At 55.5% G+C, this 110,393-nt stretch carries 105 protein-coding genes, 1 tRNA gene and 4 riboswitches; of the genes, 25 read left to right on the forward strand and 81 right to left on the reverse strand.

All coding sequences use genetic code 11. The annotated features are described in order from the left end of the window. The 3 genes from E8D52_18040 to E8D52_18050 form a co-directional block, all read right to left on the reverse strand. Window positions 1-589 (reverse strand): GTPase HflX (locus tag E8D52_18040; GenBank protein TKB66398.1); only part of this gene is annotated, 589 nt, incomplete at its 3' end. 84 nt (window positions 590-673) lie between these two features. Then, complete coding sequence (locus E8D52_18045) at window positions 674-1,819, reverse strand: glutathionylspermidine synthase family protein (GenBank protein ID TKB66259.1); 1,146 nt, start codon at window positions 1,817-1,819, stop codon at window positions 674-676. A 2-nt stretch (window positions 1,820-1,821) separates the two neighbouring features. Further along, entirely contained in the window at window positions 1,822-2,127 is a 306-nt protein-coding gene (locus E8D52_18050; GenBank protein ID TKB66260.1) for a hypothetical protein, read from the reverse strand. A gap of 290 nt (window positions 2,128-2,417) precedes the next feature. Here E8D52_18050 and E8D52_18055 point away from each other — a divergent pair, with 290 nt between their 5' ends. Next, window positions 2,418-3,233 (forward strand): hypothetical protein, encoded by an 816-nt coding sequence (locus E8D52_18055; GenBank protein TKB66261.1) that lies wholly within the window; start codon window positions 2,418-2,420, stop codon window positions 3,231-3,233. 245 nt (window positions 3,234-3,478) lie between these two features. On the opposite strand, the gene E8D52_18060 is transcribed toward E8D52_18055, so the two are convergent. Continuing rightward, a complete protein-coding gene (locus E8D52_18060) occupies window positions 3,479-4,060 on the reverse strand; it encodes a sel1 repeat family protein (GenBank protein ID TKB66262.1) in 582 nt (193 codons plus the stop codon). Window positions 4,061-4,405: 345 nt separating this feature from the next. Then, complete coding sequence (locus E8D52_18065; GenBank protein TKB66399.1) at window positions 4,406-4,780, reverse strand: hypothetical protein; 375 nt, start codon at window positions 4,778-4,780, stop codon at window positions 4,406-4,408. A gap of 305 nt (window positions 4,781-5,085) precedes the next feature. Here E8D52_18065 and E8D52_18070 point away from each other — a divergent pair, with 305 nt between their 5' ends. Then, window positions 5,086-5,355 (forward strand): helix-turn-helix transcriptional regulator, encoded by a 270-nt coding sequence (locus E8D52_18070; protein TKB66400.1) that lies wholly within the window; start codon window positions 5,086-5,088, stop codon window positions 5,353-5,355. A 292-nt stretch (window positions 5,356-5,647) separates the two neighbouring features. Beyond that, on the forward strand, window positions 5,648-6,652 hold the full coding sequence (locus tag E8D52_18075; GenBank protein ID TKB66263.1) for an IS30 family transposase: 1,005 nt from the start codon (window positions 5,648-5,650) through the stop codon (window positions 6,650-6,652). 29 nt (window positions 6,653-6,681) lie between these two features. Here the strand turns inward: E8D52_18075 and E8D52_18080 are convergent, their stop codons facing one another. Together E8D52_18080 and E8D52_18085 are read right to left on the reverse strand one after the other, a co-directional pair. Beyond that, window positions 6,682-7,341 (reverse strand): DUF4263 domain-containing protein, encoded by a 660-nt coding sequence (locus E8D52_18080; GenBank protein TKB66264.1) that lies wholly within the window; start codon window positions 7,339-7,341, stop codon window positions 6,682-6,684. Further along, window positions 7,275-7,832 carry a hypothetical protein gene (locus tag E8D52_18085; protein TKB66265.1) on the reverse strand — a complete coding sequence of 186 codons (558 nt, stop codon included), beginning with the start codon at window positions 7,830-7,832 and terminating at the stop codon, window positions 7,275-7,277. The genes E8D52_18080 and E8D52_18085 overlap by 67 nt, the downstream gene beginning before the upstream one ends. Before the next feature lie 544 nt (window positions 7,833-8,376). On the opposite strand from E8D52_18085, the gene E8D52_18090 reads away from it, so the two are divergent. Beyond that, window positions 8,377-9,372, forward strand: coding sequence for an alpha/beta hydrolase (locus E8D52_18090; GenBank protein TKB66266.1), 996 nt, complete (start codon window positions 8,377-8,379; stop codon window positions 9,370-9,372). 185 nt (window positions 9,373-9,557) lie between these two features. Here E8D52_18090 and E8D52_18095 read toward each other — a convergent pair whose 3' ends face one another. Further along, the gene (locus E8D52_18095; protein ID TKB66401.1) at window positions 9,558-9,878 is read right to left on the reverse strand and encodes a transcriptional regulator; all 321 of its coding nucleotides are present in this window, start codon (window positions 9,876-9,878) and stop codon (window positions 9,558-9,560) included. Window positions 9,879-9,893: 15 nt separating this feature from the next. Continuing rightward, window positions 9,894-10,241, reverse strand: coding sequence for a type II toxin-antitoxin system RelE/ParE family toxin (locus E8D52_18100; protein ID TKB66267.1), 348 nt, complete (start codon window positions 10,239-10,241; stop codon window positions 9,894-9,896). Window positions 10,242-10,423: 182 nt separating this feature from the next. On the opposite strand from E8D52_18100, the gene E8D52_18105 reads away from it, so the two are divergent. Together E8D52_18105 and higA are read left to right on the forward strand one after the other, a co-directional pair. Beyond that, a complete protein-coding gene (locus tag E8D52_18105; protein TKB66268.1) occupies window positions 10,424-10,636 on the forward strand; it encodes a type II toxin-antitoxin system RelE/ParE family toxin in 213 nt (70 codons plus the stop codon). Between the two features lie 12 nt (window positions 10,637-10,648). Then, window positions 10,649-10,963: an addiction module antidote protein, HigA family gene (gene higA / locus E8D52_18110; protein TKB66269.1), complete on the forward strand. Its 315-nt coding sequence runs from the start codon at window positions 10,649-10,651 to the stop codon at window positions 10,961-10,963. 78 nt (window positions 10,964-11,041) lie between these two features. On the opposite strand, the gene E8D52_18115 is transcribed toward higA, so the two are convergent. The 4 genes from E8D52_18115 to E8D52_18130 all read right to left on the reverse strand — a co-directional run bounded on the left by E8D52_18115 (window position 11,042) and on the right by E8D52_18130 (window position 13,781). After that, on the reverse strand, window positions 11,042-11,299 hold the full coding sequence (locus E8D52_18115; protein TKB66270.1) for a DNA polymerase subunit beta: 258 nt from the start codon (window positions 11,297-11,299) through the stop codon (window positions 11,042-11,044). Window positions 11,300-11,536: 237 nt separating this feature from the next. Beyond that, entirely contained in the window at window positions 11,537-11,806 is a 270-nt protein-coding gene (locus tag E8D52_18120; GenBank protein TKB66271.1) for a hypothetical protein, read from the reverse strand. Next, complete coding sequence (locus E8D52_18125; protein TKB66272.1) at window positions 11,803-12,348, reverse strand: hypothetical protein; 546 nt, start codon at window positions 12,346-12,348, stop codon at window positions 11,803-11,805. Before E8D52_18125 ends, E8D52_18120 begins: the two co-directional genes overlap by 4 nt. Window positions 12,349-12,455: 107 nt before the next feature. Then, window positions 12,456-13,781, reverse strand: coding sequence for a dicarboxylate/amino acid:cation symporter (locus E8D52_18130; protein ID TKB66273.1), 1,326 nt, complete (start codon window positions 13,779-13,781; stop codon window positions 12,456-12,458). A 200-nt stretch (window positions 13,782-13,981) separates the two neighbouring features. Here E8D52_18130 and E8D52_18135 point away from each other — a divergent pair, with 200 nt between their 5' ends. Then, the gene (locus E8D52_18135) at window positions 13,982-15,115 is read left to right on the forward strand and encodes a YncE family protein (protein ID TKB66402.1); all 1,134 of its coding nucleotides are present in this window, start codon (window positions 13,982-13,984) and stop codon (window positions 15,113-15,115) included. Window positions 15,116-15,178: 63 nt separating this feature from the next. Here E8D52_18135 and E8D52_18140 read toward each other — a convergent pair whose 3' ends face one another. Together E8D52_18140 and E8D52_18145 are read right to left on the reverse strand one after the other, a co-directional pair. Then, entirely contained in the window at window positions 15,179-15,484 is a 306-nt protein-coding gene (locus E8D52_18140; GenBank protein ID TKB66274.1) for a MoaD/ThiS family protein, read from the reverse strand. A 263-nt stretch (window positions 15,485-15,747) separates the two neighbouring features. Then, window positions 15,748-18,585, reverse strand: a complete 2,838-nt coding sequence (locus E8D52_18145; protein TKB66275.1) for an FAD-binding oxidoreductase — start codon at window positions 18,583-18,585, stop codon at window positions 15,748-15,750. Window positions 18,586-18,672: 87 nt separating this feature from the next. Between E8D52_18145 and E8D52_18150 the strand changes: the two genes are divergently transcribed. Beyond that, entirely contained in the window at window positions 18,673-19,629 is a 957-nt protein-coding gene (locus E8D52_18150) for a D-glycerate dehydrogenase (protein ID TKB66276.1), read from the forward strand. Window positions 19,630-19,657: 28 nt separating this feature from the next. On the opposite strand, the gene E8D52_18155 is transcribed toward E8D52_18150, so the two are convergent. Together E8D52_18155 and E8D52_18160 are read right to left on the reverse strand one after the other, a co-directional pair. After that, complete coding sequence (locus E8D52_18155) at window positions 19,658-21,811, reverse strand: tetratricopeptide repeat protein (protein ID TKB66277.1); 2,154 nt, start codon at window positions 21,809-21,811, stop codon at window positions 19,658-19,660. 133 nt (window positions 21,812-21,944) lie between these two features. Further along, the gene (locus E8D52_18160) at window positions 21,945-22,163 is read right to left on the reverse strand and encodes a cold shock domain-containing protein (protein TKB66278.1); all 219 of its coding nucleotides are present in this window, start codon (window positions 22,161-22,163) and stop codon (window positions 21,945-21,947) included. A gap of 291 nt (window positions 22,164-22,454) precedes the next feature. Here E8D52_18160 and E8D52_18165 point away from each other — a divergent pair, with 291 nt between their 5' ends. The 5 genes from E8D52_18165 (at window position 22,455) to lpxD (ending at window position 27,629) form a co-directional block, all read left to right on the forward strand. Continuing rightward, the gene (locus E8D52_18165) at window positions 22,455-23,546 is read left to right on the forward strand and encodes a YjgP/YjgQ family permease (protein ID TKB66279.1); all 1,092 of its coding nucleotides are present in this window, start codon (window positions 22,455-22,457) and stop codon (window positions 23,544-23,546) included. Window positions 23,547-23,550: 4 nt separating this feature from the next. Beyond that, complete coding sequence (gene lptG / locus E8D52_18170; GenBank protein TKB66280.1) at window positions 23,551-24,642, forward strand: LPS export ABC transporter permease LptG; 1,092 nt, start codon at window positions 23,551-23,553, stop codon at window positions 24,640-24,642. A 77-nt stretch (window positions 24,643-24,719) separates the two neighbouring features. Beyond that, window positions 24,720-25,976, forward strand: a complete 1,257-nt coding sequence (gene fabF / locus E8D52_18175; protein ID TKB66281.1) for a beta-ketoacyl-[acyl-carrier-protein] synthase II — start codon at window positions 24,720-24,722, stop codon at window positions 25,974-25,976. Window positions 25,977-26,055: 79 nt separating this feature from the next. Continuing rightward, window positions 26,056-26,532, forward strand: coding sequence for an acyl carrier protein (locus tag E8D52_18180; GenBank protein ID TKB66282.1), 477 nt, complete (start codon window positions 26,056-26,058; stop codon window positions 26,530-26,532). Beyond that, the gene (lpxD, locus tag E8D52_18185) at window positions 26,529-27,629 is read left to right on the forward strand and encodes a UDP-3-O-(3-hydroxymyristoyl)glucosamine N-acyltransferase (GenBank protein ID TKB66283.1); all 1,101 of its coding nucleotides are present in this window, start codon (window positions 26,529-26,531) and stop codon (window positions 27,627-27,629) included. Before E8D52_18180 ends, lpxD begins: the two co-directional genes overlap by 4 nt. A 4-nt stretch (window positions 27,630-27,633) precedes the next feature. Here lpxD and E8D52_18190 read toward each other — a convergent pair whose 3' ends face one another. The 43 genes from E8D52_18190 to E8D52_18400 all read right to left on the reverse strand — a co-directional run bounded on the left by E8D52_18190 (window position 27,634) and on the right by E8D52_18400 (window position 73,713). Then, complete coding sequence (locus E8D52_18190) at window positions 27,634-28,173, reverse strand: hypothetical protein (GenBank protein ID TKB66284.1); 540 nt, start codon at window positions 28,171-28,173, stop codon at window positions 27,634-27,636. Window positions 28,174-28,813: 640 nt separating this feature from the next. Then, on the reverse strand, window positions 28,814-29,830 hold the full coding sequence (locus E8D52_18195; GenBank protein ID TKB66285.1) for an HD domain-containing protein: 1,017 nt from the start codon (window positions 29,828-29,830) through the stop codon (window positions 28,814-28,816). A 281-nt stretch (window positions 29,831-30,111) separates the two neighbouring features. Then, window positions 30,112-31,056 (reverse strand): hypothetical protein, encoded by a 945-nt coding sequence (locus tag E8D52_18200; protein ID TKB66286.1) that lies wholly within the window; start codon window positions 31,054-31,056, stop codon window positions 30,112-30,114. A gap of 54 nt (window positions 31,057-31,110) precedes the next feature. Beyond that, complete coding sequence (locus E8D52_18205) at window positions 31,111-32,307, reverse strand: response regulator (GenBank protein TKB66287.1); 1,197 nt, start codon at window positions 32,305-32,307, stop codon at window positions 31,111-31,113. A gap of 38 nt (window positions 32,308-32,345) precedes the next feature. Next, window positions 32,346-32,792: a hypothetical protein gene (locus E8D52_18210; GenBank protein TKB66288.1), complete on the reverse strand. Its 447-nt coding sequence runs from the start codon at window positions 32,790-32,792 to the stop codon at window positions 32,346-32,348. After that, window positions 32,786-33,298 (reverse strand): hypothetical protein, encoded by a 513-nt coding sequence (locus E8D52_18215; GenBank protein TKB66289.1) that lies wholly within the window; start codon window positions 33,296-33,298, stop codon window positions 32,786-32,788. The genes E8D52_18210 and E8D52_18215 overlap by 7 nt, the downstream gene beginning before the upstream one ends. Window positions 33,299-33,386: 88 nt before the next feature. After that, window positions 33,387-36,743: a response regulator gene (locus E8D52_18220; protein TKB66290.1), complete on the reverse strand. Its 3,357-nt coding sequence runs from the start codon at window positions 36,741-36,743 to the stop codon at window positions 33,387-33,389. A gap of 53 nt (window positions 36,744-36,796) precedes the next feature. Beyond that, window positions 36,797-38,686, reverse strand: coding sequence for a methyl-accepting chemotaxis protein (locus E8D52_18225; GenBank protein ID TKB66291.1), 1,890 nt, complete (start codon window positions 38,684-38,686; stop codon window positions 36,797-36,799). Window positions 38,687-38,734: 48 nt separating this feature from the next. Continuing rightward, a complete protein-coding gene (locus E8D52_18230; GenBank protein ID TKB66292.1) occupies window positions 38,735-39,265 on the reverse strand; it encodes a purine-binding chemotaxis protein CheW in 531 nt (176 codons plus the stop codon). A gap of 30 nt (window positions 39,266-39,295) precedes the next feature. Continuing rightward, on the reverse strand, window positions 39,296-39,658 hold the full coding sequence (locus tag E8D52_18235) for a response regulator (protein ID TKB66293.1): 363 nt from the start codon (window positions 39,656-39,658) through the stop codon (window positions 39,296-39,298). A gap of 1,075 nt (window positions 39,659-40,733) precedes the next feature. Next, a complete protein-coding gene (locus E8D52_18240) occupies window positions 40,734-41,465 on the reverse strand; it encodes a hypothetical protein (GenBank protein TKB66294.1) in 732 nt (243 codons plus the stop codon). After that, a complete protein-coding gene (locus tag E8D52_18245) occupies window positions 41,462-42,574 on the reverse strand; it encodes a threonine-phosphate decarboxylase (GenBank protein ID TKB66295.1) in 1,113 nt (370 codons plus the stop codon). Before E8D52_18245 ends, E8D52_18240 begins: the two co-directional genes overlap by 4 nt. Beyond that, window positions 42,562-43,518, reverse strand: a complete 957-nt coding sequence (gene cobD, locus E8D52_18250; GenBank protein ID TKB66296.1) for a cobalamin biosynthesis protein CobD — start codon at window positions 43,516-43,518, stop codon at window positions 42,562-42,564. The genes E8D52_18245 and cobD overlap by 13 nt, the downstream gene beginning before the upstream one ends. Continuing rightward, window positions 43,515-44,279: an adenosylcobinamide-GDP ribazoletransferase gene (locus E8D52_18255; protein TKB66297.1), complete on the reverse strand. Its 765-nt coding sequence runs from the start codon at window positions 44,277-44,279 to the stop codon at window positions 43,515-43,517. Before E8D52_18255 ends, cobD begins: the two co-directional genes overlap by 4 nt. 2 nt (window positions 44,280-44,281) lie before the next feature. Beyond that, on the reverse strand, window positions 44,282-45,334 hold the full coding sequence (cobT, locus tag E8D52_18260; GenBank protein ID TKB66298.1) for a nicotinate-nucleotide--dimethylbenzimidazole phosphoribosyltransferase: 1,053 nt from the start codon (window positions 45,332-45,334) through the stop codon (window positions 44,282-44,284). A 14-nt stretch (window positions 45,335-45,348) separates the two neighbouring features. Further along, a complete protein-coding gene (gene cobU / locus E8D52_18265) occupies window positions 45,349-45,909 on the reverse strand; it encodes a bifunctional adenosylcobinamide kinase/adenosylcobinamide-phosphate guanylyltransferase (protein ID TKB66299.1) in 561 nt (186 codons plus the stop codon). Further along, window positions 45,887-46,483 (reverse strand): cob(I)yrinic acid a,c-diamide adenosyltransferase, encoded by a 597-nt coding sequence (locus E8D52_18270; GenBank protein ID TKB66300.1) that lies wholly within the window; start codon window positions 46,481-46,483, stop codon window positions 45,887-45,889. The genes cobU and E8D52_18270 overlap by 23 nt, the downstream gene beginning before the upstream one ends. Further along, on the reverse strand, window positions 46,389-47,165 hold the full coding sequence (gene bluB, locus E8D52_18275) for a 5,6-dimethylbenzimidazole synthase (protein TKB66301.1): 777 nt from the start codon (window positions 47,163-47,165) through the stop codon (window positions 46,389-46,391). The genes E8D52_18270 and bluB overlap by 95 nt, the downstream gene beginning before the upstream one ends. Next, window positions 47,162-47,398: a hypothetical protein gene (locus E8D52_18280; protein TKB66403.1), complete on the reverse strand. Its 237-nt coding sequence runs from the start codon at window positions 47,396-47,398 to the stop codon at window positions 47,162-47,164. Before E8D52_18280 ends, bluB begins: the two co-directional genes overlap by 4 nt. Further along, window positions 47,392-47,991, reverse strand: coding sequence for a cob(I)yrinic acid a,c-diamide adenosyltransferase (gene cobO / locus E8D52_18285; protein TKB66302.1), 600 nt, complete (start codon window positions 47,989-47,991; stop codon window positions 47,392-47,394). The genes E8D52_18280 and cobO overlap by 7 nt, the downstream gene beginning before the upstream one ends. A gap of 138 nt (window positions 47,992-48,129) precedes the next feature. Continuing rightward, window positions 48,130-49,659, reverse strand: a complete 1,530-nt coding sequence (locus tag E8D52_18290; GenBank protein TKB66303.1) for a hypothetical protein — start codon at window positions 49,657-49,659, stop codon at window positions 48,130-48,132. 12 nt (window positions 49,660-49,671) lie between these two features. Continuing rightward, window positions 49,672-51,885, reverse strand: a complete 2,214-nt coding sequence (locus E8D52_18295; GenBank protein TKB66304.1) for a TonB-dependent siderophore receptor — start codon at window positions 51,883-51,885, stop codon at window positions 49,672-49,674. 44 nt (window positions 51,886-51,929) lie between these two features. Further along, a riboswitch (cobalamin riboswitch) is annotated at window positions 51,930-52,055 on the reverse strand. Window positions 52,056-52,072: 17 nt separating this feature from the next. Beyond that, window positions 52,073-52,921, reverse strand: coding sequence for a hypothetical protein (locus tag E8D52_18300; protein TKB66305.1), 849 nt, complete (start codon window positions 52,919-52,921; stop codon window positions 52,073-52,075). A gap of 49 nt (window positions 52,922-52,970) precedes the next feature. Beyond that, window positions 52,971-54,497 (reverse strand): cobyric acid synthase, encoded by a 1,527-nt coding sequence (locus tag E8D52_18305; protein TKB66404.1) that lies wholly within the window; start codon window positions 54,495-54,497, stop codon window positions 52,971-52,973. Between the two features lie 20 nt (window positions 54,498-54,517). Beyond that, complete coding sequence (locus E8D52_18310) at window positions 54,518-55,897, reverse strand: cobyrinate a,c-diamide synthase (protein ID TKB66306.1); 1,380 nt, start codon at window positions 55,895-55,897, stop codon at window positions 54,518-54,520. A 109-nt stretch (window positions 55,898-56,006) separates the two neighbouring features. Continuing rightward, window positions 56,007-57,482, reverse strand: a complete 1,476-nt coding sequence (gene cobA / locus E8D52_18315) for a uroporphyrinogen-III C-methyltransferase (GenBank protein TKB66307.1) — start codon at window positions 57,480-57,482, stop codon at window positions 56,007-56,009. Next, window positions 57,472-58,263, reverse strand: a complete 792-nt coding sequence (gene cobM / locus E8D52_18320) for a precorrin-4 C(11)-methyltransferase (protein ID TKB66308.1) — start codon at window positions 58,261-58,263, stop codon at window positions 57,472-57,474. The genes cobA and cobM overlap by 11 nt, the downstream gene beginning before the upstream one ends. A 10-nt stretch (window positions 58,264-58,273) precedes the next feature. Then, a complete protein-coding gene (locus tag E8D52_18325; GenBank protein ID TKB66309.1) occupies window positions 58,274-58,687 on the reverse strand; it encodes a precorrin-3B C(17)-methyltransferase in 414 nt (137 codons plus the stop codon). Beyond that, window positions 58,687-59,523: a precorrin-3B C(17)-methyltransferase gene (gene cobJ / locus E8D52_18330; protein ID TKB66310.1), complete on the reverse strand. Its 837-nt coding sequence runs from the start codon at window positions 59,521-59,523 to the stop codon at window positions 58,687-58,689. The genes E8D52_18325 and cobJ overlap by 1 nt, the downstream gene beginning before the upstream one ends. Beyond that, window positions 59,520-60,659, reverse strand: a complete 1,140-nt coding sequence (locus E8D52_18335) for a cobalamin biosynthesis protein (protein ID TKB66311.1) — start codon at window positions 60,657-60,659, stop codon at window positions 59,520-59,522. Before E8D52_18335 ends, cobJ begins: the two co-directional genes overlap by 4 nt. Continuing rightward, window positions 60,656-61,438 (reverse strand): precorrin-2 C(20)-methyltransferase, encoded by a 783-nt coding sequence (gene cobI / locus E8D52_18340; protein TKB66312.1) that lies wholly within the window; start codon window positions 61,436-61,438, stop codon window positions 60,656-60,658. The genes E8D52_18335 and cobI overlap by 4 nt, the downstream gene beginning before the upstream one ends. After that, entirely contained in the window at window positions 61,435-62,691 is a 1,257-nt protein-coding gene (cbiE, locus tag E8D52_18345) for a precorrin-6y C5,15-methyltransferase (decarboxylating) subunit CbiE (protein TKB66313.1), read from the reverse strand. Before cbiE ends, cobI begins: the two co-directional genes overlap by 4 nt. Beyond that, a complete protein-coding gene (locus E8D52_18350) occupies window positions 62,688-63,338 on the reverse strand; it encodes a precorrin-8X methylmutase (GenBank protein TKB66314.1) in 651 nt (216 codons plus the stop codon). The genes cbiE and E8D52_18350 overlap by 4 nt, the downstream gene beginning before the upstream one ends. Then, the gene (locus E8D52_18355) at window positions 63,335-64,441 is read right to left on the reverse strand and encodes a cobalt-precorrin-5B (C(1))-methyltransferase (GenBank protein TKB66315.1); all 1,107 of its coding nucleotides are present in this window, start codon (window positions 64,439-64,441) and stop codon (window positions 63,335-63,337) included. The genes E8D52_18350 and E8D52_18355 overlap by 4 nt, the downstream gene beginning before the upstream one ends. Before the next feature lie 3 nt (window positions 64,442-64,444). Then, a complete protein-coding gene (locus E8D52_18360) occupies window positions 64,445-64,822 on the reverse strand; it encodes a hypothetical protein (GenBank protein ID TKB66316.1) in 378 nt (125 codons plus the stop codon). Continuing rightward, window positions 64,819-65,544, reverse strand: coding sequence for an FAD-dependent oxidoreductase (locus tag E8D52_18365; GenBank protein TKB66317.1), 726 nt, complete (start codon window positions 65,542-65,544; stop codon window positions 64,819-64,821). Before E8D52_18365 ends, E8D52_18360 begins: the two co-directional genes overlap by 4 nt. A 5-nt stretch (window positions 65,545-65,549) precedes the next feature. Continuing rightward, on the reverse strand, window positions 65,550-65,924 hold the full coding sequence (locus E8D52_18370; protein ID TKB66318.1) for a DUF3209 family protein: 375 nt from the start codon (window positions 65,922-65,924) through the stop codon (window positions 65,550-65,552). A 13-nt stretch (window positions 65,925-65,937) separates the two neighbouring features. Next, the gene (locus E8D52_18375) at window positions 65,938-67,119 is read right to left on the reverse strand and encodes a ferredoxin (protein TKB66319.1); all 1,182 of its coding nucleotides are present in this window, start codon (window positions 67,117-67,119) and stop codon (window positions 65,938-65,940) included. A gap of 167 nt (window positions 67,120-67,286) precedes the next feature. Further along, window positions 67,287-67,488: riboswitch (cobalamin riboswitch) on the reverse strand. 172 nt (window positions 67,489-67,660) lie between these two features. Further along, a complete protein-coding gene (locus E8D52_18380; protein TKB66320.1) occupies window positions 67,661-69,685 on the reverse strand; it encodes a TonB-dependent receptor in 2,025 nt (674 codons plus the stop codon). 24 nt (window positions 69,686-69,709) lie between these two features. Beyond that, window positions 69,710-69,897: riboswitch (cobalamin riboswitch) on the reverse strand. Between the two features lie 101 nt (window positions 69,898-69,998). Beyond that, window positions 69,999-70,781 (reverse strand): carbon-nitrogen hydrolase family protein, encoded by a 783-nt coding sequence (locus E8D52_18385; GenBank protein TKB66321.1) that lies wholly within the window; start codon window positions 70,779-70,781, stop codon window positions 69,999-70,001. 1 nt (window position 70,782) lies between these two features. Beyond that, window positions 70,783-71,652, reverse strand: a complete 870-nt coding sequence (locus tag E8D52_18390) for an ABC transporter ATP-binding protein (protein TKB66405.1) — start codon at window positions 71,650-71,652, stop codon at window positions 70,783-70,785. 29 nt (window positions 71,653-71,681) lie between these two features. After that, window positions 71,682-72,833, reverse strand: coding sequence for an iron ABC transporter permease (locus tag E8D52_18395; protein ID TKB66322.1), 1,152 nt, complete (start codon window positions 72,831-72,833; stop codon window positions 71,682-71,684). Beyond that, on the reverse strand, window positions 72,814-73,713 hold the full coding sequence (locus E8D52_18400) for a cobalamin-binding protein (GenBank protein TKB66406.1): 900 nt from the start codon (window positions 73,711-73,713) through the stop codon (window positions 72,814-72,816). The genes E8D52_18395 and E8D52_18400 overlap by 20 nt, the downstream gene beginning before the upstream one ends. 187 nt (window positions 73,714-73,900) lie before the next feature. Next, window positions 73,901-74,163: riboswitch (cobalamin riboswitch) on the reverse strand. A gap of 160 nt (window positions 74,164-74,323) precedes the next feature. On the opposite strand from E8D52_18400, the gene rpmB reads away from it, so the two are divergent. After that, window positions 74,324-74,515: a 50S ribosomal protein L28 gene (gene rpmB / locus E8D52_18405; protein TKB66323.1), complete on the forward strand. Its 192-nt coding sequence runs from the start codon at window positions 74,324-74,326 to the stop codon at window positions 74,513-74,515. A 25-nt stretch (window positions 74,516-74,540) separates the two neighbouring features. On the opposite strand, the gene E8D52_18410 is transcribed toward rpmB, so the two are convergent. The 9 genes from E8D52_18410 to E8D52_18450 form a co-directional block, all read right to left on the reverse strand. Beyond that, the gene (locus tag E8D52_18410; protein ID TKB66324.1) at window positions 74,541-74,852 is read right to left on the reverse strand and encodes a hypothetical protein; all 312 of its coding nucleotides are present in this window, start codon (window positions 74,850-74,852) and stop codon (window positions 74,541-74,543) included. 271 nt (window positions 74,853-75,123) lie between these two features. Continuing rightward, the gene (locus E8D52_18415) at window positions 75,124-75,891 is read right to left on the reverse strand and encodes a hypothetical protein (protein ID TKB66325.1); all 768 of its coding nucleotides are present in this window, start codon (window positions 75,889-75,891) and stop codon (window positions 75,124-75,126) included. Window positions 75,892-76,206: 315 nt separating this feature from the next. Continuing rightward, a tRNA-Gly gene (locus E8D52_18420) sits at window positions 76,207-76,281 on the reverse strand. 59 nt (window positions 76,282-76,340) lie between these two features. Then, the gene (locus tag E8D52_18425; protein ID TKB66326.1) at window positions 76,341-77,552 is read right to left on the reverse strand and encodes a tyrosine--tRNA ligase; all 1,212 of its coding nucleotides are present in this window, start codon (window positions 77,550-77,552) and stop codon (window positions 76,341-76,343) included. Then, window positions 77,549-78,034, reverse strand: a complete 486-nt coding sequence (locus tag E8D52_18430) for a helix-hairpin-helix domain-containing protein (GenBank protein TKB66327.1) — start codon at window positions 78,032-78,034, stop codon at window positions 77,549-77,551. The genes E8D52_18425 and E8D52_18430 overlap by 4 nt, the downstream gene beginning before the upstream one ends. After that, window positions 78,031-79,464: a dihydrolipoyl dehydrogenase gene (gene lpdA / locus E8D52_18435; protein TKB66328.1), complete on the reverse strand. Its 1,434-nt coding sequence runs from the start codon at window positions 79,462-79,464 to the stop codon at window positions 78,031-78,033. The genes E8D52_18430 and lpdA overlap by 4 nt, the downstream gene beginning before the upstream one ends. 91 nt (window positions 79,465-79,555) lie before the next feature. Next, complete coding sequence (gene gcvH, locus E8D52_18440; protein TKB66329.1) at window positions 79,556-79,942, reverse strand: glycine cleavage system protein GcvH; 387 nt, start codon at window positions 79,940-79,942, stop codon at window positions 79,556-79,558. Window positions 79,943-80,255: 313 nt separating this feature from the next. Then, window positions 80,256-80,678 (reverse strand): nucleoside-diphosphate kinase, encoded by a 423-nt coding sequence (locus E8D52_18445; protein ID TKB66330.1) that lies wholly within the window; start codon window positions 80,676-80,678, stop codon window positions 80,256-80,258. Between the two features lie 1,055 nt (window positions 80,679-81,733). Continuing rightward, window positions 81,734-82,243 (reverse strand): DUF2314 domain-containing protein, encoded by a 510-nt coding sequence (locus E8D52_18450; protein ID TKB66331.1) that lies wholly within the window; start codon window positions 82,241-82,243, stop codon window positions 81,734-81,736. 320 nt (window positions 82,244-82,563) lie between these two features. On the opposite strand from E8D52_18450, the gene E8D52_18455 reads away from it, so the two are divergent. The 4 genes from E8D52_18455 (at window position 82,564) to E8D52_18470 (ending at window position 87,615) form a co-directional block, all read left to right on the forward strand. Next, window positions 82,564-83,268, forward strand: coding sequence for a lytic transglycosylase domain-containing protein (locus tag E8D52_18455; GenBank protein ID TKB66407.1), 705 nt, complete (start codon window positions 82,564-82,566; stop codon window positions 83,266-83,268). A gap of 284 nt (window positions 83,269-83,552) precedes the next feature. Beyond that, window positions 83,553-84,848, forward strand: a complete 1,296-nt coding sequence (locus E8D52_18460; protein ID TKB66332.1) for an MHS family MFS transporter — start codon at window positions 83,553-83,555, stop codon at window positions 84,846-84,848. A 49-nt stretch (window positions 84,849-84,897) separates the two neighbouring features. Further along, window positions 84,898-86,346, forward strand: a complete 1,449-nt coding sequence (locus E8D52_18465) for a cytochrome P450 (protein ID TKB66333.1) — start codon at window positions 84,898-84,900, stop codon at window positions 86,344-86,346. Between the two features lie 69 nt (window positions 86,347-86,415). Further along, window positions 86,416-87,615 carry a hypothetical protein gene (locus E8D52_18470; protein ID TKB66334.1) on the forward strand — a complete coding sequence of 400 codons (1,200 nt, stop codon included), beginning with the start codon at window positions 86,416-86,418 and terminating at the stop codon, window positions 87,613-87,615. Between the two features lie 119 nt (window positions 87,616-87,734). Here E8D52_18470 and E8D52_18475 read toward each other — a convergent pair whose 3' ends face one another. The 3 genes from E8D52_18475 to E8D52_18485 all read right to left on the reverse strand — a co-directional run bounded on the left by E8D52_18475 (window position 87,735) and on the right by E8D52_18485 (window position 90,129). Further along, window positions 87,735-88,040, reverse strand: coding sequence for a hypothetical protein (locus E8D52_18475; protein ID TKB66335.1), 306 nt, complete (start codon window positions 88,038-88,040; stop codon window positions 87,735-87,737). A gap of 225 nt (window positions 88,041-88,265) precedes the next feature. Continuing rightward, window positions 88,266-88,634 (reverse strand): hypothetical protein, encoded by a 369-nt coding sequence (locus tag E8D52_18480; GenBank protein TKB66336.1) that lies wholly within the window; start codon window positions 88,632-88,634, stop codon window positions 88,266-88,268. An 850-nt stretch (window positions 88,635-89,484) separates the two neighbouring features. Next, window positions 89,485-90,129, reverse strand: coding sequence for a DJ-1/PfpI family protein (locus tag E8D52_18485; protein ID TKB66408.1), 645 nt, complete (start codon window positions 90,127-90,129; stop codon window positions 89,485-89,487). A 104-nt stretch (window positions 90,130-90,233) separates the two neighbouring features. Here E8D52_18485 and E8D52_18490 point away from each other — a divergent pair, with 104 nt between their 5' ends. Both E8D52_18490 and E8D52_18495 read left to right on the forward strand, forming a co-directional pair. After that, complete coding sequence (locus tag E8D52_18490) at window positions 90,234-90,590, forward strand: hypothetical protein (GenBank protein TKB66337.1); 357 nt, start codon at window positions 90,234-90,236, stop codon at window positions 90,588-90,590. Between the two features lie 98 nt (window positions 90,591-90,688). Continuing rightward, window positions 90,689-91,156: a sel1 repeat family protein gene (locus E8D52_18495; GenBank protein TKB66338.1), complete on the forward strand. Its 468-nt coding sequence runs from the start codon at window positions 90,689-90,691 to the stop codon at window positions 91,154-91,156. A 158-nt stretch (window positions 91,157-91,314) separates the two neighbouring features. Here the strand turns inward: E8D52_18495 and E8D52_18500 are convergent, their stop codons facing one another. Then, window positions 91,315-93,615 (reverse strand): hypothetical protein, encoded by a 2,301-nt coding sequence (locus E8D52_18500; GenBank protein ID TKB66339.1) that lies wholly within the window; start codon window positions 93,613-93,615, stop codon window positions 91,315-91,317. 155 nt (window positions 93,616-93,770) lie between these two features. Between E8D52_18500 and E8D52_18505 the strand changes: the two genes are divergently transcribed. Beyond that, window positions 93,771-96,011 carry a DUF2330 domain-containing protein gene (locus tag E8D52_18505; protein TKB66340.1) on the forward strand — a complete coding sequence of 747 codons (2,241 nt, stop codon included), beginning with the start codon at window positions 93,771-93,773 and terminating at the stop codon, window positions 96,009-96,011. A gap of 82 nt (window positions 96,012-96,093) precedes the next feature. Here the strand turns inward: E8D52_18505 and E8D52_18510 are convergent, their stop codons facing one another. Further along, on the reverse strand, window positions 96,094-97,008 hold the full coding sequence (locus E8D52_18510; GenBank protein TKB66341.1) for a hypothetical protein: 915 nt from the start codon (window positions 97,006-97,008) through the stop codon (window positions 96,094-96,096). 138 nt (window positions 97,009-97,146) lie between these two features. Between E8D52_18510 and E8D52_18515 the strand changes: the two genes are divergently transcribed. Next, complete coding sequence (locus E8D52_18515) at window positions 97,147-97,545, forward strand: DUF3015 domain-containing protein (GenBank protein ID TKB66342.1); 399 nt, start codon at window positions 97,147-97,149, stop codon at window positions 97,543-97,545. A gap of 231 nt (window positions 97,546-97,776) precedes the next feature. On the opposite strand, the gene E8D52_18520 is transcribed toward E8D52_18515, so the two are convergent. From E8D52_18520 to E8D52_18530, 3 genes are all read right to left on the reverse strand, one after another. After that, the gene (locus tag E8D52_18520; protein TKB66343.1) at window positions 97,777-98,517 is read right to left on the reverse strand and encodes a carbonic anhydrase; all 741 of its coding nucleotides are present in this window, start codon (window positions 98,515-98,517) and stop codon (window positions 97,777-97,779) included. A 610-nt stretch (window positions 98,518-99,127) separates the two neighbouring features. Beyond that, window positions 99,128-99,559, reverse strand: coding sequence for a DUF2780 domain-containing protein (locus tag E8D52_18525; GenBank protein ID TKB66344.1), 432 nt, complete (start codon window positions 99,557-99,559; stop codon window positions 99,128-99,130). A gap of 454 nt (window positions 99,560-100,013) precedes the next feature. Continuing rightward, entirely contained in the window at window positions 100,014-104,342 is a 4,329-nt protein-coding gene (locus tag E8D52_18530; GenBank protein TKB66345.1) for a DEAD/DEAH box helicase, read from the reverse strand. 126 nt (window positions 104,343-104,468) lie between these two features. Between E8D52_18530 and E8D52_18535 the strand changes: the two genes are divergently transcribed. Then, complete coding sequence (locus E8D52_18535) at window positions 104,469-105,194, forward strand: glycosyltransferase (GenBank protein TKB66346.1); 726 nt, start codon at window positions 104,469-104,471, stop codon at window positions 105,192-105,194. Window positions 105,195-105,445: 251 nt separating this feature from the next. Here the strand turns inward: E8D52_18535 and E8D52_18540 are convergent, their stop codons facing one another. Next, window positions 105,446-106,780, reverse strand: a complete 1,335-nt coding sequence (locus E8D52_18540) for a hypothetical protein (GenBank protein ID TKB66347.1) — start codon at window positions 106,778-106,780, stop codon at window positions 105,446-105,448. A gap of 31 nt (window positions 106,781-106,811) precedes the next feature. Beyond that, a complete protein-coding gene (locus E8D52_18545; protein ID TKB66348.1) occupies window positions 106,812-106,994 on the reverse strand; it encodes a hypothetical protein in 183 nt (60 codons plus the stop codon). A gap of 117 nt (window positions 106,995-107,111) precedes the next feature. On the opposite strand from E8D52_18545, the gene E8D52_18550 reads away from it, so the two are divergent. Beyond that, a complete protein-coding gene (locus E8D52_18550; GenBank protein ID TKB66349.1) occupies window positions 107,112-107,330 on the forward strand; it encodes a MoaD/ThiS family protein in 219 nt (72 codons plus the stop codon). Continuing rightward, window positions 107,327-108,262: an adenine nucleotide alpha hydrolase family protein gene (locus E8D52_18555; protein ID TKB66350.1), complete on the forward strand. Its 936-nt coding sequence runs from the start codon at window positions 107,327-107,329 to the stop codon at window positions 108,260-108,262. Before E8D52_18550 ends, E8D52_18555 begins: the two co-directional genes overlap by 4 nt. Window positions 108,263-108,341: 79 nt before the next feature. Here E8D52_18555 and E8D52_18560 read toward each other — a convergent pair whose 3' ends face one another. Continuing rightward, window positions 108,342-108,914, reverse strand: coding sequence for a hypothetical protein (locus E8D52_18560; protein TKB66351.1), 573 nt, complete (start codon window positions 108,912-108,914; stop codon window positions 108,342-108,344). Between the two features lie 111 nt (window positions 108,915-109,025). Then, entirely contained in the window at window positions 109,026-109,772 is a 747-nt protein-coding gene (locus E8D52_18565) for a hypothetical protein (GenBank protein ID TKB66352.1), read from the reverse strand. Window positions 109,773-110,393 lie beyond the last annotated feature (621 nt).

Below are 110,393 nucleotides of genomic sequence, written 5' to 3' on the forward strand. Positions count from 1 at the left end.
CCCCCCCGCCTTGCCGCTCGCTCCCACCACCGGATTCGCGCACTCGTGGTGCCAGATAATTGAGCCTTGCGATTTCCACTTGGAGTCGGGCTGCTCTGGTTCGAGCATGTCGACTGAAAATCTCGATAATGACCCCGGTGCGATCAAGCACCGGCACGCCGGCGGCACGTTCGAGATTCTTCAATTGTGACGGCGACAGATCACAGTCCACGATAACAATCTGCGCCTGCTCGCGTGGGCTGGGTACGGTCTCGCTCGGTTCATCCGATTCGCGTTCTTCTGACTCCTCTGCTTCGTCTGATACAGCAGCCTCGTGCTTCAAGGCCGCTTTGTGCATCGGTTTTCCAAATGACGCCGCGATGGTTCCCGGCCCACCGGTCCATCGTGCTAATTCGGTGAGTTTGCCCTGCCCGAGGACCGTCGCAAATGTATCGGAACTCCGCTTTTGAGTCAGCTGACCGACAACGTGGTATCCGAGGGTTTTTACCAGACGTGTGAGCTCGTGCAGCGAGCTCTCCAGCTCCTCCCTCGTCACACGAGGGGTCTGAATCGTCACCAGCACGGCACGGGATTGTGAGGGAGTGGTCATCGTGTCTTGTTCCTGGGCTACATTGTGGGTGAAGGGGTCTGATCTTAACAGGGAATTTTGTGTTTAGGGCAGCTCACGTCGCGGTTATGTATTGAGAACGTCTTTCACAACGAAGTGCGGGACGAAGCGGCTCTGATTTCCGTGAATCAGACCACGATCTTCCCGAATCCCCATTCCCGCCGGCTCGTCCCCGACCACCCAGGATCCGATCACCGGGTGCCATCCCTCGAATACCGGTAACGGAATGTATTGCTGATAAACCGAGAGCTGCACATTGTAGGGCCCGGCGGTCGTCAGCACCTGATCCCCATTCACAATCGAGATATTGGCGCCTTCGCGTGACCAAAATGGCTTCTTGACATAGGCCGCACAGTCCCCCGGTCCAGAAAAGAAGGCGGGCAATAGGTTCGGGTGATCGGGATACCACTCCCACAGCAACGCCAGCAAACCTTTGTGGCTGAGCACCTGCTTCCAGGCCGGCTCCAGCACCATCATCGAAGACCGGGGCAGCTCTGCCGCAAAGGCGTCCTGACACATCCATTCCCAGGGATAGAGCTTGAAGAGCGCGGAGATCGGCTCGTTCCGGTGATCCACAAACCGTCGCCGCTCCGGCTCCCACCCAATCTGTTCGATCGGCAAGGTCTGTACGCGCCACCCGGCCTGGTTTGCCGTATCGGCCAGATAGGTCACCGTTTGTCGGTCCTCGTCGCTCCCATCCAAACAGGCCAAATGGAGCAGATCGTTCGAGGACTGCTGACGAATCGTGCGCCACTGTCCGATCAACCGCTCATGCAGACTGTTGAATTGATCCGCCTCCGGACAGGTCTCTCGCAGCCATCCCCATTGCCCGACTGCGGCTTCCAGCAACGAAGTGGGCGTATCGGCGTTGTACTCGAGTAATTTCGGCGACCTAATCCCGTCATACCAGAAATCAAACCGTCCATAGAGCGACGGCTCCTGCCGCTCATACGAATCGATGATCCGGGGCCGCCACTGTTCGAGAATATGGAGATCGGCAAACCGATCCTCGCGGATGATCCGCTCGACGGCCTCGATACAGAGCCGATGTAGCGAGCCCGTGGCCGATGCGAGACCGTCGACCTGCGTCTCGCTCAACTCATAGGCGACATCTTCGCGCCAATAGCCGCCGTCCAGACTGTGATAGGTGACGCCGACTCGGTCGAGTTGCGCGGGCCAATCGGCGCGCGGTTGCCTCACACGGCGATGCATGGCTACGTTCCCTCTTCCGGCTTATAGAATTGGCCGCCGGTCCTGCCGAAGCCGCCGCGTTGGCATACGACCGTGAGAGCATCGCCTGATGGAATGTCGAATCCCGGTATGGCAGGAACGACCAATCCCAGGTCGGTCATCTGATCGCCTCGCACAGACGGCCCATCCGATCCCTGCCCGACCGCGATCCATACCATCGCTCCTAAGCCATCTGCCACCGCGGCCAGACTCACCCGCACCTCGGGTGAATACCGCAGATGAGGAGGCAGCGGGCTGGGCACAGGCCCATCCGGCCTTTTCTTGTCCATGGGAACCTTTCACTCAAAACAGAAGACCTGGGAAGGAACAGGGAGACGGGCTGAGCTCACGGCCAGCCGTGACAGGCACGTGCGACATCTTACACGGATTGAAGGCTCGCTGGGTGAGTCAACTGCGGGCACATCATGATACCGGCTGTTGATGCTCAAACGCACACCGTCAGAGAGGTGCCTGCACGGCTCAAGATCCGCCTCCTCCATTCTTTGCGACTTCAATGGGCCATTGCTGCTAACATGTTTCGCACCCTAGAATCTTGCAACTATGACCACAAGGAGCGACCGTGAACCGAATGCCCCTCCTCGCCGCCTCCATTCTGTTGTCACTGACCGGCCTTCTTTCCGCCTCTGCGGCCCAGGCAGAAAACGGCTCTCTCAATAGCGGCTCTAGCTCGTCGCGGAATGCAGCGATCCAAAAGACCAGCAGCGCCGACGAATCGCCAGCTGGTCGCACACAGACAAACGAAGCCGATGGGCCGTCCCCAGAGGCCGCCCATACCAGCAAGACTCTGGAACCCGTGGGCGTTCTCTTGCTCCTGCTGTTCCTGGGAGCGGCGACAATTTTCTACTACCTCAAAATACAGCGCCCCTCCCTCCCCGACTTTTCCGGACTCCCCGGGCGCGACCCCGCCCTTGATAACCGGTCAGAAACGCCGTCTCTCACACACACACGAAACCTGTCAATTGAACAGGTCACCTCCGCGGATAAAGCCACCTTCCAGCAACTGCTGAGCGACGTCCATGCAGCCTGGAGCAGGCAAGACCTGGCCGGATTGGGGCAATTCGTGACACCGGACATGCTGAACTACTTCAGCACCACCCTGACTGATCACACCAAGCGGGACATCCAGAACCATGTGGAAGATGTGATCTTGCTCCAGGCCGAAGTCCTGGAAGCCTGGATGGAAGGCACCGCGTACTATGTGTCGGCAGGGCTCCGCTGGAGCGCCCGTGACTACAACCTGTCCCTGACCAAGCAGCGCGGAGAGCCAGGATATGTCGTCACAGGCAGCGAAGAGACGCCAACTGAGTCGCGCGAAATTTGGACCTTCGTGCGCGAGCAAGATGGCACATGGCTGCTCTCAGCGATTCAGAAATAAGAAAAGCAGGACGCGCGGAACCGGCGGGATGAGACGTGACATATGAACGGTGAAACGAGCCAAGAGAGTGGGTTGTCTGGTCAACCAATCGCCCCCCTGCCACAGAAACCAGAGCCCATTCATTCACCACTGTATGAATGGGCTTAGAGCCGCTGCAGTGACCGGCCACGCAATTCGATTCCGGCCCACACGTGCCGCGTCTGGATCACGAAGGCTGAGGTACTCCCGTCCTCATGCTCGTACTCTCACTGGCCTTCCGGTTTCCACTCACTCGCCAATTTCTTGGCCTTGGCAATTTGAGCCTCTGTCATCCCTTTGGCCAAGATATCACGCAGCATGGGCGCGGACTTATCTCCGTTCGTCGCGGCCAGACTGACCCACTTATACCCCTGGACTTTATCTTTCGGCACGCCTTCCCCGTCATCGTACATAATCCCGAGTTTCGTTTGAGCGAGCGCGTCTCCTCGGTTTGCCCCGAGACGGAACCATCGTAGGGCTTGCTGATAGTCCTTCGGACCGCCTTCTCCATTAAAGTACAAGGTGCCCAGGCTGAACTGCGCCCTGGCGTGTCCCTGCGCCGCAGCTTTGGCATACCACTTTCTCGCTTCTGCATCGTCCTGCGGCACCCCCCGGCCCTTGTGATACAGCATCCCCACGTGATACTGCGCCACGGCATCGCCCTGCTCCGCCAGCGGCTGCCACTCACGCATGGCAGTGGCGTAGTCTTCAGCGTCATGGGCCGTCATACCAGCCTGAAAATCCGCCCATGCCGGCATGGCGAGACAGAAGATCGACAACACAAGGGTACTCGCGAATCGAAACGTCATAGGCTCCTCGTGAAAATGGCGCATTCTAAAAGAATCGCGCTGGGAGGTGCAAGATCAACCATGAGGCAGCCAGCGGCCACACATGCGCAAGAGCGGGGGCATCAGATAAGAGACGGCTACAGACAGCACGACACCAACCAGCGATCCAAGCAGGTCTGTGACAGAGCGACCAGCAGAGTGAGCAAGAAATAGGATGAGCATTATCAGTCACGCGAGAGACCGATGTTGTTCGCAAAACCTACGGCGGTGGTGAACGGCGAGGGACTCGGCAAAAGATCATACTGATTTCTTCTTCGGGCCGCTCAATTCTTTCTACCAAAGGCTCCCACCCTACTTTATGCCAGCCTATCTGCTCCGGTACTTTTCAGACAGGTGTGTAACCGCTTGTTCGGCGTGTTTCTTTGCCACGTCGGCATGACCGGCTTTCCCATGCTCAATGGCCTGTTTGAGTTCCTTGATCCCTGCGTCCACATGCGGAGCCTCGCCGGCCTTCAGGGCAGACTGGAGTGCCGCTTCCGCACTGGTCAGGAGTGCCCCCACATGACCCTGTTGGCCATGGTCAGCCGCCTCTGTGGCAAGCGTGACGGCATCCTGGCGGTGCTGCTCCTCCGCACGCACCACATCCCGCCTGGCCCCGCCTTCACCAAAGACCGGTTGCAACGGCAGCACTGTGGCCGCGGCGAGGATGAACAGGGAAGCAAGTGCGACAGCTCGTGGCATGGTAGATCGTGTCATTGGCATTCTCCTTATCTTACAAGAAGTGAACCGACCTCAGTGAACGCCCCGCTACAGAGTGAGGGACCGTAGATGGCGCCTTCCGGCTTTCGCTGAAGTTACTGTACCATGCATCACCCTGGAATTTCCCCAGGACCAGTCGACAACAACGGTGGCCGTCGATCATGGTGAGTCTTCAGTGCGACCGTGCCGCGCTGTCGTCCGGTACGTCGATGACTCAGTCCTTCAACGAGAACGGTGTGAAGTCCGGTGGTGGTCATGGACATCACCGCGCACGATTATCGGAGGCAATGATGAAGACGAAAGACGTTCGTCCGGCAAAAGCTCGGGTTATGGTCTCAGTTGGAGAGTCCGTTCGGATCGTTCGTGAGTTACAAGGACTCACGCAGAGCGAGCTGGCTCGAAGGGCCAAGATTCCACAGTCCACAATCTCAGCGATTGAAAACGACACCATCAATCTTGGCGTCGAACGAGCTAAAACCCTGGCGCATGTGCTGCAATGCCATCCAGCCGTCCTAGTCTTTCCAGGCTGGGACGTGGCCAAGCCGTCCGCAGCCTAACTGCGACGACTCTTTGGACGAATCAAGTGCGACGACATGAAAGCCATTCCTGGGACCGCCGACATCAACTCTGACGACGATAGAACCGAGATCGAGTTGATTCATGCCGATTGAAGCGCAAGACAAGACTCCTCGTGCATTTTCTCTATCCTATGCACGGTACAAGGTCTGACCCCATTGTTCTTTGTTACACGACCGCGCGCATTCATACAATAAGTGCAATTTCTCAAGTCGAGACACTCGGTTAGTATTGGGATGTCCAGCACACTCACCCTACTTGAGGCATTACACCATGACCGGCTATCGACATCTGAGCCATGAAGAACGGTTTTACATTCACCAGGCGGTGCGCGAAGGTAAGAGCAATGTGGAGATTGCCCGCGCGCTTGGGCGCCATGCCGCGACGATCGGTCGAGAACAGCGACGCAATATGTGGCCCAGCGCGTACCTGTATACCTACGACTGGGCGCGATATTTCCAACGGCAACGACAACGCTGGGCCAATGCGCGTAAACATCGCAAGCTGACAAAGCATACCGAGCCCTTCATTGTGGCCCTGCTCAAACAGTGGCTGAGCCCGGAACAAATCAGCGCCTATCTCAAGGCCCACCATGCGATCGCGCGGAGCCATGAAACCATCTATCGCTTCATCTACACGGCGGGGCACACCCATGGACCGTTACGCGGATACTTGCGCCATGCTGGGAAGAAGCGGCGCAAACGGTACGGCTCGGGAGCTCGGGCTTCATGCATCCCCAATCGTACGCCAATTCAGGCCCGCCCACCCATCGTCGCGCAGAAGGGACGTATCGGAGACTGGGAATGCGATACCCTCGTGGGGGGAGATCGCACGAGTGCACTGGTCACCCTGGTGGAGCGCAAATCCTTATTCACGCTCTGTGCCCCCGTCGTGCAGAAAACGGCGGAGTCTGTCCAACAAGCCATCATCGGGCTGCTGGCTCCTCTGGCGCATAAGGTGAAGACGCTCACCTTCGACAACGGCACTGAGTTTACCCAGCATGAGAAAATCGCGGCGGCCCTCAAGGCCAGGACGTACTTCGCGACGCCCTATGCATCCTGGGAGCGGGGGATCAACGAGAACACCAACGGCCTGTTGCGCCAATTCTTTCCCAAGCGTACTAACTTCAAGACGGTGACGCCCGCGCAAATCCAACAGGCCGTCGCACTCCTCAACAATCGGCCCAGAAAGACGAGGCACTACAAAACACCGAATGAGCTTTTTGCCAATACCTTCGTTCCGCTCATTCAACCCGCAGAAATTGCACTTATGAGTTGAATTCGCGCCGCTCACCGGAAACTAGCTTCCTAGATAGGCCGTGAAGGCCTCGATCTCGGTGATTCCAAGACGCGGATCAGCTGCTCAGTCCGCGAGAACAGTTCGTCATAGGTGATGATGGTGACACCGGAGAACTGATTGCGGAAGAGTTCAAACGACTTTCGTTTGTCCTCGTTAAGAAGCTCGCGGCCAGCGTTTCCTACAACAATCGCGCAACGAGGATCGAACGAATCGAAGGGATTTACCTGACCGTGGGTGATGGAGTGATACTCCTGTTGGAGGGAGTGCTTGTAGTTAAGCACTTGCATGACTCCACCGGTAAGCTCGCTGGATGGTGGATAAACTCCGCGGCGGTACTCCCGGGGAGCGATCAAGGGGGTGGTTGGCGTTTTGATTTCAATGAGGGCAGCATTTCGGGTTACCTGATTATTCATTAGGAAGTCAATTACGTTGCCGCCTGTATTCATGACGGACTTACCGCCCACATACGCCTTTCCTCGGACGATTGTGGTCGGCCAGGAGAACACGTGTTCCAGGACGAAAGAATTGTCGGTAAGTGCTCGCTGCCAGAACTCTTCGTCTGCGGTTGTTTGGTTGGATTGCCAAAGCACAATGGCTGCTTTCAGGCTTTGGAGATTAACCGCGATATTGAGCGTACGGAGGCTAGCGGAGGAAGTTCGATTAGGTATTCGAGGAGCGCAGCCGGGTTTTCAGCGTGGGTTGCCCATGTGATAAGTCGCATAAGGAACGAGGAACCTACCGCGTGGTTGGCTGCTAAAATCTTCTGGAGGTCGCCGGGGGCCATTTGCGCGATTTCGGCCAGCTGCCGATTGACTGGAACGAACTCATGGTCCCCGAGAGGGATGCCAGACCCCGAGTGGAGTTTGTAGAGGTCGGTGAGACTTTTGTATAGAAGCAGGATTTCGGAAGAGTCGATAGCGAGCTTGTAGGCGTCTCCTTTCTTCAATTGAGATAATGGGATGGTCTCCACCTCAACCCACTCGTCCCTGGGGCCTTTCCGCAGAAACATAAATGTCCCCTTGACCGCTGCTGCTGGGGTGGAAGGGTTCTCTACCAGCATTGGCCGAAACACGAGGCGGGTGATATTCGTCTCGCGAAGGACAATGTCCGAGCACTCGGCTGAAGACAGAGAGGTTGACTTTATGCGGAGCTTGTCCATCTAGGCCCCATTCCCTCTTGAAGGATTTTGGAATCTATTGCACAAGAATGAGAGGCAGGTCTTGCGATCATACATTGATCCAGAGCCCGCAGGCTTCAATTCTTGGCTCTGCAGAGATAAGCGCAGGGAAGCCGGGCTTCCTATCAACGACCGGGCCGAAGCTTACCCCTTTCTCCTTGAGAAATCACGCCTCTCTCGGCTAAGAGCTGATGGCTGGAAATGTGGCAGGGAGCTTATGGCGTATGGCCTATGGCAGAACCCAGCAACGGCTCGGGAATCTTGTTCTGACACCTTCGGGACGAGATCCGACCAGCCTCACGCGGTGAGAACCCATTTTCGGACCCAGCGGCGGGGTGCGTGCTCCACTCCCCTCGCTGCTCACGATTTCAATACCCTGCTCCGCCACGCCATAGACCGGCACGCTTCGACAACATAGAATAGCCTGTCTTCTTTATCCGGCCGGGACTGTTGTGGTTCGGGGCTTCCGCGCTTGTGCTGTCGGGGACACTCCCCACGTTTGAATGGTGAGGCATTCTCGCAGGCCATGAACTACGTCATTGGATGTGTCATCACCCTACTGGCTCTTGCAGGATGGGTGTCTGCGCGTTATGAGTCCGATCGTGCTGAGGTCACCGCACGGCTGGTCAGAGACAGCCACGTTGCGACCACGGCCTGCGGCCTCATCGAGTATTCGGAGGTCGGATCGGGCCCGGCCGTGCTCGCTATCCATGGAGCCGGTGGTGGTTATCCGCAAATGGCGGACTTTGGCAATACGCTGGCTCCTGCCGGATTTCGTGTGGTCGCTGTCTCCCGGTTTGGCTATCTCCGAACACCATCGCCCATCCATCCCGGTGTGAAAGAGCAGGCGGCGGCCCATGCGTGCCTGTTGGATAGCTTGGGGATCACGACTGCCGCCGTGTTTGGGGTGTCCGCCGGCGCGCCATCATCCATACAGTTCTGCCTGGACTTTCCGGCCCGTTGCTCCGCCTTAGTCCTGCTCGTCCCTGCGGCCTTTCCCCCCGGCACAACCACGAAGGACACCACCCCTCCGTCACCCTACATGTCGTTTGTGCTCGACCATGTGCTGGGGTCAGACTTCTTGATCTGGACAGTGACGCGAGTGGCTCCGCGCATGCTGATTGAATCGGTCCTGGCGACACCGATCGAGGTGTATCGGAATGCCGATTCCAGCGAACAGGCACGAGCCCTCCGCATCATCCAAGACATCTTTCCGGTTAGCCGGCGGATTGAAGGCTTACGCATCGATGCCCGGATGGCCGCCCCCCTGAGTGCGAAAGAACTCCAGACGATCTCGGTGCCAATGCTTGCCATGAGCTGTGCGGACGATCTGTACCGGACGCTGGCGGGAGCTTCGTACGCCGCTACGCACATTCCGAGTGCTCGCTTGGTCACGTTTCAGAGCGGCGGTCACGGCTGGCTTGGCCACGATGCGGAGGTGAAGCGTGAGATCACGCAATTTCTCCAAGCGGTAACGTTGGCCAACGTTACAGGCAAGGGGCAGAACCGCACGAAGGACTGAGTTGTGAGGGCTGAGGACTGAGTATCGAGGACTGAGCGCTGAGTGCTGGGGAGTGAGGCCGCACGGGAAGGACGGAGGGTTGACAGAGACTGTCAGGTAGGAGGCACAACAGCTCGCGCTAGGCTGCGTGGCGGCCTTTGCCTTTCTCCCCTTCGGTTCCTCGTCCATCACCCGCTCAAAGGCGCTCAGCTAGCCTTCGCCGTGACATGGAGTCTGACGCGGGTCTTTTTCTGAAGCGCATGCACGATCCCGAAAAAGTTTTCAGTGCTCGGGTTACCATGGGGGGCGAGCATGCGATGGAGGCTCTTGCTCGGCTTCTTAAGCACATGCGCCAGTTCCTCGAAGCCCACCGTCGCATTTACCAGGTCGCGGAGGATCGCTTTTCCCGTACCAGTGTCCCCTCCGAGATAAGCGTTCATCGCCTCGATGAAGAGCGCTTCCCGAAACCGAGGATCGCGTTGGACTCGTACGACAACCGTATCTTTAAATTCTCGTGTGAGCGCCATCATTCCTCCGTTTCCTTATCGCTCTGGCTTCTTGATTTTCCGACGGCGATAGTCGGCCCATCGTTCGTGTGCGGCGTCGATGGCTTGTTGCTGCCGCTGCTTGCTGCTTCCACCAAGGAGAATCACGAGGCGTTCCCCATCCTTTCCAAAGTAGACTCGATAGCCTGGACCACAGTCTATCTTCCGCTCGAAGACTCCACCTCCTACCTCTTTGACCTGTGACCAGTTCCCTGCCTCGAGCTGATAGAGTGTGGCGGTGACCTTCGCCGCGGCCGCTGCATTGAGTCCGTCAAACCACACTGCAAAAGGCGACCGCCCCCGCCCATCAAGATATTCTAAGACCCTGACTCTTACACATGCTATGGTAACAGATAAGTTACCATAATGGCAATGACGGAGCCTGCATTTGCCAAGTGAAGGAGGCTGAGGCGGCTGGGGAAGGACGGAGGAATTAGGGCCACGGACTGAGTGCTAAATCCTCAGTCTGAATGCTGGGCGGAGTGGCCCGAGTTGACAGGTGTCATGCACCACATTACACTTAGGCCGTGATCAAGACCTTTGCCGACAAGCGTACAAGGAATCTGTACAAGAACGGCAAATCTAAGCGGTTTCCACCTGATATGTGGGAGCGGGCCTTACGTAAGCTGGAGCGCGACCGGATGGGTCAGCACTCGATTTCTATTAATGACCAATGGCGCATCTGCTTTCGCTTTAAGAACGGAGATGCGTACGATGTGGAGATTACAGATTATCATTGAGCGAGGTGGCTAATGAGTCTACCCAATAAACGCGTGCGAAACGTTCGGCCTACTCATCCGGGTGTGATGCTGCGAGAGGACTTCCTGCCTGAATATGGATTGACGGTGTCCGGCTTTGCCAGATCGCTCCGGGTGTCCAGGCAAACCGTCAACGACCTGCTGCGGGAACGACGCGCGGTCAGTCCCGAGATGGCGTTGCGGCTCTCGCGGTTATTCGGCAACAGCCCCGAATTCTGGTTGAATGCCCAGCGTGCAGTTAATTTGTGGAAAGCCGCACGGACTATCAAGAAGACGATCAATCATATCACTCCGCTGTCTGCCGCCTAAGGTTGCTTATGGGCGCAGAAGAGCCGGAGGCTCCCGACGATCGCGATCTTCCCTCATAGGGCGCTTCAACACATCTTTTCAAACCAGTCGACGGAGTCCACGCTCGGAGGCAGCATCCACCGGTCGCTTCAGTAGTCGCTCTAGGTCAAGGATCAGCGCCGCATGGTCGAGCAAGCTCCGGCCCTCATCCATGTCGACGAGAAAGTCGATGTCGCTGCCGAGGTGTGCAGTGCCGCGCGCGACCGATCCGAACACTCTCACCTTTCGCGCTCCATGCCGCGCGGCTATTTGCAGAATTTGGCCTCGCTTGGACTGAAGTAATTGGCGGATGCTCATCACGTATCTCCGTGCCTAATGTAGCCAAAACTGACCGGGAACTCCAGCAATACGCCCCACTTGGCTGAAGCCGCCAGAGCAGGACTGAGGACTGACCTTGCCCTGTTTGTCTTGAGCTTGTCGAAAGGCCTGCGGCGAGCCTAGTCGAGGTAAGCTCGTCGAAGGGTGCGAGGTTTGAGCATGCCTTGAATGGTCAACCGGGCGGAGATTCGGAAGGAAACGGTTGGCGAAGGAATATTACTTTGAGATGGGACGGGCTGCAGACTCGATAGCGGCGAGGATTTTGGCGCGAGTTTCATGATCAAACTCATGCCCGTAGAAACGCAGGAAGAGCCCTTTCCGAATGGCCTCGACCGTGGCTTGAGGGTCGCGTTCTCTGAGGGACGCCTCGACGAGGGCGCGGGAGGTGTCTCGCATTGTACACCCCATGATTAGTCGTTCTTCACCGGTGCGTGCCAGGAGCATGGCCCGAAACTGCTCGTCAATTTCTGGGGCGGTATCGTTCATGAATGGACCTCACGATACAGTGCGGTCAGCCCTAAGCGATCGGCCCAATGACTGAGATAGACCCTGTCCAAGTCCTGCACGGACCGGAGCAAGTTCCGCACATCATCGAGTTGCATCTGCGAGCGACTCTCTCTTGCCCAGTCCAACTTTGACAAGATCAGATCCTCGGGAGCCACGATGGCCACCGATTGGCCGGCAAGAGTGATAGTCCGTCGCCGTGCGAACTCTTCCCGCCGATAGTCGGTATCTTTTCGAACCACGCAATCAACTTTGACCACCAACGCATTGTGAATCATGTTGAACATGGAACGGTTTCGGATGGCCTGCTGCACCATGTCTGGATCGATGTAGTACGTATCTTGAAAGAGACCGACGACACGATCGATATCGGCGTCCGACAGTTCAACCACCAGGTCGATGTCTCGCGTCATGCGAGGGGTGGCATAGAAGTTCGCTGCCATAGAGCCGGTCACCATATAGAAAATACCGCTTGCCTGTAACCTCGCAGTCACGGACAGCAAAACATCGAGTTCATCACTCACAGATACGTCTCACTCTGTTTGCCAATCGAAATTGTCTTGATGTGGAGCTTACCCGTTTCCCTCCCATAAATCATGTTCTTCACTGGCGTGGCTCCTTCCGTCACCACCTACTCGGCAATAGACTGCATGGCTGATGCCGACTTCGTCTTCCCGACGTCGAGTAGGATGGCCACGAGCATGTCGCTCATGACGTTCACGCCGGAACGGGCGCGGGCGATGATCCAATCCACAGTCATGATGAGGGGAATGGCGGCGAGGATGACCTGATCCGGCAAACCGGCGGCGGCTAAGACTAGCGGCAAGACGATCAACCCCGCTTCCGGTATGCCGGCGACCCCGGCCCCGGCGATGATGGAGGCGAGGACAATCAAGACCTGTTTCGCCATCGGGAGATCATAGCCCAGCGCTTGCGCGAGAAAAAGCGCGGCCATCGCTTCGTACAATGTGATGCCGTCGTTATTGAGATTAGTCCCGACACAGGCCGCGAGACGCGCCGATTGCGCTGAGACCTGCATCCGTTCGAGACAGCGGAGGGTGACGGGCACGGTGGCCAGGCTGCTGTTACACGAGACAGCCGTCATGATGGCATCGGCCCCCTGCCCCAGATACTTCTTCGGTGACTTCTTTCCCACCAGCCAGGCGACGAGCGGATAGTAGAGAAGGGAATGGATCGCAAGGCCGGCGAGCATGGCCACGAGAAAGATCCAGAGGACGGAGAAGACGCCCACGCCGGACTTGCCGACGACATGTGCGACGACGCCGAAGACGGCCAGTGGGACAGCCAGGATAATCCATTCAAGGATCTGCACGAGCCAACCATAGATCCGTTCGATGCCCCGTGCGACCACGGCAACAAATCCACCCGTCTGGTCTGACTGGCCATGCAGGTATCGCAGAGTGCCGCCAAGGAGCAGGGCGAGGAGCACGACGCCGATGATGTTGTTACTCGAAAAGGGGTTCGTGAGGGTGCGGGGAATATAGGACGCCAGATACTGGATCGGGCTTTGCGATCCGGCTTGCACGTTGGCCAGCGCCGACGACGAGAGTGTGGAGCCAGGCACGAGGTGGAGCAGCTCATCCACGTGCCCCAGCCAGGCCAAGCCCGGTTGCCAGAGATTCATGATGGCCAGGCCGATGGCCATGGCGACGGAGACGTTTACGAGACAGATGACCAGCAGCTTGGTCCCCTGGCTCAGGGGGATACTGGTGCGAAGAAGGGCGTCGAGGATCGCAAAAAAGATAAGGGGGATGGCCAGTGTCTTGAGCATCCAGACCACCCAGAGCCCAAGTTGCCCCAGCTGCTCGTTACGCAGGCCACCCAGATAGGGCTCTTGGCCAAAGACCACACCAAGCGTTGTGCCACAGATCACGGCGACAAGCACCTGCGCATAGAGGGGAAACGGATGACGTTGGGAGGTTTCGTGCGTCGTCATAGTGGGGACCGCGGCAGCTTACTCGGTTTCGTTCAAAGAAACCATGTCCGCCCTCATCTCCCTGACTGATTTCGTCCAGTTGCATCTCTATTTTGGGAGGCGTAGGTTCGTAGGCTCATCACGTCTCGGGTGTATCTGAAACGGAGGATTCCATGAATCGGTTTCGACTGATTGCTTCGACTGTAGCGCTGTTGCTTTCGATGCCATCGATGACATCGATGGCATCAGCGGAACTTTTGGCGCTGCTCAACTATGAAAGTAAGCCAGGTCAAACGGTCAGGCGGGAAGGCATTGCAATCATGGAGATCGATCCAAAGTCGGTAGACTTCGGAAAGATTCTCATGGATATTCCCCTACCCGCCGACCTTGTCGCTCACCATATTTTCTTCAATCGCGATCACACGAAGGCCTATATCACGTCCTTGGGAAAAAGTGAGCTGTACGTAATCGATCTCACACGCTTCCCCTACCGGCTGCGTACCATTGCTGTGCCAGACTGTCAGGTCGGGGAAGATCTGGTCGTCTCCGAAGATAACAAGACTTGGTATCTCACCTGCATGGGTTCGAGTACCGTCATCATGGGCGACGCCGTCCAGGATCGCCCGATCAAGACCGTGCGGGGATCGGACCCGACCGCGCAGATTCTCTATCCGCACGGGATTGCCATCCATAATGGGATCGATCGCGTGTTGGTCACCAGCACGGTCAAGCCCGACATGTCGGAGATGGGAGAGTCCGTCACGGTTCTGGAGGCGAGCACCGGCAAGGTCTTGTCCACGCACAAGGTGTCCCTAAAGCCTTCTCCCTCGAAATCCGCTCCCGTGGAAGTCATGTTTGCCCCGAATACGAATCCCCCAGTGGTCCATATCACGAATATGATGGAAGGGACTCTGTGGGCCGGCCTGTGGGATCCCAGCAGCAAATCGTTTTCGTTTACACAGGTCGATGATTTTGGACCGCGCCAACAAGGAGTCCCACTCGAGATGTTGTATAACGCGAGGGGCGACCGACTCTACATCACCACCGCCAAACCAGGCTTCGTCAATCTCTACGATAACAGCAATCCGCGTCAGCCGAAGTTTCTCAAAGCCCTTCCCGCAGCGGAAGGCGCCCATCACACGGTGTTGTCGCCGGATGAACGGTACCTGTTCGTTCAGAACAGCTTGCTCAACCTGGAGGGCATGAGCGACGGGTCCATCACGGTCATCGATTTGCAAGAAGACAAGGTGCTGGGGAGCATTGATACCCTGAAGGCCGCTGGGTTCAACCCCAACTGCATCATGCTGTTACCCAACAATTTTCAAAAGGGCGGGATACGTGGGAGCATGCAGTAACCGCACTGTCAGCAAGGTCGTTCTGTTGTCAGCGATTCCTGCCTGAGAGAACGGAGCAGGTTGCTAGGTGGGGATGTCGCGTGTGCCGTCGTAGGACGTGCGGGATTGGAATGACACTTTGACGACGTCGCCGTCGCGCACAGGTGAATCGTCCGACCCGATCTTCTTGTTGATGGTGATGAGCGCTTCTCGGTTCTTGATATAGTGCAGCAATGGGCCCAGTTGTATGGGGTGTGCTTCTATCAGTTGTTTCACGGTCGTTGGACCTATCACCTGGACCTCCAACTCACTCTCTTCGACCACCGCACGGAGGGTCTGTCCAAAAATCTGCACCGACACCATCAGCGATTCACCAGTCCTATCATCCACATGATTCCCATCTTTGTGCGGAGCTACTATACACGATCTAGCCCGCACTATTCATGACGGTTCGTGACGAAACTGCCAAGACGCCAAGCGAGACGGGCACGCGGAGCCCTGAGAGACCGAGGCATACTTGAAGCAGTATGTTGAGGTCACGAGGGGCGAGCCTGTCCGCCCGGCCGTGAGACAACCACGGCCAGGCTTGTCACTGCGGCGTATCGGCGGTTGTAGTAGAAGCGTTCATGAATAATGCGGGCTTGGAGCGTGACTCAGCTCTTCTCGTCCTCGGCCGCTCGATAAGCCTCTTGAAGCAGTTGCGCGACGTGTTTGACCTCGACGTCTTCATCTAATCCATTTTTCAGCTGAATCATGCAGGCTGGACAACTGGTCGCGACCACGTTTGCGCCGCTCTGATTGATGGCACGGGATTTTCGCTCAAAGATCTTCTTCGACGTGTCATAGTCTTTGACGACGTAGGTGCCTGCGCCTCCGGCACAACGGTCGGCATCCTGCATTTCGACGAAATTGACCCCAGGCAATGAGGAGAGGACTTGTCGCGGTTCCTTGGTCACCCCGGCTGCCCGCAGATGGCAGGATGAATGGTAGGTGACGCGTTTCGTGGTTTCTCCAGTCTTGGCCATTGGAGGGTGCTCCGAGGAGCGGGCGACGAATTCTGAAATATGCACGACTTTCTTGGCCAACGATTCGGCCTGCTGCCGCTCCTCTCCTTCCGGGAACAGCGTGGGATAGTCTTTCAGCATCAGGGTGCAGGAGGCACAACCGGTCACGATGGTTTCGTAGGGTGCGAAGGACCGTAGATTGAATCGGGCTCCATCACGCACCAGATCGACATGCCCATAGGTTTGAATTGGGGTTCCTGAACAACGTTGCGGAGGCAAGGCCGGCTCTACCCCATGCTTCTTCAAGACCTCGATGACGGCGTCACCGACTCCATCATCAAAATAGTTGGCCGCACAACCGTGGAAGTAGGCGACGGTCCTCGTTGGCGACTCCTCTATTTCTCTCGTGGCCAAATGCGCATATCGCTCGCGCAAGTGGCGTCGAGCCAGTTTCGGTAACACAAGATCATGTGGCAAACGAGCGGTTGGAGCCAATGCCTTCATGATCGGCCCGGTGATTCGTTCCACCAGCTTCCTCACAAATGGACGGTCCCACAGTCGTTGTGTGCTCGCCAGCACGTGCATGAATGCGTCAAAGTGGAATCCTTTTGCTTGCTGTCGAAATATCCAGCCTGCCAACCGGTTGGGATGTTCTGCCCGCTTCTGAAGAATCAGGTCTGACACATCCACGCCGGCGGGACAGATCGTCCGGCACGATTTGCAGTTGAGGCAGGCCTCTACCACGCGTTTTGAATTGAGATAGCTGTAGTCATTCGCCGTGACAATTTCAAACCAGCCGCGCGCACTCATATCCTCGGACTGAAAGACGTCATACACCGGACAGACCGAATTACACTTCGCACAGGTGGCGCAGGATTTTGCGAGTCTGGTGTAGTCGATGTGGTCTGTAAACGACGCGTCGCTCAGCTTGATCCCTGGGTTCAGAATGTTGTCCGGATCGAACGCCTTCTTGACCTGCACAAAAAGGCCGTAGAGTTCCTCCCCGAACATGCGTTGAACCAATTCGGCCCGGATGCGACCGTCGCCATGCTCGCCGCAAATCGATCCGCCGAACTGATTCAGCACGGTCGAATGGACATCCTCGTAGGCCTGTACCATTTTTTCAAAATCACCACGATCGTTCACGTCCAACAATGGGACGATGTGCGCATTCCCGTTTCCAATATGGCCGAAGATGGCCACCGGGACCTGCTGGCTTCCAAAGAAGCCCTCGAGATAGCGGATCAACTCGCTGATACGCTCTGCTGGCACGACCACATCATCGACAAAATTAATCGGTTTCTTCTTTGGGTCGAATCGATAGAGGGTCGGATACAATGCCTTGCGTGCCTTCCACAGTTGTTCCCTTCGTTCAGCATCGAATGCGAGTGTGGGTTCCGAGGCCAGCTTGTAGGGCCGACAGATGGTACGAAGGGCATCGGCCTGCTCTTGGAGATCGATCTCAATCGAATCGGCATCCAGCTCAAGCAAGAGGGTGGCTGCCGCATCAGCGGGAATGCCATGCGATGCCCGCCCGATTAAGTTGAGTGTATTGGCATCCATGACCTCCAAGGCACTTGGCTGGAGGGTCAAGATCTGCGGCACCGCGTGACCCACGTCTTCCAAGTGTTTGAAATGCAGCAGCGCTGTCAATGTGGACGTCGGTTTGTTCACCAGCCTCAACGTCGCTTCACTCATGATACCCAGTGTCCCTTCGCTGCCGACGAACAATTTGGGTAAGTCAAACACTTCCTGTGCTAATCCATCAGCCACTCCGAAGAGATTGTACCCGCAGCTATTCTTGCTGACAGTCGGTCGTTTCGCGGCGATGAGGTCAGCGTGGGCCTGCGTCAGCACCAGCACATCGCGCAGGGCCGGCACCATCGTCAACAAACGTTCAAGCGTTGGATCAGTCAGCGGATAGGCTCGCGCCTCAATCCAGGAGGATGAGGTGAGGCACAACCGGATGCTCTGCACATTGTCTTTGACCGAGCCGTAGCGGAGCGTATGGGGGCCTGAAGAATTGTTGGCGACCATGCCGCCCAGTTTGCACATGTCGCCGCTTGAAGGGTCTGGCCCAAACATCAGTCCGCGAGCATTGAGCTGTTTGTTCAATTCTGCCAGGACGATTCCCGGTTGAACTCGCGCCCATTGTTCCTCTTGATTCACCTCAAGGATTCGATTGAGATGTGAGACGTCAAGGATGATCCCCGAACCGATCGCGGAACCAGTGAGATTGGTGCCGGCTGCCCGAGGGGTCAGCGGAATTCCTCGCGACCGGGCATAGCCGATAGTCGTGGCAATGTCATCTTCCGACTCAACGAGGACGACGGCCTGTGGAGGAATACGATAGATGCTGGCGTCCACCGCATAGGCGGTGAGCGTCGGTCGATCGTCTTTAACTTTTTCCGAGCCTAACAAGGCGCGAAGGTCATTGCCGATTGCATGAGAACGCGTCGGTTGGATTAGTGGAGAAGAGGTAGCCATGGATCGTGCTGTCTCCTACTCAGTGAATTCTTCAGACATCTTCAGTCGTTGTCCTTGTATTCCATTTCTCCTACAATAGATCGCACTATGGATCGCTCGAACTTATATATCACCCGCCAGTTACCACAGCCAGTGTTGGACGCAATTCCGCGATACTATCATGTGTCTGCCACACCAGCAGATCGGCCACCAACGTTGGAGGAACTTCACCAAGGTGTTGCACAAGCAGATGCCATGATTTGCACACTGACGGATCGCATCGACGCCTCGTTATTGTCCCATGCAACAAGGCTCAAAATCATCGCTAACTATGCAGTCGGCTACAACAACATCGACGTGCCTGCCGCAACCCAACGTAGTATCACCATTACCAATACCCCGGACGTGCTCACCGATGCTACTGCCGATTTGACGTGGGCGGTGTTGCTGGCGCTGGCACGGCATATCGTGAAGGGAGACACCTGGATCCGGACCGGCGACTGGCCTGGGTGGACGCCAACTCAACTGTTGGGCGCCGATGTCTCTGGCAAAACACTGGGCATCGTTGGCATGGGGCGCATTGGCCAGGCTGTTGCGCAACGAGCGTCCGGATTTCGGATGCCCGTGATCTATGCAGGTCGTCATCGCGTCCCTGCCCCATCGAGTGTCATGTGGGAATGGCAACCCCTTGATACGGTCCTTGCGAAATCCGATTTTCTTTCGCTCCACGTCCCTCTCACCGATACGACTCGTCACCTGATCGGCCGACGCGAGCTGACCCTGATGAAATCAACCGCCTACCTGATCAACACATCCCGTGGTCCAGTGATTGATGAGGTGGCGTTGGTGTCGGCGCTTGAGGCACAAACGATCGCAGGCGCTGGGTTGGATGTCTACGAACACGAACCGATGGTTTCTGCTGGGTTGAGCGCTCTGCCGAATGTGGTTCTTCTTCCTCACCTCGGATCGGCGACATGTGAGACGCGTGTACGTATGGGGCTCATCTGCCTCGACAATATTGCAGCCGTGTTGGGAGGACGCCAGGCACCGAATCGAGTGAATTGAGGTGTGAACAGAGAAATGGGATTGGACCCTACGAGGCGTACCGAAAGCCGACGTCCCCTCCCCCGTGTTTCCCCTTCAAGGCCACCAGTCGCTGTGGGACATCATGGAATGAAGGAATCGACGCGAATGCGTGAGCAGCCTTCTCCCACAGTTCCTCCGCTTCATAGAGTAACCCTAACTCATAGCGAATGGCTTGCCCCTTAGCCCCTTGGCAACGAGGATCAGCCAAGACCGTTTCTAGTCCAAGAATTGCCTGAGAGGGATGATGCTCTTCTTTAAGACAGACCGCCGTCATGAGCGCCGAATCAAGATAGTAGGAGTCGCTGTTCATCGATACGTGAAATTCCTCCTTGGCTTCCTCATACAACCCCATGTTCTTGTACGCGACGCCTAACGCATAGTGCGTCTCGTAGTCAGAGGCCGCCATCGGTTCCTGTACGGTCGCTGGAGGAGCCACGGCGGGTTTACTAGGAGCAGCTGATTCCACAGATGTTTGAACCGAGACGAGCTTGGGTGGCTGCGGAACAGGTGCCTGCTGGACTTCGGCCTTGCGCACTTCGCTCGTTTTCGCAGCGACTGGCTTCTCGATTGCTGGAGCTCCTGCCGGTTTGTTCTGCGGCGGATGTGCGGCCATCGGGGCTTCTGGTGCTACGTGTGGAGCTGGTGGAGTCTTGGCACTCGACCCAGGTGAGGCAGTGACCGATGGATGCTGAATATCTTGTCCATTAGGAGCTGCTGTTGACTCACTGGTGGTTTTCTGCGATCCACTATCCTTAGCAAAAGGGTTGACGTCGTCGGGTTCCGCACCTGCCACCGACAATTGTTGGCCTTCCTTCATGCGATCATTTGGATAGACTGCCTGAACACTGTCTGAATCAGCTCTCAGTGATTCACCCTCGGTTCGTTGGGACTCGACGTGATTCACCGGTGCGCTCACAAGAGGCGCAGTCTGAGCAGATTCACTCGGTTCGTCAGAGACCCCTCTCTTCATCTTCGTCGTCAATCGATTCACCAACGCGTCATCGCTGGATAGCGATCGTACTTTTTCGAAGAGTTCCTCATGCAAACTTTCCATGCCGGGCTCTGGATGTTCAAGTAAGAGTTCGATGGCTTTTGCATACTGGATGGCCGCTCCCCCACCATCGCCTTGTTCTTCGAGGAGTTCACCGTTCAGCTCCAATAACGGAACGGAGTTCGGGTCTGCGGATAAGAACTCCTGAATCAACGATTCGGCAAGTGTGAGGTCATGGGCCCGCAACGCGGCCCCAGCCAAGAAACGATACTCTCCCAGCGCCACTTGGACATCCCCGCGTTGTAAGTGCAACCGAGCCATGAGTTGACAGACTTGGGGGTTCCCCGGTTCTCGTGTGAGCATTTGGTTCAGAATCGCTTCTGCACCGGCATACTGTTTTTCGTCAATGCGCCGCACGGCCTCAGTCAGAAGGTCGACTGGTTCTGACGATTTCTGTACCGGCACAGTGGATCCTGGCTTGACGGCCTTGGTCGATCCGGTTCCACCCTTCTTCAAGCTCTCCACGAATTGGGATGCCTCGTTGTTCGCAGGATCAATCCTAAGGATGGCGAGATACGCGTCTTTCGCCTCATCGTATCGTCCTTGCGCTGATCGCTCACGGCCCAGCTGAAGATACACGGTGGTCGCTTCATCTTGCTGGTTTTCCTGGACACAGAGTTCGGCGACGCGCTGTTGTGCGTTGAGATTCGATGGATCGTGGAGGACGATCTTCTTGTACACTTCGAGCGCGTCTTTTCCGCGACGTTCTTTTAGGTAGTACTTCCCCAGTGTGAGGTAGTCCTGGACCGCGCTGCTGATGAGGCCACGTTCAACATTCAAGTCGCCAAGGTGGCGATAGACCTCATATCGAGCGGAATCGTATTTCAGGACTTTTTTAAAGGCGGCAATGGCCTTGAGGGTCGCGCCTTCGGCTCGGAATGCCGAGGCCGCCTGCAAGAATGCAGTAGCGGCTTCCCCTGAAGCGTTTCGTTTCAGTTGCAAATCACCGATCGTATTATGAATGGTGCCGTCGGCGGGGGAATCTGCGGCAAGCTTTTTCCATTCGGCTATGGCCGCTTCGTACTGTCCGCGGGACGCGAGGAGCTGCGCTTGTTGGAGAACTCGACTTCGATCCGGGGGCACAACAATACCTCCACGATCAGAGAACAACCAAACGCTAACAGTCGCAAGGAACTTTGTCTAGGAAATGGAAGAATCAGACAGCACGTACTCAAGGAAAGGAGCTGGTCCTCCGATTTGGAGGACCAGCTCTTCTACTGAACAAAACGGAAGACGTAACGACTTATGATGCGGCGATCTCCGCCTTGAGCACATTGGACGCTTGAGGCCCCTTGGCTCCCTGCACGATCTCAAACTCAACGTTTTCACCCTCCTTGAGGGTCTTAAAGCCGTCTCCTTGTAATGCAGAGTAGTGGACAAAGACGTCTTCTCCGCTATCCAGCCGGATAAAGCCAAACCCTTTTCGATCGTTGAACCACTTGACCGTGCCTTTTGTCTTCACAGAAGCCCTCCTTTTTTCAACAACTACGACTGGTTACGTAGCGGCCCCACTCAACTACGCGCATCAAAACTGAAAATAAATTGTGAAAGAATTCGGTTGGGAGAAGGGACGGGAACCTGAAGGAGTGGTGCATCGCTCACGGAACCCATCTTGTGAGTGGAAAGTCGCGCTGCATGTAACATAGGCTTCAGGACCTGTCAAGCGAATCTTTATGGAGGAGACTTTCTCCTGTGTTTACAGGCGAGAAGGACTTCCCTATAGTGATCACAACTTTTCCCATCCAGACATTCTGTGATCTTACGAACACTGCTCGATCGCTACATCTTTACGGAACTGCTCTCTCCGTTTGGTCTCAGTCTCGGTGCGCTGTGCTTTGTCATGTTGACGAGGGAGCTGTTGCGCCTTGTCGAACTGTTGGTGTCCAAGGGGGTTGGGTTCTGGGCGGTCCTCAAAGTGATTGCCATGCTGCTTCCATCCGGTCTCGTACTCACGCTTCCGATTGCAGGTTTGATTGCGTCGGTCACGGCATTCGGCCGATTGTCCTTTGATAAGGAATTGGTTGCCATGCGCGCGACCGGACTCAGTCTGTATCGGCTTTCGCAACCGGTCCTTCTGTTCTCCGTGTGTGTCTTTACGTTGACCTTGATCTTATCTCAATGGGGACAGCCGTGGAGCTCATTGAATCTCAAAAAGGTGGCGCTCAACCTGCTCAAAGATCAGCTTGTTCTGGCGTTGGAGCGAGGCACCTTCAATGAGCCAATTCCACGCATGATGATCTATGTTCCAGAAGGTGAGCCAGGCCGGCCGGCAGAGGGCATCTTTATCTCAGATGAACGTGTGCCCGAAGAGCCTCGCGTCATCGTGGCGGAACAATACCACGTGTTTATGGATGCCGCCCATGCGCAGGTCGCACTTCAGCTGGTGAATGGAGTCATCCATAGCCGGCCGCGTCAGGTGGACCAGTATCAGCAGATTGCGTTTGCCCGTTACGATCTCAAGATCGATCTGAACCTCAGCAGCTATTCGGCTAGTGAAGAGCGCCCGTCTTATGAACAGATCATGGCTCGGCTAGCCGAGTCCGGCGGGAAGGATGCCGGCTCGCTTCGTCGTCTGATGGAATACTATAAAGATTTGGCTTTTCCGACCGCATCGCTTGTATTCTGTCTGCTCGGCGTGCCAGTCGGAATCGTCTCGAAGCGGTCCGGACGGGTCGGCGGGTTTGCTGTCGGTGTGGGTATCATCATCGCATTTTACATCCTGAATGTCGGGTGCGATTTTTTGGTGACGGCTCTGATTCTGCATCCCTTTGCGGGTGCGTGGCTGCCTAATATTATTTTCATCATCATCACGGTCGCACTGTTTTTACGGATGAGCAGGCAATAACAGCATGACGATTCTTTTCCGGTACATCCTCCGAGAATACGCGAAAATCTTCGGGATGTGCTTTTCCGGTTTGGTGACCATCTATCTCGTGATCGACTTTTTCGAGAAAGTGCGACGGTTCTTACGATATGAATCGGGAATCGTTCCAATCCTCACGTACTTTGCGCTGAAGATCCCCTCAATTTCGTTCCAAGTCGCGCCGTTCGCGATTTTGGTGGCAACCTTGTTGACACTTGGTCTGTTTGCGCGCAGTAATGAAATCACCGCCATGCGCAGCTGCGGGGTCAGTTTATTGTGGATGACTTCGCCTTTTTTCTTGTTTGCCACTGGCGTGTCTATGATTCTCTTTCTCTTCAGCTCGACCGTCATTCCGCTCGCGTCGGAAAAAGCCGAAGAAATCCGTGCGGTCCAGATCGAACAACGACCGGCTCCAGTCACCGTCAAAGCCACCCAACCATGGGCCCGTATCAGCTCCGACAGCCTCATTGAAGTCAATGAGATCGATGTCGCAGGAAAGACCGTTCGAGGAGTTCGAATCTTTCATTTTCGTCCGCCATTTGCACTCGATCGCATTACGGAAGCGGCTGAAGCCCGCTATACACCTCAAGGCTGGACCCTACTGAACGGGAACCATCGTAAGTTTCAATCGGACGAGACCGTAGAGCTGGCACTATTTATGGAACACGCGATCAGCATGCCCTTGATTCCCGATGATTTCTCCTCCTCACTGGTGGGGAACTCAGAAACCATGACGTTTGGGGAAATCCAAAATTACCTCGCGCGTTTTCGGCATGAAGGATTCTCATTCGCCCGTCTGTTGACGGACTACTACAGCCGTGTGGCCTCCCCATTGGTCACGGTCGTGATGGTGCTCGTCGGTATTGCATTGAGTTTGCGCCGGAGCGGTGTCCGAGGGGGCAGCATGGCCGTGGGTATCGGACAAGCGTTCATCATTGGGTTTTGCTATTGGACGACACATTCCGTCGCCATCGCACTCGGGCGAGGTGGCGCGTTGGCTCCCATGCTGGCTGGCTGGATGGCTAATACGCTGTTTCTCAGCTTCGGCCTCTATCTATTACTCAAAGTTAGGCACTAAAGAGAGGTTTCCTAGTTGACTGTCCATCGGTCTTCCGGTAAGAAAGGCGCCGTGTGTGCCCATAAGGAGGGAGAAACATGGCCTCGCGCGTAGTCATTACCGGTCTCGGGGTGATTTCTCCCATTGGGATCGGCGTCAGTGAGTTCTGGAAGTCAGCCCTTGCGGGTCGCTCGGGGATTACTGCAATCCCTTCCCTGGGATGGTTTCCGATGTCCGATTATCGTTCGCGGGTCGCCGGGCAGATCCACAATTTCTCACCTGAACAGTATTTAACAACGATGCAGGCAAGTCGCGTGGATCGGTACGCGCAATTCGCCTTAGTCTCCTCAAAAGAGGCACTCGCCGATGCCGATCTGAATATGGCCAAGGAGGCTCCCCATCGCGTCGGTGTCATTGTTGGAGCTGGCATGGGTGGGATGGTGATGGGCGAGCGTGAAATCTCACAGCTCTTTAAAACGCAACGACCGCATCGCGTCCACCCAAATTTTATTCCAACGATCACCCTCAATTCGGCGTCGGGTATCGTCGCAATGGCACACGGTGCCAAAGGCCCAAATTTGACGATCTCGACAGCCTGCTCCTCCAGTGCCCATGCCCTTGGCCAAGCCCTGCAAAGCATTCGTAGTGGCCAGGCCGATGTGATTATTGCCGTCGGAGCTGACGCGAGCATTACGCCTCTGGTGTTTGCCGGGTTCTGTTCCTTGCGTGCGCTCTCCAGTGAGTTTAATGATTCTCCAGAGCGAGCCTCACGTCCCTTTGATCGACTCCGGGACGGATTCGTCATGGGCGAAGGAGCTGCCACATTAGTGGTCGAGTCATGGGCCCATGCCAAGAAGCGGAAAGCGAGAGTCTATGCTGAACTCGTCGGCTATGCGGCCACCAGCGAAGCCTATCACATGGTCATCCCTCAGGAGGATGGTCAGGAAATCGCCACGACCATGAAGATCGGGCTCGACTCGGCCGGGATCAGGCCGGATCAGGTTGACTACATCAACGCGCACGCGACCTCTACGACGATCGGCGATGCCGTTGAGACCAAAGCGGTCAAGAGTCTGTTTAAGAATCGAGCAGACAAAATTGCCATCAGTGCCACAAAATCGCTCATCGGCCATACCTTGGGGGCAGCTGGAGCGATCGGCGCGGTGGCTACGACTCTTTCAATCCATACCGGGCAAATCCATCCCACAGCGAACTATGAGGACCCGGACCCAGCTTGCCGTTTGGATGGGATCTCACGTGCCGTTCAAGAACGAAAGGTTCGGTACGCCCTCTTGAACGCCTTCGGATTCGGCAGTAACAATGCCACGGTCGTCTTTAAGAAATTTGTGGCATAACAACGGTTGAACGATATCGAGGGTCCCGTCGCAGCCGTCACATGCGAAGAGCCTCATTCCACTTGAAGGAGCACCTATAATGACTGAACGGATCGATCCCGCGGTTACCGCTAAAATCATTCAGGCCTTGGCCAGCTATCTCAAACGAGACCCCGCGTCGATTACTGAAGCTCATCATCTTCGTGATGACCTCGGCCTCGACTCGGTGGCGATCATCGAATTGCTGTTCGAGATCGAGGAACGATTCAAGCTCCAAATTCCAGACCAAGACCTTCCGGGTTTGAGTACCGTTGGTACCGTAGCGGCCTATGTCCAGCAACGGCTCGCTGAGTCGAAAACGGAGTCCAAGCCTGCATCGCCAAAGCCTGTGGCTGCTGCCAGCAAGTCGAAAACAGCCAAGTCGACCAAGATCAAGATCAAGGCCAAGTCGACCAAGACAACTTCAGCCAAGTCCCCGTCTACTAAGAAAGCAGCTGCGGCAAAAGCCGTTATGGCCAGTAAATCGAAGAAGATCTCTTCCGGTAAATCCGGAAAGAAGAAAGTCACGGCCCGATGAGCAAACCACAACTACCCTCTCCAATCACGTTGGCTCAAGTCCAAGAGGTTGTTGGAGGGGTGATTCACGGAGACGACCAGACACCGATCTCCAGCTTAACAAGCCTCGGCGAAGCCGATCCACACGCCCTCTCGTTTATTGCCAATGAGAAAATGTCAAAGACAGTGACTACTCTTCACGTCGCAGCACTCCTGGTCCATCGGCATTTGTCCGATCTCTCCCTACCACAAATCGTCGTCGACAATCCGCTGTTGGCTTTCGCACGCGTCGCTCAGAATTTTTTCGTTCGCGTTCCTACGCCCCGCGGTGTAGCGGAGTCTGTCACGCAAGGATCGGATGTGCAGATCGGAAGTGATCCCTCTCTCTGGCCATGCGTCACGCTGGGCGACCGCGTCACAATCGGCAATCGCGTCACGCTCTATCCGGGGGTCTTTATCGGATCGGATTCAAGGATTGGGGATGATTCCGTACTCTATCCCAATGTCGTCGTTCGCGAGGGCTGCTCACTTGGGGCGCGAGTGATCGTGCACAGTGGAACCGTGATTGGAGCCGACGGGTTCGGATACGTGCAGCATCAAGGCCGACACCATAAGATCCCTCAACTCGGTGCTGTCGTCATTGAAGATGACGTTGAGCTGGGAGCGAATGTAACGGTCGACCGTGCGACATTCGGGCGGACCCTCATCAAACAGGGCACCAAAGTCGACAATCTCGTCCAGATTGCCCACAATGTGACTGTGGGAGAGCACTGCATTCTGGTGGCGCAGGCTGGCATCGCCGGTAGTACCACCATCGGTCATCATGTGATGATCGGTGGCCAAGCCGGGCTTTCCGACCATATTACCATCGGCGACCAGGTGATGATCGCCGCGCAATCAGGTGTCAATCGTAGCCTGGAATCGAACCAGATCGTCGGAGGCAGTCCTGCGATGGTACGTGAAAAAGCCCTGAGGGTTCAGGGCGTGTTCTCCCACTTACCTGAGTTGAATCACCTCGTGCGAGAGTTGGAACAACGCGTGGTCACGCTTGAAAATCAGCCCAAGAAGTCGGTGCGTCGGCCCGCACGATCAAAGGCGAAGCAGCCCAAGAAGAAATAGGTTCTTATTTCTCTACCTTGCCTAGCTTGATCACTCTTCGCCATAAGAACATCCTTGCCCAATAGTATCCCGCCCAGGGCATCAAGATCGCTGGCACGATGCTCACTCGTTCATAGGCAAATGCTGCAATGGTCCCTCCTACCAAGAGGAGGCCCCCAAGCAAATAGGCGAATGGAACGAACTGACGTCCCGGATGCTCAATTGTTGTCGCGTCCGACCTTTTCTTGAGCGTTCCTCGTTGCCGACTTATGCCTTCCCTCATGCGAGCCGCCAGAACTTCTGGAAACTCCCGTAAGAGATAGCGTTGGTAGAGTGTCTGCACCACCCCCAAGCCTATGCCTGACATGAACAATGCTGAACTTTGATAGAAGGTATCCCAGGAATAGCTGTCGGTGGCGAGCCATTGGTATCCCAGACCTCCAACTGCCCCGATCACACAGATCAGCCCAAGCAGACCGGATGGCATGAGAATGTAAGTTTTTACATACTCCTGGGCTTGCTGCGTTGTTTGCTGCGGATGTTGAACGTTGATGAGTTTTGGCACGTGATTCCCTTCCAATTGCCAGTCTACCAAGAAGTCAGCGTATGCATTATAACCATCTAGATCTCCACAGCAAAGGGGAGAACGCAGGGGTGGCTCATTGATTGTAATCTGCTGGAACAACGAGTGGTCCACTCGTTGTTCCAGCAAAACTGTGTATCTTGTTAGCATTTCTGTGAATTACCCCTACAAGGCCATCACAAGACCATCACGAGCAAAGTACTGTGATATTAAGTTGAGCCTTGCACAGGCAAGAAAGGGATGTCCACTTGAAATGTAAGACGGACCCGATTGTACTTTCGAGCAGGATCGTATTGGCAAGAACGAACGTCGTGGCTAGCGGTAAAGCTCTGTTTGATGGAAGCTGATCGATACTATTATGAGGGATTGAGGGTTGGATCAGAAGGAGATGGCTACGGTTGCCTTTATCCTAGATAGGTGTCGCGTTGTGGTTGACCTGGAATCGTCTTCGTCGGTCCTAACCAACAGGATTTAGAACTCTTGTTTTCTACTGATGCGCCGCACGTGTTTCTGATCTCCGACTGCATGGTCCCAAGTTCTCCTTGCAATTTGACATATGCTGGGGAGATGGTCAATTCACCTCAGTAATCGTATTGGAGTCAGGACCAAGATCTGGTTATTTTCAGGAGGTTCTTTTGGAATTCACCACCCCTTGCAGTGTCAAGACCACCGCGTCAAGACCTTCGAGCAGCGATGTGAAGGAATCAGACGCAACAATCGGCACAGCAGACATTGCCGGTCTCGGTGGTGGTCCTGAAAATGTGATTCGCCCGACTTCGGGTGGATTGAGAATCTCCACGATCGATACTAATGGCGCACGACTCAAATCAATCTCACACGAGCTATTGTCCCCATGTTCCTGCTGCTCATCCAGCCGCACAACCGGGCGAAGAGGGTAGCGGCTATTCACTGTGACCACGGTTCCTATTTGTCCGGTCGTCAATCGCACGGTCGTTCCAAGTGGGTACACCGCAAATTGCTCGACGAGTGCCTTCAGAATTTCTCGAGGAAAAGCTCTTCGCTCAGCGACGAGAAGCTCCTTGACCGCTTCGTGCGGGAGCAGACGACGGCGATAGGGGCGCTCGCTCACTAATGCATCAAATATGTCAACCACTCCGACGATCAAGGCCATTTCACTGATCTCTCTTCCTGTCAGTCGATTGGGGTACCCTTGCCCATTGAAGCGTTCGTGAGCCTGACGCGTCAATTGCCCCAACCAGTGATACGCTGGTCCGCACTTCTCAACCACCTGATAGCCAAGCTCAGGATGTCTTTCGATCAGTGCCCGCTCTTCCTGAGTCAAACGGCCGGGCTTCGTGATCAAGGATTTTGGGACGGCAAATAATCCAATATCATGAACAAAGCCCGCGAGGGTCAACTGGTGCAGTTCTTCCCCATAATACCCAAGACCAATCCCGACCTTCGTTCCGAGTATAGCCACATTAATTAGGTTGGTGATGAGTGGTGGTCCGACCGGTCCAGCAAGTGCTTCTACCACGAGCTCATCGTTGCGTTGCAACGATGACACGACATCTCCTGCGAGCGCTTCAAGTCGTTCGAGAGATATGGTACGATGCTCCTGAACGGCAGTCGCGATCTCCCCCACCACCTGTTCTGCCTTGTGATACCAGTTTGTCACAACTCACCTCTGTGTCGTCATGGGCTTGTCGCTGCAACAACTCGTCTGCGAAGTTTTCGACCATGCGTTCGTCGAGCCCACGCCTCATGTGCGACTTTGTCGACTAATGAGCGTCCAATCTGAGGCGCTTCAGAAACACACCCAAAGTAGAGACATACATCGCAAAGCAAGTTGATCAACCGACATACACCAGAATTCAGCCTCTCATCTCCTAGTGCCACTTGCCGATGCGATACACAGTCGAGCTCTCTTTTATTTCAGTACCCTAGTCGCATGGGGCTTTATGAAGCGCATGGCAAGACACCCTGTATTGCCATGCGCTCCATCCGTCCGTTGGCTGCCCATTCCTCAATCCCTTTTAGGATCTGGTCCAACCGTGATTGGATGGCCTCATAGCGTGTGGCTCCCACGACCATGTGATGCTGCGTGACGATTGTAAGGAAACTATGCAGTCCCATGAAAAACAACATCGCATGGGAGGCATTGACCTGCTGAGCGGCAGACCATAACTGCGCGACACGTTCAACGGTGTTCTGCAAATCTGAGGGTGGCGTACTAAGGGCGTTGCCACTAGTCTTAAGGGTCTGAATGATGGCCATCAGATGTGGAAGTTCTTGTCGAACGACATCCTGAAAGCCTTGCTCTTCCTCAGCAGACCGCTTAAGAAACTCATGGATGGACGACATATTGCATTGTTCAACCCCTCGCTCCATCAACCCTTCTGCCTGGGCCAGCATCGTCTGAAACAAATTACGATGGAATGCGTTGGACGCAATGCATTGATCTTGGATCCCACGCAGTAATGTCAAAAACTCCTTCGTGGGGATCATCGTTGGTGGATCTTCGAAGGATGCTGAGACGTCATCTGCCTCAAAGGTCACACCTGTTGCTCGGGTTAGGGCTCCATGAATGTGCCCCAGTTGTTTGCAGAGCGTGATGAAGTCATCCGTGGAGATTTGCGCGGAAGGGTCTTGAACCGCTTCCACAAAAGGAAGGGCTGAGAAACTCGCGCGCTCAACATCACTCAGATTGAGCGTGGCCGCAGACCCACCGAGGTTTGAGACACCAACCTTGATAGTCTGAGCCAAAGCACGATGGCGTTCGGAAGGGGGAGATTGCTGTAGCTCATCGAGGGCAACGTGAATTTGCTGAAGCCATTCCTGTGCCTCTTGAACGAATAGTTCAACTAGTTCTTTCTGGAACGCATCTTCAGTTTCAACGGACATCGGCGTTGGCCCTTCAGCAAGAACACGACCATGTAACCACTCCGGCTACCTGGATCAGGATTGCCCCCTCCCGCTTCCAAGTTGGGAGGCCAAGCTCGCAATCTCACCTAACTTGCGTGCCATTTCCTCGAGCCGTTTTGTGGCACTCTCGGCAGCTTGTTCGGCTTCAGTCACTCGTCGAGTGAGGGTTCCGTTGCGATCTCGTTCTACGGTTAGAAGCCCTTCCATTTCCTGAACATTCATCGCAACTTGCTCTAATTCTTGAAGGTGTCCCACTGCCTCTGCCCCCTTTCGCCGTTCGGTCAGCAGTTCAGCCTCGAGGTTCTGAAGTTTCTGATGAAGTTCGGCTGTCAGCTGTTCTGCATTTGCGAGTCCTGCTTCCGCCTCTCGTGTCCGGGTCGATATCTGCTCTAATTCCCCCAGTTGTTGCACGAGTTGCTCTGCAGCAGTCCGTTCAGCATGCAGAGTAGATTCCAGTTCCGAAATTCGAGCAGAAGATTTCTGCCAGTGCACGGCTTCCTCTTTGAATGCACCGACTGCGTCCTGTTCCGTTTTCAGTGCTGCTTCCAGCTCGGGAATTCTTGATACTTGATGCTCGACCTTGGCGAGTGTCTCCCGAAGCTCGTTGAGACGTGTGCGCTCAGCTGCCAACTGCACTTCACTTGTCTTGGCCTTGGCGAGCTGTTCCGAGGACTCTGATAACCGTTTGGTGAGCTCTTCGGAGCGAGCCCGTTCTGCCCGTAACTGTTCTTCAATCTCTTTAGACTTCTGAACCTCTTGGTGCTGTCCCTGTGGCTGTTGCACTACCATCTGCATCGTCGGTTCACCAACGGCCGCCACAGGGGCAGAAGCTGGCCCAGCGACGAAGGCTGGTGCTGCGTTCTGTTGTTTTGCTATTAGCTCGAGGACTCGATCCTTGAGGGAAGTACCTTGAAAGGGCTTCTTCAATACTCCATCCGCTCGGCACGATTCGGCCTGTTTGGTCACTTCGTGGTTCACGATTCCTGAAATGAGTAGTACGGGCGTCGAGGCGAGGGTTGCGTGTCCACGGACAAATGCACACACTTCATACCCACTCTTATCCGGCATGATGACGTCGGACACGACAACGTCCGGCCGTTCCTTTGCTAAATACGCCAGCGCTTCCTCTCCGTTTGCCGCAAGCGTGACGCTGAGTCCGGCCTCGGTCAACAGTCGTTCAGCCACTTTACGAACTGCGATACTGTCATCAGCTACTAAGATCTTCGGCATGCCTGCACCTTTCGCTCATCCCGGCCCACAAGGAATCATCATTCAGTCGACCCTAGTTGAGATATCGAGAGAATCGGAACCTCATCTAGGCCATTGGTATAACTGCCGTCGGCCGGCAAATCCTTGCCGTGGTATGTTTGAAGCACGGCAGGATCCACAGTATGAAGGATTGGAATCTCTTCATCGATGCACATGGCCATTTCTCCGAGAGGGTGCTTCACTCTCAGATACAAGGGCCTGCTCCCTTGCACGGTAAGTCGAAGAGATGCGGCCAGATCAAATACTGGTAACACAGTCTGTCCTTGACGAACGACTGATGTGATAAATGGGGTTTGACCAGCGACTGGAATAGGGTCAGCCCACTTGAAAATGCCTGATACATCTACTGCCTTCACCGCCAGTCGCCTCCCCCCCACAAAAAACACCAATAGATGATATGATTGACGCGCCGTTCCCCGATGATGATTTTGACCAGTCCTCAGCATGCCTGGCTATTGTTCACGGACATCTTTGGGGCCGCTATGAGTCGAGGAATGCCTCCTTGTTCCCCACTGTCCTCTACGCTTGCCACCTGCTCATCGAGAACCCAGCTTGTATTGAGCACCAACGCAATACTGTTTTCAAATAGGATCATGCCTCGGTACCAGCGTCGCTCCGGTCCACAGAACTGCGGGGAAAGCGGCAGGACTTGAGAGAGATGGAGTTCTAGCCACCCCTGCACCGTGGTAACACGAATACTCCCCTGCACACCTTGCTCAGAAAGCAGCACAATACGGCTATGTGTTGAACCTTGATTATTCACTATCCTCAATCGATCAGCTAGATTGATGGCTCTATACACCAGGCCGTGAATCGTTGGATCGTCAAGGGATCCAAGCTCTTCGAGCGTCAATACCCCCTGTATCGACTCGGCATCCAACGCGAGATACCGTCCGCCAAATAGCACGATGAGAAATCGTGATGGAGAAGCTGATGACGAAATTCCTGTCATTGGTTCCCGGACGCCCAAGCCAAGACCATTTTACTTATTCTCTGTAACAAGCCTCATTTCGTCAATCGATACGAGTATTTCCGCAAGGTTACTTGCGCAGCACGGGAGCCTTTCCAAGCCATCGTGCTACCTCTTGCAACAACATCCGTTCTTCTACCGGCTTGGCGATGTACGAATTAGCACCGAGGTTGATCGCCATCTGCCGATGCTTGTCTCGCGCCCTCGTCGTCATGACGACCACCGGTGTGTGTCTAGTTTCCGGGCGGCTTCTGAGAGCTTGAATGACTTCAAATCCGTTGAGCTTTGGCATTTCAAGATCGGTGAGGACCATCCGATAATTAGTCGTTGATGCCTTTCGAAGTCCATCTTCTCCGTCAACTGCCGTATCAAATGGATATCCAGCCAACTCCAACATCCTTCCTACGAACTTGCGAATGCTTAATGAGTCGTCTATCAAGAGCAGGCGGGCCTCTTGCGGCTCATTCGACAATTGCTCTTGTGGTGGAGACTGCTTCGAGAGCGGCGTGGTTTCGAAAAAGAGAGTATGGGTAGCCGATTCCTTCAGCTCTCTCGTCGTCAACCGGTTTGGATCGAGCACAAGAACAACCCGCCCTTCTGGATCGATCGTCGCGCCTCCAAAACATGATTGCTCCAACGGTTTGAGTGATCCAAGGCGCTTTATGACGATTTCTTGGCGGCCCAACAGTTCGTCAACGGCTAATCCCATTGTCGTTCCCGCTGTCCGAACGATCACCACGGGCATGGTCCAATCAACAACTCCTGGTTGCCGACGAAGGATGTTATGGAGAGAGTGGATGTCAATCATTTGTTCGTTGATCTGTAAGACTGTGCGAGTACCTTCCTCGCGCACGGAGGAAGGTGTCGGCATCGTGACTTCCTGGATGTTCGCGAGCGGAATCGCATATTTTTCAGTTCCGACTCGCACGAGCAACGCCGTTGCGATCAGGAGGGTGAGCGGAAGATGCAAGGTAAATTTGGTACCAATACCGGGCTCAGACTCCACCTCGATATGCCCGTTCATGCCTTCAACTACTCGCTTAACCACATCGAGTCCAACGCCTCGACCTGCTTGATCCCCCACCTTGTCAGTCGTGGAAAAGCCAGGCATGAAAATCAACTGCCGGACGTCCCTATCCGACATAGCTTGGATGTGGCGCAATTGTGCTGATCCCATCTTGCCGGCTTTGGCTCGTATTTTCTCCAAATCCAACCCGGCTCCATCATCTTCGACCTCGATGATGACCGAATTCCCACGATGCGTCGCATGGAGGTAGACAGTTCCGACGGCCGGTTTACCTTTCGCAATTCGATCGGCCCCTAGCTCGATACCGTGATAGACAGCATTTCTAACCAAATGCACCAATGGATCCACCAATCGTTCCACGAGTCCGGTATCTACTTCGGTCTGCTCGCCCAATGTGACCAAAGATACTTCCTTATTGGATGCTCTGGCGATTTCTCTGATCGCTCGACGAAACCTTGTGAATGCTGTACCGATTGGAACCATGCGGGCATGGGCGATTTCGTCTCGCATGACCAGCGTCAACTGTTGTAGTTGACTCATCTCGTCATGGGCTCTTTGGATGGACCCATCCAGTTGCGACATTGATTCAGTGATATCAGCGGTCACTTCCCCGATACGCCGAGCCAAAATATTGAAATCGTCGTATTTGTCCAGCTCGAGGTTGCCAAAATCACCGAAGGCGGGAAGGCCTTGACTCGAAGGCGTCGCTGAAGTACTTGGTGCTTCCTGATAGGTAAAGGTGTGTTTGTCTGAAAAGGACTGGATAGAATCCACCAAGCGACTCTTGAATGTTAAGACTTGCTGTGACAGTTGCTCTAAGACTCGCAGTCGTTGTTCCAATCGACCTCGTCCGATGACGAGCTCTCCGACGAGGTTCATCAGTCGCTCGAGTCGCACATAACTGACACGGATGACCTCACGTTCTTCTCCTGCTTTTTCATTTGGAATGCCCTCATCATGCCGAGGAGACTCCTCCCTTTCGGACTGTCTCGTCGTCGCCGAGCCAGTGAGGTCATCAGATAGACCTGCCGCCGCCTTCTCCTGTATGCTTCCCTGGTCTAATCGTCGTAGTTCGGTTCGCGCCGCATCAAAGCGATGCTTCGTGTCATCTACTTTTGTGAGATCTCTGTGCATGAGTACTCGTACAACATCGATGGCGCGAAGTATGAGATCAGTATGCCCTGGCAACACGTGGAGGCTGCCATCTCGCACCGCTCCCATGAAGTCTTCGACATGGTGGACGAGGTCACCGATTGATTGAAACCCAACAGTATAGGCAGATCCCTTCAAGGTATGCGCGCTTCTGAATAGCTGATTGATGAGTTCCGTGTTGTGCGGTTCCTTGTCCAATCGTAAGAGATTAGCTTCCAATAGCTCCAGATACTCTTCTGCCTCAGGGATAAAGTAGGAAAGGATTTCTGAATCCAAATCCGGAATTACGTACCGATCGGATAAGTCGGCGGGTGGCTCTTCCATCGTAACAATGGGATCACCATAGACAGAACGCGAAGTAGGTACGTGGGTCTCGTCGGAGAGCGCAGCCGGTGGAGATGGGGTAGCAGTGCCTCTAGATATCTGCGTGAAACGATTAAGAAGAAGTGGTATATCGTACTGGAGTTGCGACAGACTCGTCGGCTCATGTCGGAGAATAAGCCGGATCAATTCAGTTGCCTTCACCATCAGGTCAAGAATGTCAGGACTGAGAGGAAGGCGTTTTTCCTGAACCTCGATCAGGCAATCTTCCATCGGATGAGCGACATCTCCAATAACTTGATAGCCCACGGTATACGCTGACCCCTTCAAGGTATGCGCCGCGCGAAAGAGCCGATAAATCGAGTCTTCTGCATCTGGCGTGGCTTGAAGCGTACAAATCAACCTGTCTATGGTGCCGAGATACTCTTCCGCTTCAGGGATGAAGTAAGATAAGATTTCGGTATCAAGTTCGGGAAGCACGTAGTGCTCATCGGCTATTGGCAGGGAAGATAGGGATGTTGGCGGATTGTTTATTCCTTCTTCTCGTTCTTTGATCGAAGCCCAACAGCGGGCTACGGCCTCTACATCCTCAGCGCCTCCTTGCCCGATGACTCGAACGATTCCCTGAAGACTGTTCGTAATGTTCCTCATCAAGTCTACGACTTGATCCCAGTGAGCCATCCGAGTCGGCGTCACCTGCTCAAGGAGTGTTTCCAGATGTTCAGCGAGCTGAGCGACTCCACTGAAATCGTACAGGGCAGCAGCACCGCAAATACGGTGGGCAATAATATATTGGTCTGTCAGTTCCTGAGGACCAGGAACTCTCCCATCGGGAGGATGTAAGGCTTTCGTCAGGGCATCCAACCCATCCGATGCTTCGAGCACAAAGATGCTGATGAGGTTCTGCCTGTCGAACTCCGAGCTCATCGGTCCCTCGTTACACCAGAAGGCGTTCCTCACGCAGCGGATGAGGGGGATTCTCAGGCCAACTTAAACTGCGACACTGACGTCGTCAGACCTTCAGCCAAGGTCACCATATCTTCGACTGTCGCACGAGCCGAATCGGTGGCCTTTTGCGTTGCCACGGCACCTCCGGTAAAGTCCTTGATTGAACGACCGACTTGATCGGTTGACACCGTTTGGTTAGCCGCTGCTGCCGCAATACTTTGCGCAAGTTCCGCCGACCGTTGCGCAATCGACGAAATGTCCTTAAACACATCGCCTGTTCGCAAGGCCGAAGCCGACCCGGCTTCGACCGCCTGAGTTTCATGTTCCATGGCAACGACCGCATGTTGCGTTTCGCTCTGAATGACTTTCACCAGGTCCGCGATCTCGCGTGTGGCCTGTGTCGAGCTTTCCGCAAGCTTCCGCACCTGATCGGCGACGACCCCAAAGCGCGCTCCAGCCTCACCGGCACCGGCGGCCTCGATCGCAGCGTTGAGGGCTAACAAATTGGTCTGATTGGCAATATCTCGAATGGTCGAGACGATTTGTGAAATTTCCAAAGAACGGTCGCCGAGCGCTTTGACCTGCTTTGACATCCGTTGGACCGCCAATTGAATGCGCTGCATATCGTGAACCGTTTCTTGCACCGCGAGCCGACCGTCTTCAGTGGCCTTGAGCACTTGACGAGCTGCGTCGGACGAGGCTCCTGCGGTCTCTGACACTTCGCGCATCGATGATGCCAGCTGTTCAATCGCGCCGAGCGCCTTGATTGATTCATCCGCTTGATGTCTGGCAGTTCCGGACATCTGGCCCGCAGTGTCCCGCAACCTGCCTGCCGAGCTATTGACACGTTCGGCGGCCTGGCGCACGTGTTTCATTAACTGTGAAAAGCGCTGAATCATGAGATTGAATCCGTCCGCCAAATTGCCAAACATATCGGCCGTCACTTCACCGCGCTTGGTCAAATCTCCTTTCCCGACATCGGAGACCAATACGAGGAATTGCACGAGTTGCTTTTGCATCCTGTCCCGCTCTTCCTCTGTTGACACCAGCGCCGTGACTCGATCCAACATGATGTTGAATGCCTTGGCCATATGTCCGACTTCATCGTCGCTCTCCAGGTTGGCACGTGCCTTCAAATTGCCCGCGGCAGCCTGTGTCGCAACGTCGGCGACATGGATGATGTCTTTCACAATGCTGTGGGCGAGGAAATATCCAATCGCGATGGCTATGAGGAGTGCCGCGACTGCTGCGCCGAGCATGACCTTCGTCTGGTAGATGGCCATACTCTGCCCATCATCATTTAGTTCGCCGGCAAAATCCCGAATGAGCTGCGCCATCCATTGAAAGCGCCATATCGACCGACCGTGCCACAACGAGACCTCAGTGGACAAGACCGAAGCTCCCAGTTCCCTCATCGACTGTTTTTGCTCATCGGTGAGCGAAGAGTCAAAGCTATCGTTCAATGCTCCCACTGCGCTTTCAGCCGACGCAAAATATTCTTTTAACGTAAACAGGAGGACATCTAACTCTTGTCCATCTCGACGACCGTCTAGGGTTTCATGTGTTGCAGACGGCCGATACGCCTCAAGCGGCGTCAGCGTCCGCCTCTTCAATTCAGCGAGCGGAATGATGGCCTCATCAAAGTCACTCTTTTGTCTTTGGTCCGTGACGCTCAACAACGCACTGTGATACAAACTGAGGTTGGTGCTGCTCACCGCGAGATGAGAAACCCCCACGGTTGATTCGTCATACATGGAACTTAGCTGGTTCTTCAGCTGGTGGAGACCGAACACACCGATCAAACCAATGGCAATCATGCCGATCAGGATGACGGTGAACCCGATAAAGATCTTGTGCAGGGCTTTGAGGTTTTTAAACCATGTACGAGGCGACCAGTTCCATGTTGATTTAGCGTTCGCCATGACTCTCCTCCTGCGCACGACTCAAGATGGAATGTACCTTTGTCGGCATCATCGTTCCTCACTATGATGGTATGGCATCTGGTCATCGGCAGTTCCCTCTATGGAGGCCAATAGTCGAGACAGCTCTAAGACCGCGCCCGGTTTGTTCTCAGTTGTAAAGAACGCCGAAATCATGGGACGCCTCTCAGCTGCCGTAGAAGTCGAGGGAATGACCAGATCATCCAACTGGATGGTGCGAATTTCGGGAACCTCTTGGACCAGGATACCGACCAGTTGCATGCCGTGACGAATTACCACCGCATATTTCGGCATGACAGAGGTCGATATGCCTAATGCGCACCTCAAATCCGTAAGGGGAATGATGGTTCCTCGTAGATTGGTGACACCGACCAGCGCCGAAGGCATTCCTGGTACGGGCGTGATCGACTTGGGTTCGAAGACCTCACGGACCTGGCGGATATCGATCGCGAATGTTTCATCTCCCAATGCAACGAGACACACCCGCAATGATTCGGTGGATGTTGCCTGTTCTAGGACTGAATCGGAATACAGTTGAGGTAATGCGTCTAAGGGAATCATCGTATTACGACCCTTGCAGTATCGGCTCTCTCAGCTCAGTGCGTGCTTCACAGCATGCAGGAGCTCCTCTGATTTGAAGGGTTTCACCACGTGTCCGTTCGCCCCCTGTTGCTGTCCCCAGAACTTGTCGCTTTCCTGTCCTTTGGAGGTGCAGAGCACGATCGGAATGTTCTTGAAACGAGCATCAGTTTTTAGATCCCTGCACGCCTGAAATCCATTGCGGCCTGGCATCACCACATCCAAGACGATCAGGTCAGGTTTTTCAGAGACAACCTTCTCCTCCAATCCATCCGCGTTGGAGAATGAGACAACGGTGTGTTGAGCAGCCTTCAGATACGACTCGATGAGTTGCAGTTCCGCGTACGAGTCGTCGACAACCATTATTTTGCTCATAAACCATTCCCTCTCTCTTTCAAGAAAGACTCATGCTGTGCTTAACGCATCGGCATTGCCGTCCGTGTCGTGTATCGCTATTCTGAGGGGCGAGAGGCCATGGGCATGTGCGAAGCACCTTCGCCTCAACGTCGTCAGGTTCAGCGTTTTCTATTCGATCATCTGGATGTACCCAAGTGACTCAACTGTCAGTCTTGAAAAACCATGTGTCCCCGGCATGAGTACCGCAATGAACGGTTCCGCACCGTCAGCTTCTCCGTCCGTGACATAGAACATACTTCCGAAGATTACGACACACAACCAGTCCCCACGATCTGTGACGGCGCGCTCACGTCTACGTCACCTCTTCCTACCCTTCAAGATCAATTGATGCTGCTCTCATGGAGTGTAGCGACTTGTTGCTAGTTGGCAAGAAAACGCTGAATATCAACATCTTTGTTGAGTGTGGTGGATGTCGATGCAAAGGCGAGAAGTGGTATTGGAACGAAACGTGGCTAAGACCGGAGAGGCGAGGTCATCGGAGAAGGCAAGTCAGATTGACGTTCCTGGATAAATGAGCAGCCCACCGATCAAGTTCATCCTGCAACCGAATAGTGACTGACATCGATACATGAATATCGAGAGCTGGAAGTCTTTTCCTCAGGCGAGCACGATTAAGCCAGCCACGACGAAAGCCGGGCTCATCAAACACACCATAAATGTACGTGCTCCACACAAGACCGTCGTACCGAATAGCTCCATCGAACGCTTCTTTGTGCATAGCGGTCGATTGGTAATCGTTCTCAATCAGGACGGAAGGACGGCGAATTCCACGACTGGCCAATTCACGAGATACCATTTCGGAGATTGACTCCAGCTGCACTGCCCGCCCCCCAATCACCATCACATCGAACTACTTCGACAGCCGTACATAGCTGTCTTTCACGACCGACCAGAGCCTTGCTCGCCCATCACAATATGCCGAAGCCTCTTGCTTCGCAAACACCTGTGTGGTGAAGCAATCGGCGTATCCCGGCTGTGACCAAATATTTTTCTACGTCAAAACCCGATCCAAGAACAGAAACTGTCGGTATCGTCATTGACACGACTCCCGCCAAGCCTTCGCTTTCGCTAAGCCGCGAGTCATACAGTTGGTCACTGCGCGTCCAATAAGCGCTCCGATCACTGTATGGGTTCCGCTATAGATGTGTGATGGACCCTGTCCCTGTAGCTGACACGCAATCACGACCGCATCCGTACCAGTTCCGGTGGCTGCTATGCCGCCACGGCAATTTGGCACTGCATGATCGCGCAAGACGCCGGTCTTGGCCTCGGTGGCCACTTGCACGACACCAACCATCGCGGCATGAGAGAGACTCCCGTTTGTGATGAGAATGAGATTGATCGTGCCGGGCTTGCCCGGTCTGTCGCGATGAGAATATTGAGGTGGCCATTCTCCCGCCCGGACGGCATTCGTCACACCAACCGTCGCAAAACACTCCACCCAGATCCCATCCGAAGCAACTCGTGCCATTACCAGCTGTGTCATCGGGACAGCCGTCATGAGTCCAACGGTTCGTGCACGGATGCCAAGTCGGGAGGCCACTTTTCGCAAAAAGTGGGCAGGATCAGTGAAGGTTCTAGACTGATCCTCGGTCGCCAAGGAATGTGCCTCGACCTGATGATTGAGGACATAGGAAGCCAGCGTGAACCCTCCCCCTTGTGGCGCAGAGGAAAGCACCCGTCTCCGACCTTCAAGGTTGATGACCAGTGTCTGCCCCATCACTTGATAGCTGGTACGGACTCGTGTGGAAGTGCCTTTCATCATGAGACGCCTTGGAGGAGCAGTCGAGATATGGTCCGAACGATCCGGTCATTGTTTTGAACAGTCCGCACTGCGAGTCTGATGGAACGTGAGTTTGTGCCAGGCACGGACGAACAGTCTCGAATCAACAGGCCTGTGCTTCGCAATTGTTCGGTCATGTCACGTGCCTGCCAGCCACGAGGCAATTCAACAAGGAAGTAATTTGCGTGTGTCGGCATCACAACGCAGCCGGGCAAGGCCACCAGCAATGCGTGCAACCGTTCACGCTCTCGCGCCATGAATCGCAAACTCTTGCGCGCATGTGCCGCATCGTTCACGGCAGCGAGCGCGGCTACTTGCCCCATTGCGCTCACTGACCACGGTGGCAGCTGCCATTGTAGTTGTCGAGCGGTGATACGGGTTGCCACTGCATATCCTACTCGCAGCCCCGGCAGGGCATAGAATTTGGTCATGCTGCGCAAGACTACGACATGCGACCAGGAGGCCGCATGCGGCAGGACAGATCGCTCTGGACAATAGTCGGCAAATGCTTCGTCGATCACTAGCCAGAGCCCTCGCCGGCGGGTAGCCTTCGCTAACCGTGCAATATCGTCGGCTGAGCAGGCTTGTCCCGTTGGACTGTTGGGATGACAGAGCACGACGCCATCAATAGAACGACCATCATGCCGGCCTGCTTCCATTGCATGGCAAAGACGGTCGATTGGGATGGCATACTGGTCGCTTCGGTCAGCAAAGAACGCTGTGGCCTGTCCTCCCGCTCGCACCATTGCGGCAGCATATTCGGAAAAGGTGGGCTGAACGACAAGGAGCCGATGAATCCCCAGTGCGCGAGGGAGCACCTCAATTAACTCTGTGGAACCGTTACCAACGACGATGTGTTCCGGATCAATCTGCCAGAATGTGGCCAATGCCTGCCGCAGATCCCAACAGTTGGGATCTGGATAATGACTCAACAGATGTCTGGACGCGGTGATGGCTTTCCACACTTGTGGAGAGGGTCCTAGTGGGTTGATGCTGGCGCTGAAATCAAGAATCTCGGTAGGGTCACGGTGCAGTTCTCGTGCAGCACTGTAGATATCCCCGCCATGCACGCGTGCCCTCAGACGAGCCATTTGATCCCCACCGCCAGAATGACCCCCAGCACCGAAGCGGCCACCATGATAGTTGCCGCTAACGTCATGTCTCTTGGCTCTGCGCTCCGCCCCTCTACACCAAGAACAGGACGGTCTTGCGCAATTCCATCATAGAAGTTGGTGCCTCCCAACCGTATTCCTAAGATCCCGGCCATCGCTGCTTCAGGCCTGCCACTATTGGGACTGGGGTGGAGACTTCCATCTCGCTGAAACACCAGCCATCCGTTGCGAATCCGTTCCAGCTCTTGAGTCATGAGACCTGCGCCCAGGAGAAGCAGCACTGCCGAAAGCCGGGCAGGAATCCAGTTCACCAGATCATCAAGCCGAGCCGATGCCCAGCCAAGATAGGCATAGCGCTCATCACGATGGCCGATCATGGAATCCAATGTATTGACGGCCTTGTAGGCCAAGGCCAATGGGACCCCTCCAACCGCCAGATACAACAATGGCGCAATCACACCGTCTGACACACTTTCTGCGACCGTTTCCACTGTCGCACGGGCCACCTCGGATTCGGAGAGCTCCGCCGTGTCTCGCCCCACGATCATGGCCACAGCTCCACGGGCAGCAGGAAGATCACCGGCTTGGAGCGGATCATTCACCGCACGGACATGATCCCATAGGTCCCGTGTGGCGAGAGTGGTTGAGGCCAATCCAATTGACAGGGCTGATCCCAGCCACCCTGCAAAGTGCTCAGCCTCTTGAATGATGACAGCGCCGAGACAATAGGCCACAATCGGGAACCCTCCGGCCAGACAAATCCCTACCATCCGAAGGCTAGTGTTACTTCGACAGATGTTTCGGACCCGGTGATCGAGCCATGCAATGCACCGGCCCATCATACGGACTGGATGGGGCAACCAGCGAGGATCACCACATATCCCGTCAAGTGCAGAAGCGATAAGGAGTTCGCCGCCGGTCATGGTAACCGGAGCAAGAGTGGAACGAGTAACAGGAAGAGGATTTCAATCACTTCATTCATAGCTCCAAGCGTATCCCCAGTGATCCCACCGAACCAGCTACGGCAGGCTAACCAGCCAGCGAGTACGATTGGAGCGCCAGCGAGGAGGATCAAACATGTACCAACTGTCCCAAAGCCTCCTGCCAAAGCAATCGTCAAGACCGCCGTGGATATGGCCACGTGCCGCCACGACAGATGAGTGAGGAACGGCGCTGCCAATCCGCCTTCCGATCTGGCATAGGGCGAAATCCAAGCCAGCATGACCATCGCCCAACGACCCATTGCCGGCATGCAGAGCACGGCAGGGAGCCGAAACTCAAGCGGCAGAGCCATCAATCCCGCATACCGGAGAATCAGTGAGAGAAAAAGTCCTGTCGCGCCGATCGCACCGATACGGGGATCGCGCATGATCGAAAGCCGTTCTACCGGTGTACGGCCTCCCGCCAATCCATCTAATGTGTCAGCCAACCCGTCCTGATGAAGCCCCCGCGTCAACAGCACCAACAGGACAATCAGCAGCACATTCACAACCGTCGGTGAGAGAATTGCCGTCAATCCAAAGTCCGCCACGATGAGTCCGCCGCCGATCAGCAAACCAATGACGGGATACCAGGCCATCGATGCGGCCAGTTCTGGCGCGGTTGGCTCGTGATGAGTTCGGCTCAACGGAATCGTCGTCAGAAAGTGCCAGGCAAAGATAAATGGACGGGCCACAGTTCCCATCGTTACACCTTGTCAGACACGCCTGCTTCGTCGAAGGTTGCCATCTCCGTATAGATCTTGATCGCGGCACAGACCAAATCCATTCCCAAACAGGCCCCCGTACCCTCGCCAAGACGCAAGTCGAGATCCAACAGCGGCTTCAATCTCAGATGGTCCAAGACCACGCGATGGCCCTGCTCGACCGAGCGATGGGAGGCGATGAGATACTCACGACACAAGGGCTGAAGCCCGACGGCAATCAATGCCGCAGCCCCAGCGATGAACCCATCCAGCACGATAGGCACCCGGGCTGCTGCCGCCCCGAGTATCAAACCCGCCAATCCAGCGATCTCCAGCCCCCCAACTTTTGTCAGAACATCAAGTGGATCCATCATGTCGGGACGATGCAGGTCGAGCGCCCGCTCAATCACTGCTATCTTATGCCGACGACTGGACTCGTCGATGCCGGTCCCGCATCCGGTTACATCGGCCACAGGCCGACCAGTCATCGCCGCGGTGATAGCGGCACTGGGTGTCGTATTGCCAATACCCATCTCACCGGTGCCGATCAGGCCAATCCCCTCTCGCACGACTTCTGTCGCCAGTTCAACTCCGATCATCACAGCCTGCTCTGCTTGGCTGCGTGTCATCGCCGATTCCACCGCCAGATTGTTCGTGCCCTTCATAACTTTCCGAGCAAGCAGACCGGGCACAGCGTCGAACTCATAATCGACGCCTATGTCCACCACGCGCACATCCACACCGGCATGCTTTGCCAACACATTCACGCCAGCCCCACCTCGCAGAAAGTTCAAGACCATTTGAGGGGTGACCTCCCGAGGATAGGCACTCACCCCTTCCAGAGTCACTCCGTGATCAGCGGCAAACGTAAAGACTACGCCGCGTGGAACATTAGGCTTCACTTCACCGGTGATGGAGACGTAGGAGGCCGCCAATTCTTCCAGGCGCCCGAGACTGCCGAGCGGTTTGGTCAGCCGATCCAATCTGGCTTGTGCCTTTCCACGGAGACTAATATCGACCGGCTGAATACGACGGCACAGGTCCTGTATCGACATGACGGCTCCTCTAGTTACTTCAAGCGAAGCGATAGTCCGCTCACGATCAGATGCACTTCATCCACTCCAGCGGCAATCTGCTGGTTCACCCGTCCGGCAAGATCGCGAAACGCACGTGTTGCAGGCTCAGCCGGAACCAGCCCAAACCCCAACTCATTACTGACGATGACCACTCTAGCCGTTGCAGTCCGCATCCGTTGCACCAGCGTTCCAGCTCGGGTGAGAATGACTGATTCGTTGAGGCCGGCTCCAACCAAATTACTCAACCACAATGTGACGCAATCAAAGAGAATCGTCTGGTACCGAGGACCCTGTTTGGCAAACCATGCCTCCACCTCGAGCGGCGCTTCAACGGTCTCCCAATCCGCCGAGCGTGTGGCCTGGTGTCGAGCGATGCGTGCCGCCATTTCACCATCCAACCCTTGCCCCGTTGCAACGAATGCGCGTGGCCCTCGGGATCCGGCTAACTTGAGTGCGGCCTCACTTTTCCCAGACGACGCCCCGCCAAGCACAAGAATAATACGGCCCTTGGCTCGTCGCGTCGGTCGGCGGTTACTTGGCTTTCTTGGCGACATCACGTTCCCATAAGAATTCAGGCTCGCCCTGCGTCTTGGAAACCCACCGAGCCAGCACGAACAACGCATCACTCAACCGATTGACGAACTTGATGATCGTCGAATCGACCGGCTCCGTTTTTGAGAGAGCCACACACAACCGTTCAGCGCGGCGACAAACCGTCCGAGCCTGGTGCAAAAACCCTGAAACTTTTCCGCCTCCCGGCAGGATGAATTCTTTCAGCGGCTCCAAATCTTTTTGGCACCGATCCATCAGTTTTTCTAACCGTGTGACGTCCTTCGCCGCGACCTGCGGCATATTCTTGAAGGTTTGTCCCGGTGCCGTCGCCAGAATACTACCCACATCGAATAATTTGTTCTGTACCCAGCGTAGCTCGTCTTCAAGTTGTGCAGCAGCTGAATACTCGTCCACAACATCGGTATTCATCACTCGCACCACACCGATCGACGCATTCAACTCATCGATCGTGCCGTAGGCTTCAACCCGCAGACTGTCTTTCCACACCTGTTGTCCGCCGGCCAGTCTGGTTTTCCCCGCGTCCCCTGTTTTTGTGTAGACCTTGGTGATGCGCATCCCCATCCCCTCTCTTGTCATGAATCCGATTGCCCCATGACTCGTCGTGAATTAACTGGCCAACTGGAATCCGACTCCGCCATCCGGCTGCTTCTAGATCCGGTCGGTCTTCAAACTTGGATACATAGCCGAGGCAGAGATAGGCAAGGATCGTCACCGAGTGAGGTACGCCGATCACTTGTTTGAGCTTCTGGTGATCTACAATACTGACCCAACCGACGCCGATGCCCTCGGCCCTCGCGGCTAACCAGAGATTCTGAACGGCGCAACAGGTACTGTACAAATCCGTTGCGCGCACCGTGGAGCGGCCAAGTACGGATGGCCCGCCGCGCCGCCGGCTGCACGTGATGCACAGATTGACCGGCGCTTCCTCGATACCTTCCAGCTTCAATCCTCGATACAGTGCTCTCTTGTTGCCTGTATACCGAGCGGACGCCTTGGTATTGGCGTCGATAAAGAGATCTTTCACTGCGCGCTTCGTCGCGCGATTGCGGATGACCACGAAATCCCACGGCTGCATGAATCCCACCGATCCCGCATGATGCGCCGCCGTCAGCAGCCGCATCATCACCGCATCTGGAATCGGCGTCGGCACAAAATTCCGGCGCACATCTCGCCGCTCAAATATCACGCGATAGACAGCTTCCCGCTCAGCGTCTGAAAATCGGCTCTTGGTTCTCATGATTGCCTCGCTCGATCGCCCTGGTTATGGCTAGTCACATTGAGCTGAGGCTCCAGCTCGCCTGCTGCGATTTTTCCCAAACAATGAGAACAGAGGCACTCCTTATACCTCGCCGCAATCCAATCCATGTGTGCCTCGGTAATGCCGAGCTTGCCACACCAGCACTGGTATCCGCCACACTCGAAGTCCTGCCCACAGCGCTCGCAGGTCTTCTGAACTGGTCCTCTCAAAATTCAACCCCCGGTTGCGCCTTGATGCCATTTCGGAAGGGATGCTTCACTTGCTTCATCTCCGTCACAAGATCGGCTTCTTCCAAAATCTCTGCTGGCCCCCCTCTGCCGGTGATCACCACATGCTGCATCGGCGGACGGTTGCGCAGTACCGGGAGCACGTCATCCAGCGCGACATAGCCGTGCTTCAGCGCGATATTGAACTCGTCGAGGACCACCATGGCATAGGAGGGATCGCGGAGAAACTCACAGACCTTTGCCCACGCTTGTTGAGCACATTGAGTGTCTCGCTCCCGATCCTGTGTCTCCCAGGTGTAGCCTTCACCCATTCGGAGAAATCTCATCCGATCCCCGAAGGACTTCAACGCCCGCTCTTCCGCGGTGTCGATAGCTCCTTTGATAAATTGGACCACTGCCACCTTCCAGCCATGCCCGATGCAGCGCAATATCATCCCCAGCGCCGCAGTCGTCTTTCCTTTGCCGGCGCCGGTGTAGACAATCAAGAGTCCTTTCTCCCGTTGCGCTTCCGCAATGCGCCGATCAACCGAGGCCTTGAGACGCTCCATTCTTGCTGTATGTTCGTTCTGTTCAATCATCACACACCTTTGATGTTCACAGCAGAGCCAAGCAAGATCACGGCCTTCTGTGCGTGAAAAACTCTTTGTGAGTATAGAGCGTCCCTCTGAATACCCACAACCCATCCGTGAGACTCACTGGGGCTCTAGGTTGTACCACTAAACCAGAGGTTTCTGCCTTCGTGGCTCCATGTAATTCCGTGCGCTACCGGATAACCAAGAACTTCGGCGACTCATAGTGACGAGCCTGGCAATCCCCAGACACACACCGGACAAGCTAAACAGGAATCCTGCGCCGCAGAGCCCTACAAGTATCATTCTCCGCTGCCAGTCACGTTCCAAGAAAAACGGAACATCCCAGCTATGCAGACCATGAAATAGCCATCGATATGCTCTTCCGCTAGAGTCCATGATCTCCATCAGCCGGCCTGTGCTCGTATCGATGTGAACCCAAGTCCGTGCGGGATCATTCAAGACAATTCGCAATCCGGAAAGTGGACGAGGATTATGAACCGTACTGTAATAATAGAGATCTCCTTGGGCGATTTCGCTTCGATCCAACTGTTGAGCTGACATCACCAGCTTTGCCGCTTCAGCTAGCGTATCGAGCGTAAATTTCGACGCAGGGGCCCGAACCGAGTCGGCGCTCATTACCACTTGCTGCTCGGAATCTGAGCGGAAGACATAGTAGCTCGCACCTCCGACTTTACTGAGCAGGATCTCTTTGACTGGAGCATCAAGCTGGAGATGCCGCATGGCGTCTCCTAGCGGAACGCCAATATCTTCAGGTACCAACATTCCACCCATAAAGCGTTGCCGCTGCTCCATTGTTGGCTCACTACGCGAGAACCATCGGCCGTGATCCATCGAGAGTAGGCCACTGAAAAGCCATAGACACACCACAGCTCCAATGGCCATCCCCCCCAGGTGATGCCACCGTTTGATTCCTATAAATTGGCTATGCAGACGTTGTCCTTGACCGTGAAGCCCATGCTGAATGCCTAGGACCAGCCCGGAGACAGCCGTGATGAGCCCAGCAGCAGCCAACCACCAAACTGTTTGATCCCACAGAGCCCAATGTCGTCGGAGCATCGGTAGATAGAGCCAGTGGATGACAGCCCCAATGGTATTCCACTGCCGTTCGAACGCCGTCGTATCCATGACTAGTTCCCCGGTTGTGGAGGACAGATACAACTCTGTTTCCTCCGCATCATGCAGCTGGACCTTCCTCAGCGGTCGATGTGGATCGAATCGCTGGTGAACCGTCCATCGGTCGTCTCGTAACATTTCAACCGTTGAATCAACACCGAACGTGTATCCATGTTGCGTAGTCTGGACTGCGTCATATTGCGTGATCTCTGATAGCAGCTCACCCTGATCTGCCCACAGACCCTTCAGCGTACCGTCTAGGAAATGGATCACGTAGACCGGTCGCCCGGAGGCCATGACTAGACGTACCCGCTCGACCGCTTGAGTCAGCCCAACCTGATTCCAGATTAACTCCAGCGGCAGACAGCAGTGATCCAACTGGAGTGGCTCCAGCGATTGAAATCGCTCTTCTTCGTTCAGGTTTGGATAGGGAACAAAGAGCAACACCGCACCTGATCCAAACCATATCGTGACGAGTAAAGCGAGGCACGTCCCAAGTACTCGATGAAGGCTTCTGAGGCCGGCCCGAATCCACATCATTATTTGCTCATCTCAGAAGCGCGCCGTGAGCATCACTTCCATCGTCCGGGGGGCGCCGAGCAACACTTGGCTGGGATAGAACGGATCGGCCCAGAGCGCATAGGTCTTGTCCGCCAGATTCCGCCCTCGGATGGTGAGCGCGAACTGCTTATACGGAATCGTGACCCAGACATCCGCCGTCGTGTAGCTATGCAGGCGCACCGCATTGGCATTGTCCGCGAAGCGTGGGCCCACATAGCGGAACGAGGCGCCTAGGTCGAACGGCATGACGAACGGTATCCGGTACTGACTCCAGAGATTCGCCACCGTCTGCGGGACGTTCGGCGGCCGATTGCCATCATGCGAGACGAGATTCCCGCCAGTCTGCTCGGCGAAGTCCTCAAACTCCGCTGATAGAAAGGTCAGGTTCCCTTGGATCCGCCATGCGTCCGTTGGGCGCACCGCCGCGCTCAGTTCGAAGCCTTTGGAGGTCTGGCGTCCCGCGTTCTCCGCCGTCGTCAAGGTGGTTTGGGTCAAGATGTTCTTCCGGAAGATATCAAAGTAGGCTACGGTCCATTCCGCCCGATTGTTCCAGAGGCTTTGCTTCAGGCCGACTTCCCACTGCGCGCCGGTGGCGAGATCGAAGTTCTCCGCCGCTCGCACGAGGAAAATGTTCGTGCCGACAGGATCCGCCGCCGTCGCATAGTGCCCATACAAGGTCAGCGTCGGGAGCAGGTCGTACACGGCACCGACGCGCCAGGTGACCGGCTGAAAGTCCCGCTCAAAACTGGCCGCCGTATTGAACACCCCGGCGTTGTTGAACAGCTTCCGGTTCAGGTCGATATGGTCGAACCGCATCCCGCCGACCAGTTTCAATGCATCGGTCACATGGAATTGGTTCTCCGCGAAGATGGCGGTCGTGGTGATGGTGGACCGCTGTTCTGCTGAGACGATCGGCCCGAAGGAGCCGGAGGGAAGCCCCAAGGGGTCCACGCTGTCTCCCCCGCTGAAAAAGCTCGGGCGATTCAGGTGCAGGTGGCTGAAATCCACGCCAACGACGAACCGATTCTTGTGGGCGAAGAGCGATTCATTGACCTGCATCTCCAGCCGGTCTCCGAGGATGTATTGATCATGCTGAACAAAGAACCGATCCCGGTCGATCAACAGGGTGCCGGGGTTGAATTGGTAGGTCTCGGCATTCTGCCAGTCCCGCCCAGCCCAATAGTAGTAGCCCTGATTGCGAATCTGGATGGTGTCGGTCGGTTGCCAGTTCGCTTTGAGTTTGGCCCAGTAGGTCGTGGAGCTCATGTTGGCATCGACAACGTTGAAGTTCTGACGGAGGATGCGCGCATCGATAGTCCGCCCATCCCGTGTCGTGACGACATCGGGAACGGCAGAGGCCCCGGCGAAGCTCCCAGGGACCAGCGGGGTACCCCAATAGGGGACGCTGCGGTCATGGCTGACGTCGAACGACAGTTCGAAATTTAAACGTGAGGTCGCGTCATAGAGCAGGGCGCTGGTCATGTTCCAATAGGTGTAGGGCGTGCGTTGGACGCCGCTGAAACTGTCCGACGTCTGATAGCTCAGATCGACGCGATAGTGCAGGTTATCCCAGCGGAGAGGGCCGCCACTGCCAGCTGACGCACGCAGCGTATTGAACGTCCCATATGACAACAGCGCATCCACGGTGACGTGATCACTCCGCACCGGCCGCTTGGTGACGAAGTTGATCGCCCCGCCGAGCGCGCCTTCGCCATAGAGGACTGAGGCGGGGCCCTTGAGGATTTCGATGCGCTCCAGATTCCAGGTGTCCCGAGGCCGAGAGGTCATGGAGGCGGGGCCGATCATCAGCCCGTCGTAGAGCAACCGGAGTTGATTGTGGGTGAAGCCGCGCATGGAGAAGTTCGCCGGGTTGCCCGGGGAATCCCCCACGGTCACGCCGGTGGCTCCTTCCACTGCTTCGGAGATGGTGCGTAACCCCCGCTCGTGCAAGAGCGTCTGATCCACGATTTCCACGCTGGCGGGAATCTCTCGCATCGAGAGACCCAGCCGACTCGCCGAGGGATTCGGCTGGTCCAGATGCAGGGTGCCCGTGCCTCGAGGTTTAATCGACGATCCGATCACGGTCACTTGCGGAACTTGTACTTCTTCATGACTCTGACTTTCACGATCTTGAGCACTGACGGCAGAAGGCACAACACACGACACAATTGCGAGTGCGTAAATAAAGCCACGACACATGGGCATTCCCCTTTTGTTCTCGAAAGGTTGGTCTGAATGTTCCCGTACCCAGGTCTCCTGACTTTCGGATCGCTCTACGCTCTGCGCCTTCCCATCCGTGCGGACAGTGGCTGCGTGCAGAGTTCGTCCCCGATTACAGTTGCGGACCAGTGGCGGACTTTCACCGCGCTTCCCTTGGGGTACATGGGCGCTATCACTTCATGGGGTTAGAAATGTTCTGTGATGTCAGACCTCCCTTCGGTTCCGCCACCAGGCACTTTGCCTTCACCAGTGCGGTTATAAATGCCAGCAACACCGCGCCTAGCACCATCATCGTGAGACCCAGATCGCTGATCGGCAACGCAAACGATGTCGGCTGGAGCAGCTTGATGATCCCGACGACGTAGGCCAACCCCACAACGGTCAGCGTCATCATGCGATTGCCCTGGATGGCCATCGTAGTGGCGGCCAGATACATCCGCCTGACGATCAGTCCATTGATCGAGTCCGTGACGACCATTCCCAGGCTGAAGGCCACTCCGATCAGCAGTGCGCCGAACAGGCCATAGCCCATCGTGCCAGCAAGAGCCCAGGCCGACATTTGGCTGGCAGTCTCAAACCCCAGACCGAACAAGGCACCAATCGGCACCGCGCTCATCGGATGTGTGATATTGAGGAATCGCCTGGGCAACAAATGGCCGATGACGCCGTGGCTCAGCGCCGCTGATCCAGTCGGCAGCGTGACCAGTCGCGCCACATTCAACGACCCAATAAGAAATAAGAGGCCGGCCGACAAGACTCCGCTGACGTGCAACACAGAGGTACTAAAAGATTGCAGATAGTCGGCCGCCAGCGCGATCGCTGTCGCAATCAATAACACTGACAACGCATGCCCAAACGCGAACCATGTGCCTACCCACCGGCTCATCCGCGGATGTCGATCCACCGACGCCCTCGTCATGCCGTCGATGGCGGTGAGGTGGTCTGGATCAGCCCCATGGCTTAACCCCAATGCGCAGGCGAGACCGAGTAAGGGCCAGAGAGTACCGTCAGCTGGATACATAGGACTCGTTGGCAATTGTCCATCTCAAAGGAAAGTCATGCTGCATGGTTCACATGGGAGAAACTGGAGAGAGGCCCGTGAGACGCCTGAGCATTTCGCAATCGAGATGCTCACGCACCGCGGCTTCTAGCCGGTCATACTCAGCCTGCTTCGTGGGGATGCGCGGAATCGTGGTACCTGTGGGGAGACCTTTACGGGTACGCAGAAACGAAAGAGTCCGGTCCCTGATCACCTCATTCTCAAACAGGCCGTGCAACATGGTGCCCACCACCATCCCGTCGTCGCTGAGGGCTCCATCCCCGCGCCGCTCCACACGGCCATTTCGCAACCGTATGTCAAACATGCTCGTCCGTTCGTTCCTCAGCTCCACCATGCCCATATGGATTTCATATCCCTGAATCTCTTCTTCGACCACCGTTCCATTGGTGAGAAACGAGGGCTGTGCCACGTGAGCACGAACTTGTGCCGTCACCTTTTCGCGTTCGAAGTGCGTCCGCAGGGCCAGCAGCCCCAACCCACGTACGTGGGCTTCCATCGATTCGACCCTATGAGGATCACTGATGCTCTCCCCAAGCATTTGACACCCGCCGCAAATCCCAACGATCGGTTTCCCTTCACGAGCGCGGGCCTCGATCGCGTTCGCGATACCAGATGTGCGAAGCCACGAAAGATCAGACGCAGTATTCTTTGACCCTGGCAGGATCACCAGATCTGCCTCTTGTATCGTGTCGGGCTGCTCGACGAATCGAACAACGACGCCTGGCTCGTGTTCCAGAGCTTCAACATCGTCGTAGTTGGAAATGCGTGGCAACCGCACCACCACGATATCGAGTTCCTTCCGCGATGGTTTGGGACGAGCCATGCGGTCTTCAAGTGAGACGGAATCTTCATCAGCAATACGAAGGTCTTGAATAAACGGCAGGACGCCCAACACGGGTTTGCCAGTGCGTGCGGTGAGAAAATCGAGCCCCGGCGCAAGCAGCGCCTGATCTCCGCGGAACTTATTGACGACAAACGCCGCAATTCTGGCTCGTTCATCTGGATCGAGCAGTTCCATTGTTCCGACAAATGCCGCAAATACCCCGCCGCGATCGATATCCCCCACGAGCAGCACTGGCGCATCCGCCAACTTGGCCACGTGCATATTCACGATGTCGCGAGACTTCAAATTGATCTCGGCGGGACTCCCTGCCCCTTCGATCACGACCAGGTCATAGTCGGTGCGGAGTCGCGTGAGTGAATCTGCGATCACGTCTGACAGACGGGGCTTGTACTCGTGATACTCGGTGGCTGTCATGCTGCCGATCAATTTGCCGAGCACCACCACCTGGCTTCGCCGATCACCTTCTGGCTTCAGAAGGATCGGATTCATATCGACAGTGGCCACGATCCCTGAGGCCTCGGCCTGTACGGCTTGCGCCCGACCGATCTCCAGACCGTCGGCTGTGACCGCTGAGTTGAGCGCCATGTTCTGCGACTTGAATGGAGCGACCCTGAGCCCCTCACGGCGGAAGAATCGACAGAGGGCTGTGACCAGGAGACTTTTCCCAGCCGAAGAGGTGGTCCCCTGAACCATGATCGTGGGTGCAAGACCTTTCACCGAACTCTCCTCGCATGCGTGGCACACGCGTGCACGAACCCCTGAACCAGGAGAGGATTTGAAGCCCAATGGGCATGGATATAGGAACCCAGCGTATTGCCACGGCGATAGCCCTCCCCAAAGGGCTCCCCGCCACGTCGACGACACACGTTGTAGGTGCGCTCGACGTCCGGCGAAAGGTGAAAGTCTGAATAGCGAAATTGATGGCCGCGAAATCGCAGACCTGCTGGACCAAGCAGCGTGTTCTCCTTCGTCTCGACCTCGACATATCCCAGCGCCTGCAGGCGATCTTTCATCTCTGCTTCACCAGGAATGAGCCCCACCATCGGATACAGCGTGCGATCGAGCGTTCGAATGCCGCTGGATAAATACATGAGACCGCCACATTCGCCATAGATAGGTCCTTGCATCTCCGCAAACGATGCCACGTCTGTGCGCATGCTCTGGTTCCGAGACAGACGTTCGGCATGGATTTCCGGGTACCCGCCCCCGAAATAGAGACCATCCACATTGGGCACATGCGCGTCATGAATAGGAGAGAATCGAACAAGCTCCGCGCCAAGACTCTCAAGACGGCGGAGGTTATCGTCGTAATAGAAGTGAAAGGCTTCGTCAAAGGCGAGGCCAATTCGGCACCGTGCTCCTTCCGTAACAATTCGTTCCATCGTTTGAATTTCTGGGAGAGCCGGCGCGGCATGAGCCAGTGCTATGATGGAATCGATATCGCACCACTCGGTCACCCGATCGCCCCAGGCGACGAAGACATCTTCCGACACCGTTGCTCGATCGGCGCTATGCAGCCCCAGATGCCGATCTGCAAAAGCCAAGGAGGATTCCTTGGGAAGCCCACCCATAACGGGAGGCGAACCCTCCGTCGCTTTGCGGAGTAAATCCAGATGTCCACGGCTGCCAACTCGATTGCAGATCAGTCCCGCAACCTGAAGATCTCCATCAAAAGTTGAAAACCCTCGGGCCAATGCCGCAACACTGCGGGCCATACCTCCTGTGTCGCAGACAAGCAGCACCGGTGCCTGGAGCCACTTCGCGATCTCAGCGGTTGACCCTTCGTCGCTCGTCGGTGATGCGCCATCAAAGAGACCCATCACCCCTTCGAGGAGTGCGATATCAGCCCCGTGCGTTGCGCGTGTGAACGTCGAGAGAACCGCATCACGCCCCATCATCCATCCATCAAGATTGTGACATGGCGCATCGGCTGCACGAACGTGATAGGTCGGGTCGAGGTAGTCCGGACCACATTTGAAGACAGCCACGCGCAGTCCCCTTGCACGCAATGCCCGAGCAAGACCAACCATGACTGTCGTCTTGCCAACATTACTAGACGTTCCCGCAATAACAAGTCGTGGGATCTTCAGCATTCCATGTCCTGATGAGTCGAGAACAGACCTACCAATGGATCTCACATTCAATTCGGGCTTGACGAAGGAACATCGTCGCAGTGCGAAGACCCAGGAACATCATGATTCGTCACAATCTCCTCACCATCGACACAACAAGAGATACTAATGATGCCACGCTGTCTTCCTCAGCCCGCACCACAGACTGAGCCCCACATTGACGCGCCGCGGCTTCGGTCTGTGGCCCTATCGCCGCCATCGCCACCCCTCGCAAAGCCTGACCGAAATCACCTGACAGGACAGTGCGAGCCGCAGAGGAGCTGGGCAGCACCACGAGATCGATCGGCGGCAACGATGCAGTGGGCATCCGGTGAACATAACGGTAGACAGCCATCGTTTCGACTGCTGCACCGATCTTCATGAGTTCGTGCTGCAAGTTCGGCCGACCGCCTTCTGCCGTCACCAAAAGGAATTGTCCCTTCTGAAAAAACATCCCATGCTCGACGAGCGCCTCTTGACAGGCACCACGCACAGCACGCGTGACAGGAATGCCATGTCGGGACAGGGCCTGCGTAGCCGCCATTCCCACTGCGATCACCGGCACGTTGAATGTGGGTGCGTGCGAGACCACCGTGTCGACACCGGTGGCACATCCAAAGACAATGCCGTTGAATTCCTGAAGACGCGCAAGGGTCGCTTCGATGGGAGCGCGTCCCTCGAAGGGTGTCACCTCGACCTCGGGCATTTCCAATACCTCGGCTCCGAGCATACGAAGGTCTGCGGCCAGTGGAGACCGGCCTGGACGCGCACGCGCAACCAGCAGCCGCCGACCAGCCAACGGACTTCGTTCAAACCAAGCGATCCGCTCGCGCAGCGCGACCACCTCACCCACGACGACGAGCGCGGGAATCGTCAGGTCGACATGTTGTGTCTTGTCCGCGAGAGACGACAACGTACCAACAATGACCTGTTGATGTGGCGTGGTGGCCGACGCGATATAGGCTGCAGGTGTGTCGGCGGAGCGGCCTGCTTGAATCAGACGCTGAAGACTTGCGGATAGCTTTCTCGCTGCCATAAACAAGACCAACGTACCTCTGCCAGAGGCAGCCTTGGACCAGTCGGTGAAACTGTCCCGATTGCCTTCGACATCATGGCCACTCATGAAGGTCACATCGGAGGCATGGAGTCGATGCGTCAACGGGATACCGGCATAGGCCGCTGCACCGAGCGCGGCTGACACACCAGGGACGATCGTACAGGGGATGCCGGCTTCTGCCAGTTCCTCTGCCTCTTCCCCACCTCTTCCAAAAATGAATGGATCGCCTGCCTTCAAGCGCACCACCGTACGCCCTGCTTTGGCGCGAGCCAGTACCTCAGGATGGAGTCGATAGGAGGTCACTCCCGTACCATGGCGTCGTCCAACCGGTAGTAACTCTGTTTCTGGTCTAACCAGTGAAAGGATGGCCGGAGAGACCAGTTTGTCGTAGGCCACCACGTCAGCAGCGCGCAGCAATTCGAGAGCTCGGACTGTGAGCAGCCCAGGATCGCCTGGTCCTGCCCCGACCAGATAGACCATGCCTTTTCGGATTGTTGGCTCAGTCGACACGCGGATTTCCTGGTTTCTTCGCGGCAGGTTCACCCTTCCTGAACCGGTGGGTAAACTCCGGATCGTACAACCGCGAATTCGTGAACTCGGTTGCCGTCAGCACACGCCCCACCAACACCATCGAAGTCGAGTTGAGCTTGGCCGCCTTGGCCTTGTCGGCGATATCCGCCAGAGTCCCGGTCACGATCACCTGATCGGGCCAGGAGGCTTTATGGACGATGGCCACAGGACAATCGGCTCCATAGGACGGAGTCAGATCACGGACAACATCCTTGAGCAGGGTGATGCTCAGGAACAAGGCCAAGGTCGCGTGATGCTTTGCGAGGTCTTCCAGTTTTTCCCCAGCTGGCATTGAAGTCCGTCCCTCTGCCCTGGTCAGGATCACTGTCTGAGATAATTCTGGGAGGGTCAGTTCACGGCCCAACGCTGCCGCTGCCGCAGTGAAGGACGAGACACCGGGAACAATCTCATAGCCAATCCCCAGCTCCATCAGCCGGCGCATCTGTTCCGCGGTGGACCCAAAGATCATCGGATCGCCGGTATGGACTCGCGCCACATCCTGGTCCGCATCGCGGGCTGCCACGATCACCTCGACAATCTGTTCGAGCGTCATCCCTGATGAGTCCATCACCGTGGCGTCGGGCCTGGCATGGGCAATGATTTCTTTGGGGACTAGCGAGCCTGTGTAGAGCACCACGGGACAGGAGGCGATCAACTCCGCTCCGCGCAGCGTGAGGAGTTTTGGATCACCCGGACCTGCCCCGATAATATAGACACGCATCAGGACTCCTTTACGTACACTTCAACACGGTCTCTCGCACAATGTGCCAAATCTCTGCCGGGATCTCTCCCAGCCACTGCGCATCGATTGTGCCACCCGATACAGCGCGATCCTCCTGTTTGGGGTCGGTCACTAGCCGCCAGAGACGATCGCTCACTGAGCCATTCCGCTGAATCACGAAGCGATCGACCAGTAATCGAGCCAGGCCTTCTCCCTCGACAGTCATCGTCAGGTACGGGTGTGGTATCTGAACCAGGCGAAGAGGCGAGAGTCTAATAAAGGGCCGCTCCATAGCGTTAATCACGCCAGGACACTCGAACCCCACCGCAACGAAATCACACGGCTCCTTGGGATTGCCCACCAGAAAGAACTGTCCTCCAGTCTCAGCTAAGATGGCTCCGGCTAACCGCCCAACCAGCGCCATCAGTCCATCTCCGAGACAGGAGGCACAACCAGTGAGAACCCCGGCCTTTGACCGGGGAGGACTGCCCCGTCGAAACGGTACTTATTGGTATAGCCGCGCGGCGTGACCATGTAGCCTTCGAACATGAAGGTATTGCTCGACCCGATGATGACAGTAGTCAACATCCCGATCTCGTAATCTAGAAAGGTATCCAGATTGGTCAGAACGACCTGTTCCATATCGCGATACGCGCTCTTCACGAGGGCTACCGGCGTGTTTCCCTCGCGGTGACGCCGAATAATCGCCTGAGCATCCACAATCTGTCTCGTGCGCCGACCGCTGGCCGGGTTATAGAGACCAATCACAAAATCCGCACTGGCCGCCGCCTCGATCCGCTTCTCAATGACAGACCAGGGGGTCAGCAGATCCGACAGCGAGATCGAACAGGAATCGTGGACCAACGGCGCACCGACCAGGGACGCGCAAGAGTTGAGCGCAGTCATCCCTGGAACGAGCCGCAACTCCGGCGAGTCACCCTTTTTCCAGCCCATTTCTTTTAGAACCTGAAAGACCAAACCCGCCATCCCATAGACCCCCGCGTCCCCGGAGGAGATTAACGACACCGTTGCACCGTCTCTTGCCCGTTCAATGGCGGCCCGTGCACGACCGATTTCCTCTGTCATTCCGGTCTTGACGATCTCTTTTCCTTCAAGAAGATGACGGACGAGCTTGATATAGGTGGTATAGCCGACCACGAGCTGTGACTCGGCGATGGCTTTCAAGGCGGCAGGAGTCGCATGGTCTTGCGCACCTGGCCCGATGCCTACCACGTAGAGAATTCCTTTTGAATCGTTCATAGGCTCACCACCTCCACCTGCCGTTTTGTGAAGGCCCGCCGCGCCACAGCCAGAGTCATTGATCGTCCCGCTCCTGGTTCCGTATAAATCTGTTTGGGCACGAGGAGCTCATCCGCCCCTGCCGCAAGCAATGCAGCCGGCTCCGACACTCCGCGCGAACCGACATGCTGTTTCACCTTGTCGGATGGATTTTGAATGCCCGGCACCACGTCCAGTTGCTCCGGCGAATAGGTGCGCAAAGGCCAGCCATATTTCTCGCTCAAGACCAGCAAGGCAACCTCGTCCTTCTTCATATCGATGGTCGCCAGTTCCTTGACCGACTTGGGGGAAAGGCCCTGCTTCGCCAAAATAGCCAGGACTCCCCGATCTACCAAATCGGGAGCCGTGCCCCTGTCACAACCGATCCCGAGCACGAGACTCTTCGGATGATAGATGACAGCGTTCTTCCAATGGGCCGGATGAGACTCACTGATTTCTCGATCCGTGGCAATTAAGAGGATCTCGAACCCCTGCGGGTCCACGCCCTCCAACGATGTCGCGTACTGAACCCCTTCCGGCAAGGGCTTCCCAGCAGGCCACCAATCCGGCTCTCCCGTCTCTTGCACAAACAGCACCTTGGTCGCATTCACCACCGCAGCACAACCTCTCGTCACATTGCGATCCATGTCATCGAGCGTCCAGCCCAGATCGCGTCCTAGGATATCCACGGTCAGGGTCCCGATCGCATCAGACGCAGTCGTCACAATCGACTGCGCGCCTAACGCGACCGCAATCCGATCAGTGAAGCTATTCCCGCGGCCCACGTGACCGGAGAGCACACAGATTGAGAACCGGGCCGCATCATCGATACAGACCACCGCTGGATCAACCTTCTTACTCTTCAAAAGAGGCGCAATCATGCGAATGACCGCTCCAATACTAATGATAAAAATATGACACTCGTAGGTCGTAAACGTCTCGAGTAAGGTTGGGCCCATCGGAAGCGGCAAGCGTCGCGCACCGGCCGGTGCCGAGGCGATCAGCTTCTCCGACACGAAGAGGTCCGCGTCGGACAACTGCGGCACTAAACGGGAGGCAATTGCGATCCCATGCTTCGTGATGGCATAAACGGCAAATGGTTTATGCTCAACGATCATGCCCCTGTCTCTCTCATGGCCAATCTTGAGGTCGCAGGCACGAGGCCTGCCAACAGACCATTCCGTTCCTTACGCGACACGATAATCATTGCGAAACAATCGCCCCGCTCGGTCTGGATCGTGCGAATATCCCGCACAATCCGTTCCTCAGCCATGGTGGCTTTCGACACGTAGACCGCTCGGTCGACGAGCCCCTGCTGCTCCAGTGCCTGGACCACCTTGGGAATCTCGGTGCCCATCTTCATCAAGACGACTGTGTCGAACATCTCCAGAACCTGGCTCAGATCTTCTACTCCATAACTAGCAGGCAAAATGGCGATTCGCTCCTGTCCGTCCGCCAGGGGAATGCCGGTCACAGAAGGCACAGCCATGATCGAGGAGACGCCTGGGACGACTTCGATACGGATCCCAGGCCAGCGCAGTGGGGCTTCTCGACGTAGATAGATGAACGTACTAAAGAGCGAGGGATCCCCTTCTGTTGCAAACGCCACCGACAAACCCCTCTCCAGGCGTTCCCCGATGGCGGTAAAGGCGACATCCCACGCCGGTCGAAGGCGCTCAGGATCCTTGTTCATCGGAAACGTCAAAAAGATGCGTTCTTGTCTTGGAACTTCACCCAACGTCGGCTTGAGAATCTTCCAGGCCATCGACTCTCCGTAATCGGAGCTGCGAGGGAGCGCGAGGACCTGCGCCTGTTTCAACACGTTCAGCGCGCGCAGCGTAATCAGGTCCGGTGCGCCTGGACCGACGCCGACTCCATATAACGTTCCATAATTCATGAGGCCACTCCTGCCTGGCTGGGTTTCTCGACTGCAAAAATTTGAATAGGATTCAGAGATTCGTACCGCAAATAATGGGCCAATGGTTCAGCACGCGACACTTGGAGCAAGGTGACATCCGGCACCAATCCCCGCTTGCGAAATGTTTGATACGTCTCCGCGACATTCTCCAAGGTAATGGCATTGACGACGAGACGTCCGCCTGGTTGCAGGCACTCCATGACGACATCAATGATCTCCTCCATACTCCCTTTGCTGCCGCCGATGAAGACCGCATCTGGTGCCTCCAGACCGGTCAGCGCCTCCGGTGCTCGACCGGCGATGACCCGCACATTGTCGACCGCATGGGTCAAGAGATTCTCGCGGCAGATCTGGACACCTTCAGGATCGACCTCGATCGCATAGACCACCCCCTTGGGTGCGAGCAAAGCCGCCTCAATTGCCACAGAACCAGAACCGGCCCCGATGTCCCAGACCACACTGTCCGGCCTGATCCCCATCGCAGCCAACGACAAGAGCCGCACTTCGCGTTTTGTAATGAGACCTTTCTTCGGCATCCGCTTCGCGAACTGATCTTCGTGAAGAAACGGAATAGTACAGGGCATTCGCCAAGACGAATCGGAACGGACAAGTACGAGCACGTTGAGTGGTCCGATGTCCTGGCAGAGGGCCAGATCTTTCACGTCGAATCGCCGCACCCGTTCATCTGGCCCACCAAGACTTTCACAGACCCACGCCTCCCAGGCCGTCTCTCCATGCTCGACCATGCGCTGGGCTAAGACCGATGGGGAGTTCTTGTCATCGGTGAAGATCGCCACCTTGGTTTGCCTCTTGAGCTTGGTGAGAAATCCCTCGGATGAGCGGCCATGCAAGGAGACAAACGCGGCGTCATCCCACTTCAAGCCGGCTCGAGCAAAGGCCCATTGCATCGAACTGGGCTGAGGCAGCACCTCGACATGCTCGGCGCCCAGCCGTGCGATCACCAGACTGCCGATGCCAAAAAATAAGGGATCGCCGGACGCCACCACACAGACATTCCGCTCCTCTGCCAGTTCCGCCACCCGATCGAGCACCGACGACACACCACCCTTGAAGACGATCCTCTCGCCCTGAAATTGCGGAAAGAACTCAAGATGGCGATCGCCACCTACGAGTACCCCCGCCTTCATCACCGCGTTCACTGCACGGCTCGTCAGACTCGCACAGCCGTCATCCCCAATCCCGACCAAGGTAATGGCGCGCCGAAGACTCATGCCTGTGCCTTTGCCGAGAGGAGTAGCAACGCATGAATGATCGCGACCGCAATAGGACTGCCCCCCTTGCGGCCACGGGCCACGATAGAGGGAGTCGAGAGTTCCAATGTGACCTCTTTCGACTCAGCCGCCGACACGAATCCAACTGGGACGCCAATGATGAGAGCCGGCTTCGCTCTCTCCTCGCGAATCAAGCGAGCCACCTCCAGCAATGCGGTCGGGGCATTGCCGATGGCCACCACTGCGCCATCGAGGACATTCAGGCGATGCGCTTTTTTCATGGCTTCAATCGCGCGTGTCGAATTATTGGCCTTAGCCGTGAGGATGACATCGTCGTCCGAAATGAACGAATGAACCTTGCACCCGTAAGAAGAGAGTCGCTCCTCGTTCAGACCGGCAGAAATCATCTTCACATCGACCAGAAGCGGACAGCCTCCTGTAAGTGCCATCACACCGGCTCGCACTGCCTCAGGGTGGAACCGCATGAGCGTCTTAAACTCGAAGTCCGCCGTGGCATGAATCACTCGGCGCACCACTTCCCATTCGCCCGAGCTGAACTCGTGCGGACCTGCCTCCTGGTCGATGATGGCGAAGCTTCCATCCTCAATGCTCCGTCCGAGTGCCGTCATCTGTCTCATATCATTCATGTGTGACCCTCCGTGTAACGACCGAGCAAGGCCCCGCCGAAGTCGACAAGACTGGCCTCCACAATCAACCGTTCACCGGCATGGCGCTGACACTGTTCAGCCACTTTTTTGCAAATCAGCGACGTGATGCCGACGAGACCAGCCTCACGGCACAATTCCAATACATGCCGGGCGGTATTGGCCTGACGGATGGCCGCCACTAATTCGTCAGGCGCGGAGAGCTCGGCTGCCAGCGACGCCAGAAACTCCATATCCACTTCCGATCCGGCGGCATGCGTCTGCATCTTGCCATTGGCCATCTTTGAGAGTTTCCCCATCATCCCGACGATGATGGCTCTCGTCACCCCTCGCTTCGCACACTGCTTCACGCCGACACCGATGAAGTCGCCGACCTGAATGAAGGCCTGCTCTGGCAATTGCGGATAGAGGGCCATCGCATATTGTTCTGACTTGCCGCCGGTCGTGAGTGCCAGTTCGCACAAACCCCCAACCGCTGCGACATCGATCTCCTGCATCACGCTCGCTTTGAAGGCCGCCGTGGAATAGGGCCTCACGATGCCAGTCGTGCCGAGGATAGAGATACCGCCCAAGAGTCCAAGACGGGCGTTGGTCGTCTTCTTCGCCATCTCCTCGCCATCCGGCACTGTGATCGTGACGACGGCGCCGGCATAGGGACTCCCGACGAGTTCTTCTTCGACCATCTCTGTAATGTTTCGACTTGGGACTGGGTTGATCGCAGGCCCATCAATCTTCAGTCCCAGCCCGGCTTTGGTGACTCTGGCCACACCAGAGCCTCCTCTGATCTCGATACCGGGATTGGTACGGACCTCGACCTCTGCAATCAGTTCGGCACCATGTGTACAATCGGGATCGTCGCCAGCATCCTTCATGACGCTGCAGATTGCGCGCTCGTTCACGCGCTCGCAGCGTGCAAGCGGGAAGGTGACACGCGACCGATTCGGCAATGTCGTTTCAATCTCAGCCAACACGACACCCTTCACGAGACAACGAGTGGCGGCCTTGGCGGCCGCAGCCGCGCAGGCGCCTGTGGTAAACCCAGTGCGCAGGCCCTTTCGATTTTTTGGCGGTGCGCTCTTGTCCATCGGTCATGTCCCCGCACACTCCGCCAGAGATCCAAATCGTTCACAGATCTGTGTTGCACGGTCAGGGCTATAGTTCTCAGTTCGCGCCTGGTTCGTGCCTCTAAACGTCACACGGCAGAACAGAGCTCCACCTGGTCCTACCAGCTCAAGCGCCGCATTGGCCTCGTCTTCGTGCCGGTAAATCAGCTTGCTCCCCTCTTCGATCTTGAGATGTACATGGGTCTTCCCTTCTTCGCCAAGCGTGACCCACTCGGCCCCCTGCCGCAGAGTGACGAGACCATGGACTTCGGCAATCGCGCCAGACGAACGAACAATGACGCTCGTATCCCCGTATGCAAGCGCTGCTTCCAGTGCTGAGAGAATCTGCTCCCTTCCGGTCATGTGGATTTCTTCGGCATATTGAAAAACGATTCGACCTGGTCCTTTTCCACAGCTACTCCGGCAATGACCAGATCCTCGAACAACATCTGGTTCACAGCGCCATCGCCCGCCAGAAAGGCCTGCACAGGATTGCCGTGCAAGAGAACCCGGCGCAGAATGGCTCGGGCATGAGGAACCCGTTCCGGATGGCCGACGGTGGGAATGATTTCAATGCTCACCTCGCCGCAGGCTGAGGAAACCTGCTTCCTCACAAAGTCATCCGGAAGAAAATACTCCGCCGAGTCGCGTAGCCAGATGAGTACGGTTTGAGAAAGTAGCGGCGCAAAGCGAGCGGCACGCACAAGCCCCAGTGCGGCGGTAATCCCTGTATCCGTTGCCAGAATCAACGTCCTCCCAGAGGCCTCCTCTCTCGGAACAAACTTCCCCCAGGGTCCACTGAACGAAATATCTGTTCCTGCTGTAAGCCCATGTACAAAGGCGGATCCCAGTCCATCGGGAATGCGTTTCACCGCAAGCTGGAAGCGACGTTGCTCCGCATCACTGGTCAGGAGCGAGTAGGCTCGCTTGACAGCCTTGCCGCTCGACAAGACCATTCGACTATCGAGGATCAGGTACTGTCCGCCGACAAATCCCAACGGTTCGGTTGCCCGCAGATCGAGCAGCAGGGTATCGGACCCCAGCCTCTTGGTGTTCATCACTTGGGCAGTCTTCGCAACAGCCATCGCCGCTACTCCGCCGGATAGATCTCGTGGACAAAATCATGCATTTCATCAAGGTCACGATAGAACTGTGTCAGGCTCCCGATCTGATGGGCCAGATCGAGATCGACCTTTTTCGTGAGGACCACGAGCGTGCGTAGGTACGGAAGCTTGGGGTCATCAGCGCGCGTTGCCGACACACGTTGCTCAAGTGCGGCAACAGCACTTTCATAATACTGTTTGAGCGATGCCAGATCTTTCGCCACACACATGGAGCGAATCGGGCCTGGCTGATCGGCCCCGGCACCGAGTTCAGCCAGTTCATGCTGCCGCTCAGCTTCGTTCTTTATCCCTAATACTTCCATCAAGCCCAGCCGAAGCCCTGCGATTTCATGACAGGCCATTGTGAATCCTCCGTTACTGCATGATGTTGTCAACCAGGCGACTGACGAGCCGATCACTGAGTAGATGCTCCTCGACCAATTCTTTCGCATCCGCCTCTTTCACACCGCGATACCACACGCCATCCGGATACACCGCGACCGTAGGGCCCTCTCCACACCGGCCCATACAGGAGGTCTTCGTCACTCGAATCTCATTCTCGCGGCCGGTTGCCTTCAACAGGCGACGTAATGTTGCAATCAACGTAATGCTTCCCGCGTCAGCGCAGTCGGCGTTTCCACAGATCAACACATGCTTACTCAGCGGCCGATGCGCATGCACATGTGGCATGGCCTGCGTATGAGTGAACCCATGTCGCAGACTCCAGAGTAGCGCCGTAAGGCCGCCCACCTGCTTCGTCACGGCGGACACCGGCACACGATATTGGCAGGTGTCACAGGGGAGCGGACGTGCTCCCTCCATTGCCTGTGAGAGACGCTCGTCCATCACACTGAACAAGTGCTCATGACTCCCAAGATGTGGCATCAGCTCGGTCTTGATCCAAGGATAACGAGCTTGAAATGAATCCACCTGCTCACGAATCTTCGCAATCAACCGTCCGCCAAAGAGCAAGTATGGAATGACCACAATCCGTTTGGGACGCGCACGCGCAATCAGCTCGACCGTCTCTTCCAACCGTGGTCTCACAATGCCGATGAAGCAGGGCAGGACCCACCCGAATTCACGCCCTTCGGCAAGGAGACGAACGACTTTACAGAAGTCACCGTTCGCATCAGGGTCGCTTGCGCCACGGCCCACAACCACAACCGCAGTGTTCGCAGCCTCAGCGGCACCTTCCAGTGCCGTTCGTGCACGTAGGAAGGCCAGGTCGATAAGATTGGGATGAACGCCCAGAGCGTTGGTGACGGTAAACCGGACAGTAGGGAAATTCTCCCGTGCCTGGGAGAGCGCAAGAGGAATATCGTTCTTGACATGTCCTGCCGCAAAAAGGAACAGGGGCAGCACAACCACGGAATCGACTCGATGAGCCAATTCACGAAGAGCGGTGGCTAACGACGGACTGGCCAGCTCCACATAGCCGTGCACCACGTGAAGATCGGGATGAGTCGCACGATAGGTCGCGACGACCGATTCGAACTCCCCATTTGCACTGGGATCGCGGCTTCCGTGTCCGACAATGAGCAATCCCGTACTCATGCCGGTCCTCTCGAGTTATGTGATGTGAAGAGGACACTATCGCTGGAATCAGTCGCCCGCTGATCCCATAACGCCGAGGGCATAAAAAAACCTCCGTTCCCATGCGTGGAACAAGAGGTCACGTGCCAAATTAGGCAGGAGAGCTCCTCCGTTACCACGCGGAGAAACAGTTATGTAGCACCTCGGATAGGTCTCCTGGCTCATGGGTTCAGAAGGTTGGACCTTCACCGCGTCCCCTGGCCTTCCCCAACGAGTTCGTTGAGTGGCGTACATCGGGGTCGCTTCCCACTTACAGTGGCGGGACCGCGCCGGTTTTTCACCGGACTTCCCTGTTATGCCCTTTCGGGCATCCGAGAGGCTATTCAGTTACGTTATGCGCTACATACCGTAGCGTACCTACTCTGTCAATCTCTAAATTAACGCCACAGAAGACAACCTCTACTTCTACCATCGAAAGAAATCGGCGTTGTTCTCAAGAACCTAGCGTGTTGAAATACGTATAGTCTCACTAAGATGGAGCACGATCATCTTTCATGTAACTCTAGAGCGGCAGATCATAATTGATCCGTACTCCTCCGAACATTGAACGGATCGGAGTACCGAAGAATAATATCTCTTCGTACTTTTCATTGAATATGTTGTCCAAACGGAGATAGGCTTGTATAGACTTCGTCACGTCATAGCTCGCCGACAGATTCCACACGACAAATGGGGAAGTCGCAAAACTATTTCCTATGTTACCGAATCGTTCGCCAACATAGCGTCCTTCCAGATTGGCCCGTAGACTGTCGATAGGCTGATAACTGATGACGGTCGAAATCTGGTGGAGTGGCCACCTCGGAAGGCGGGCGTCAGGACCATTGACGAAATCCCGCGTGGCTGCATACGTATAATTGATCTGCAGATCCAGGTTCTTCACCCATGGCCCGTCGCGGTACAGTTTCAGCTTGGTGCTGACCTCCACGCCGTCCGCTCGAGCCAAGCCGACATTCTTCGCACAGAACCCAAACGATCCGGGTTCCGTACAGACAGCAGGATCGAAGGCTGACACAATCAGATTGCGGGAGCGGGTCCAAAAGTACCCGACACTAATGGTGCCTCGATCACCCGGCAACGTCTGTTCAATCGCAGCGTCCAAGGCTTGGCTTTTCTCTGGCTGAAGATTCGGATTGCCAAATCCTGGGAAAAACAGTTCATTGATCGTCGGAGCTCGAAATCCCGTCGCATAGCTACCTCGTAGCTTCGTACCAGTTTCCCGATGGAGATACCCTCCTGTGACGCGGTAGGTCGTGGCGCTTCCAAATGCGTTGTACTCATCCTGACGAATACCTGCCGTTCCGAAGACGCGATCCCAGAGATTCAACTGCGCCTCTCCAAACCCCGCATGGCTACTGACGGATTTATTCTCAAAGGCTGTCGTGCTTGTAAGAAGATCGCGATTATCGCCCCGCTGTTCTCGAAACTGATACCCTGCTGTTAAGGATAAGGGTTTGCCAACTTGGAAGTTATGCTGCCATTCAACCCGATTACTGGTGGTTCCAATTTGAGAGCTGAACGGGAACCCGATCGCTCCCGTGGTTCCAGTCACAAGGTTACGCTCCACTACGCCGCCATGACTAACAAGATTCTCAGTCGCCCGTGACAGGGTCAGTTTTTGTGACCACCAGGCAGTAATCGGTTGGGCATAGTTTCCCGCGTAGATATATTGGGTACTTTTTGATCCGGCACCAAACACATCAGCCGGATCTGACGCGAAGGTGGTCGGATTAAACGAAAACCCGTCGAAATTCACGATGCCTTCCAACCATCGAAAACTAAACTCCAGTCGACCATCCCTAGGAAGATCAGCTCCAACTCGAAGCGCCCCTTGCCAGTTATGATATCCATCGCGCTCAGCCGCACCACGTCGATAGTTGATGGCTGAAAAGCCGGTTGTATCTAAACGCGTAATCGATCCTGAAAAATCAATGGGACCTTTCTTACCAGAGAGACTGCCTCCTTCTCGAAATGTGTTAAACGATCCATACTCGGCAAAACCGGAGATGTTGGGTTTCTCTCGTCCACGTTTCGTCGTGATATTGATCACACCGCCCATGGCATCCGACCCCCAGAGCATACTCTGGCTCCCACGCAAGATTTCGATCCGTTCGATATTGTCCGACGTCAAGTGGGCAAAGTCGTAACTCCCTTCCGTACCACTATTGACGATCGCACCATCAATCAAGACAAGCGTCTGCTGTGGCGTTCCTCCACGCATTCGTACGCCGACTGATGTGCCAAGCCCACCAGTTTGCAAGACGGACAGGCCCTGTGCCCATCGAAGCGCTTCTGCAACGGTTCGTATTTTTCGCTGCTGCAGGTCTTCACCGGTAATCACTTCCACAGCGCTGGTGACTTGCTTGGCGGGGATTTCGGTCTTGGTTGCACTGATGACGACATCCGGAGCGTGGAGCTCCGGTTGGTCGGCCATCGCAACTTCTTGAGCCGATGTGGGATAGACCCATGCGAAGGTCCATAGAACAAGGACACACACATACAACACACGAGAAACAAAAAACCGCGACATGAAAACCTCCCTTTGACTCGAAGGGTGTCTATCGTTCCGGCAGCTGGGTCTCCTGACTTGCGGATCACAGCTTCTCTGCGCCTTCCCATGTGCCGTGGCACACAGTGGCATCCGGCAGAGTCACTCCCCGCTTACAGTGGCGGCACCGTGATGGAGTTGCACCATCTTCCCCGTTGCTGACGGTATGACCTAACGAATCCCTCCCGAATGATTGTTCTGCACCAACTTGCTTCTGCAGGAGAGCGGTGCATACTTATCCTGCTCACATCAGATTACCTTGGCCATTCCTTTTGATGGCTCACCAACATCATAATCAGCCGGTGTGCGAATTCCGGATATAGTCGATCGAGTATCGTGAAGAGCGCGGCACCATGCGATCGAAATCCCAGTCGAACGTGAGGACCGCAGATCGCTCCGATGTATGCGTGAGTACTCGCATCCCGTCCTGCACAACTAAGCTTGGCGCCTTCCAGAAGTCCAATGTCTTTTCAGCACCGGTTCGGTTACAGACAATCAACGGGATCCCTGTTTCGTGAGTCCGTTGCTCCCATTCCCCATTTGGACCGTGTAGGCCAGGCCCCCATGATGCCGGCGAGACAAACATCTGCGCCCCTTCAAACTTCATGGCCCGAGCGATATTCGGCGTATAAACATCGGCGCAGACGAGCACCCCCACCTTGATGCCACCACATTCGATTGGCACGGCAACGTCTCCTGGACTCGACCATGACAGGGAGTCGCTGAGCACGTTGATCTTACGATGTCTGCCGATGATTTCCCCTGCTGAATCAATCACGAATACGGTGTTATAGAGCCGGGACCCATCTCGCTCGGGGCACGAAAGAAAGACAGTCCGTTTCAACGTCCTCACTAATCGACAGACTTGCTGCATCCATGGGTCCGGCTGCGGCTGTATCCAATCGGTGCCGATCAACTGTGGAAACTGTAGTCCGCAGACGGCCAGCTCCGGTGTCACGATCCACTCCGCTCCCACCGACGCCGCATGTTTGATGGCCTCAACGATCATGTAGCGGTTCTGTTCCACGGCTCCGGGAACCGTCTCAAGATGGAGCAACGCGACTTTCCTCACACTCATCTTAATTCTCACCAGACAACGGGCGACCGGGGAGCGTGATCCGAGGTAATCCGGAACTCGGATGCCGATCGACCAACACACGGCACCGGTACACGGATTCCAACACCTCCGGCTCAATGACCTCGCCTGGGCCACCAAGTCGTACAATTTGCCCATGATCCAACAACAGAATTCTGTCGCAATACTGACTCACTAGATTCAAATCATGGGAGACAAGGACGACAGTTAAGCCACCCTCATCTCTCAATCGGCGCAACACCGAGCAGATTTCAACCTGATGTTGCAGATCCAGAAACGCGGTCGGTTCGTCCAGCAGCAAGACTTTTGGAGTCTGGGCAAGTGTTCGAGCAATCACGGTCCGCTGCCGCTCGCCACCGGAAAGGTCTGTCACCGATCGATGAGCCAAGTGAACGATGTCCATCGTCATCATCGCCTGTTCCGCGATAGCCAGATCGTCTCGACTTTCCCATCCGAATCCACCAATCCACCGGTCCCGAGACTGATGGGGGAATCGACCCATCAGTACGCTTTCAGCCACAGTAAAGGGAAAGAGCATCTGTGAATCTTGTGGAACAACTCCAACGACGCAGGCGACTTCTCGTTGAGCCTTCGCCGAGAGATCCTGTCCGAATAGGGAGATATGGCCTTGCTGAGGAGTCATCAGTCGCGCCAGTACTTTCAGTAAGGAGGTTTTCCCGGATCCGTTCGGGCCAACCACACCCAGCACCTCGCCTTCTTGCACGTGAAAGGAAATGTTATCCAGAATCCATCTGCTCGCCGGTGACTCGTTCGACTGATAACGGAACCGAACAGACTGAATATCGTACGCATGAGCTTGTGCTAGGAGAGGAATTGAGTCACTGCTCATCATTCCTATGGCTCGATGTTGACTCGTCCCACTCATGCCAAGCGATCCTTTCGCCAGAGCAAGAGGTAGACAAAGAACGGCCCACCGACCAGAGCGGTGATAATACCGACAGGAATCTCCGTCGGTGCGATCAGTGTCCGCGCTACCGTATCAGCACCCATCAGGAAGGTGCCTCCAACTAGCGCTGATGCGGGAAGTAGTAGTCGATGATCGGCACCGATCACCAACCGCACGGCATGGGGAACGACCATCCCAATAAAGCCGATCATTCCGCTGACAGACACCACCGCTCCCGTCACCAATGCCGTCAGCACAAAAAGAGACCGCTTTGTCTGCTCTGTATCGATACCGAGCGTACGGGCAGACTCTTCTCCTAACGCCAAAATGTTGAGGACGCGCATATGACGAAAGAGCAGGAAGAGGCCGATCGAGAGGTAGATGATGAGTGCAACCAAGCTACCGTAGGTGGGAGCGGTGAGTGTTCCCATCAACCAGGCCATCATTCCGTACGAACGATTTGGATCGAGGATCGACGTAATAAACATAATCAAGGCGGAAAAGATGGCGTTGAGAATCACCCCGGTCAACAACAGACTGTGGATGGGTAACTGTCCATACGTAGCAGCCATTCGATAGATCACGGCGAGTGCCACGAGGCCTCCGACAAATCCACAGGCGGGCAGCGCCGTTTCCGCAAGAAAAGTGGTTCCTACTCCGAACAAGATTCCCACCGCAGTTCCAAGCGCGGCACCGCTGGAGACGCCCAGCACATAGGGATCAGCCAACGGATTCCGTAACAGTGCCTGCAAGGCAACTCCCACGGAAGCCAGGGAGCAGCCCACCAAAAAGCCCAGCAAGATGCGTGGCAGTCGGACCTGCAGCAGAATGGTTTTTGTAATATCCGATGTCTCATCAGTACTGTCCTTCAAGCTGACCGTGTCAAACAACGCTCGTAAGACCTCCCCATACGCAATGGGTTGGGCACCGAAGTGGAGACAGATCAGGCCCACCGCAATGGCCGTGAGGCTAAGAACTCCAAGTGTCGCCATCCAGCGTGAGTTCGTGAGGATCGCACCTTGAGAGACCATACGGCCAGGTTTGTGAGATAAGACTTCCGTGCAGGACTCAGGCTGAACCATGGCTGGAAGCTGTTTCAACAGATCCTCACGGACGAAGCGCACCATTACTGGAATCGAACGCGTCCGGATGGATGGCTCGAGCCAGTTGTTCTAACCCCTCAACGACGCGAGGCCCAGGACGATTCAACAGACTCGATGAGACCTCATGGAAACGCTGGTGTTTCACGGCAGAAAGCGAGTCCCATCGCCGCCACTGCTGTTGCTCGCTGCGTGGCACCGCTTCCACTTCTCCGCTTGGGAAAATTAGCACCTCCGGATCTTCCTTGAGCACGGTCTCCATACTCAGCCTCGGATAGGCGTTGCTCGTCTGCGTCGCAATGTTCATCCCTCCTGCCACACCGATCATCTGATGGATGAAACTTCCAGGCCCCACGGTAATCAACGGCTGACTATTGAGGACGTATAGAACTCGTTTGGCGGGCAAGGTCTCAACCTTGCGTTTGATCGCTGCAAGATGTTCCCGGATGTGCTGAGTCACCGCGCTGGCCGCCGAAACCTTCTCGAACATCTGTCCTAACGTATGAATGTGAAGCGGGATATCTTCCAAGGTGTGCGCATCGAGTACGAACACCGGAATCTTGAGCTGCTCAAGCTTCACCTGCAGGTCTGGACGAAGAAAGTCCCTGGGCGCCAATACTAATTCCGGCCTCAATGCAATAATGACTTCCACACTGGGATTGGCATACCCTACCTTGGCTTTGGACTTCGCTGCTGACGGATAGTCACAAAACTCCGTGACGCCAACGATTTGGTCCTCCAACCCAAGCGAGAACAGCATTTCGGTAATACTCGGAGCCAGCGACACGATACGAGCCGGTGGCTTGGCTAAATAGATTCGATGTCCGGCATCATCTATAAATGATCGTGACGAGACATGGGCCATGAATGGCATGCCGGTCAGGATGCCCTGTTGTCGTCGCTTCATCTCACCAGACTCTCCTTGCCCACTTTCAGCTGCCAGCGCAAAAAACACCGACAGCACCACCGTGAGCACGGGAATGACAGGGTGATATCGGTGCCATCGTGTCAAAAGAAAAAATCCCCAAGGCCTGAATAGACCCTGAGGATTGCACCCGCTTCTTCATCCTCACCTGCTCCCCAGCCTCGAGGGAACGACGGTCACTTCTCCGAGCAGGTCTTCTGGCTCATGGTTCACCCTACTCCCCGTGCCTTCCCATCCAACATGTGAAGCATCATTCGTGAAGCGCTGGAATCAAAACTCTTACAAACTACGCTTGACGAGTTACGTTTCACGTGCGAGACAGTGGCTGTTCCGGGTTTCGTCCCCATTGACAGCGGCGGGACCGCGAGGGATTCACACCCTCTTCCCTTACTCTGGAGCTATACTGGCAGCACAATAGGAGAGGGCAGCAAAACTTGTCAAGCTCAGTTATAGCCGCAGAGGTTCATCTCGTTACTCAGGGGCTATTCTCTTTTTGCTTATGAACGTACACGCATGCTTGTGACCATTCATGCAGCTGTGGTAGTATCATGCGATTTTCATCAGGTTCATTTCGTCAAGAAGGAGAACGACCGTGGCATGGATGTGTGAGATTTGCCAAAAGAAGCCTGTATCGGGCAACAATGTGAGTCACGCGAACAACAAGACCAAGCGAGTGTTCAACCCTAATCTTCAAACTGTTCGTGCAGTGGTGGATGGGAGTCATAAGCGTATCCGCGTCTGTACGCGCTGTTTGCGTTCTGGATTAGTCCAAAAAGCGGTCTAACGGCGCTTCCCTCTTCACGCGCAAATTACGGCGCCCCCCAGAGAATCCGGCCACCGCGCTCAACCAATTTGATGACCGATGGATCATCAGGGGAGAGGGTTAGAGTGCGGTGGCCGTCTTTGCTCATGAGTACAAGGCCGACTTCTCCATTCGCATCCAACCCGAGACCGGCTCGGGCTTTCCCTTTAGCATCCAGCAGCAAAAACTCCTCCGCATGCACTCCATTAGCTTTCTGCGCGCCAACCAACGTTGGCGAAAGTAACTGAGTACTCAGCACGCCGCCAACGATTCCACCAAGAAGCGCGGCGACACAAAGCACAATTATCTGTTTGTGCATCACGACTGGTCCTTTCATGAAATTGAAAAAGCAACCGAACGGTACAGAGAATCCTAGGCGAGATCCAAGCCAACGGCAACTATGTGCACAACCGCTAAAAACATGCCGACTCAGAGAAGGATTTGGGTGAAGCAGGAAATTGGATTCGTCCTAGGACAACGCGTTATGAAAGCGTATCTCAGAGAAGACATCGCTCCACTGCCCATCATCCTCTGCAACAGCTGAATATATTTTATGAGTTTGAAGCTGGTACTTCCGCATGCCCTTAAGGCTACTTAGTGCCGATAAGGATAACTCCGTTTGTTTTGTCATCATTCAATGCGGCACTATAGAGTGTTTTGGTTCCGGCGTCATAAAATGCCACTCCCCGCACAGTGGTACTCTTGTTGCTGCACGTATCTTGTGGACCAAATGTGATGGTCACATCAAAGACATTCCCCTGTGCGCGCGGTGTGGCTGAACCGGTAAATATGCATTTGGGACTCGTCCTGGATTCACCGGAGATTGCTCCTGTTGGTGACACTGTAACATCTACGGTTTCATTAGCAGCTACCGGCCCTACATACGTTCCCACGATGGCATTGATATCTGGAGCCGAATCATACTCATGGCTATATTGAGTCTTGAAGGTATTCGAAATGACGCCAGGATAGACAATGGTGCCGTCAAAAATCTGTTTTGTTGTATAAGTGCCATCAATCTCAGTGTTGAGCAGTCCCCGACGATCCGGATTGAAGTCCTTGGCACTTGAAGAGGAAAAGACACCATTTTGTGAATTACTGTCTCCCTGGATAAACCCTAGAACGCTTGAGGGGGTACCAATCGCAGAATAATATAAAAGCCAATAGGTGCCATCATCGAGTACAAGCGCCTTAACCGTGCGGTTAGTATCGGTAGTCCCAGTCCAAAGCCCCTCGGCAGAAGCTGCAGGGAGCGCTGTAGGAGATGGTGTTGGAGTATCACCACCACCGCTACAGGCAGAAAGATACGTAACAAATAATAGACCAAACACTGCAATCGCCATCCGTTTCCCATGCATAACTGGTCTCCTTATGAAGCGAGGTCTGACCATTTGTAAAATGGCAAAGTATTCCTAACAGTTTGTACAAGAAGGCTCCAATCCCTCTCAAGATGGGGGTCAGGAGAGTTGAACACCAATTGATTGGTTCAAAATTTTGGAGGATGGCCAGATTTTCAACAGAATTGTGAGGGAAGCAGTGGTGGAAGGAGCGTCAAAAGATGGGCCATAGGTTTCCGATTAAGCTTCTAGCGAAACCTTATTAGAGGTCTTTCGCCATGGATAATGAAGAGTGGTTACACAGGACCGGCGAGGCATGTTGCACGAAGTGTGGTTTGGAGCGGGCGATGGGATTTGAACCCACGACAACTTGCTTGGGAAGCAAGGACTCTACCACTGAGCTACGCCCGCTCACTGATTCGCATCCTACGCGGGTACTTCACAGCAAGTCAAGAAAGTGGTGCTCTCCTTCATGATCTCAATTCTGCAATGGCAAACTTCTTTTTCCCGATTTTGAGGCGGCGTTGTTGATTCAGTTCAAACGCAATGAGCTTGTCGGGATTTGTTTCCTTGATGCCATCGACCTCGATTCCGCCTTGAATGATCAACCGACGTGCTTCGCTCTTGCTGGGAACCAATCCCGTTTTAGCCACAAGATCAACCAGCCCAATGACCTTCCCATCTCGCAGATCATTGGTAGTCAGTTGCACACGGACATCCGGCTCATTGGGGAATTCTTGTTTCTGGAACTTCTGCGCAAATTCCGCTCGGGCCTGCTTCCCTGCCTCGGCTCCGTGGTACTGCGCCACGATCAGCTCGGCGAGTGTCTGTTTCGCCTCCATCGGATGCAGCGATTTGGCGTGCCCAAGGTCTTCTGTCGTCAGTAACTCATAGTACCGATACATTAAGACATCGCTGATCGACATGACTTTTCCGAACATCTCCCCCGGCTTATCTTCCAGCGCGATATAGTTGCCGACGCTCTTGCTCATCTTCTTGATGCCGTCCGTCCCTTCGAGCAAGGGCATCGTGATGACGACTTGCGATTCTTGGCCGTAGTCGCGCTGCAACTCACGCCCTACCAAGAGATTAAATTTTTGATCCGTCCCTCCCAGTTCCACATCCGCCTTCAACGCCACGGAATCATAGCCCTGGACGAGTGGATAGAGAAATTCGTGGACGCTGATGGGTTTCTGCTCTTGATACCGTTTATGGAAATCGTCCCGCTCCATCATGCGAGCGACCCGATAGTGAGCCGCCAACTGAATCAGCCCTTCAGCCGTCATCTCGCCCATCCAACGACTGTTGAACTCAACTAGGGTTTTCGCCGGGTCAAGAATTTTAAAAATCTGGCGCTGGTAGGTCTTGGCGTTTTCAAGGACCTGTTCCTTCGTCAATGCTCTACGGGTTTCAGAGACACCGGTTGGATCACCGATCATCCCTGTAAAATCACCGATCAAAAAAATGACTTGGTGGCCAAGATCCTGGAAGTGTTTCAACTTGTGAATCAGGACCGTATGTCCAAGGTGAAGATCCGGCGCAGTCGGGTCAAAGCCAGCTTTGACCCGCAATGGACGGCCCTCTGTGAGTGCCCGTTTGAGCTTGGCTTCTAGTTCCGCAGGCTGGATCATCTCTACGGCGCCACGCCGAATGAGATCGATCTGCTGATTTACATCCTTCATAGCACGCGTCGCTCCGTCGTTCCTTTTGAGTCTGATGTCGAAACCGTCACCAATAATTTGAGCTGATCGAATTTCTTGGCACCGATACCCTTTACTTCACGAAGGTCCTCGATCGTCCGAAACCCTCCGAGTGATTCCCGGAAGGCGATCACCCGTTGGGCAAGGACCGCACCAATACCGGGCAAGGCCTCCAGCTCACCCACCTTCGCCCGATTGAGATCCAACAACGGCCCAACTGGCGTGGACGATGGCTTCGCAAGTGCGACGATCTCACTATTCGGCTCCTGGCCACTGCGACCAGGTTGCCTAGGCGCTTGCCCTACCCGATTGTCCGGCCCCGTCGCCGGAACAGGAGCGACTTGCCGTTCGGTGGTGAATCCAGACACATGATACGGAGTTGTATGAGGGGCCCCTATGATCCAGAAAACAATGCCCACCGTGACTGCCAGCATGCCAAGCTTCAGTAACAGTGAGGGGATCATCTTGCCATCTGCTTTCGGAGCTGATGAATGGCGGCACCATCGACATCCTCCGCCGCTTCCATCACCCCCTCAGCGAGGGTTGGATGGGCATGAATCATCCCAGCCACTTGATCCACCGTGGCTCCCACCTGCACTGCCAATGCGGCCTCATGAATCAGATCCGCTGCGTGCGCGCCAAGAATATGGACGCCAAGAATCTTGCCGGTTGCGGAATCGGCGATGACTTTGAAAAAGCCGGTGGTATCACCCGTGGCTTGCGCCTTGCCCAAACCTGCATACCGGAAACGGCCGGTCTTCACCGCTTGGTCGGGCTCCTGTCCCCTGGCCTGTGCCTGGTCCCGAGCCTGCTGCTCAGTCAGCCCAACACGCCCGATCTCGGGCAAGGTGAAAATGCCGGCGGGGATCACGTCATACTGAATGGTCCGCGGATGTCCCAGAATATTTTCGACTGCCACCTGCCCCTGCGTCGAGGCAACGTGGGCCAACATGGCCTTCCCGGTCACATCGCCAATCGCATAAATACCCGACACATTCGTTTCCAGCCGCGCATCAACCAGAATTTCGCCACGCCGTCCAGTGGTCACACCAACTTGCTCCAATCCAATCCCTCGAGAGTTGAGCCCTCGGCCGACAGAGACTAAGAGCTTCTCTACGGTGATGGCACTGCCATCTTTCATCTGCACCACAATCAATTCTGGTGATTGTTCTACCTTCTCGACTGTGGTACCCGTCAGCACTGTGACGCCACGTTTTTTTAGTTCACGTGTCATGGTGGATGAGATTTCTTCATCCTCTAACGGCAAGACCCGTGGCATCAGCTCAACCATCGTCACCTGCGTGCCAAGCCCGCTATACAATGAGGCAAACTCACAGCCCTCCACACCGCCGCCAAGAATCATGAGACTGGCCGGGATCTGTGTCAGATCCAGCATCTGCTGGCTGGTCAAAATTTGTCGTCCATCGATTGGAAATTGAGGAAGGTTGGGCCACGATGATCCAGTGGCAAGGACCAACGCGTCAGCCTGGATCTCGCACTGACTCCCATCAGATTTGGTGACCACGATGGTCCGCGTATTCTTGATCGTTCCTTGCCCACTCACATGCTCGATGCCCCACCCCTTGAACAACGTCGCAATCCCTTTCACAAGAGTTGCCACGACTTTATCTTTTCGCGACACCATCCGCGCAAGGTCATAGGCGACAGGTCCCTGAAACAGGAGTCCCAGCTCTTCCGCTTTTTTGAGTTTGTCGCCAAGCTCTACAACGGAGAGGAGGGCTTTACTTGGAATGCAACCCCAGTTGAGGCAGACTCCACCAAGCTTTTCTCGCTCGATGACCGTCACCCGAGCGCCGAGCTGTGCTGCGCGGATAGCAGCCACATATCCACCGGGGCCGGCACCAAGAATGGCAATGTGAATTGGAGAAGTCATGTGGATCAGTCACTCATTGTTGATTCAGGCATTGCAGACCGTCACCGAGATCCAATCACGCAATGATGCAGAGATCCACCAGACAGGAGACTCAATGTTTTTGACTGGCGAGAAAGGCTTCGTACTGAGCAGCCGTCATTAACTGATCAACTTCCCCTGGATCGGCAAGATCGATGATTGCGATCCAACCCTTGCCGTAGGGATCCGAATTCACCACTTCAGGATGATCTTTGAGCTCGGTGTTAATCTGGCTCACCGTTCCGCTCACCGGCGTATAGAGCGTAGACGTTGTTTTCGTCGATTCCACTTCACCGATCTGTTGGCCGACCTTGACCACTACCCCGACTTTAGGAAGATCCAGAAAGACGATATCGCCTAAGGCATCCTGCGCAAAATCACTGATGCCCACCGTCGCTCGTTTCCCATCGAGGCGAACCCACTCATGCTCTTTGTGAAAACGCAAATCAGATGGAATCATGTCGGCTCCCTATGAAGAAAGTTCAACGTGAGATCAGGCAACACGAACGGACACTCCTCCTCGGTCGCCACTTAATCTCAGCCCAGATCTTCTAACTTTTCAGGATGGTAGTTGGGGCCGACTGGTGTTGTCAAGGAACGATCTGTGCCGAGCCAAAGTAGAGAATCGTAGAACATCGAGCCTGAACCAGTTCGGATTTCGAAGAGGTCTCGCTCAGCAAAAAATGGAGGAACAGCAACAGTGCTGTTCCTCTTCAACGGTACCGGTCGGCGCTGGGATGGCGAGGAAATCCGCGTACTCCAAGACAGGAAGGTTAACGGAAAATCTCCATGCCGGGGAAGAAATATCCAATCTCGAATTGTGCAGTTTCCGGCGAGTCGGAACCATGGACGGCGTTGAATTCGATGTTCGCTCCGTGTGCTTTGCGGATGGTTCCCGCATCGGCTTTCGCTGGGTCGGTCGCCCCCATCAGCTCACGATTCTTTTTGATCGCATTGTCACCCTGCAACACAAGGACGACGGCAGGCCCGGAAGACATGAAGCTGCAAAGGCTCCCGAAAAAAGGGCGCGCGTTATGCACGGCATAAAACCCCTCAGCGACCGACTGAGACATGTGAATCAGCTTGATCGCCACCGGCTTCAGCCCGGCTTGCTCATAGCGATTGATAATATCTCCCACGGCATTCTTTTTCACAGCATCCGGCTTGATAATGGCCAACGTTCTTTCGCTCATGATATCAACGATTCCTCCAGATAGTTAATGCATGCACTGAACGGCGTAGCACATTATAGGGGGGGCTTCTTGCACCTTGCAACCATCTGCGGGATGGAGGAGAACATGCTTCAGTGGATCTCCGAGTGCTACGATTGTCGTTCAATGACGACAAGCATGCGGAAGGCAAGCAGATGCCCCAATCGCTCCAGCATAGGCTCCAATCGCAGTATCGGCATGACCATCCACTGAGGCAGAAGCGAGGGATGGTCAAAGCCGCCGGTTGACCTAGGCCTGAGCCAATGTCAAACACATGCACCCTTCGGACATGAGAAATTTGAAATAGTGAACCTGATCGTCGTTGTACGCTCAGGCTTTTCGCTCCCATTCAATCCGCGATACGGCACAAGTATCAAAGTGATCGCGGGTTGCCTGTTTTCTTGCATCCTGTGGTGACTGACTCCTCGCTTGAAATAGATCGTGAGCCTCGGTGGACACCAAATCCAATGAGGCTGAAGCTGAGGGTAGTTTAGAAACTCGAGCCGGTTTCATCGATACCTATACGGATGGTCTTGTGAATAACCCCTAGCACCTGACTAATATAACTGCACGTGATTTCTAATACTTACGACAGAGTAAGACAGGGTAGCTACACTAGTGGAAACGATAGCCATGGGACGATCAGGCTGCACGGCTACACGAGGTTAGTTAGGGAGTTTATAGAGATGGCACTGTAGCGGTTAAACCTTTGTCCTCAGGGACAGTGCATAGGAGTTTGAGCATGGCGGTAGTACTTATCACCTTGGTTGTTTGTATTGGCTTCATGATTGCTGGTTTTACGTTATTCATAGATAGCGATGATTAAGGGAACCAGTCGGTCCTATCAGCAGTCCTGCCACACGATCAAACACTTATCGACGTCCCATTCATGAATTCTGGATGCACGCGATAATCCCTCTCTGGCCAAGAGTACAGAGAAGTTTGGCATGGCACCAGGAGGGGTTAGCGGACAGGTTGGTTCACAGAGCTGATCTGCTCTGTGAACCAATGGTAGCGTTCAGAGATTGTAGGGTGCGACATCAACGATCGCATTCGAGGCCATATTGCTTCCGAATCGATTCTGCGACATCTGACGGCTCTTTGGTGAGGAGCGCACAGGTGGTGAAATTGCCAACGACCTTCTTCTTGCTTTTATCAATATACGTCCAATCGATGATCTCCGTCTTTGCAAATGCGTACGACTGTCCCTTCTTGACTGATCGAATCATCGGGAGGTTGTCGATCCGTCCAGACCAGAGCTCTCCTTGTACCATGAGGTTGGAGAGCCACAGATATTCTTGCTGGTCGCCTTCACTCACTCTGACCTTGACCGAATACTGATCAGTGTTGGGTGGCGGTGATCCGGCTTTTCGAAGAAAATCTTCCAAGCCCGCCCGGGCGCGTTCCATCGCCTTCTGCATCGCAGGGTCCTCATCACTGAATTCGACCGCACTGTCCTTCTTGGCCTTGTCAGTGAATGATTGCGAAAATGCAGAGGGGGATATCAGGATCGCCAGCAGGGCGACGCTCAGCACGACAAATCGTTGCATACCAGCCTCCCAGAGCCTACAGCTTACTGCGCATGAGATGAGCCCACTATTTCTCGGGCATCTTGAACTCGTCCTGACTGCAAATCAAGATTGTTCACGCATTCGGCGTCTCACAGAACTGTTGTGCACACCGACACCACTATCTCGAAGAGGAAGAATTTATCTGTTTTTGTTACTCTGTCACTATGTCCCCTCGCCGCCACACCCACCCTGCTCGTCCTCACCATCCTCACCCAGTGCGGTCGATGGCACGCTTCGTTCATCGGCGATGGCAGAATCTCTGCACCTTTCTCCGGGCAGTCGGTCGAACGCCACCCGCGATGCAGCTGGGAATCAGTGCCCTCCTGCTTTTCGTCCTCCTGTTGGGGATTAATTGGACCTATCACACGTTTTATAAACCAACGGAATTGTTCTTTCCAGTAGAGAAGGCACTCAGCAAGAATCCCCGCCAGACGTGGCAAGAATACGGCGCGTTGTTCGAGACACATTCGACAGCCATTATGACACCCGAACTGCTTGCTGCCTTGGCTCAAGCCGAGGGCTCGGGTAATCCCGTGGCACGAACCTACTGGCGGTGGCGCGTCGTCTCCTCAAATCCGCTGGAGTGGTACCAACCGGCCTCGACAGCAGTCGGCATGTTTCAAATCACCGACGGCACGTTTCGCGAAGGGACGCGCTACTGTATCCACAACCATGTTGTCGTTGAAGACGGGCCCTGGCACAACCTTAACTCCTGTTGGTTCAATGGCCTCTACACCAGAATCATCCCAGGTCACGCGATTGAGCTGACCGCCGCGTTCCTCGACCGTCATGTGGGAAAATTGGTTGGAGAGCAACCAGCGACGTTCCAGCAAAAGCAGGACCTCGCCGCGGTCATCCATCTCTGTGGTGCTGGGGCGGGTCGTGACTATGCAAAGCGGAACTTTCGTCTCACGCCCCACCAACGCTGCGGCGACCATGATGTGAGAACCTATCTGCTGAAGATCCAGACATTCAAACAGCAGTTTGCTGCGCTGAAGTCATAAGTGCGTGCCGAGATACACAGAACAGACGATGGGGTCAGCTAGGGGCCGGGACGGTTGGAGATTCTCACCACGACACGAACGGAGCGCTCCCAACAATCCTCGTGCGCCATGAAGAGCGAATGCATATCTGCACCATTCGCGCAGCCTCATTCCAAGGTTATCACGTGAGTCAATCCATCTGTCTATTAAGCGCTCTAGTGACAATGCACCTCTCGCATGTGACTGAGGTATTCATGGTATGGTGACCGCGGCAATGTGCCACTGTTGTGCGAAGGTGCGTCTTCATGAATTCAGATGGGCCCAAAGTATTACGGAAGACGGTCTTGGCCGGTGCAATCGGGAATGTGCTGGAGTGGTATGACTTTGCCCTCTTTGGATACTTCGCGCCGGTCTTGTCTCGTCTCTTCTTTCCTGCGTCGGATCCGTCGTTGTCGTTAATCGCCACGTTCGGTGTGTTCGCCGTCGGCTTTCTGGCCAGACCACTGGGCGCGCTGCTGTTTGGGCACTGGGGTGATACCAGGGGCCGACGAGCGGCCTTGGCTTGGTCCATAATTTTAATGGCATTGCCCACCTGCTTGGTCGGCATGTTGCCGACCTATGCTCAGATCGGTCTTGCTGCACCGCTCATACTCACCGTGTTGCGCTTTCTTCAGGGTCTCTCGGTCGGTGGAGAATTCACGGGGTCCGTTACCTTCCTTGTTGAGCATGCCGCACCGACCGAGCGAGGCTATATCGGCAGCTGGGCGGGATTCAGCGCACAGATCGGCGCGCTGTTAGGCTCTGGTATCGGGACCGTGGCGACGCTGAACCTCTCATCAGAGGCGCTCCAAGAATGGGGATGGCGCATCCCGTTCGTGGCGGGAAGTGTCATCGCGTTGGTCGGCTGGTATCTTCGACGGCACATTCCAGAGTCGCCGGCTTTTGAACGGCTGCAACAATCAGGTGTGGTGTCGTCCTCACCCGTCCGTGAGTTGTTTACATCGCACCGTGCGCCGCTCCTACAAGTGATCGGTCTCGTCCTGGTACATGGCGTTGGATTTTACATCTTCTATGTGTTTCTCCCCACCTATCTGACCAAAGTGACCGACCTTCCGATGGGAACGGCATTGCTCATCAACACAGTGTGCATGGCGTTGTTGGCGATGCTGATTCCGTGCATGGGCAAGCTGTCTGATCGAGTCGGGCATCGATGGGTACTGGCCATCGGCGCCGCAGGCCTGGCCCTCGGCTCAGTCCAGTTCTTTTCGTGGTTGAGCAGCGGCCAGCTCACATTGATCGTCATGGCTCAAATCCTGATCACGGTGTTCGTGTCAGCCTATATGGGTCCGTTCTTTGCCATCGTGGCGACGCTCTTTCCTGTGGCGAGCCGCTACACAGGCCTCTCGATTTCGTACAATATTGCCTCGGCTCTGTTCGGCGGGACTGCCCCGTTGATGGCTACGGTAATCATGGAACGGAGTGGGAGTGCGCTTGCCCCTGGATGGTATGTCAGTCTATGCGCCGTCCTGTCGTTGATCGCACTGTCCACGATTCGTGAAGAGAAGAAAGAGACCGCCGAGGTTCCAGCCGACACTCATTGACAGTGGCAACTGGATATACGGTATTTTTCATGAGCGATGCGTAGGCCGCATGATCGACCGAGCGATACTACCACCCACCCTTTCCGGCCCGTCGGTCTCGCGTTGGTGGGGATGTTTCCCCGACCTTCGCCGCGACACCCTTGGCTTTCTCATACAGTGTCAGGCCTATGGTGATGTGGTCAAACTTCCAATGGGGCTTGTCGTTGAACTGCTCTTGCGGCAGCGTGACGCCGCCATGTATGTGCTGAACCATCCTGCCGATGTAAAACATGTACTCGTGACCAATCAAGACAATTATCGAAAGGCGCCCGTCCCCCCTGTCGAATCGCGCATCTTTGGTCAGGGCGTGCTTCACACGGAAGGCGAAATCCATCACCGTCAGCGACGGGTGCTCTTACCCTTCTTTCATGGAAATCATGTGACCGCGTACACCAACCTCATCACGAGCCAGGCTCGCGACCGTGTGGCACTGTGGCAGGATGACACAACCATCGACATTGGACAGGAAATGGCACACCTCACCCTGTCGGTGATCTGGCGCCTTCTCTTTGGTCAAGACCTGCGGTCCGAGGGCGAGACTATTCGTGAAGCCATTGCAGTCGGTCAAAGTCTCATCAAGCTCCAATATGACTCCCTCCTCGCAAGCGTGACCCCTCTCTGGATTCCCATCCCACGACATCGTCGGTTCACCCGTGGCTTCCGCGTGATCGAAGAAAGGCTGTTTCAATTCATTCACGAGCGACGGATGGCTGCTGCGCCACATGATGACGTGTTATCTCTTCTACTGAGCGCGACCGATACAGAAGGTCGCCCGCTGAGTGATGAAGAAATTCGTGATGAACTCATGACCTTCTTGCTGGCTGGGCACGAAACCACCGCCAACGCGCTGACCTGGACGTGGTTTCTCCTCTCGCAAGATAGATCGGTTCGAGAACGACTGACTCAAGAACTGAACGAAGTCTTGGGGGCTCGGCTACCTAACGCGGCCGATCTTCCTCGCTTGCGCTACATGAAGATGATCTGGGATGAGTCGCTGCGCCTCTACCCTCCGGCCTGGACGCTTCACACCCGTCTTGCCCATGCGCAGGACCGACTTCCATCCGGGGCAATCCTTCCACCAGGAGCCTGGGTCTTCATCAGCCCCTGGAACTTGCACCGCAATCCACGGTGGTTCGCCGATCCAAACCGATTCGATCCTGAACGCTTTTCAGACGAGGCACAACAGACCTGCCCGGCGTTCACCTACATCCCGTTCGGTGCCGGTGGACGGCGATGCTTGGGAGAGTCATTTGCGGAGATGGAAGGACTCTTGATCATTGGCGACAATCGCCGCCACAGTTCGCTTACACCTGGTCAACGGGTAGACGATCCGTCCGGAACCGGTCATGACGTTACGTCCGCATGTTCCGGTGCGGATGATCGTTCAGCGAGTCGGGATCTCGGCACCACACCCCGCTGTGGCGTAGCTCGCTCACCGACCCGTCTCTCCTGCTGCTAGGCATCTCTCCGATGATATGGTACAACCGCGTTCGATTGTTGTCGGTGATAGAAGAGAGGTACTGGCTTGATGAAGAACTTCGTTGTGCCATCTCCTTGGTTCAGCTTAGGGATTGTCTCCTGTCTACTCGTGTTGTCGGGATGTCTTTCGCCCATCACCCTGACGCGAGCGGTGATTGCCTATGACGAGGCCATCACCGAATCGCAATCCAAGCAACTGCTTGTGAACATCGCCCGAGCACAACACCATCAGCCCATTCACTTTACCGGCGTCTCCAATGTCGCGGCGACCTTCGATTTTCGTTTCACAGCCGGCGCCACACCGGCCCTCACCGGAGACGCCAGCCGGACGATCTTGCCTGTCATCGGCGGAAGCGTGGCCGAGAACCCGACGATCAGTATCGCTCCGATTGAGGGAGAAGAGTTTACCAAACGCTTACTCACGCCGTTCCATGAAGCCAAGCTGACGTTGTTGCTGCGGCAGGGCATCGATATCGATCTCCTTCTCCGACTGATGGCCAAAGAGCTCCGAGTCAACCAGAGCGAGGGCACGATCGCCTACCGGAACAATCCATCCGACAAGGCCGGCTACGAGATGTTCAGACGGGTGGTCCTCCATCTCTCGGCTATTCAAGACCACAACAGCCTGTATGTTGAACCACTGAGCGTGGAACGAAGTTGGACGATTCCCGCCGACTCGGTCACGGCGGAAGGATTCAAAGCGCTCGAACAGGAATACCAGGTAGCCTACAACGCGAAAGACAAGACATTCACACTGCGGAAACAGATCGAAGGCGGCACGCTGATCACGAACTACGATCCGAATGTCCTGTCCCGTGAGGAACGGGCCCGCTTGCAGAACGAGAACGAACAGGGACTCCCGCATGACGTAACGTTTGATATTCGCCCTGGACATATCGGCGGCGACTGGCCGCTGAAGGGAGACTTTCGGCTACGCAGCTTCAATGCCATGCTGAACTTTCTGGGGCTCTCCCTCGCTGAAGAGCCGGAACACCATATCGAGAAGGATCGCCGCACACCTGAGGTGATGGAAAATCCGGTCAAGACCATGGATCTGATCCTGTCGTCGTCAGCTCCATCGGGGCTGGATCTCGTCATGAAATCCCACGGAAACTATTATGCCGTCAATACGACCGGGCCACAGGCGCGCTGGAACCGCGAGGCCTTTAAGCTCTTGTCGCAACTATTTCAGATGACGGTCACGGAGATCTCACGCGCCGGCGTGCCTAGCATTACCATCGCCAAATAGGCTGGCAAGATCCGTTGCGTTGATGGGCTAGTTCCTACTCGAGGGATGCGACACACAGGCCGTACAGAGAGCCTCTGAGCGAGACGAGAACGCCGCTGGCGGACTATTTCCGTATTCTGCTACGCGTCGGCTCGATCCAGGTCCGGCTTCAGTGGACGGCGACCGATCAGATAAATGATGGCGGCAAAAAGCATCGTGCTACCAGGGAAAATCAATCGGTACCCCCACCAGGGCAAGGTCGGCTTGAAAAATCCTAGGCCAAGTGTCAGCAGAATCGACGCCACAATTCCATAGACGTAGGCTGGAACAAGCGTCGTGGAATGATGCTCGCTGCGTTGCCTGGATGCCGCGACGAACCCCTTGATGAGGATATAGAGGGAGAAAATGATACAGGCGCTCCCATAATACACTGAGTAATCTTGCATAACCCCGACCTCGTTCTAATCTCATGCACGTGATTCGACAGGTACTGTATAGCGTATCGCCTCCACTCTTGTCGAGCTGCTTCCCGCATGACCACGTTCCGCATCAATCCCGAGAGCTGCATTCAGTATAGGTGTCACAGGTCGACGACCTCCGGCAACAGCGTTGCTGGAGGTCGTCTGGAAGACTGCTGAACTCTCAAGTATTGTGGATCAGAGCGGAGTCGTCTAGTACGGCCTAGACGTCGAAGATTCAACTGTTTCCTTGGCCTTCCTCTGGGCCTTACCTTTCTTTGCCTTTGCAGCACTCTTCATCTCCTGCCTCTCAGCCTTGAGCGCATCTCGCTTCGCCTTCATCTCGGATTTCATCTGCTCTCGTTTGGCCTTCATCTCGTCCTTCATCTGATCTTTCTTGGCTTTGAAGTTCTCCTTCATCTGCTCATGCTCAGACGCCATGTCGCCCTTCGCCTCACTGGCCATTGAACCCATGTCCTGCTTCATGTCGGAACCGAGGTTCGTGAGCTCGTCCGCCATGGCCAAGGGACCACCTCCGATGACGAGTGCGGATGCCACTGCAGATACAAGGATGAATCGCATAGATAACCCTCCCCTGAAATAGGTTGTGTCAACGTGGGCGACGCCGGAAGCCAGCGCCCGGTCTAGAGCTATCGTGAGACAGAGTTTCTGGCAACTGATTTCACGGTTTTAGACTTAGGAATCTTGCGAGACATACGGAAAGGCAAGGCAAGAAAGGAAGCAAAAAAACCACGGCCTCCAGCAGGCTGTCCCCTGGAGGCCGCGTACGAGCATGCACCTCAAAAGAGCACGCTCGATGCTTTTATATGGAAGCAAGCGTTATGGCCGGATCTCCCACAACAAATACACCAACCCCACCGCAATGGCTGATACCACGACGAAATGCATGAACATCCTCCGTACACTTGATTGTTGTAGTCTATTCAACGCCGGAAACCAGCGTCTAGACTAGGGGTATCGCGAGATGGGGTTTCTGGCAACTGATTTCAAGATTTGTGGCATGCGGTATTCAGCGATGCTGAACATGAGACAATGTTGACGAGCGCGCCGGACTGCCACGTGCTGAGATCCACATTGCTGAGCAAGATGGTGTGCTGACCAGCCACAACAAGTGCAGTGAAAAGGACTCAGATGATGAGTGGAGGAAGAACAAGGATTGTAGACGTCATTCGACTTTTCTCCCCATCAGGGTCTTCTCCTACCAGCACTGTGCCCAAGCCGGTGCCGGCGTAGGAGTCGGCTCAAGATTGGAGAGATCCACTTCAAAGAGAATTTCCGGACTATCGCCTTCAAGATTGTGTATTTGCAGCAGGCCCGTTCGCGTCGCTACGAGTAGCTGCCCTTCCCAACTCCAATCCGCCCACTGAAGATCATCCAAGAGATCGAGATCGCCATGAGGCCTCTGCGAGAATTATGGCATGACCACCAACTTGCTGAACTCTTCACGCGCCGCAGTCACGATGGCAGACGGCGCCTTGTCTGGGCTCCCAGCCTCAAACGGTGGTTGGGGATCGTACTCAATGAGTAGCTGGATGAGTTGCGCCGCATCAGCGCCAAATTCTTCTGCAACTAGGGTGAGGGCCATGTCGATCCCTGAGGAAACCCCGGTGGCCGTGACAACCTTGCCGTCGCGGACGACACGGGCTTTAGTCGGAATGGCACCGAATTGTTGCAAAATATCGCGGGCGAGCCAATGGGTTGTGGCCTTCAGCTCCTGGAGCACGCCGGCGGCTGCCAGTCCTAAGGTCCCGGTACAGACCGACGTGGTCCACGTGGTTGTGCGGTGCACCTGTGCAATCCATTCCAGAACCAGCTGATCCCCCATCACCGCTTGTGGAAATGCCGTGCCTGGTACCACCAGGATATCGGGACTGGTGGTTTCATCGAGCGAATAGTCTGCCGTCAGGCGCAGTCTTCCAAAATCGGTCCGCTTCACGCCCTTCTCACGCGCCACGAAGCGCACGTCGGTTCCAAGTGTCGGCGCCTGAAGAACTTCGTAAGGACCGATCGCGTCGAGCGCCGTCATACCGTCGTACAACAGAATGGCCACTTGCAACTTCTTATCTGGAATCATCATCCCCTCTCTTGGTTCACTACGACAATTAAATGGCCTGTTCAGCCTACTTGGACATATACCTACGTGAACAAAGAGGTAGTATAATGGAAATTATGCGTCGGATCAGTGCCTTTGTCGTCATCCTGGTGGGAACCATCGGGCCAAGCCTGTCGATCGCCGGTGGGGAGGAACCCTCTCAACAACCGAGTGCACAGGAACGCTTGAATCAGGTATTGGACTCTGAAGGCGGCACAACAGTCTATAAGGATCGGAAAGGAAATGTAGAGAGCACAATCAATCTGCCGGGTGGAGAACAGATCATCACGGTACAGCCACCCCAGGGTGCTGGGATCAATCTTGGTCCTCCCCTTCAATTAAACAATCAGACACTCCGGTTTCCTCCTCAACCTCCCGTTCCCGCTCTACCACCACCGCCCGACTTTCCACAGAGGGCTCGGTAGCCGAAACTGTGCTTCACGCTCCGCATCTTGTCGCAAGAGCTCACTCCCTCACCTTTCAGCTTGACGATTCCTTTGCGTGCACGGCATACTCAAAATCCATGCGTGCCATTGCCACTATCATGCTTCTCGCAACCCTTGCCCTTCCTCTTGGAGAAGGAGCAGCATTTGCCCCCCTCGACAGCAAAGACCTGAATGCACTCCAGACCCAGGCCACCCAAGGAGATACGGAGGCACAGAATCGACTCGGGGAGCTGTATGCCAAGGGAAGAGGCGTACCACAAGATTATGCCCAGGCGCGAGCGTGGTACGAGAAAGCGGCTGAAAAGGGTCACCCACTGGCTCAAAATAACCTTGCGGAATTGTATTTCGCAGGGCTAGGCGGCGCACCGGACTATGTGCGGGCCTATATGTGGGAGAGTCTTGCCGCCGCACACATGCAGGGTGAGGAAAAGAAGCAAGCGGAAGAAAATCTCGAGGATGTCGCCAAGCGTATGTCGCCCACCCAGGTCACAGAAGCCAAGCGGCTCTCGGAACAGTGCCGGACAAAGAAGTTCAAGGGCTGCTGAGATTCACTCGGCTGCCTCTGTGCTCACCGTTTCACGATCCCACCAACTTTCACACTCAACAACACATATAACTTTCTGCCGGATATTGAGAAGGCCGCTGGTGGTTATTCCCAACAACCTGCTAACCGGGTAATCGGTTCAGACGGCAGCTGAGCACGTTACGAGACGCGGGTGTTGCCATGCATTCGACTGAAGACGTCCCAGTCGAACTGCTTCGCTGTAACCGCATGGAGTGGAATCGGACCGATTGATCCCCGTTCACGGTAGGCCAAGAGACACCCGACAATGTCCTCAGGCGAGTCGATCAGTCGGTGCACCACTTCATGGGCAAGATGCTGGGCAATCGCCTTGTCCTCAGGTATCGGACGAGCCCCTCGGAGCGTGTGGCCAAGGATCGTGGCTTTGGTGGCCGGCGTGAATGGATAGTGATCAGGCCCCGCTTGCCGTTCCGGCCATCGAGCCATCACTCCGGCCACATAGTCCACCAACCCATGGACGCCGCCGTCCTTATGATGACGGTGCGGCGTCCGTTCGGCGACAACAAAGATATGGCTCTTGTTCGGCACACCCAACGTGCGCCTGAGCGTGCCGAGAATCACCTCATCGATATAGGCGTTTGGGTCGGGATGTTCATTGACCAACAACCCTTCGGCTCTCGCCTGATAGGCACAGGCCAACGCAAGATGACCTGACCCCGCGCCCATGATCTCCACGAAAAACACACTGCCCATGGCCGCGCTGGTGGCTTTGAGAGATTCGATAGACTGATCCGCCAACGTCACGGCGGACTGAAACCCAAGCGAGATGGTTCCTTCGAGATTGTTATCAATGCTGCCGGGAATGCCAACCACCTGTACGCCGAATTCTTCGTAAATAGCCCGGGCTCCTCGCATGCTGCCGTCGCCCCCCAGCACAATCAATGCGCCATCACGGACGTAGGGTTCGAGGTGGCGCATGGCAACATGTTGCATGGTCTCCTGTTTGAACTCCTCGAAGCGGCTGCTCCCAATGGGACTGCTGGGATGGCTGCCCATGCCGCGCGTATATTCATCGGTAACACGTTCGATCCAATTGTTGGCCAGCCCCAGATAGCCGTGCCGAACAAAATAGACCTCCAACCCCATACGTTGGCCGGTTACATGCAATTCTTTGAGCGCGGCGCCGGCACCAGCAAAATCACCTCCGGACACAAGCGCCACGAGCCGCTTGAGGGATCGAGGTTTGAGTGTGACGCGGTCTTTTCTCGCAGCCTCCACTGTCACCCATGTGTTGCGTACGACCCGCTCCCGCTCGGACAGTCCAACCGCCGTTGAGTAGCCGGACATCCGTCCCTGTTCGACCGTGAGCAGCACCACATTGTCTTGGCTTTCCTTATAATCGCTGAACTCACTGAACGCTTCATGGAACGGGCGTGGGTCCAAATAGATCATTAAGGCCCGCAGGGTGGAACTGTGCGTATAGAGGCAGGCGACTCTTCCCTTCTGTACAGAACCCAACCGATGGAGGCCATCGATCACATTGACATAGAGGTCGAAGAACGAATTACCATCTGGATAACAATAGAGCGGATCTTTCATCAGCCGCTTAGCCGTCGAGGTCTCCACCCCAAACGCCTTCGCGGCCTCTTCGAGCTCCACCGACTTCTCCAATCCCGTGACCCAACCGAAATCCGACGATTCAAGTGCCAGCTCGGCAATCGGTTCGGCTGCGGACGCACCTTGGAGCAGCGCCGCAGACACCTGTTCGTAGAGTTGTTTGGTATTCGGGCTGCGGCTGATGCAATGGAGGAACGTGTGTGGCTCAAGATAATTCGCGAGATGCAGAAAATCCAGCTGCTGTCCAACGAGGCCGATCATGTGGGCGAGCGCTGTCCCTACCGCATCGGCTTTGGCAACACCTCGTTCTCGATCCAATTGGTTTGGTAAGCGGCATCCGACGCGATGTGTCTTGCTATCAACCTGTGACACACCGTGACGCATGGTGAAAAACAGCGTTCGGTCGGCAAGATCGCGCGGCAGCAACCAAAATCGGTCGTCGCCCAATTCCAGAACAATGCGACCTTCCGCCAGCGTGGGTGTCAACTGCGTGCGAGGCACGATGGCGACCGGGCGTCGATAGGTCGGTTTGGCCACCGACCCGATTGGAGCCCGGAGCAACGGCTGCAGCGAGCCTTCAGACAAGAGGCGGTTCCAGGCCACAAAGAATATCAGCCGATCGTCGATGACACTTTCCCGAGTCAAGCGGTACGCGTCAGCCGTTGCAAACCCGGACTTGGAGCGCTCGACGAAAGAACGGAGCTGTTCCATCTTGGCGTGGACGCGATCGGAATCATCGCCAGACGCTTCGTTTGGCGGAAGTTGGACAAGCCCCCGCTCCGACGCTCGTCGAGCAAGGGCGCGTCCATAGGCAAGAAGTCCTTCAACGGTGACAAAATCTAGGGGATGGCTCATAAGCGGCATCAATAGGTCAATGTTCTAACGAGGCGCTATTCTTGCGCCCGCTCAAGGACTTGTCAACTCTGCTTATTTCACCATGCCATCTGAAAGGATTTTCCTCCTCGCCCCATATCCTCCTCTGAAGCCCCGGCAATGCCGTGGCCAACCAGGAGGACTCAATGGGGCAAAACAACGGTACGAACCAACCAAACCAACCAGTCTTCTGGTGGGATCCCCGCCTCTATCAAATCATTAGCCTCACTATCCTTCTCCTCTATGGCCTCTTCTGGCTCCAGTTTGATGTCTCGATCTGGCAGATCGCCATCACAGTGGGCGTGGCCCAACTCACCCAATTGGCGGGCACCCGTTATTTCAATCTTCCTTTTTTTGATCCAAAGAGCGCGCTCATCTCGTCTTTATCTCTCTGCTTACTCCTCCGAACGAACGATCTCGCGGTAGCTGCGCTCGCGGCCGTTATCGCAATTGGCAGTAAGTTCATCATCCGATGGAAGGACAAGCATGTGTTCAACCCGACGAATCTCGCTCTCGTCGTCATCCTTGCCAGCGGCCTTGGCTGGATCTCACCTGGTCAATGGGGACCGGTAGCCTGGTTCGGATTTCTGATCGCTTGTCTCGGCAGTCTGGTCGTTACCCACGCGGCACGGGCCGATGTCACACTGGCCTTTCTTACTTTCTACGTTGGTCTGTTGTTTGCTCGCGCACTGTGGCTCGGCGATCCGCTAACGATTCCGCTACATCAGATCGAAAGCGGCGCTCTACTCATCTTTTCATTCTTCATGATTTCCGATCCTAAGACCACACCAGACTCCAGACCAGGCCGGATTGTCTATGCCCTCCTGATCGCACTCACCGCACTCTATGTCCAGTTTGGGCTCTACAAACCAAATGGACCGCTGTGGGGACTCATCGCGTGTTCGCCACTCGTTCCCTTGCTCGATCATCTATTCCCCGGTGTTCGATATGACTGGTCCAAGCCCACGACCGGTCACGCGCCTGTATCCCTACCCTTGTCCCTGTCGCTTCACCCACAAAAGGAGGTTTTCATGAGACATGTCATCGTGCCGATATTCACCTTTCTGATAGGGCTATTCCTCTGGAGTGCCGAGGCCTCGGCCTTTTGTGGGTTCTACGTCGGCAAGGCGGACACCAAGCTCTTTAACAAAGCGTCTGAAGTTGTCATCGCGCGCCAAGACAACAAGACCGTTATCACCATGGCCAACGACTTCAAGGGCGATGTCAAAAAATTCGCGATGGTCATACCGGTACCAACTGTCCTGGGAAAAGACCAGATTCATGTCGGCGATCCGACCGTGCTGAAACATCTGGCTGATTATTCAGCACCACGACTGGTGGAATACTTCGATGAGAATCTCTGCCGACACTATGAACTGATGGAAGACCGGATGGGGTCCATGAAGAACATGGCGCCCGCATCGGCTTCGGCAAAACACGAGCGAGACAAGGCGCTGGGTGTGACCGTCGAAGCACAATACACCGTCGGCGAATACGACATCCTTATTCTCTCGGCTAAGGAGAGTCACGGCCTTGAAATATGGCTCAGTGAAAATGGATACCGCATTCCATTAGGCACATCAACGCTTCTCCAGAGCTACTTAAAAAACAATATGAAGTTCTTTGTGGCCAGGGTAAACTCCGTTGAGCAATCAAAGCTTGGCTTTACGCACCTGAGGCCGCTGCAGATCGCCTTCGAGTCGCCGAAGTTCATGCTGCCGATTCGACTGGGTACCGTGAATGCAGAGGGCGCTCAGGAGCTCTTCATCTATCTCCTCACGAAACAGGGCCGCGTCGAAACGACAAACTACCGAACAGTCCGGTTACCGGAAGCCCAGGAGATCCCTCTGTATGTGAAAGATAAGTTCGGAGACTTCTACCGCGACCTATTCACAGAGCAGGTGAAGCGTGAAAGCGAGCGCGGCGTATTTCTCGAATATGCCTGGGACATGAGTTGGTGCGACCCCTGCGCCACCAACCCGTTGTCGACCGAAGAGTTGCTGAGCCTCGGTGTCTTCTGGCAAGACAACCAGAATGGAATACAGCGAGGCCAAGCGTTGTCCCCGCAGGGCCAGAAGGTCTTCCTTACACGTCTGCACGTGCGCTACGATGCCACCCACTTTCCCGAAGACTTGATGTTCCAGGAAACCTCTGATCGGAGCAACTTCCAAGCACGTTATGTTCTCCGTCACCCCTGGACAGGCACGGAGAACTGTCCAGCTGCGACCGCCTATCGGCAACAGTTACGTGATCGGTCTGAACGAGAGGCGCAAACCCTGGCGAGTCTGACCGGATGGAATATCGGCGAGATTCGCAAGGCGATGAACCTAGCCTCATTGCCAGCAGGCGAGGATAAGAAGTGGTATCAGCGATTGTGGACGAACTAGATGATCAGGTTGAGGGCGAAGCCGGCATGCACGACTTCGCCCTCAACGACTCGACATCAACCGCGAATGAGCCGTATGTGGATTAACTTTGGATCGACAGTGAGAGTGATGTCTCAGTCACTGTTCGATAGGCCACAAGCAAGCTGCTGCTGGTTGTCGGTGAGTTAATCTCATCCGATACTTTAGGTAGTGGATGATTCTGCTCATCAGCCTTGGGCTCTTGCTTGCCTCGAAGTTCCTTCGCCAGATCCTCGCGTAAATTATCGAAGAAGTCTGGCAGATGCTTGCGGACCTTCTCTAACTCGACCTTCGCTTCCTTCAGTGCATTGAGGACTTGCTGAATGATTGATGCCAGCTGCGCGTCTTTTACTGGAACAGTGAGATGAGTTCCATCGGACGAATCCGATGACGGGGTGGGCGCCGTGGTACCGTTGGACGGTTGCGGGATCGCCGCGTCCGTCCCTGGCGCCCCACCCGGGGTACCGGATGATGCTGCCACCACCGCAATCGATCGAACAACCTCGACAGTCAAATCGAGACTGGAGAGTGAGTCCAACCGTGTGAACCCTTCCGCAAGTTTGCTGGTATGCGCTCTGGCATCCTCATCTTGGCCCTGAAAGAATCCACGAAAGATGTTCGCAATGTTCCCGAAGAGGGTTTGCAGGTCGTGCAGCTCCTCTTTATTGAGATCTCCGTCCACAGCAATACCGAACTCTCGTTGGACGGCGTAGTGTGTATACGTCGCTTCAACCTTCCCCGTTGTCCGATCGTCCGCCACCTGGGAACGATAGCTCCCGGATCGAAAATCGGTTGCAAGATCTGCGGTAAGGGTAATCCGATCCCCCTCCGCTGTCGTCACCGCAAGACGTCCGGACAAATCGTTGGACACCGCCACGCCGCTCACCCTGGTATCCAGTCGATGGCCCCCAGCATCGGATAGCTGGCGCAAATTGAAGAAGTGATGTGGATCGATGGATGTCAGAGCCTGAACCGGCATATGAGGTCTCCTACTCGATTGATGAGAGATACGCCTTGCCTCATTCCGCTATCGGCATCTCATCGGCTGAACTTAAGAGACCATATGATATAGTGGGGCATTCAGACATCTTGATCCTGATTGAAGAGGGAGGACTCCATGCCGAAATCTTTTCGAACGATGGCAGCCATCGGTGCAAGCCTGATGCTTGGCACAACGGGTTGCACCCTGAAAGCCACCATTAATCAAACGACCGACACGACATCCAACATCACCGGCACCACATCAGGAGCTGCCTGGTGGAGCGAAGATGGCCAAATTACGCCAGATTTCAAGGCGACGGCGTTCGTCTCGTTCAATCATGAAAACCTGGTTCAAGATGTCGCAGCAGGTCGCGGGGAGTATTTGGCCTCGATCAGCAGACTGTTGGGAGTTCCAGAAGGTCGGCAATCGGCATTTTTCTCCGCCGCCCAGGCAAATTATGCCGAGACGATAGGCAAGGATTCGACAGCATTGCTTTCACTGCTTCGGGATACATCCGGAGCATTCATTCGATAACTTGATTTGAGGGATCTGAGCACAGAGGCTGGCCGGTGCAGCCAAGAGAAGTACTACACTGCCAACGGATTCGATGCGGAGAAGGCGCTTGGTCCGCTCGACGAGACAATCCATCGGCTTATCGGGCAACGGCACATTAGGACATCGTCAGGAAGCCTTACGTTATCTCGTCTTTCCAGGTTCTTGTTCGCGGATGCGTCTATCTGCACATGCCGTCAACACGACGTGCTATCAGGCGAAAAATTCCACCGCTCCAGTTTCAACAGAATACATCGCGCCGGCGATCTTGATGTGCCCCTTGTCCTCTAGTCCCTTGAGCACGGAGCTGTCTGCGCGGATCCTGGCCATCGTCAATTCCACGTTCTTGCGCGCAACAGCATTGACAAAGAGGTAATTCTTCGCAGTGCGGTCCCCGTCATACTGGGTTGACTCGACCGCCGGGCGAATCTTGTCCAGCAGGCCGGTCAGATTACCGAGCTGCACATTGTCGATCGCGCCTTTGATGGCCCCGCAGTTGGCATGCCCCATCACAAGCACCAGTTTGCTGCCGACCACCGCACAGGCGTACTCCATACTGCCAAGAATATCTTCGTTGGCGATGTTGCCGGCGACGCGCGAATTGAAGGTGTCGCCGATCCCCAGATCTAGAATGAGCTCAACCGGCGCTCGTGAATCGATGCAACTCAGCACGATGGCCGCAGGATGTTGGCCCTTGGCGGTGTTCTTTTGCTCACGCAGCAAATCCCGCTCCTTGCGCTTGCCTGAGCGGAATCGTTCATTGCCTTTCTTGCCGCGGGCAATAATTTCGTCCGGCGTCATCTTGTCGTGCTCTTCTTTGGTCAGCGCGTAAGCAAGACTGCTTCCCTGCACCAACCCAAGCAATCCGACAGTCGCCGCGATACCCACCGTCGCGAGAAAGCTACGGCGATACATGGTCTCATCTGATTTGTGTATTCCTTGTTCGTGGTTCATTCAGATACCCCCCTTTCCTACGCCCCCCTACCTGTATCGTTGGTTCAGGCACGATTGGTTCACGCGGTTAGGTTTACGTATTCTGGCGACTCTCAGAACATCGACTTCGGCAGCAAGAGCGCGATCGTGATTATCTTCCCAAAACCACCTCCTCCTAGCATCGTCTATTTCTCCGCCTGCGTCCTGAAATTCAGACCGACTTCCCCGCTCTCCTCGAAGGGAATCGTAACGCTGCTGGAAGACTCGGCGAAGGCTTTTCCCTTGAGGTGATACTGAACCGTGGTGACACCAGAGGTGAGCCCCTGAGCCTGGCGAAGAATACTGCCCAACCCTATGATGACTTCCCCTCAGACCACTTCAGAGTCGAAGCGCTGCTCCATGAACCTCATGTCTTCGGGAACGAGAGTGACACTCGAAACCTTCGGCGGCTAAAAATGCCCATAGCAGTAAGGAGTAGGCGCTGATCGCCACGAGACGTGCCTCGCCAAGACCTGACGCTCTTATCTGGAATTCAATGCCTGTGCAGGTGTCGTCTTGCCCTCTGAACCTCCTCAGCGTGCGTCCAAGGAAGCTCAGAGGGAGGACTCGCTCAAACCAGATCTCGTGCAGCTTATTTCATGAGCGACGCAAAGAAATTGCGCGCCGCCTCACCGCCTGAAGTCCCGACGAAATCGCTCATGGTCTTTGTTATCCTGGGCACCATTTTCGGTCCCAAAGCCACCTTAGCAAATGCCGATTCCAGTCCGGCTTGGTCGTCGATCGGACCAGTCACCGCCTTCACGTCAGTCGCCTCCTTCAGGTAGGTATCCAAAACAGGGAGGGAGTTGCTCAGAGATGAAAAATCAGCAGCTGGCATTTTCCCCTTGGCGTAGTTGAGGATGGAGCCGACTGCCGCCTTCCCTTGGCTGGGACCAATCCCGTGTTGTAGAGCCACCAGGCTTGTGAGCGCATCTTGTGGGGTCATAGCTGGCAGGCTGGCACAACTGGACAATCCGAACGCACTCACAAACAGGGTGGTGGTGACGAAAGATAAGTACTTCACGATAAGACCTCCTCGCTTGCCGGATGAGATTAAAAATACATGACGGGGAGATTCGTTCGCGACGACTTCCCCGTAAAGTCATCCTGGATGACGCAAAAGAAACGACACACCGTCTAGCCGCATGAATTCCAGGAACATTTACTTACGGCGTTTGTGATCTTGGGTACGATATCACTCCCTATGCGCGGTTTGCAAAATACCGCCTCCAGTCCAGCTTGGTCGACGATCGGACCAGCCACGGTCTCGGGATAGCTCTGCATCGGATCTTCCACGGTGAGGATGTCGCCACTGAAGCAGATGACTGATATAGCATGGCCGCTGGCGGCCGGCAGTGTCACGGCCAGAATAGCACCGGTCGATCGAATCTCATCGTCACGCCTCAGGCTCTTCGCCACAGTATTGCGCTCGCTTCAGCGCGAGACGACCAAACCGTCTGTGCTCTGACTAACTGAATTCATACCTGCTGTCGAACCGGTGCCGGACCGGTCAACTCAGCAACGGGGAGCGTCACATCACCATGCCGACCGATTACGGTCCTGAGAAGCGCACCGTCCTTGAAGACCAGAAAGTTGGTGGGCACTGCCGGAACACGAGGGCCAGGCAGAATCACTCCGACCAGATTCAATGGGTCGGTGGCGGAAAGTTTGACCTCGTGACTTGTGGAGGCAGAAGTCTTCCTCATCGCCCGTAACGCGTCCACTGCCTCCGGTAATGCAAACTGCTCGCCGGTAAATCCCGTCACGAATCGACCACCTCGGATCTCCCCGGCCATTTCCATCCGACGATACTGCACCAGCAGATCTCGCCAGGATAGAGCCATCGATTCCCGTGCCAGCACATCGCGAAAAACAATCCCATAGCGACGAAGCAGTTGGCGGGCGGTGCATTCGCATAGGCGAACAGCCGTCAGATGAACGCTCTCAGCTGACCGCAACAGCGACCACCGTCCGACTGCATGCCGAGGCCGACGAGCCCGTTCCCGTCCCTCGGCGCGACGCCGATGCGGGTCCATGAGGGCACGGAGGTTATCGAACCCATCAGCCGTCACCAGACCGGCTGCCACCAGCTCCCACAATCCCTGCTCGACTTCAGAGGGAAGATGGTTGGTGATCCGCACCAGGTCGGTAAAAAAACTGGCGCCCTGTTGCTGCAACGCACGACGAAGATTTTGGGCCACCGAACTCAACGGTGCAAAAGGATCAAGGCCTACTGCCGCCACATCACGATGGAGTGCGGCGAGCAACCAGTCACACTCCTCCCGCGGGAAGATACTGATGGGCGCAATGCTCGTCGGGGTGATGCACCGCCCCTCCGTCTCACTACCCGATGCCAGTTTCGGATGGGGCGAGAGGCGCCCCCAACTGACTGCGCCGCTCAGACAGAGCCGATCTAAGAGTTCCGGCTCATACTTGGCCATCCTTGTACGTAACAGCTGGGGTTCCCACGCAGAGGCCGCGGCCTCGAACCCGGTGAGTTGTTTGATGACCTCCATGAGCCCCGCGTCCCCATGCTGACGCGACCCTGGCACAACATGCTGCCATTGCATCAGGAATCGCATGAAGTCCAATGCCGTCACCGGTTCCACTTCCTTGCGCAAGATCCCGATCGTCAACCGATGGATCCTGGCCAGCAAGCGGCGGTGACACCACTCCCGTCTAGATGCGCCCGATAGTGCTGAGTGCTCGCCTCGTTGGGCAGGCGAAGCAGGCTGAGGACTGAGTGCTGAGATTGGATGGAACTGGCCGCGCAGGACTTGGCCTTGGGATTCGAGGCGAATCATCGCAGCCTCAATGGCAGGAGCTGGAAGATGCAGTCGCTCAGCCAGCTCTGCCGTTGTCGTCGGGCCAATGCTTTCCATCCACCCAAGCACGACGGCATCACAGGTCGAGTCCTCACCGCCGGTTAACAGCTGTCGGACTCGCTCACTATTTTCGGTGGCAACCCATCCCTGTACATCTTGAATGGCAAGGACCATCACACGACCAGTCTCGGCTAGGGATGGAAAGAACGGCGTCCACCTGCTCGCGGCAGCCGCTGGCATCCACACCAGCGTTAAGAGCGCATCATGCAATTCGTCGGCATCGCGCACCACCGGCCAGGATTCATGCTGAACTTCTTCAATCGCCGCCGGATTCAAGACCCCCACCTGCCCCAGCAGATCCGGCGGCAGCGTCCGGCGCATCTCCACGGCCCGCGCCCGCCGCTCTTCCAACGGGGCGTCATCCAGGAAGGCATAGGGATTGGCATTCAGGATTTCGTGTGAGAACACAGAGGGCGCCGGCGTCTCCACCGCCACACAACGAATGTGGCTGGCCTCGATCCGTTGCAGCACCGCCGTCAGGCCATCAAGATCCATTGCCTCCGTGAGACAATCACGCATCGTCTCCATCACCAGCGGATGGTCGGGGATCTGACGAGCAGCCCGCTCCCCTGTTAGATTCTCCTGACAAGCAATCGCATCAGGAAACACCGCAGCAAGCAGGTCCTCTGCCTTCATCCGCTGAATCTGCGGCGGCACCTTCTTGCCGTTCGAAAAGCGCAGCAACGCCAGCGCGCGCGACGCATTCCAACGCCACCGCGTGGTGAACATCGGGGCCAGCAAGACCGCTTGAATCAAGACCTCTCGCACCGTATTAGAATGGAGATAGCCGAACACGGACTCCAGCGGGAAACTGTGCTTCTCACCCAGTGAGATTACGAGGCCGTTATCCGTCGCTGCCGCCTGCAGCTCGAAATCAAACGTCACACAAAATCGTTTACGCAGCGCGAGCCCCCAGGCTTTGTTGATGCGTCCACCAAACGGCGCATGGATCACCAGCTGCATCCCCCCGCTTTCATCGAAGAACCGCTCGGCCACGATCGTCTCCTGCGTTGGCACCACACCCAACACAGCTTTTCCCATCAAGACATATTCGATGGCCTGCTGAGCCCCCCGTTGATCAAGTGCGCAGTCCTGCTTCAGCCATTGCAGTGCTGAGTAATGAGGACTGGGGACTACGTGCTCTGAATCAACAGGAGAAGACGCGTGCGTGGCGATATCGTGGCGGAGCGTTGCGACTTCGGCGGAGAGTTCCGCTGTACGCGATGGCGCTTCCCCTCGCCAGAACGGAATGCTGGGTGGCGCTCCCTGCGCATCTTCTACCCGCACCTTGCCCGCCTCGACGCCCTTGATGCGCCATGAGGTATTGCCGAGCAGCATGATGTCACCCGCGAGACTCTCCACGGCGAAGTCTTCATCAACGGACCCAACCACTGTGCCGTCCGGTTCCGCCACGACCGCGTAGTTGGCCGTATCCGGAATCGCGCCGCCGGAAGTGATGGCTGCCAGCCGCGCCCCACGTCGGCCTTTGACTCGATGATTGATCCGGTCGTGATAAAGATAGGCCAATCCGCGCCCTCGTTGCGTCGCAATGCCATCTGCCAACATCCGCACCACGGCATCGAAATCGTCCCGTGACAGGGTGCGATAGGGAAAGGCTCGCCGACAGAGTGCGAACAAGTCCTCCTCGGCCCAGGTCTGGCTGGCCGAAGCAGCCACAATCTGTTGGGCCAAGATATCGAGTGGAGCCGGCGGCACGGTGATCTGATCTAGCGTCCCCTGCTTGATTGCCCGCACCAAGGCGGCACATTCCAGTAATTCATCCCTAGTCATCGCAAACAGATGACCTTTCGGGATTGCGTGGATCCAGTGGCCGGCCCTGCCAATCCGCTGGAGCGCCGTGGCAATGGCTCTCGGCGACCCGATCTGACAGACGAGATCGACCGTGCCGACATCAATGCCCAGCTCCAACGAGGCCGTGGCAATCACGACACGAGTCTTGCCGGTTTTCAATCGCTCTTCCGCCGAAAGGCGAATCTGCCGCGAGAGGCTCCCATGATGGGCCGCCACAACATCCGGGCCTAAGTCTTTGAGACGCTCTTCCAGATAATGCGACACCCGCTCCGCCAACCGACGCGTATTGACAAAGACCAAGGTCGAGCGGTGCTGGCGAACCAACTCAGCTACACGATCGTAGACATCCGACCAGATCGCATTCGTGGCGACGGCACTCAGCTCATCTTTCGGCACTTCGACAGTCAGATCCAACTCGCGACGATGGCCGACATCAATGATCCTCGGACGTGGGCGAGTGCCGACAAGAAACTCCGCCACGGTTTCAATCGGCCGTTGCGTCGCTGAAAGGCCGATCCGCTGTGGTTTTATGAAGGTGAGCGCTTCCAGCCGTTCCAACGACAGCGCCAGATGAGCCCCGCGCTTGTTGGGGGCCAGCGCATGAATCTCGTCCACGATCACTGTGCGCACCGTCTGTAAGAGCTTTCGGCTCTTCTCGGCAGTCAATAGGATGAAGAGCGACTCCGGCGTCGTGACGAGGATATGGGGCGGCCGCTTCAGCATCTGCTGACGATCCGTCATCGGTGTGTCGCCGGTACGGACCAAGACGCGTAGTTCCGGCATCAGCAGTCCGGCCTGCAAGGCAAGCTGCCCGATTTCGGCCAGTGGCTTCTGAAGATTTTTCTGGATGTCGTTACTCAAGGCCTTGAGCGGCGAGACGTAGAGCACATGGGTGTGGTCGTCCAGTTCACGGGCCAGGGCTTGCTTGAAGAGCTGATCGATGCAGGAGAGAAAGGCGGCGAGGGTCTTCCCCGATCCGGTCGGCGCAGCGATCAGCGCATCCGTTCCAGCTTGGATCGCGGGCCACGCTCGGAGTTGAACGTCGGTCGGCTGGCCGACCTGCGAAGCAAACCATTCCGAGATGACCGGATGGAATCGAGTGAGTGACATCAACGGCATTTTAACACGCATGAAAGATGTCAGCAGGGCACACCTGCGCGTCCTCACCCTATAACATCATGCAAAACTGACAGCCCGTTTCGCAACCCATGGCAAATGTGGCATCATGGCAATCTCATGTACCTTTCCATCGTCATCCCGGCATTCAACGAAGCCCGTCTGATCGAAGGCTCGCTGCAATCCGTCGCTGCCGCGATCGCTGCGAATCAGACATCCGGTTTCACATCCGAGATCATCGTCGTGGATAACAATTCCACTGACAACACGGCCGAGCTGGCTCGACAGGCCGGCGCACGCGTGGTCTTTGAACCGATCAATCAAATCGGCCGGGCCCGCAACGCCGGTGCCGCTCACGCCACGGGAGACTGGCTCTTGTTCTTGGATGCCGATAGCCTGCTGAGTCCCGGGCTGCTGGCCGATATTCTGCAGCTAATTGAGTCAGGACAATACGTTGGATGCGGCAGCACACTGCGCATGGATGGGCTACCCTGGTGGGCGAACTTGAGCCTACAGTTCTGGACATCGGTCTCAGTGCTCTGTCGCTGGGCTGCTGGAGCACTGGTAGTCTGTCGGCGCGACGCGTTTCAGGAAGTCGGCGGGTTCGACCAGGAGCTCTACGCGTTAGACGAAATCAGGCTCAGTAAACAGCTCAAACAATGGGGACGCCGACGCAACCTTCAATTCACGATCTTAACCAAGCACCCTCTCGACACTTCGTCGCGTAAAGTGTCGCTCTATTCGAGCCGAGAGATTGCCGTGCTAATCTTCCGCATCTTTTTCCTCCCGAAGCGAACCTTGCAAGATAAGAAACACCTCTCCGTCTGGTATGACGGACGGCGCTGACCGTCACCCTTCAGCCAACAAGGCTTGGATCTGCCGCTCTGTCTCGCCGTAGCCCCCTTGACCGATTTTGCCATAGCGTATGATGCCGCGCTTATCGATCAAGTACATCGCCGGCCAATAGCGAGTGACAGGAACGAACGTGATACGGGATTTTCCTGAAATATTGGGAACGTCCCAATTAGTTGGGAGAATTTCTTGGGGCCGAGAGGCTATGGAATGGGATGATGAGAAAACCAGTAAGTCTGCGAGTATCAGTCCAGTAATGCCGCCAAGGCAGTGTAATCAATTGATTCTTTGACTCGATCGAGCCAAGCCTTGCGCGCTGCCTGTTCAGGACGCTGCAGAATATCCTCCTCGGCCAAGGTCACTGTCGACAGGACAATGACCTGGATCTTTCCCGGCTGATTCAGGTTCGGAAAGGTCGGATCCATCTGATAGGCGAGCGCTTGTTCTACCGGGCCTGGTTTTAGGTTGGTCAATTCATACGCACCTCGCAAGGCTTCTTCCTCCAGTACAGCACGTTCTCCATGATCCTTGCTAATGTGGTCGGCATCCTGCAACAAGTCCATGGCTTGGGTGCGTAACCGGAGCGCGACGGCTTCCTTGTCGCTCGCCATCGCCTCTCTCTCCAAAGCTCGACTCTGCTCGCGTAGTGCACCCGCTCTCTCCTGCTCATCCACACTGAGCGTTTGCAGCTCATCGATCTGAGTCTCCATCGCCTTACGGACGGAGCCATCAGTATCTGCCCAGACCGCCGGCATGGCGAGTTGCTGAGCCGTAAATGATGCTCGATAGGGATGATAGTCGTTGAGCAGTTTCGTGAGCTGGGCGCCTCGTGCTGCATCTTTGGCTTGCCCGACTTGAAGGTCTACCGTCAGTCGTCTCATGTTTTCCACATATTGGTCGGCGCCGGCTGGATCAGTTTTTCTCCGCAATGCCGCAGTACGGTCGATCATGGTCTGATCGGGAGCTTTGCGTAAAGCTATGGCGTTGCGCCAATCAGCCAAGGCCCTTTCACGGGCAGCACCCACGTGATCCAGACGATCGCCAAGGGTTTGAGGAATCCACGGCAGCCGCCTGTTCTTCGAGATCACCACCCACCCGTTATACTCAGGATACCCACCGATCATGCCGGTCAGCTCCGGAATCTCATCCTGGCCCATGAACATGTCCTTCGAAAGGTGGTTGAAAAAGATGCTGATCTTTCCGATTGATCCGGCTACGCGGTCTGCATCGGGACTAATCCCACAGGTTCCTTGCCAGATCGCGATACCGAGTGACGTCTGTTCGGGATAGGCCTGCACGATCAACCGCGAATCATTCGGTTTATACCGGTTGGTCGCCATCGTGGTCCGCAGGCGAACAGGAACCGGCGAATTCAGGAACTCTTGTGACTGTTTGAGAATGGTTTCCGCTGCGCTCATGGCTTTCAGATGGCGCGCCCATCGTTTATCGGTGACAGGCCCCTCGTTCTGACGAGGCACCCAACACTTGACCTGGGCATCGGCTATTCCAACGTGACCGATCAGCATCAAGGCGAGAAGGCCGACGCCGAGCAGAGGCGTGGCAACCATCCGAATAGGCATTGGGCCTCCTTCCATCAGAAGGGTGAGAAGATTATCCTGTTGGTGAGCTTGGTCTGGAGATGCCGAGTTGTTTCATGCGCGCTTCGAGCGTGGTCGGATTAAGGCCGAGGATTTTCGCTGCGTATTTCTCACCGCTGTCGCGCCAACTAGTCTGTTCCAGGATATCACGGATGTGCTGACGTTCCATCTTTTCGAGCATCAGTGTCTGTGTCATCTCCCTCCTCGGTTGGATGGCGAGAGCCCGTTGATCGGTTCCAGCTCAGACTCTTCTCGCTCCTCTGCCAGTAAACACCCCTTGCTCCCTTACGCATCCGCGACATATGATCACGGCATGCAAGTTCAACTCAGCCATCCCACACGAACCATTGAGATCAAAGGCCCGAAGAAGGCCAAAGACCTCTTCAAAGAGCTCGGTCTCGTGGTCGAAGCACATCTGATCATACGCGGCGATGAACTCGTAACCGAAGACGAGATGCTTTACGACCAGGACCAGGTCGAAATCCGCCCGGTCATCTCCGGCGGCTCTCCACGCTTCACGAGTCACGAATGAACTGTACTAAATGCAAAACCCGCGCAGTGATCGACCTGCCCCGCCATAATGCTGCTTTCTGCAAAGGCTGTTTCAACATCTATGTGCATGACCAGATCAGCCGGGCCATCAAGTCTGAAAAGATGTTCGGAAAGGAAGATCGCATCCTCGTCGCGGTATCGGGCGGGAAAGATAGCCTGGCCCTCTGGGATATTCTTCTCAAGATGGGGTATAAAGCCGACGCGCTCTATGTGAACCTCGGTATCGGCGGCTACTCGGAAGTGTCCCATGCCAAAGTCGTCCAGTTTTCAGAAATGGTCGCCGCCCCACATGGCGCAGTTCTCCATGTCCACACTGTGGAGCAGGAAGCCGGCGCCGGAATCCGGGAACTGGCCATGCTGATTCATCGTCCGACCTGTAGTACATGTGGCACCATCAAACGCTACCAGTTCAATCGCGTCGCGCTGGAGCACAAGTACGATGTGATGGCGACCGGCCACAATCTCGATGATGAAGCAGCCCGCCTGCTGGGCAACGTACTCCGCTGGCAGGAGGAATACTTGGACAAGCAATCCCCCAGCCTCCCGGCCTCTCTCGACGGGTTTGCCAAGAAAGTAAAACCGCTCTTTCGCCTGTCCGAGCGTGAATTGGCCGCCTATTCGGTGCTCAACCGCATTGACTACATCGTGGAAGAGTGTCCGATGGCAAAAGGCGCGCGAACCCTTCTCTATAAAGAAGTACTGAATCGGCTTGAGACGGAATCCCCAGGCACCAAGCAAGCCTTCTACTGTGGTTTTCTCGACAAACAGCGCAAGCCCGAAGCCTCCCCGACCACCATGGCTGAGAGAGACCAGGCCATGCTGCATCCCTGTTCCGTCTGCCAACAACCTACCACCGCTGACGTCTGCTCTTACTGCAAAATGATGGCGCGTGCCAAAACTCACAGCCTGTAAACCACTGCCATCCTTGCCTGGAGCATAACTATCTCCCGCAAGAACTCAGGCCGGCTCGCGGCGTGCTCAACCTGAGCAACTACGTCCTTGTGCTCTCTGAAATACGGTAGCGCTGTTTGATGGCTGTCACGATCTGTTTCGCTTCTGCTTCATCAAGGCCTACCCCGAATCGATGGGTTCTTGCCCCATAATCAAAGACGATCACTCCACCACCAATTCCCCATAGTTGGAGACTCGATGAAAAATCAAATGGATTGACGCCAAGGTCTCCCACCCGTACCTCACGCATCTGGACGAGATCATATTCCTTGTCAAAACCGAATTCCCCTATGTTGCGTCGCGTCGTGAACGTTTGCCCCTGCACCGTGAGAATTTCCTTCCCCATCATCTGCCACAACCAGGCATAGATGGCGAACACACCGCCGACCGTCCAGACCCCAAGCCATGTCAGCATGAAGACTTCTCCCCCCGGCGGAGCGTCTCCTTTCAGCAACTGATGGGTGACCATGATTTCACCCACCCCCCAGCCACAGATCCAAAAACCCAGAAAGCAAATCACTAACCAACTGCGTCTGCAAGGCATCACGATGCGGAGCCCCTGCGACGTATCCGCGATGGTGATTCGAGAGTCAGCTGGTTGTCGCTTTGCCATGGGGTGCTCACGCTGAAACGGTCGGCATTATTACATGGATGACCGGTGAGTCCCAGAAAATATAGCAGCTGAATCGATGAGTTTTCTTGAGCTTAAGGCGGAGTCATAGATTCAGTGAGCCGGAATGGTGGGGGCAATTTTCTCCAGGATCACTTGCCTGACCTGCTTGGCGAAGCGTTTAGAGACCTCCAGGTTTTTCAAGACATGGCCTGACTCTGAGACATTGTACGTTGCCGGTGGGACCTGCGTCGTGATCGTCGCTTCAAAGACGACCGCCAGCATCTTACTTGGTTTTCCAGTTTTCCGGTCGATTCCATAGGCTTCCTTTAGCGAAACTTTCGGCGACACTTCGACATCGGCGCTCGCCACTTCATGCGAGCGTAACAAACCGGACCGACTGTGATTCTCTTCAATAAGCTTGATGATGGGATCTGCCTCTAACTCACTTCGAATCTGCTCCGCCACTGCCCCTTTGGATCGCTCCGCCTTCTCCATTTGTGTATCCAGTATCGGCTGGGCAAGACTGACATAAATAAGATCAGTCGGTTGCCGTTTAAGCGCCCGGCTCGATTGTTCCAATTGGTCAGCGCTCTTCGCATTGAGTTGTTCTGCAATCTCTTGCGCGGCAGCCTGCTGCTTCGCCCTTGGATCGTCAGCATCATGGATGGTGGTATTGCCATTCTGGTCAGTTTCGTACACCAGCGTCTTGGAACCCTGTTCATCGACCCGATAGACCTTCTTTCCGCCGTTCACATTGGCCGTATAATACCCACCAGAACAGGCGACCATCATGACAACGGCAACGGCCAAACAAACAGAACTGGTCATATGCAAAACATGACGGGTTGTGACGGCCATAAGCTGTACTCCTTTTCCCATTCCGTACGGGTGCGTACCAAGACACTTACCTCTTCCTGCGCTGAGGTAAGTGTAGCAGCACGGCTACCACTGCTTACGCGATTGGGTTATCCGTTCTGAACGGGCTCAAGAAAAATCTGAATCTACCGACGCTTAGTGAGAGGGCCCACAACCAAGCGTGGAAGAAGTCTTTGATAGGTTGTGGTTCGCCACGTAGCAGACTCAATGGATGTTCTTACTTCCTGCAAAGCGGATTTTTGTTTGAACCTTCCCTTTCATTTGATCCTATAGCCGTTGCGCACGCTCTTCCGTACGTAAGCCAATGTTCAGGTAATGATGGATGACATGCTATCCCCAGACCGGAGCACGCGGCTAGTCCACGGATTCTCTCAGGGTTCGATGCCGAACTTTCAGCAAAGGCCGTTGCCGCGCTTACTTGCATGGGCGTGACTATCAAACCTGGAAGCCCAGTGAGTGCCGTCCATGCCGACAATGTGAGAGTTGGACTGGAATGGATCTTCTCAACAAACGTCATTTGGGTGGCAGGCAATCAAGCGTCTCCCCTCCGGAGTTATCCTGAAGTTCGTTGAATGTTGCTGAGTGGCTCCGCCGTGGGATACT

This window comes from Nitrospira sp. (assembly GCA_005116745.1).
GTDB lineage: Bacteria > Nitrospirota > Nitrospiria > Nitrospirales > Nitrospiraceae > Nitrospira_D.

Excerpts from the sequence above, each read along its gene's own strand:
- E8D52_18495 (TKB66338.1), top strand. The coding sequence starts at position 90,689 with ATGCGTGCCATTGCCACTATCATGCTTCTCGCAACCCTTGCCCTTCCT.
- E8D52_18295 (TKB66304.1), bottom strand. The coding sequence starts at position 51,885 with ATGCCCATGTGTCGTGGCTTTATTTACGCACTCGCAATTGTGTCGTGT.
- E8D52_18085 (TKB66265.1), bottom strand. The coding sequence starts at position 7,832 with ATGGACAAGCTCCGCATAAAGTCAACCTCTCTGTCTTCAGCCGAGTGC.
- E8D52_18130 (TKB66273.1), bottom strand. The coding sequence starts at position 13,781 with ATGACGACGCACGAAACCTCCCAACGTCATCCGTTTCCCCTCTATGCG.
- lptG (TKB66280.1), top strand. The coding sequence starts at position 23,551 with ATGACGATTCTTTTCCGGTACATCCTCCGAGAATACGCGAAAATCTTC.
- cobM (TKB66308.1), bottom strand. The coding sequence starts at position 58,263 with ATGCGTGTCTATATTATCGGGGCAGGTCCGGGTGATCCAAAACTCCTC.
- E8D52_18210 (TKB66288.1), bottom strand. The coding sequence starts at position 32,792 with ATGCTGAGGACTGGTCAAAATCATCATCGGGGAACGGCGCGTCAATCA.
- E8D52_18115 (TKB66270.1), bottom strand. The coding sequence starts at position 11,299 with ATGAGCATCCGCCAATTACTTCAGTCCAAGCGAGGCCAAATTCTGCAA.
- E8D52_18355 (TKB66315.1), bottom strand. The coding sequence starts at position 64,441 with ATGGACAAGAGCGCACCGCCAAAAAATCGAAAGGGCCTGCGCACTGGG.
- E8D52_18450 (TKB66331.1), bottom strand. The coding sequence starts at position 82,243 with ATGCAACGATTTGTCGTGCTGAGCGTCGCCCTGCTGGCGATCCTGATA.
- E8D52_18350 (TKB66314.1), bottom strand. The coding sequence starts at position 63,338 with ATGAATGATATGAGACAGATGACGGCACTCGGACGGAGCATTGAGGAT.
- E8D52_18270 (TKB66300.1), bottom strand. The coding sequence starts at position 46,483 with ATGCGCATCACCAAGGTCTACACAAAAACAGGGGACGCGGGGAAAACC.
- cobI (TKB66312.1), bottom strand. The coding sequence starts at position 61,438 with ATGAATTATGGAACGTTATATGGAGTCGGCGTCGGTCCAGGCGCACCG.
- E8D52_18430 (TKB66327.1), bottom strand. The coding sequence starts at position 78,034 with ATGATCCCCTCACTGTTACTGAAGCTTGGCATGCTGGCAGTCACGGTG.
- E8D52_18290 (TKB66303.1), bottom strand. The coding sequence starts at position 49,659 with ATGATGTGGATTCGGGCCGGCCTCAGAAGCCTTCATCGAGTACTTGGG.
- E8D52_18145 (TKB66275.1), bottom strand. The coding sequence starts at position 18,585 with ATGGCTACCTCTTCTCCACTAATCCAACCGACGCGTTCTCATGCAATC.
- E8D52_18535 (TKB66346.1), top strand. The coding sequence starts at position 104,469 with ATGTACCTTTCCATCGTCATCCCGGCATTCAACGAAGCCCGTCTGATC.
- E8D52_18365 (TKB66317.1), bottom strand. The coding sequence starts at position 65,544 with ATGGCTGTTGCGAAGACTGCCCAAGTGATGAACACCAAGAGGCTGGGG.
- E8D52_18305 (TKB66404.1), bottom strand. The coding sequence starts at position 54,497 with ATGGTTCAGGGGACCACCTCTTCGGCTGGGAAAAGTCTCCTGGTCACA.
- E8D52_18045 (TKB66259.1), bottom strand. The coding sequence starts at position 1,819 with ATGCATCGCCGTGTGAGGCAACCGCGCGCCGATTGGCCCGCGCAACTC.
- E8D52_18065 (TKB66399.1), bottom strand. The coding sequence starts at position 4,780 with ATGCCACGAGCTGTCGCACTTGCTTCCCTGTTCATCCTCGCCGCGGCC.
- E8D52_18225 (TKB66291.1), bottom strand. The coding sequence starts at position 38,686 with ATGGCGAACGCTAAATCAACATGGAACTGGTCGCCTCGTACATGGTTT.
- E8D52_18380 (TKB66320.1), bottom strand. The coding sequence starts at position 69,685 with ATGTCGCGGTTTTTTGTTTCTCGTGTGTTGTATGTGTGTGTCCTTGTT.
- bluB (TKB66301.1), bottom strand. The coding sequence starts at position 47,165 with ATGAGAACCAAGAGCCGATTTTCAGACGCTGAGCGGGAAGCTGTCTAT.
- E8D52_18475 (TKB66335.1), bottom strand. The coding sequence starts at position 88,040 with ATGCAAGATTACTCAGTGTATTATGGGAGCGCCTGTATCATTTTCTCC.
- E8D52_18360 (TKB66316.1), bottom strand. The coding sequence starts at position 64,822 with ATGACCGGAAGGGAGCAGATTCTCTCAGCACTGGAAGCAGCGCTTGCA.
- E8D52_18550 (TKB66349.1), top strand. The coding sequence starts at position 107,112 with ATGCAAGTTCAACTCAGCCATCCCACACGAACCATTGAGATCAAAGGC.
- cobJ (TKB66310.1), bottom strand. The coding sequence starts at position 59,523 with ATGAACGATTCAAAAGGAATTCTCTACGTGGTAGGCATCGGGCCAGGT.
- E8D52_18470 (TKB66334.1), top strand. The coding sequence starts at position 86,416 with ATGAAGAACTTCGTTGTGCCATCTCCTTGGTTCAGCTTAGGGATTGTC.
- E8D52_18545 (TKB66348.1), bottom strand. The coding sequence starts at position 106,994 with ATGACACAGACACTGATGCTCGAAAAGATGGAACGTCAGCACATCCGT.
- E8D52_18335 (TKB66311.1), bottom strand. The coding sequence starts at position 60,659 with ATGATCGTTGAGCATAAACCATTTGCCGTTTATGCCATCACGAAGCAT.
- E8D52_18490 (TKB66337.1), top strand. The coding sequence starts at position 90,234 with ATGGAAATTATGCGTCGGATCAGTGCCTTTGTCGTCATCCTGGTGGGA.
- E8D52_18240 (TKB66294.1), bottom strand. The coding sequence starts at position 41,465 with ATGATGAAAGGCACTTCCACACGAGTCCGTACCAGCTATCAAGTGATG.
- E8D52_18300 (TKB66305.1), bottom strand. The coding sequence starts at position 52,921 with ATGTATCCAGCTGACGGTACTCTCTGGCCCTTACTCGGTCTCGCCTGC.
- E8D52_18205 (TKB66287.1), bottom strand. The coding sequence starts at position 32,307 with ATGCCGAAGATCTTAGTAGCTGATGACAGTATCGCAGTTCGTAAAGTG.
- E8D52_18370 (TKB66318.1), bottom strand. The coding sequence starts at position 65,924 with ATGGCCTGTCATGAAATCGCAGGGCTTCGGCTGGGCTTGATGGAAGTA.
- E8D52_18150 (TKB66276.1), top strand. The coding sequence starts at position 18,673 with ATGGATCGCTCGAACTTATATATCACCCGCCAGTTACCACAGCCAGTG.
- E8D52_18460 (TKB66332.1), top strand. The coding sequence starts at position 83,553 with ATGAATTCAGATGGGCCCAAAGTATTACGGAAGACGGTCTTGGCCGGT.
- E8D52_18560 (TKB66351.1), bottom strand. The coding sequence starts at position 108,914 with ATGGCAAAGCGACAACCAGCTGACTCTCGAATCACCATCGCGGATACG.
- E8D52_18395 (TKB66322.1), bottom strand. The coding sequence starts at position 72,833 with ATGGTGCGCTTCGTCCGTGAGGATCTGTTGAAACAGCTTCCAGCCATG.
- E8D52_18135 (TKB66402.1), top strand. The coding sequence starts at position 13,982 with ATGCCATCGATGACATCGATGGCATCAGCGGAACTTTTGGCGCTGCTC.
- E8D52_18390 (TKB66405.1), bottom strand. The coding sequence starts at position 71,652 with ATGATGAGCAGTGACTCAATTCCTCTCCTAGCACAAGCTCATGCGTAC.
- E8D52_18410 (TKB66324.1), bottom strand. The coding sequence starts at position 74,852 with ATGCACAAACAGATAATTGTGCTTTGTGTCGCCGCGCTTCTTGGTGGA.
- E8D52_18325 (TKB66309.1), bottom strand. The coding sequence starts at position 58,687 with ATGGCGCTGGTTGGGCGGTTAGCCGGAGCCATCTTAGCTGAGACTGGA.
- E8D52_18425 (TKB66326.1), bottom strand. The coding sequence starts at position 77,552 with ATGAAGGATGTAAATCAGCAGATCGATCTCATTCGGCGTGGCGCCGTA.
- cobO (TKB66302.1), bottom strand. The coding sequence starts at position 47,991 with ATGATTGAACAGAACGAACATACAGCAAGAATGGAGCGTCTCAAGGCC.
- E8D52_18375 (TKB66319.1), bottom strand. The coding sequence starts at position 67,119 with ATGAGTACGGGATTGCTCATTGTCGGACACGGAAGCCGCGATCCCAGT.
- E8D52_18555 (TKB66350.1), top strand. The coding sequence starts at position 107,327 with ATGAACTGTACTAAATGCAAAACCCGCGCAGTGATCGACCTGCCCCGC.
- E8D52_18515 (TKB66342.1), top strand. The coding sequence starts at position 97,147 with ATGCCGAAATCTTTTCGAACGATGGCAGCCATCGGTGCAAGCCTGATG.
- E8D52_18520 (TKB66343.1), bottom strand. The coding sequence starts at position 98,517 with ATGAACCACGAACAAGGAATACACAAATCAGATGAGACCATGTATCGC.
- E8D52_18070 (TKB66400.1), top strand. The coding sequence starts at position 5,086 with ATGATGAAGACGAAAGACGTTCGTCCGGCAAAAGCTCGGGTTATGGTC.
- E8D52_18510 (TKB66341.1), bottom strand. The coding sequence starts at position 97,008 with ATGCCGGTTCAGGCTCTGACATCCATCGATCCACATCACTTCTTCAAT.
- E8D52_18455 (TKB66407.1), top strand. The coding sequence starts at position 82,564 with ATGCAGCTGGGAATCAGTGCCCTCCTGCTTTTCGTCCTCCTGTTGGGG.
- cobU (TKB66299.1), bottom strand. The coding sequence starts at position 45,909 with ATGTCGCCAAGAAAGCCAAGTAACCGCCGACCGACGCGACGAGCCAAG.
- E8D52_18235 (TKB66293.1), bottom strand. The coding sequence starts at position 39,658 with ATGAGCAAAATAATGGTTGTCGACGACTCGTACGCGGAACTGCAACTC.
- cobD (TKB66296.1), bottom strand. The coding sequence starts at position 43,518 with ATGACCGGCGGCGAACTCCTTATCGCTTCTGCACTTGACGGGATATGT.
- cobT (TKB66298.1), bottom strand. The coding sequence starts at position 45,334 with ATGTCGATACAGGACCTGTGCCGTCGTATTCAGCCGGTCGATATTAGT.
- E8D52_18310 (TKB66306.1), bottom strand. The coding sequence starts at position 55,897 with ATGCTGAAGATCCCACGACTTGTTATTGCGGGAACGTCTAGTAATGTT.
- higA (TKB66269.1), top strand. The coding sequence starts at position 10,649 with ATGAGTCTACCCAATAAACGCGTGCGAAACGTTCGGCCTACTCATCCG.
- cbiE (TKB66313.1), bottom strand. The coding sequence starts at position 62,691 with ATGAGTCTTCGGCGCGCCATTACCTTGGTCGGGATTGGGGATGACGGC.
- E8D52_18075 (TKB66263.1), top strand. The coding sequence starts at position 5,648 with ATGACCGGCTATCGACATCTGAGCCATGAAGAACGGTTTTACATTCAC.
- E8D52_18385 (TKB66321.1), bottom strand. The coding sequence starts at position 70,781 with ATGAGTGTGAGGAAAGTCGCGTTGCTCCATCTTGAGACGGTTCCCGGA.
- E8D52_18400 (TKB66406.1), bottom strand. The coding sequence starts at position 73,713 with ATGAAGCGACGACAACAGGGCATCCTGACCGGCATGCCATTCATGGCC.
- E8D52_18230 (TKB66292.1), bottom strand. The coding sequence starts at position 39,265 with ATGATTCCCTTAGACGCATTACCTCAACTGTATTCCGATTCAGTCCTA.
- E8D52_18465 (TKB66333.1), top strand. The coding sequence starts at position 84,898 with ATGATCGACCGAGCGATACTACCACCCACCCTTTCCGGCCCGTCGGTC.
- E8D52_18500 (TKB66339.1), bottom strand. The coding sequence starts at position 93,615 with ATGCCGCTTATGAGCCATCCCCTAGATTTTGTCACCGTTGAAGGACTT.
- E8D52_18505 (TKB66340.1), top strand. The coding sequence starts at position 93,771 with ATGGGGCAAAACAACGGTACGAACCAACCAAACCAACCAGTCTTCTGG.
- E8D52_18095 (TKB66401.1), bottom strand. The coding sequence starts at position 9,878 with ATGGCGCTCACACGAGAATTTAAAGATACGGTTGTCGTACGAGTCCAA.
- E8D52_18180 (TKB66282.1), top strand. The coding sequence starts at position 26,056 with ATGACTGAACGGATCGATCCCGCGGTTACCGCTAAAATCATTCAGGCC.
- E8D52_18565 (TKB66352.1), bottom strand. The coding sequence starts at position 109,772 with ATGGCCGTCACAACCCGTCATGTTTTGCATATGACCAGTTCTGTTTGT.
- gcvH (TKB66329.1), bottom strand. The coding sequence starts at position 79,942 with ATGATTCCATCTGATTTGCGTTTTCACAAAGAGCATGAGTGGGTTCGC.
- E8D52_18540 (TKB66347.1), bottom strand. The coding sequence starts at position 106,780 with ATGCCTATTCGGATGGTTGCCACGCCTCTGCTCGGCGTCGGCCTTCTC.
- E8D52_18060 (TKB66262.1), bottom strand. The coding sequence starts at position 4,060 with ATGACGTTTCGATTCGCGAGTACCCTTGTGTTGTCGATCTTCTGTCTC.
- E8D52_18530 (TKB66345.1), bottom strand. The coding sequence starts at position 104,342 with ATGTCACTCACTCGATTCCATCCGGTCATCTCGGAATGGTTTGCTTCG.
- E8D52_18220 (TKB66290.1), bottom strand. The coding sequence starts at position 36,743 with ATGAGCTCGGAGTTCGACAGGCAGAACCTCATCAGCATCTTTGTGCTC.
- E8D52_18415 (TKB66325.1), bottom strand. The coding sequence starts at position 75,891 with ATGCATGGGAAACGGATGGCGATTGCAGTGTTTGGTCTATTATTTGTT.
- E8D52_18245 (TKB66295.1), bottom strand. The coding sequence starts at position 42,574 with ATGGCTCGTCTGAGGGCACGCGTGCATGGCGGGGATATCTACAGTGCT.
- lpxD (TKB66283.1), top strand. The coding sequence starts at position 26,529 with ATGAGCAAACCACAACTACCCTCTCCAATCACGTTGGCTCAAGTCCAA.
- E8D52_18200 (TKB66286.1), bottom strand. The coding sequence starts at position 31,056 with ATGTCCGTTGAAACTGAAGATGCGTTCCAGAAAGAACTAGTTGAACTA.
- fabF (TKB66281.1), top strand. The coding sequence starts at position 24,720 with ATGGCCTCGCGCGTAGTCATTACCGGTCTCGGGGTGATTTCTCCCATT.
- E8D52_18090 (TKB66266.1), top strand. The coding sequence starts at position 8,377 with ATGAACTACGTCATTGGATGTGTCATCACCCTACTGGCTCTTGCAGGA.
- lpdA (TKB66328.1), bottom strand. The coding sequence starts at position 79,464 with ATGACTTCTCCAATTCACATTGCCATTCTTGGTGCCGGCCCCGGTGGA.
- E8D52_18050 (TKB66260.1), bottom strand. The coding sequence starts at position 2,127 with ATGGACAAGAAAAGGCCGGATGGGCCTGTGCCCAGCCCGCTGCCTCCT.
- E8D52_18120 (TKB66271.1), bottom strand. The coding sequence starts at position 11,806 with ATGAACGATACCGCCCCAGAAATTGACGAGCAGTTTCGGGCCATGCTC.
- E8D52_18480 (TKB66336.1), bottom strand. The coding sequence starts at position 88,634 with ATGCGATTCATCCTTGTATCTGCAGTGGCATCCGCACTCGTCATCGGA.
- E8D52_18255 (TKB66297.1), bottom strand. The coding sequence starts at position 44,279 with ATGGGAACTGTGGCCCGTCCATTTATCTTTGCCTGGCACTTTCTGACG.
- E8D52_18215 (TKB66289.1), bottom strand. The coding sequence starts at position 33,298 with ATGACAGGAATTTCGTCATCAGCTTCTCCATCACGATTTCTCATCGTG.